This window comes from Acidovorax sp. NO-1, assembly GCF_000238595.1.
In the GTDB taxonomy this organism is placed as follows: Bacteria; Pseudomonadota; Gammaproteobacteria; order Burkholderiales; family Burkholderiaceae_C; genus Acidovorax.
Genome location: NZ_AGTS01000047.1, coordinates 1 through 96,026, shown reverse-complemented (window position 1 = coordinate 96,026; position 96,026 = coordinate 1). Strand labels below are relative to the sequence as shown.

Genomic DNA, 96,026 nt, shown 5'->3' with positions numbered 1-96,026 from the left:
TTAGCTGCTCAAGGCACTCCATTCTTTTTGCTTTTTCATCAATTGCATTGCAAGCCTCTAAAAGCGCTCTCGGCTGAGCATTGGCTAGCGAGAGACAAGCGAATAAGAATGTTGCAACCCAAAAATTTTGCAATTTGGGATCTAAAAGACGATTGGACATAACTTGCATTACGGTCGTGGCATCGTTTGGATTTCAGCAGTATTTCCCATTTTGACGTTGATGTTTCTGGTACATCAGTGCCCAAAAAAAACGCTCCATACGGAGCGCTTTGAATGGCGGGGGAAGTCTGCTCTTACCCACCATCTACAGTTGGACATCTAACTTCCCTCAGTGTTCTGCCGCCTTTACCCCCAGAGACTTGGCGCCATTGCACTTGCATTTCAGGTTGAATTTGAACTTCATTTCTTGCTCCTTTTCTTGGATGAATCCTTGATTGAGAACTTGATTTCCACCATGGAAATGATGGAGGCGAAGATCAGCAGAACACCTAGGAAGTCTCCGAGCATCCAGCCTGCAAACAGCAGAACAGGTAAGTCGTTAACTGGCTCAAGTGTAGCGGCCTATTGCAGAATCTGGTCAGTACACAGGTGCCGATATCGCAATTGCACTCCTTGTCTTGGCATTTAGCGCAAACCCTGCCCCGTACTTCACTGCCAGTTCATCGGCACGCTTCAGGAACGTCTCCACACCCGTTCCATAGATAAACTGCATCGCCCCTCCCGTCCAAGCCGGAAACCCAATCCCAAAAATCGACCCGATGTTCGCGTCATGCACGCTGGTCAGCACACCTTCGGCCAGGCAGCGCGCAGTCTCGATGGCCTGGCGGTAGAGCAGCCGGTCCTGGATCTCCTGCACGCTCCATTCCACGCCGGGCTTTTCGAACAGAGGTTTCAGCTCCGGCCACAGGTGCTTCTTGGCGCCTGCGGGGTAGTCATAAAAGCCGCCGCCACCGGCGCGGCCTGGGCGCTTCAGTTCCTTGACCATGCGCTCCACCAGCAGCTCGCCGGGTGTGGCGGTGTAGGTCTTGCCTTCGGCGGCGTAGTCGGCGCGGGTCTGGTCCAGCACATGCACGCTCAGGGTCAGAGCGGTTTCGTCGAGCACGGCCAGGGGGCCTACGGGCAGGCCGGCCTGCATGGCGGCGTTTTCAATGGCGGCGGCGGGGATGCCTTCGCCCAGCATGGCGGCGCCTTCCATCACAAAGGTGCCGAAGGTGCGGCTGGTGTAAAAGCCGCGTGAGTCGTTGACCACGATGGGCACCTTGCCCAGGGCCTGCACGTAGTCGAACGCGCGGGCCACGGTTTCGTCGTCCGTCTGTTTGCCGCGGATGATCTCCACCAGCTTCATCTTGTCCACGGGGCTGAAGAAGTGGATGCCGACAAACTTCTCGGGCCGGCTGCTGGCCGTGGCCAGGCCACTGATGGGCAGGGTGGAGGTGTTGCTGGCAAAGAAGCCGCCGGGCGCCAATTGCGGCTCGGCCTCTTGCGTGACTTTGGCCTTGAGGTCGCGGCTTTCAAACACGGCTTCGATGATGAGGTCGCAGCCCGCCAGGTCGGCCGCGCTGGCGGTGGGCGTGATGCGCGCCAGCAGCGCTTGCTGCGCCTCGGCCGTCATGCGGCCCTTGTCCACGCGAGCTTGCGTGAGCTTGGCGCTGTAGGCCTTGCCGGCCTCGGCCTTCTCCGCGCTCACGTCCTTGAGCACGGTGGCGATGCCCCGGCTGGCCTGGGCCCAGGCGATGCCCGCGCCCATCATGCCGGCGCCCAGGATGCCGACCTTTTGCGGCTTGTAGCGTGGGGCCGTGCCGGGGCGCGACTTGCCGCTCTTGATCGCGTTCATGTCGAAGAAGAACGTGTTGATCATGTTGCGCGCCACGGGGCCGGTCATCAGGCGGGCGAGGTAGCGGCTTTCGATGCGCAGGGCGGTGTCGTAGTCCACCATGGCGCCTTCGACCATGGCGGCCAGCGCGGCCTCGGGCGCGGGGTAGCGGCCGCGCGTGGTCTTCTTGAGCATGGCGGGCGCCACTGTCAGCGCGCCTGCAATCTTGGGGTTGGCGGGCGTACCGCCGGGCATCTTGTAGTTCTTGTCGTCCCACGGCTGCACCGCGTGCGGGTGGGTGGCGATGTGGGCCAGGGCGGCGGGCAGCAGTTGATCGCGCGTGGCGACCAGTTCGTGCACCAGTTGCAGCTCCAGCGCCTCGGCGGGGTTGAAGAGCTTGCCTTCCAGGATGTAGGGCTGCGCGCCCATCAGGCCCAGCAGGCGCGTCATCTTGGTCACGCCGGTGGCGCCGGGCATCAGGCCCAGCGTGACTTCGGGCAGGCCGAACTGGATCTTGGGGTCGGCCACGGCGATGCGGTAGTGGGCGACCAGGGCGACTTCCCAGCCGCCACCCAGCGCGGCGCCGTTGAGGCAGGCCACCACGGGGATGCCCAGGGTTTCGAGCGTGCGAAAGTGCTTCTTCATGCGCTCGATTTCGCCAAACGCGCTGGGCGCATCCGCAGGTGTCAGGCGCATGGTGGCCTTGAGGTCGGCGCCCGCAAAGAAGCTGGTCTTGGCCGACGCGAGCACGACACCCTTGAGCGCAGTGCCCAGGCGTTCGCGGTCGCCCAGCACCTGGGCCGTCACCTCGCCCAGCTCTTGCTGCCACTGGCGGCACATGGTGTTGACGGGGGAGTTGGTTTCGTCAAAGGTGATGACGGCAACTTCGCCGTCGGTGCCCTGGGCGGGGATGAGTTCGTAGCGGATGGTTTGCATGTTGTTGTCTCCTTCCCAGTCAATCAGATTCGCTCGACGATGGTGGCAATGCCCATACCGCCGCCCACGCACAGCGTGGCCAGGCCATAGCGCTGGCCCCGGCGGTGCAGTTCGTCAATCAGGGTGCCGAGGATCATGGCGCCCGTGGCGCCCAGCGGGTGGCCCATGGCGATGGCGCCGCCGTTCACGTTGACCTTGTCGTGCGGTACGCCCAGCTCGCGCATGAAGCGCATGGGCACGGCGGCGAAGGCCTCGTTCACTTCGAACAGGTCGATCTGATCGATGGTCATGCCCGCACGGGCCAGCGCCTTCTTGGCAGCGGGCACGGGGCCGGTGAGCATGATGGTGGGGTCGGCCCCGCTGAGCGCGGTGGCCACGATGCGCGCGCGCGGCGTGAGGCCGTGGGCCTTGGCGGCAGCCTCGTTGCCAATGAGCACGGCGGCTGCGCCGTCCACGATGCCTGACGAGTTGCCCGCGTGGTGCACGTGGTGGATGCGCTCCACCTGCGGGTAGCGCTGCAGCGCGACGGCGTCAAAGCCCATGCCGCCCAGTTGCTCGAACGAGGCCTTGAGCGCACCCAAGCCTTCAAGGGTCGTCTTGGGCTTGATGAATTCGTCCTCCGTCAGGATGGTCTGGCCGATGAAGTCGCGCACGGGCACGACGGAGTTCTTGAAGTAGCCCGCTGCGCGCGCAGCGGTGGCGCGGCGTTGCGACTCCAGTGCGAAGGAGTCCACGTCGGCGCGGGTGTAGCCGTCCAGCGTGGCGATCAGGTCGGCGCCGATACCCTGGGGCACGAACAGCGTGGCGGAGTTGGTGGCGGGGTCTTGCGCCCAGGCGCCGCCGTCGGAGCCGATGGGCACGCGGCTCATGCTCTCCACGCCGCCGGCCACCACCAGGTCCTCCCAGCCGCTGCGCACCTTTTGCGCGGCCAGGTTCACGGCTTCCAGGCCCGATGCGCAGAAGCGGTTGACCTGCACACCCGCGCAGCGAAAGTCCCACCCGGCCTTGAGCGCCGCGACCTTGGGCAGCACCGAGCCCTGTTCGCCCACGGGCGAGACGATACCCATGACCACGTCGTCCACCGCCGCCGTGTCAAAGCGGTGGCGCGTTTGCAGCTCGGTCAGCAGGCCCACCAGCAGGTCGATGGGCTTGACCTCGTGCAGGGTGCCGTCCTTCTTGCCCTTGCCGCGCGGGGTGCGCAGCGCATCGAATACATAGGCTTCGGTCATGAATGGTCTCCGGTGGTTTCTCTAAACTTCAAGCAGTGCGGCGGTAATACCGCTGGGCTGGCTCACGCCACTACAAGGTGCTTTCTGACGCGGGTGCAGTGGTGTTTGCACTATCTTTCGGCGGTTGCTATCTACATTTCTGGCTATGGAACGAAATACATACTCTGCATTGCCGCGTATCGCGCGCAGCGCTATCGAATACGACGACACGCGCGAGGGGTTTGCGCTGGAGCACCATGTCGTGCTGGCTGCATCCAGTGCGCTGGCGGTGGCGGCCTTCATGGCGCCCAGCCGCAGCTCGGCGGCCATACGCGGCATTGGCGCAGGCTTGTTGCTGATGCGCGCGCTGAGTGGCAGCCAGGGTGTGCGCTCCTGGCTGAATGTCACCGACCGCCGCCCCGGTGCGCCGCTGAGCCCCGAAGAAGCCCGCGCCGCCTGGTATCTGTAGGGAAATTCGGCGCCCGCGGATACCCATTCGCCTTCTAGCCGAAGAAGCCGATCACGCTGAGCTTGTCGAAGCGCCGCGCGGGGCTTCGACAAGCTCAGCCTGAACGGTAGGGGATGGCCGAACGCGAGGTCGAGGGCGCCAAGGTTAGTGCAGGGCTTGTTCACGTTGTCTTGCGCGTTGTGCTACTTGCCCAGGCCCATGGCCCGCGCAATCACTTCTTTCATGATCTCGTTGGTGCCGCCGTAAATGCGCTGCACGCGTGCGTCGGCGTAGGCGCGTGTGATGGGGTATTCCCACATATAGCCGTAGCCGCCAAACAGCTGCACGCATTCGTCCATCACCTTGCATTGCAGGTCGGTCGTCCAGTACTTCGCCATGCTGGCGGTCTGGGTGTCGAGCTGGTCGCGCGTGATCAGCTCGCAGCACTTGTCCACGAACACGCGGGCCACCTGTACCTGGGTTTGCAGCTCGGCCAGGGTGTGGCGGGTGTTCTGGAATGAGGCCACGCTCTGGCCGAAGACCTTGCGGTCTTTCACATAGTCCACCGTCCAGTCGATGGCGGCCTGGGCGGCGGCCACGGCGGTGATGGCGATCTGCAGGCGCTCCCAGGGCAACTGCTCCATCAGGCAGATGAAGCCACGCCCTTCCATGGCGGGGCCGCCCAGCAGGTTGTCCACCGGCACCTGCACGTCGTTGAAGAACAGCTCGGACGTGTCCTGCGCCTTCATGCCCATCTTCTTGAGGCGCTGGCCTTTTTCAAACCCAGGCATGCCGCGCTCCACCAGCAACAGGCTGGTGCCCTTGGCCCCGGCCGCCGGGTCGGTCTTGGCGACCACAATCACCAGGTCGGCATGCCAGCCGTTGGTGATGAAGATTTTGCTGCCGTTCAGCACATAGTGCGACCCGTCCGCACTTTTGATGGCTGTGGTCTTGATGCCTTGCAGGTCGCTGCCCGCAGCGGGCTCGCTCATGGCGATGGCGCCCACCACGGCGCCGCTGGCCATTTGCGGCAGGTACTTTTGTTTCTGGGCTTCAGTGCCGTAGTGCAGGATGTACGGCGCCACGATCTCGCTGTGCAGACCAAAGCCGATGCCGGTGGTGCCTGCACGCGCCAGCTCTTCCATCTGCGCCACCGAATACAGCTTGTCGGCCCCGGCACCGCCGTATTGCTCGGGCAGGCTCATGCACAGAAAGCCGTTGGCGCCCGCCTGGCTCCACACCTCGCGCGCCACGTAGCCCTGGTCTTCCCAGGCGGCATGGTGGGGCGTTACCTCTTTGTCGATGAATCGGCGAAAGCTGTCAGCAAAGGCCTGGTGGTCGGGCTGGAAGAGGGTGCGGTCGATCATGGCGTTTGTCTCTTTCTATTTATGCAAAGTTACTGCTTGGTTAAATTCTGCCACTGCCGAGGCAAAAACGCACTCACCAAAGACAAGGCCGCCCGAAGGCGGCCTGCTGGCAGAAACAATGCGGGCGACTATTTCACGTAGTCAGACACCACTTTCCACTTGCCATCGGTGATCTGCGACAGGCGAGAAAGATCGCTGCCCAGGCGCTTTTGTGGGCCAAAGGTGCCTTCGGCGCTGCCGAACATGTCGGGCGGAATCACCATGGTGTCCATGGCCTTGATGAAGCTGTCGGTGCTCAGGTTGGGGCCTGCCTTCTGGGCCGCCTTGATGAAGGCGTCGATGGCGTTGTAGCCGTAGACCGAGAACACGGTGGGGTCTTCGTTGAACTTGGTCTTGTACTTGTTGGCCCAGAAGCGGATGGGCTGGCTGGCTTCATCCAGGTAGGGGTGTTGCACCGTCATGGTGGCGTACAGCCCGTCCATGGGCTTGCCGCCCAGCTTGTGGATGAGGTCGGTGTAGGCGGCGCTGGAGCCCAGGAAGGTGGGGTTGAAGCCCGTCTTGCGCGCCTCGCCAATCGTGCCGATGGTCTCGCGGATGATGGTGCCCAGGATCACGAAGTCGCATTCGGACGACTTCATCTTGGCGACCTGTGAAGAGAAGTCGGTGGCGCCGCGCTTGTACGAGGTCTTCTCGGTGAAGTCCATGCCCATGGACTTGAGTGCCGCCTCGCCCCCGCGCATCACCTCCAGGCCAAATTCATCGTCCTGGTAGATGGTGCAGATCTTCTTGGCGCCTTTTTCCTTGATGAGTTTGGGCGCGGCAAGGCGGATCTGGTCGTAGTAAGTGGCGGCAAACGAGTACTTGAGCTTGTGGAAGGGCTCGTACATTTCCCGCGCGGCCGTCACCGGGAAGAAGTTGATCACGTTCTTGCTGAACTGCACCGGCATGGCGGCCAGGTTTTGCGCCGTGCCGATGTGCGCCACCATCATGAAGATCTTGTCCTGGTTCACGAGCTTCTGAGCGGCCAGCACGGCTTTCTTGGGGTCGTAGCCCGAGTCTTCCACCTTCAGGTCGAGCTTGCGGCCATTGACGCCGCCTTGCTCGTTGGCCTCGTCCACGCGCAGCATCATGCCCAGCCGCACCTGCTTGCCAAAGCCCGCCAGCGGGCCGGACAGATCCTGGATGGAACCCAGCGTGATGGTGTCCTTGCTCACGCCCTGGCTGGGCTGCGCCTGTGCAGCACCTCCGGCCATGGCCACGAGGGCCAGCGCGGCGATGTGATGAAACTTCATGGCACGTCTCCTTCGGTTGGATCGAAACAAAAACGATCGCTCGTTATAGAACGATGCCCGGGGTGGGGCACCAGCACTTTCCCTATCCTGATAGGCGTGGCCTGCGGTTGCGTGACGTGCGCACCTACCGGTACATCGCCTCAATCTGCGGTGCGTACTTCTGCTGCACCAGCTTGCGCTTGAGCTTCATGGTGGGCGTCAGCTCTTCGTCCTCGGCAGTGAGCTGTGTGTCGAGCAGGAAGAACTTCTTGATCTGCTCCACGCGGGCGAACTTTGCATTGACACGGTCGATCTCGGCCTGGATCAGCTCCTGCACCTCGCGCGTGCGGGTCAGGCTGGCGTAGTTGGAGAACGGCACGTCGTTGTCCTGTGCGTACTTCTCCACGTTCTCCTGGTCGATCATGATGATCACCGTGAGGTAGGGCAGCTTGTCGCCAATCACCACCGCGTCGGTGATGTAGGGGCTGAACTTGAGTTCGTTCTCCAGCTCGCTCGGCGTGATGTTCTTGCCGCCCGCCGTGATGATGATGTCCTTCATGCGGTCGGTAATGCGCAGGTAGCCATCAGCGTCGATCAGGCCCACATCGCCCGTGTGCAGCCAACCTTCGGGGTCGATGGTTTCGGCGGTTTTCTCGGGCTGGTTGAGGTAGCCCTTGAACACATTGGGACCACGCACCAGGATTTCTCCCGTGGCGGGGTCGATGCGCACCTCGTTGTAGCTGGCCGCGGGGCCGATGGAGCCGGGCTTGATGCGGCTGGCGGGCACGCCGGTGGAGGCGCCGCAGGTCTCGGTCATGCCCCACACCTCCAGCATGGGCACGCCCAGCGCCAGGTACCACTTCACCAGATCGGGCGAAATGGGCGCTGCGCCTGTGACCAGAAAGCGCGCGCGGTGGATGCCGATGAGTTTGCGCACATTGTTGAGCGCCAGAAAGCGCGCCAGCATGAACTGCGCCTTCAGCAAACCGCCCACCGGCTGTCCGGCCAGCACCCGATCTGCGATGCGGGTGCCCACGCCAATCGACCAGGCATAGGCCGCCTGCTGCATGCGCGTGGATTCCTTGAGCGCGATCATTACGCCCGAATAGAACTTCTCCCACACCCGGGGTACGGCGGTGAACACTGTGGGCGCGATCTCTCGCACGTTCTCGGGCACGGTGTCGGGGTTCTCGACAAAGTTCAGGCGCGCGCCGGTGTAGAGCGAGAAGTATTCGCCGCCCATCCGTTCGGCAATGTGGCAGAGCGGCAGAAAACACATGGTCTCATCCGCCTCGCTGCGCGAGATCAGCGTGTTGTAGCCGCGCACGGTGTAGGTGAGTGCGCCGTGTGTGTGCATCGCGCCCTTGGGCTTGCCGGTGGTGCCCGAGGTGTAGACCAGAATGGCCAGGTCTTCGGGGCGGCAGGCCTTGACGCGCTGCATCAGCGCGTCGGGGTGTTGGGCGTTCCATGTACGGCCCAGTTCACGCAGGCTCGCCAGGCTCAGCACATCGGGGTCGTTCAGGCTGCGCAAGCCCTCCATGTCGAACACCACCGCCTTGCGCAGCAGGGGCAGGTTGTTGCGCACTTCCAGCGCCTTGTCGAGCTGCTCGTCGTCTTCCACAAACAGCACGGTGGTGCGCGAGTCTTCGCTCAGGTAGTGCACCTGCGCGGCCGCGTCGGTGGGATAGATACCGTTGGCCACGCCGCCGCAGCTCAGCACGGCCAGGTCGGCCAGCACCCATTCGATGTTGGTGTTCGAGAGGATGGATGCGCATTCGCCGGGCGCAAAACCCAGCGACATCAGGCCGCCCGCAATCTCCCGCACTGCCACTGCCGTCTGGTCCCAGGTCCAGCTTTTCCAGATGCCCAGCTCCTTCTGGCGCATCCACACGCGCGGGCCACGTTCGGCCACGGCGTTCCAGAACATGGCGGCGATGGTGTCGCCCGCGAGCACGTCGGTGCCTGCGGGCTGGATGTGATTGAGGTCCCAGAGGTTAGACATTTGCGCTTATCTCCAGGTCTTCTTTTTCTTCCAGCGCCGCTCTCCGCGCACGCCGACATCTTTCATCCCAAGGTAGAACTCCTTGATGTCGTCCTTCTCGCGCAGGCGGTCACAGCTGTCTTCCATCACGATGCGGCCGTTCTCCAGCACGTAGCCGTAGTCCGATGCGTTGAGCGCCATGTTGGCGTTCTGCTCCACCAGCAGGATGGTGGTGCCGCGCTCGCGGTTGATGCGCACCACGATCTCGAAGATTTCCTTGGTGAGCTTGGGGCTGAGGCCCAGGCTGGGCTCGTCCAGCAGGATGAGCTGGGGGTTGGCCATGAGGGCGCGCGAGATGGCCAGCATCTGTTGCTGGCCGCCAGAGAGCAGGCCGGCATCCTGTGCGGTGCGTTCCTTCAGGATGGGGAAATAGCCGAACACGGTCTCGATGTCGCGCGCCACTCCGTCCTTGTCGGCGCGTGTGTAGGCGCCCATCAGCAGGTTGTCGCGCACCGACAGCAGCGGGAACACCTCGCGGCCTTCGGGCACGTGCATCAGGCCCCGGCGCACAATGGCCGCCGGGTCGTGGGCGGTGATGTCGGCGCCCTGGAATTCGATGGAGCCCTTGCGCGGGTCGATGATGCCGCTGATGGTTTTGAGGATGGTCGTCTTGCCCGCGCCGTTGCTGCCCAGCACGGCCGCGATCTCGCCGCGCCGCACCTGCAGGCTCACGCCCCGGATGGCCTTGATGGGGCCGTAGGCACTTTCCACGTTCTGCAGGCGCAGCAGGGGTTGGTCAACTGATGCTGCGGCCGGTGGTTGGACGGCGGCAAGTACGGCGCTCATTCGGAAACCTCCGTGCTGCGCACTGCGGTGCGAGCTTGCTTGGGGCGGCCCGGCGCGGCGCTCATGCCCGAACCCCCAGGTGGGACCCCGCCGGGCGGCGCAGGTTGCTCACGTCGTCAATCGTGCCCAGGTATGCCTCGACCACGCCGGGGTGCGTCTGCACCTCGCGCGGCGTGCCCATCGCCACCACCTCGCCCTGGTTCATGGCCAGCACGCGGTCAGATACCTTGGAGACCAGCGACATGTCGTGCTCCACCATCAGCACGGTGATGCCCAATTCGTGCTGGATGTCCTGGATCCAGAAGGCCATGTCGTCGGTCTCCTCCATGTTCAGGCCCGACGAGGGCTCGTCGAGCAGCAGCAGCTGCGGCTCGGTGCACAGCGCGCGGGCCAGCTCCACCACCTTGCGCACGCCGTAGGGCAGGCCGGCCACCATGGTGTCGCGGTAGTGCTGCAGGTCGAGAAAGTCGATGACCTGCTCGGCCTTCTCGCGGGCCTGAATTTCCCCTTCGCGCACCTTGCGCGTGAAGAACATCTCGGCCCACAGGCTGCTGTGCTGCCGGGTGTGGCGGCCGATCAGCAGGTTGTGCAGCACACTCGCGTGCTCGAAGAGTTCGATGTTCTGGAAGGTGCGCGCAATGCCCAGGCCTGCTACCTTGTGCGGCGGCTGGTCGGTCAGTGGCAGCAGGGCCCCGCCCGGGCCCGCATAGGCGATGGTGCCGGTGGTGGGCGTGTAGATGCGGCTGATGAGGTTGAACACCGTCGTCTTGCCCGCGCCGTTGGGGCCGATGAGGGTGAACACCTCGCCACGGCGCACGTCAAAGCTCACGTTGTTGACCGCCAGCACGCCGCCAAAACGCACGCTGAGGTTCTGGGCTGAAAGCAGGACTTCGTTGGTCATTGCTGTCATTTCAACCTGTCGGATTTTTGAAAGGACTTCTGCCGCTTGAACAGGCCCTTGCGGTAGAACGGGAACATCTGCAGCCAGGTGCGCACCTTGAGCCAGCGGCCATACAGCCCCATGGGCTCGAACAGCACGAACAGGATGAGCACGGCGCCATACACCACCGCCTGAAGCCCCGGCGCCTGGCCGATGGCTGCGGGCAGCCAGTCCTTGCCAAGCGAGATGAGCTGCGGCATTGAAATGAGAAAGATCGCGCCCAGGAACGCCCCGTGCACCGAGCCCAGGCCGCCGATCACGATCATGAGCAGCAGGTCGATGGACTGCAGGATGTTGAACTGGTCCGGCGAGATGAACTGCAGCTTGTGTGCGTACAACGCACCACCCACGCCTGCCAGCGCGGCGGACAGCGAGAACGACAGCGTCTTGTAGCGCGCCAGGTGAATGCCCATGCTCTGCGCCGAGATTTCTGAATCGCGGATGGCGACAAAGGCGCGCCCCGTGGGCGAACGCAGCAGGTTCAGGATGGCCAGTGTGCTGACCACGGCAATCACCAGGCACAGAAAGTAGAACGACTCCGTGGTTTCGAACGAGTAGCCGAACATCTGCGGTGGCACCAGGTGCTTGCCCGAGTTGCCACCCGTCACCGACTCCCAGCGCGCAAACACCTCTTCGACGATGAAGCCAAACGACAGAGTGGCCATGCCCAGGTAGATGCCCTTGACGCGCAGTGCGGGCAGCCCCACCACCACACCCACGGCGGCCGACAGCCCTGCCGCGCAGGCCAGCGACAGTGCGAACGGCCAGCCCATGCCCGTGAGCACCGCCTGCGTGTACGCCCCCACACCCAGAAAGGCCGCATGCCCCAGCGAGAACAGCCCTGTGAAGCCTGCCAGCAGCATCAGCCCCAGGCCGACGATGGAATAGATGAGCACAAAAGTGAGCTGCGCCAGCCAGTATTCAGGCGCCACCCAGGGCGCTGCGACCAGCGCCAGGCCCAGCAGGCTGTACCAGAACACATGCCCGCCGTGTTTGGCCAGCCGGATGTCTTGTTCGTACGAGGTCTTGAAAAGAAAGCGCATGGGTCAGACTTTCTTTCTCAGCTTTTCGCCGAAGAGGCCATTCGGTTTCACCATCAGCATGATCAGCACCACGATGTAGGCCGCCGTGTCCTTGAAGCCGTCGGGCAGGTAAAAGCCCGAAAGCGACTCGACGATGCCAATCACCAAACCGCCCACGATGGCGCCCGGCAGGCTGCCAAAGCCGCCGACCACCGCCGCCGGAAACGCCTTGAGCCCGATGAAGCCCATGTTGGCGTGCACAAAGGTGATGGGTGCCAGCAGCAAGCCCGCCACTGCCGCCACCACCGCCGCCAGCCCCCAGGCCAGGCCGTTGAGCCGCTGCACCGGGATGCCCATGTAGTAGGCGGCCAGCTGGTTTTGCGATGCGGCCTGCATTGCAATGCCCAGCTTGCTGTAGCGGAACATCGCAAACAGCAGCACGCACAAAACGCCCGTGGCACCGATCACCACCAGCTGCTCGGCGCTGACGACCAACTCGCCCAGCCGCAGCGACTGGTCCTTGTAGGGTACGGGCAGCGTGTGCGTGTCGGTGCCGATGTTGGGGATCATGGTGACGAGACCGCGAAGCACATAGCCGATGCCGATGGTGAGCATGACGATGGAGAACGCCGGCTGGCCCAGGATGGGGCGGATCACGGCGCGCTCCAGCACCACGCCAAACACACCCATGGCCAGGATACTGGCCAGCACCGCCACCCAGAAAGGAAAGCCCAGCACAGTCATGAGTGCCAGGCCGCAAAAGGCGCCGAGCATCATCAGTTCGCCCTGGGCGAAGCTCACGGTTTCGGTGGCCTTGTAGATGAGCACAAAGCCGAGCGCAATCAGCCCGTAGATGCACCCCTGTGAGATACCGCTGATCAACAGTTGCACAAATTGCACACTGGCTCTCCAGAATATTTTTGCAAAGCATTTGCTTTGCATAAATCATCGTGCCTGTGCGCGGCGCAGACCGCACTCGGGGCTAACCCTGATCGGGTTGCGGCATGAACAGCGGCGCATATTGACGCAGTGCGCAGCGGGGCGCAATAAGGGTTGCGTCGGATGCGATGGTGCCGTGGCGCGCGGCGCCCGCCTATCCCCCCGGAAGGAGGGGCGCAGGGCATGTCGCTCATGCGACATGCATGGGCCGTTCGTGCGCAGCGGTGGTGGCCGACAATGCTTGGGCTCGTTGTCCTGCCCCGGCCCGGCACGGCGCGCGCGGTGTGGGAATATAGCGAAAATCGCCATCAGCGCTTATCTGTAAAGCGCGAGTAGCTATAAAATAATGAGCAAATTGATGGACTGGCGCCTGCCTTCCATCAGAGCCGCCCACCCGTGTCCGCCACCCGGCACCTACCCGCGAGTTTCCATGAGCAAAACTGTCCCTGTCGCGCCGCAAGACTTTGAGCCCGAGTTCATTGCCGGGCTCAAATCCATCTTTGAAGAAAAGATCGTGTTCAACCAGGTGCTGGGCCTGAAGATCACCGCACTGGCGCCCGATGGCGTGGTGGGTCGTATCGACATGAAGCCCGAGCTGGTGGGCCACTATGCGTACAACCGCATCCACGGGGGCGTGATCAGCGCGGGGCTGGATGCCATGGGCGGGCTGGCGGTGATGGCTGCGATTGGGGCCAAGCACATGGACGAGGCGCCCGAGCAGCGCCTGCACCGTTTTGCCAAGCTGGGCACCATCGACCTGCGCATCGACTACCTGCGACCCGGCATTGGCAGCCACTTCGAGCTGCGCGCGCAGGTGCTGCGGCTGGGCTCGCGCGTGGCCACCACGCGCATGGAATTCCTGGGGCCTGACGGGCAGATCATGTCGGCTGGCGCGGCCGCGTACATCGTTTCGTAGGTGGGGAGCCACCCCCGGGGGCGTGGCGCGGCAGGCCTTCGGGTTGTGTGATCACGCAAGCCTTGCAAGCGCATGCAACCATCGAACCGTTTGGTTACCGTTCTTGCGTAACGAAGGCATCTTTCGCGGCATGTGAAACCTACGATGGCTCTCTTTTCAAGGAGATCTGATGGCCGTGCAAAACCCTTTCTTTGGCAAGCGTGAACCCGAGTCGTTTCAACCCCGCAGCAGCACCAGTTCAGGCTCCGTACTGGGGGGGGCTGCCGCCAGCAGTGCCGCACCGGCGCAGTCCATGCCAAGTTCCGTCGTGCCCAAGTCCGCCAGCAGTGACAGCACGGGCAGCAAACTCACGGTAGGCCCCAACATCAAGCTCAAAGGTGTGGAGATCACCGATTGCGACACGCTGGTGGTCGAAGGCACCGTGGAAGCCACCATGGATTCGCGCGTGATCCAGATCGCGGAGAACGGCGCCTTCAAGGGTTCGGCAGAGATCGACATTGCCGAAATCCATGGCGAATTCAACGGTACGCTCACCGTGCGCCAGAAGCTGGTGATCTTCAGCACCGGCAAGGTCAACGGCAAGATCCGCTACGGCAAACTGGTGGTGGAAGAGGGCGGGCAGCTGGCGGGCGAGATCGAGGCGGGCTTCTCCCCGGCGTCATCCTCCAGCAGCGCCCAGCGTGCCGCCGCGCCCTTGAGGGCTGAGCCGGCCGCCATGGCCGCCTGATCTGCTCCAAACCCTGCTCCCCGCTCCGCGCGTTGGCCGGACGCCTCCACGCGCGGAGCATGATTTTTTTGGCTGCTTGTGCTGCTTGTGCTGCTGTGCTGCTTGTGCTGCTTGGGCCGCTTTGGCGGTTTACGCAGGCGCGTTGTGCCGGGGCACCGGGCGCGGCCTGCCCTGCTCATCGATGGCGACATAGGTCAACCGCGCCTCGGTGACTTTCACATACCTTCCCTGATCGGTGAACCGTTCGGCATACACCTCCACCTCCACGGTGACCGAGGTGTTGCCCACCCGCGTGATGGCCGAGAAGAACGACAGGATGTCGCCCACCCGCACGGGCTGCTTGAAGATGAATTCATTGACCGCCACCGTGGCCATGCGGCCTTGGATGTAGCGCGCTGGCAGCACAGAGCCCGCCAGGTCCACCTGCGCCATCACCCAGCCCCCAAAGATGTCGCCATTGCCGTTGGTGTCGGCGGGCATGGGGATCACTTTGAGCACCAGCTCCTTGTCGGTGGGTAATGCGGCGGGTGGTGGGCTGAAAACAGCAGACATGGGCACAATCTCGGGTTGGGGCTGAGCCAGACGAATGGGAACCACGGGTTTCCGGCGGCGGCTGGCCTGCAGAAAAACCACCTTGGCGTCAGCCGGGTCGGTAATAACAACAACACCTGGAATTGTCCCCCATGCGCCACCACGGCGAAGCCGCACCTTCCACCCCCGGCCCCTCCGCGCCCGCCACGTCAGACTGGGCCACGCTGCACCGGCTGCTGCCCTACCTGTGGCAGTACAAGTGGCGCGTGATCGCGGCCATCGTGTTCATGGTGGGGGCCAAGCTGGCCAACGTCAGCGTGCCCCTGCTGCTCAAGACGCTGGTGGATTCCATGAACTTCAAGCCCGGTGACCCGGCCACGCTGCTCGTGGTGCCGGTGGGGCTGCTCGTGGCGTACGGCGCGCTGCGCCTGTCCACGTCGCTGTTCACCGAGCTGCGCGAGCTGGTGTTTGCCAAGGCCACGCAGGGCGCGGCGCGCTCCATTGCGCTGCAGACGTTCGAGCACCTGCATGCGCTCAGCCTGCGCTTTCACCTGGAGCGCCAGACTGGCGGGATGACCCGCGACATCGAGCGTGGCGTGCGGGGCATCGAATCACTGATTTCCTTCTCGCTGTTCAACGTGTTTGCCACGCTGATCGAGGTGATCCTGGTGCTGAGCGTGCTGGCCGTGAAGTTCGACGCCTGGTTTGCCTGGATCACGCTGGCCGCCCTGGTGCTGTACATCACCTACACCGTGCTGGTGACCGAGTGGCGCACCAAGTTCCGCCGCGAGGCCAACGAATTCGACTCGGCCGCGCACACCAAGGCGGTGGATTCGCTGCTGAACTACGAGACGGTGAAGTACTTCAACAACGAAGCCTTCGAAGCCCGCCGCTACGACGAGAGCCTGGAGCGCCTGCGCCGTGCGCGCCTCAAGAGCCAGACCACGCTGTCCATGCTCAACACCGGCCAGCAGCTCATCATTGCCGTGGGGTTGGTGGCCATGCTCTGGCGCGCCACGCAGGGCGTGGTCGATGGGCGCATGACGCTGGGCGACCTCGTCATGGTCAATGCCTTCATGATCCAGCTGTACATCCCGCTCAACTTTCTGGGCGTGATCTACCGCGAGATCAAGCAGAGCCTGACCGACCTGGACAAGATGTTCACCCTGATGGACAAGGAGCGTGAAGTGGCCGATGCGCCGGGCGCCCAGCCACTGACGGGCCTCAGCCAGCCCGCGGTGCGTTTTGAGGACGTGCATTTTTCGTACGAAACCCGCAAGGGCAACGACATGAGCACGGGCCGTCCCATCTTGCAGGGCATCAGCTTCGAGATCCCGGCGGGCAAGACGGTGGCGGTGGTGGGACCTTCGGGTTCGGGCAAGTCCACACTGGCCAGGCTGCTGTTTCGCTTCTACGACATCCAGCAAGGCCGCATCTCCATTGCGGGGCAGGAGATCCGCAGCGTGACGCAGGCCAGTGTGCGCCAGGCCATTGGCATCGTGCCGCAGGACACCGTGCTCTTCAATGACACTGTGGCCTACAACATTGCCTACGGCCGCCCCGGCGCCAGCCAGGACGAGATCGAAGCCGCCGCCCGCGCCGCGCGCATCCACGACTTCATCGCCAGCACCCCCAAGGGCTACGCCACCATGGTGGGAGAGCGCGGGCTCAAGCTCTCGGGTGGCGAAAAGCAGCGCGTGGCGATTGCCCGCACCCTGCTCAAGAACCCGCCGATCCTGATCTTTGACGAGGCCACCAGCGCGCTGGACTCGGCCAACGAGCGCGCCATCCAGGCCGAGCTGCAGGGCGTGGCGCAGAACAAGACTGCACTGGTGATTGCGCACCGTCTGTCCACGGTGGTGGACGCGCACGAAATCCTGGTCATGGACGCCGGCCGCATCATCGAACGCGGCACGCACGCGCAACTGCTGGCCCAGGGCGGCCGCTACGCCAGCATGTGGTCGCTGCAGCAGGAGGCCCCCCCTGAGTCGCCATAGCTGCCTCGGTGCCGTCCAGGCCTGCACAGGCAGGCCTGGAGCCGCGGCACTCAGCCCCTGAGGGGGACGACGCCATCGCTGCGGGGCGGCCCTTGCCAGGCGTCTCTCGCCGGGACTGCGCCAGTTTTACCCGCTCCGCGCGGAGGTAGGTGGCGCAGACTGCTCCGCGCTGGTTCTCGCAGATTTTTATTGTTGATATTGCACTGACCCATGAAGCCCGTCCTTCTTGCCCTCATGTTTTTGTCTGAAGAGCACATCGCCCAGATGGCCCAGACCTTTGAAGTGATCTACGCGCCCGACGTGCCGCAGGCCGCGGCCGCGATCGCGCAGCACGGCAGCCGCGTGCGGGTGGTGCTCACCATCGGTGCCGTGGGCCTGAGCCCGACGCAGATCGATGCGCTGCCTGCGCTCACGCTGATTTGCGCGCTGGGCGCGGGCTACGAGAACATCGCCGTGGCCCACGCCAAGGCGCGCGGCATCGTGGTGGCCACGGGCGCGGGCACCAACGACGACTGCGTGGCCGACCACACCTGGGGCCTGCTGATTGCCGCGCAGCGCCGCATCCTGCCGCTGGACAAGGCCACGCGCGCCGGCATCTGGCGCACGGCCTTGCCGCTGCCGCCCAACGTGTCGCACAAGCGGCTGGGCATCATCGGCCTGGGCACCATCGGCAAGAAGATCGCACAGCGCGCGCTGGGCTTCGAGATCGAGGTGGGCTACCACAACCGCAGCGCGCGCACCGATGTGCCGTATCGCTACTTTGCCGATGTGGCGGCGCTTGCCGCATGGGCGGACTTCCTCGTGGTCGCCACGCCGGGTGGCGCTGCTACCCGGCACCTGGTCAACGCAGACGTGCTGAACGCGCTGGGCCCGCGCGGCGTGGTGGTCAACATCGCACGCGGCAGCGTGATCGACACCGCCGCCCTGGCCGCCGCGCTGCGCGAAGGCCGCATTGCGGCAGCAGGCCTGGATGTGTACGAGAGCGAGCCCGCGCCCCCGGCCGAGCTGCTGGACCTGGACAGCGTGGTGCTCACACCCCACGTGGCGGGCTGGTCGCCCGAGGCGGTGCAGGCCTCGGTGGACCGTTTCCTGGAAAACGCTCGCCGCCATCTGGCAGGCGAGGCGCCGGTGTCTCCGCTCTGAAGTTTGAATGAAAAGTGGCTCTAGCGCTCTACAGATAAGCGCGAGCAGCTATCAAATCAGGAGTTTTTGCAATGTCTCTGGATGTCGATGCCTTGCAGGCGCGGCTGCGCGCCTTTGCCGCCGAGCGGCAGTGGCAGCCGTTTCACACCCCCAAGAACCTGGCGATGGCGCTGATGGTGGAAGCGGCGGAACTGACCGAGATTTTTCAGTGGATGACCCCCGAGCAGTCGCGGGCGGTACGTGATGACCCGGCGCTCACGGAGCCCATTGCCGATGAGGTTGCCGATGTGCTCCTGTACTTGCTGCAGCTGGCAGACCACGCGGGTGTGGACCTGGCGCAGGCGGTGGAGAACAAGCTGCGCAAGAACGCCGTCAAACACCCGGCGCCGCGCGATGGGGGTGTAGCCGTGGGTGGTCGTGAAATTTAGATGAAAAGTGCCGCTGGCGCTTTATTGGTAAGCGTTGAAAGCTATCAATAGTGAAGCAAATGGCTCGCACCCTGCAACGATCCAGCGACAGCAAAAAGCCCCGCGAGCGGGGCTTTTGTTGGAGGCTTTGGCGAACCAGCGCCTGACTTATTGCTTGCGGGCCGCAATCGCCTTCTCGGCCGAGGTCACCAGGTCGGCACCAATCTGGCCCTTCCACTTGTCATATACAGGGCGTGTGGCCTTCACAAAGGCGGCGCGTTCGGCGGGGCTCAGCTGGGTCACCGTCACACCCAGTGCGGCGATGTCTTTGAGCAGAGGTTTGTCGGCTTCGACCACGCCCTTGCGGGCGAGAGCGATTTCTTCCTTGCCGGCGTCGATGGCGGCTTGCTTGACGATCTCCCGGTCGGCCGGGGTCCAGCTGTTCCACACTTCCTTGTTCACCACAAAGATCAGCGGGTCGTTCACGTAGCCCCACAGCGTGATGTGCTTTTGCGCCACGCTGTGCAGCTTGGCGGCGGTGAAGATGGACAAGGGGTTTTCCTGCCCGTCCACGGCGCCGCTGGCAAAGGCGGGCTGGGCATCGGCCCAGCTCATCTGCGTGGGGTTGGCGCCCAGGGCGGTGAAGGTGTCCAGGAACAGGGGCGAGCCCACCACGCGGATTTTCAGGCCCTTGAGGTCGGCGGGGCTCTTGATGGCCAGCTTGGAGTTGGAGATTTCGCGGTAGCCGTTTTCGCCCCAGGCCAGCGGCACCACACCGGCTTTGTCCAGCGTGGCAAATATGCTCTTGCCCACGTCACCCTGCGTCACGGCATCGACCGCGGCGTAGTCGGGGAACAGGAAAGGCAGCGAGAACAGGTTGAGCTGCTTGACCTGGGGCGACCAGTTGATGGTGGAGCCCACGGCCATGTCGATCACGCCCTGGCGCAGCGCGCTGAATTCACGCGTCTGGTCGCCCTGGATCAGCGACACGCCGGGGTAGAGCTTGATGTTGATGCGGCCATTGGTGCGCTCGCGGACCTTGTTGGCCCACAGCTCGCCGCCCTTGCCCCATGGGAACGCGGGGCCCAGCACCAGCGACATGCGGTACTCGCTCTTGTACGCCGTCTGTGCGATGGCGGCTGGCGCCGTGAAGGCGAGGGCGGCGGCAGCGGCCAGGGCGGTGGTGAGGAAGGTGCGCAGTTTCATGGAGTCTCCTTACTATGAAATAAATAGCTGGTAGCGCTTTTTTGACAAGCGTTAGGACCACTTTCTACCATCAAAGTGATGTTTTGTGGGTGGCGGCGGGTCCGGCAGCCGTGCCCGCGAGGGCGGGGGCAGCGTGCCAGCGTTGCCCATGGTTCGGCGCTACGGATGGTTGTCCCGCGTGGCACCGATGCCGAACGCCAGCGCGCCTGCGCCGCCCTGCACCAGTCCATACAGGCCATACACCAGGGCCGCACCCACGGCGCCGGCGGCATCCACGCCAAAGGGCGCCAGCGCCAGCACGGCGGCGGCCTCGCGGGTGCCCCAGCCCCCGACGCTGACGGGCAGCGCAGCCAGCAAAAAGATGGGCGCCATGGCAAAGACCCAGGCCGACCAGGTTGCCTGCACCCCCAGGGCCCATGCACCCGCTGCCAGTGCGGCGGCCGACAGCACCTGCACCGCCATGGATGCCAGCGCCTGGCGCAGCAGCCGCTGCCCCGTATCGGGCTGGTTGGCCAGCGTGTGCAGCGCGGCCAGCCAGCGGTGCGGGGGCGCTTTGCGGCGGCGCAAATGCCGCATGCCGGCCCAGGGCAGCACCAGCCCCAGGCCGGCGGCCAAGCCTGCCAGGCCGGCCAGGGCCCAGGCAGGCACCCCCGCCCAGGGCGCCAGCACCGCGGCCGAGGCCAGCGCACCCAGGGCACCGAGCACGCACAGCATCCAGACCCCGCTGAGCCGATCCAGCACGACCGAGGCACTGGCCGCCATGGCACTCTCGCCGCTTTGCCGCAAGGCCACCGCCCGGTACACGTCGCCGCCCACCACGGCGCCGGGCAGCAGGGCGTTCAGGCCCATGGCCTGGAAGTACCAGCGCAGCGCAGACCGGCAGGGCATCGCGGCTCCCAGCCACTGCACCAGCGCCCGCCAGCGCAGGGCGGACACGATGTTGGATGCCAGCGCCAGCGCCAGCCCCGCCAGAAGCCACAACGGCTGCGCCTGTCGCAGCCGCTGCCACAGCTGCGAAAGATCCGCCAGCACCACCACGCCCAGCAAGAGGCCCAGACCCAGCAGCCCGCGCAGCAGGGCCTTGTGGGCGCGGCTCATGCCAGCGGGGCGTCAGGTGGGCCGGCTGCAGGGGCTGTGTCGGCCAGTGGGTCGTGCTCGTGCGCGTAAAACTGGGGCTGCCCCCGGCCTTCGTGGTAGATGCGGATCAGCATCTCGCCCACCAGACCGGCCACGATGAGCTGCAGCCCCATCAGCAGCAGCATCACGCCCGTTATCAGCAGCGGCCGCCCGCCCACATCGTGCCCCAGCAGCTTGAGCCCCGCGAGCCAGGCCAGCATCAGCAGGCCCGGCGTGGCCAGCCACAGGCCCATGCCGCCAAAGGCGTGCAGCGGCCTGTGGCGATAGCGCATGAAGAACACAATCAACATCAGGTCCAGGATCACGCGGAAGGTGCGGTCGATGCCGTATTTGGAAACGCCCCGGGTGCGGGCGTGGTGGCGCACCGGCACTTCGGTGATGCGTGCGCCGGCTTCTTTGGCCAGCGAGGGGATGAACCGGTGCAGCTCGCCATACAGGCGGATGCGGTCGATGATGGGGCGGCGGTAGGCCTTGAGCGCGCAGCCGTAGTCGTGCAGGTGCACGCCGGTGCTGCGCGAAATGAGCCGGTTGGCCAGCATGGAGGGCAGGCGTCGCGACAGGGCCTTGTCCTGCCGCTGGTGGCGCCAGCCCGACACCATGTCCACGTCGGGGTCGGTCTCCAGGCGCTGCAGCAGCAGGGGGATGTCCTGGGGCTCGTTTTGCAGGTCGGCGTCCAGCGTGACCACATAGCGGCCGCGGACCCGGTCAAAACCCGCCTGCAGGGCGGCCGACTGGCCGTAGTTGCGTACCAGGCACACCGCGCGCAGCCAGGGCCGGCCGTCGGTGAGATCGCGCAGGCGGGCAGCACTTCCGTCGCTGGAGCCGTCGTCTACCGCAATCAGCTCGAAGCTCAGGGGCTGGGTGGCCATTGCCCCGTGAATGCGCTCGACCAAGTCGGGAAGATTCTCGAGTTCGTTATAAATGGGCACCACAATCGAGACTTCGGGCGGTGTGGTGCTGGAATCGCGCATGGGTTGGTTCGGGTGTGGTCGATGGACTTGGTATTGTGCCAAGGCAAAGGCCCGCCAAGCCGCTGCCCGCCTTGCTCCCTGGGCCGCTGCGGCTTTATTTTCTGGTTACCTACCTTGTCTTTTGCTCCGCCGCCCCGTTGGTCCCCCTGGATGCACCCGCTTGCGTGGTGCCTGCTCTGGATGCTCGCCCATGTGGCGTCGCGCGTGGCGGTGTCGCCAGCGCTGGAACTGGATGAGGCCGAACAGGCGCTGTGGAGCCAGACGCTCGCCTGGGGTTATGGCAGCCAGCCGCCGCTATACACGTGGCTGCAAGCGGGGTGGTTTGCCCTGCTGGGGCCGAGCGTGCTGGCCCTGTCGAGCCTGAAATTCATGCTGCTGGGCCTGACGCTGGTGCTGGTATGGCGCACGGCCCTGCCCCTGATGCCCGAGCGCGCGGCGCTGTGGGCGGCGGCAAGCCTGCTGCTGATCCCTGCCATGGGGTGGGAATCGCTGCGCGATTTGACGCACTCGGTGCTGCTCACCTGTCTGGTCGCCGCCACCTGGTGGGCGCTGTTGCGCCAGCTGCGCCAGCCCCGCCCGGCGGGGTTCGCGCTGCTGGGGTTGCTGCTGGGGCTGGGCATGCTGTCCAAATACAGTTTCGCGCTGTTTGCCGCGGTGCTGGGCGGCGCACTGTTGTCGCTGCCGGCAGGCCGGGCACTGCTGCGCGAGCGTGGGGCCTGGTGGCTGCCGGTGTTGGCACTGCTCGTTGTGCTTCCGCATGGCCTGTGGCTGCTCGAGCACTGGCAGGCCGCCAGTGCCCCCACCATGGGCAAGCTGCAGTCCGTTGGTGACCAGCACCCGGTGGTGCGCGGCGTGCTGAGCCTGGCCAAGGCGGTGCTGGCTAACCTGCTGCTTTTTGCCCTGTTGGCGCTGGTGGCGTTTCGCAGCGGCTGGTGGCGGTCCACGCCCCCGCCAGCGGTGGCGGAGCCCCGCCCGGGTTCAGGTCTTTCCGACAGTGTCTTGCCCCTGTTTGGCCGCTATGTGCTGCTGCTGGCGCTGGCGCTCGCGGCGCTGGTCGTTGTGGGCGGTGTCACGCACATCAAGGGCCGCTGGCTCTACCCGCTGCTGTGTACGGTGCCGCTGATGGCGTTTGCCTGGCGGCCCGGGCTGGCAGGGCATCGGGGCGGCAGGCTGTTTGGCGGGATGCTGCTGGGCATGGCGGTGCTGGTGTGGCTGGCGCTGAGCCTGCGGGTCTGGGCCAATGGCCAGCGAGGCGCGCCCGACGAGCTGAACGAGCCGGTTGCCGCACTGGCCAGCGCCCTGCGCGCAGCCGGTTATGACGGCCGCAGCCCGATTGTGGCGGGCGATGCCGTGCTGGCCGGGCAACTGCGGCTGCAGTTTGTGCAGGCGCAGGTGTCTGTGTGCAAGGTGCCCGCCCCGCAGGCCACGCCCCCAACGGAGCCGCCCACAGGCGCATGCGCAGTGGAGGTGTTGCGCGGCGGGGCAGACCAGCGATGGGTGCAGGTGGCGCGCGGCGCTCCACAGCCGCCGTCCGGCTGGTGGCACACGCCCGCGCTGCCCACAACGCCGGTCACGCTGGAGCTGCCCTACCTGCACGCGAAAGGTCAGCCTCCCATGCGCTACCAGTTTCTCTGGCATCCAGCCCTGGCAGCGTCCTCTGCTGCCTCACCCCGATCCCCCAACCCATTGCCTTCGCCATGAACACTGTGCTTGTCACTGGCGCTGCCGGATTCATCGGAATGCACGCCTGCGCCCGCCTGCTGGCGCGCGGCGACACCGTGGTCGGCATCGACAACCTCAATGCCTACTACGACCCGGCGCTGAAAGAAGCGCGGCTGGCTCGCCTGTTGCCGCACCCGAACTTTCGCTTTGAGCGGCTGGACATCGCCGACCGCCAGGCCTTGCCCGAGGTGTTTGCGCGGGTGCGCCCCGCCCGCGTGCTGCATCTGGCGGCGCAGGCGGGGGTGCGCTATTCCATCGACCAGCCGCACGCCTACGTGGATGCCAATCTGGCGGGCTTTGTGAACCTGCTAGAGGCCTGCCGGGCCTGGCCGGTGCAGCACCTGGTGTATGCCAGCAGCTCCAGCGTGTATGGCGGCAACACCCGGCTGCCCTTCAGCGAGGCCGACGCGGTGGACCACCCCATCAGCCTGTATGCGGCCACCAAAAAATCCAACGAGCTGATGGCGCACACCTACAGCCACCTGTTCCAGCTGCCCACCACCGGGCTGCGGTTCTTCACGGTGTACGGCCCCTGGGGGCGGCCCGACATGGCGCTGTTCAAGTTCACCCAGGCCATCCTGGCGGGACAGACCATTGACGTCTACGGCCAGGGCCAACTGGTGCGCGATTTCACCTACATCGACGACATCGTCGAGGGCGTGCTGCGCGTGCTGGACAAGCCCGCCACGCCCGATCCGGCCTTCAATCCCCAGGCGCCACACCCCGGCCGCGGCCAGGCACCCTACCGGGTGTTCAACATCGGCAACAACCAGCCGACGGTGCTGATGGACTACATCGCCGCCATCGAGGCCGCGCTGGGCGTGCAGGCCAGCAAGCGCTTGCTGCCCGTGCAGCCCGGCGACATGACCGCGACCGCCGCCGACACCCGTGCGCTGGCCGAGTGGGTAGGGTTTGCGCCCAACACCGCGGTGAGCGACGGGGTGGCCCGCTTTGTACAGTGGTTCAAGGAGTTTTACGCAGCATGAAAGTCACCGTATTTGGCACGGGCTATGTGGGCCTGGTGCAAGGGGCCGTGCTGGCCGATGTGGGCCACGAGGTGCTGTGCGTGGACGTGGACGAAGCCAAGGTGCAGGCTTTGCGCGCCGGGCGCATTCCCATCTATGAACCCGGGCTTCAGCCCCTGGTGGCGGACAACGCCGCCCTGGGGCGCCTGCGCTTTACCACCGATGCCGCCGAGGGCGTGCGCCATGCCGAAGTGCTGTTCCTGGCTGTGGGCACGCCGCCGGGCGAGGATGGCAGCGCCGACCTGCGCCACGTGCTGGCGGTGGCGCGCACGGTGGCGCAGCACATGGACAAACCGCTGTGCATCGTCAACAAATCCACCGTGCCCGTGGGCACCGCCGACCGTGTGGCCGCCACCGTGCGCGAAGGTCTGGCGGCGCGGGGGCTGGAACTGGAGTTCAACGTCGTCTCCAACCCCGAATTCCTCAAGGAAGGCGCGGCCGTGGCCGACTGCCAGCGGCCCGACCGGATCGTGATCGGCACCGACAGTGCCCGTGCCGAGCGCCAGTTGCGCGAGCTCTACGCCCCGTTCAACCGCAACCGCGACAAGCTCCTGGTGATGGACGTGCGCAGCGCAGAGCTCACCAAATACGCTGCCAACGCCATGCTGGCGACCAAGATCAGCTTCATGAACGAGATGGCCAACCTGGCCGAACAGCTGGGCGCCGACATTGAAGCGGTGCGCCAGGGCATTGGCAGCGACCCGCGCATCGGCTACCACTTTATCTACCCGGGCGCTGGCTACGGCGGCAGCTGCTTTCCCAAAGATGTGCAGGCGCTGATCCACACGGCGCACAGCGTGGGCCTGCGCCCCGTGGTGCTGGAGGCTGTCGAGCAGCGCAACGCCGCGCAGCAGCGCGTGCTGTTCGAGCGCATCCGCGCCCACTACGAGGGGCAGCTGCAGGGCAAGGTGATTGCACTGTGGGGCCTGGCCTTCAAGCCCAATACCGACGATATGCGTGCAGCCCCCAGCCGCACCCTGATGGAAGCGCTGTGGGCCGCGGGCGCCAGCGTGCAGGCCCACGACCCGGTGGCCATGGAGGAGGCCCGTCGGCTGTATGGCGAGCGGCCAGACCTGCGCCTGTGCGCCAGCCCGCTGCAGGCGCTGGAGGGCGCGGATGCGCTGGCCATCGTCACCGAATGGAAAGCCTTTCGCGTGCCGGACTTTGCGCGCATGGCCGAGCTCCTGCGCGACCGTGCCGTGTTTGACGGGCGCAACCTCTACCCGCCTGAGCTGCCTGCGCGTTACGGGTTGCACTACGTGTCGATTGGTCGGCCGGTCCCTGCGGCGCAGGGCCTGCCCTCAGGGCGACGCTGAAAACATTTCCCGGGATTCGCGGCGCATGAGGGACCTGTTCAGCGTTGCCTCAAGTCAGTAACCCAGCCTTGCGGGCAGCCACAGGGCCAGCTGGGGAAATGCAATCACCAGCACCATGACGAGGAACATGGCCAACAGCATCCAGCCGACCCAGCGCACGGTGGACTCCATGCGCACGCCGGCAATGCGGCACGACACCATGAGGTTCACGGCCAGCGGTGGCGTGAACTGGCCCAGGGCCACCTTCAGGGTCAGGATCACGCCAAACCACACCGGGTCCCATTGGTAGTGGTTCATGATGGGCAGCAGCAGCGGCACGAAGATCAGGAAGATCGAGATGCCGTCAAGGAACATGCCCACGGTGATGAGCAGCACGATGAGCAGTGCCAGCACGCCGTATTCCCCCAGGCCCGAATTCACGATGGCCTTGGCCACCGGATCGATCACGCCCAGCGTGGACAGTGAATACGCAAAGATGCCCGCCAGCGATACAACCAGCAGGATCACCGCCGACAGCTCGCCCGATTCGCGCAGGATGGGAAAGAGGTCGCGCACGGAGATCGTGCGGTACACCACCATGCCCACAAACAGGCCGTAGAACACCGCCACCACCGCTGCCTCGGTGGGCGTGAACCAGCCCGCGCGCATGCCGCCCAGAATCAGCACCGGAGCGGCCAGGCCCCAGCTGGCTTCGCGCAGGCTCTTCCAGAAGGCCGGGCGGGGCAGGGTGGCCTCCAGCGTGCCCATCTTGTGCTTGCGCGCCATCCACACGGCGGGCACGATCAGTGCAATGCCCGCCAGCACGCCGGGCACCATGCCCGCTGCAAACAGTGCGGGCACCGAGGCGCCGGGCACCAGCACCGAGTAGATGATGAACGCGACGGAGGGCGGGATGAGGATGTCGGTGGCCGCAGCCGCCCCCACCACACTGGCCGAGAAGGAGGGCGGATAGCCCGCGCGTGCCATTGCGGCAATCATTACTCCGCCCACGGCAGCAGCATTGGCCGGGCCCGAGCCCGAGATGCCCCCGAGGAACATCGCCACCGCAATCGCCACCAGCGGCAGCATGCCCGGCCCGCGCCCGACCATGGATACGGCAAAGTTCACCAGCCGCAGCGCCACGCCCGAGCGGTCAAAGATCGAGCCCACCAGGACGAACATGGGGATGGCCAGCAGCGGGTATTTGCCCAGGCCTGCATAGAAGTTCTGGGGCACGGCCAGCAGGCCGAACCACTGGCTGTCGGCGTTGGCCAGTGCAATCGCCGCGGCGCCCGCCAGGCCCAGCGCAGCGCCTATCGGAACGCCCAGAAACATCAGGCCCAGAAAGGCCACGAACAGCAGTGTGGCGATCATGGTTGATCACCATCAGGGGGCGATGCGGCTTCGCCGGGCGTGGCGCGTGTGCGTCTCACCAGCACTCCCAGGGCGCGGGCCGCAATCAGCGTGGACAGTATCGGCAGCCAGATCGAATACCACCACTGAGGCACGCCGATGCCCGGCGAGGTTTCGCCAAAACGGTAGTCGTCCCACACCACGCGCACGCTGAGCACGGCAATGAGCCCGAACAGCAGGGCGACGCTGATGGCTCCCAGTTGCGCCAGGCGCTTACGGCGCTGCGCTGTGCCGCCTTCGGCAAAGTATTCAATGCGGATGTGCTGGTTGCGCGCCACCGCCGCAGAGCCCGCCACCAGCGCCAGAACGATCATCAGAAAGATCGAGATCTCCTCCGTCCAGGCAAAAGACGAGTTGGTGAAATAGCGCACCAGCACATTGGCAAAGGTGATCAGGGCCAGCGTCGCCATCACGATGACGGTGAGCCAGTCTTCAAGGCGCAGCGAACGGGGTTCGGCCTCGGGGCCTGTGGCGCGGGACGGCGTGTCCGTTGCGGGCCCTGGCGTGGGAGGGGTGGACATGGAGGGCAGTGGTGGGAGGGGGGAACGTGCGAAAGCCCGCCGCCCTGCCCGGCGGTGTTGTGCGCCGGGGGCCGGGGGCGTTGCCGCCCCGGGCATGGAACAGCGCGGCAGGCGCTGCCCGGCATTATGCGTTGGCTGGCTGGCTGGCTGGCTGGCTGGCAGGCTTGCACAGCAGGGGTGCGGCGCACCGGCACCGTTCATCACCCGCTTTCCCCTGGCGCGCAAGGCGGTGAACGCGGGCGGATAATGCGCCACATGGAAACCAAGTGGCTCGAAGATTTCGTCAGTCTTGCGGAAACGCGCAGCTTTAGCCGCTCTGCGCAGTTGCGCCACGTGACGCAACCCGCGTTTTCGCGGCGGATACAGGCACTCGAAGCCTGGGCGGGCACCGATCTGGTGGACCGCAGCTCCTACCCCACACGCCTCACACCCGCGGGCAAGACCCTCTATGACCAGGCGCTGGAGATGCTGCAGGCGCTGCAGAACACGCGCGCCATGCTGCGTGCGCACACCAGTGCCGGCAAGGACATGATCGAGTTCGCGGTGCCGCACACGCTGGCGTTCACCTTCTTTCCCGCCTGGGTGTCGAGCCTGCACGACAAGTTCGGTCCGTTCAAGAGTCGTTTGATTGCGCTCAACGTGCACGACGCCGTGATGCGGCTCGTGGAAGGCGGTTGCGACCTGCTCATCGCCTACCACCACCCGTCACAGCCTTTCCAGCTGGATGCCGACCGCTATGAAATGGTCAGCCTCGGGCAAGAGGTGCTCTCGCCCTACAGCAAGGCCGACGCGGAGGGCCAGCCCGTGCACCGCCTGCCGGGTCGTGCAGGCCAGCCCTTGCCGTACCTGGGCTATGCGCCCGGTGCGTACCTGGGGCGGGTGACGGAGCTGATTCTCAAGGAGTCCGGCACGCCCATTCATCTGGACAGGGTGTATGAGACGGACATGGCCGAAGGGCTCAAGGCCATGGCGCTCGAAGGCCACGGCGTCGCTTTCCTGCCGCACAGTGCTGTCAAGAAAGAACTGCGATCGCGCCGGCTTGTCAGCGCGGCGCCTGCCGACACGACCGACCTGCAGATGACGATGGATGTCCGCGCCTACCGTGAGAAACCGACTGGCAAGGAGGCCCCCAAAGGAACCGCGCAAGCCTTGTGGACGTACCTCCAGGCGCAGGCCACGTCATGCCTAGGGTAAATACGGATATAAACGCTTTGCATAGTTGCGCGCGCAAACGGCATTGGAATTTCATGGGGCCGACACGTAAAGTCTGCGCCATCGCGGGGTCGGTCATCGCAACGCGCCTTCCTTGAGCCCACGGTTCCAGGGCCAGGGCGATGGCACGAACATTGCAATTCCGATCCATCCACTCACCGAGTCACAGCATGAACGTTCAGCATTGGGGAATAGCCTGCGGCCTTGTTGCCGCATTGAGCAGCTTTGCCGCTTCTGCGCAGGCCTCGGTGCTGGATCGCATCAATGCTGGCGGAAAGCTGGTGATTGCCCACAGGGAGTCGTCCGTACCGTTTTCGTACATCGACGCAAAAAGTGGCAAGCCCATGGGCTACGCGCTGGACCTTTGCCTGCAGCTGGCCGAGGTGGTGCGCCGCAAGACCGGCAAAAAAGACATGGCCGTCGAGTTCATGACTGTCACGTCCGCCAACCGCATCACCATGATCGAGCAGGGCAAAGCGGACCTCGAGTGCGGCTCCACCACCAACAACGCCGAGCGGCGGCAGAAAGTGGCGTTCACGATTCCCCACTTCATCACGGGCGCGCGGCTGCTGGTCAAAGCCAACAGCTCCATCGACCGCGTAGAAGACCTCAATGGCAAGCGGCTGGTGTCCACCAAGGGGTCCACCCCGCTCAAGGCTGCCGACCAGGCCAACCGTGAACGCCTGATGGGCATCACCATCATCGAAGCACCAGACCATGCGCGTGCACTGGAAATGGTCGAGAAGGGCGAGGCGGACGCGTTCGTGATGGACGACGTACTGCTGTATGGGCTGGCTGCGGGCCGCCCCGACCCCAAGGCGCTCAAGATCGTGGGCCGATTCATGACCACCGAGCCGCTGGCCATCATGCTTCCCAAAAACGACCCCGAGTTCAAGAAGCTCGTGGACGAGGAGATGCGCAGGCTGATCACCAGCCGCGAGATCTACCCCATCTATGACAAGTGGTTCAACCAGCCGATACCGCCCACCAACACCGCGCTGAACCTGCCCGTCAGCTACCTGTTGCGCGACTTCTGGAAATACCCTACCGACCAGGTCCCGTTCTGACTACCATTTCGGCCCTGGGTGCACATTTTTGGAGATGGCGGGCGCCCGACACCGCGGGCGCTGCCGAGTCTCTAGAATCCCCCCCTTTTTTTCCGGTTTCAACACAAGGAGATATCAATGAAGAAACATCTGCTCGCGGTCGCCGTCACCGCCCTGGCTGTAGGTAGCGCTTTTGCGCAGGCCAACGACACCCTCGCCAAGATCAAGGCATCGGGTAGCGTGACCCTGGGAGTTCGCGAGTCTTCCGGTCTCTCTTACACGCTGGGCAATGGCAAGTTTGTGGGTTTCCACACCGAAATGGGTGAGATCGTGCTGGCCGACATCCAGAAGCAGCTGGGCCTGCCCAAGCTGGACATCAAGTACCAGCCCGTCACCTCGCAAAACCGTATCCCGCTGGTGACCAATGGCACGGTGGACCTGGAGTGCGGCTCCACCACCAACAACGCCGCGCGCCAGAAGGATGTGGCCTTTGCCGTGACCACCTACGTGGAAGAAGTTCGCATCGCCACCAAGGCAAGCTCGGGCATCACCTCCATCAAGGACCTCAACGGCAAGACCATTGCCACCACCACCGGCACCACGTCGGTGCAAACCCTGCGCAAGCATGAGCGCGCAGGTGGCGTGGATTTCAAGGAGGTGTTCGGCAAGGACCATGCTGACAGTTTCCTGATGCTGGAAACCGGCCGTGCGGACGCCTTCGTGATGGACGGCTCCATCCTGGCGGCCAACATCTCCAAGTCCAAGAACCCTGCCGACTACAAGATCGTGGGCGAAGTGCTGAACGTGGAACCCATCGCCTGCATGCTGCGCAAGGACGACCCTGCTTTCAAGAAGGCTGTGGACGACTCCATCAAGCGCCAGATCGCAGACGGCTCCCTGGCCAAGCTGTACGACAAGTGGTTCATGCAGCCTGTGCCGCCTACCAACACCAAGATCGGCCTGCCAATGTCTGAAGCGACCAAGGCTGCATGGGCAACGCCCAACGACAAGCCCATGGAAGACTACGCCAAGAAGTAATCTGTAGAGAGCTTGTGCCCCTTCGGCCAGCCGGTTCGGAGGGGCTTTTTTGTTGGCTTCGCAAAGGGCCGCGCCGCCGGTGCGGCCCCACAACCAAAGGGGTGCTCCTATGAGTTGGGATTGGCAGGTGTTCTGCCAGGACACCATGGACAGGGAAGTCGTGCAAAGCTGCTTTGGCAAAGGCGGCGACATCACGTACCTGGACTGGATGCTGTCGGCCTGGGGCTGGACCGTGTCTGTTTCGTTGCTGGCCCTGGTGCTGGCGCTTGTGCTGGGGTCATTGATCGGTACGCTGCGCACCTTGCAGGACCGGCCGGTGATCGTGCGCCTGGGCAACGCCTGGGTCGAACTGTTTCGCAATATTCCGCTGCTGGTGCAGATTTTTCTCTGGTACCACGTGCTGCCCAGCTTCTTTCCGGTGCTGCAGGGTGTGCCGGGGTTTGCGCTGGTGGTGTTTGCACTGGGTTTCTTCACCTCGGCGCGTATCGCCGAGCAGGTGCGCTCGGGGATCCAGTCGCTGCCACGGGGCCAGCGCTATGCGGGGCTGGCCATGGGTTTCACCACCTTCCAGACCTACCGCTATGTGCTGCTTCCCATGGCGTTTCGCATCATCATTCCGCCGCTGACCAGCGAGACGATGAACATTTTCAAGAACTCGTCCGTGGCCTTTGCGGTGTCGGTGGCGGAGCTCACCATGTTCGCCATGCAGGCCCAGGAGGAGACCTCGCGCGGCATTGAGGTGTATCTGGCGGTGACGGCGCTCTACATCATCTCGGCGTTCGCCATCAACCGCATCATGGCCTTCATTGAAAAGCGTGCCCGCATTCCTGGCATGGTCGTCAGTGGTGCTGCCGGGGGAGGGCATTGACATGACGATCGATTTTTCCTTCTACAACTGGGAGCTGATCTCCAACTTCGTGCTCAAGGGGCTGTACTTCAGTCTGGTGCTCACGGTGATCGCCACCATTGGAGGTGTGCTGTTTGGCACCGTGCTCGCGCTCATGCGGCTGTCGGGCAAGAAGTGGCTTGAAGTGCCCGCCACCATCTACGTCAACGGTATGCGCAGCATTCCGCTGGTGATGGTGATCCTGTGGTTCTTTCTGCTCGTGCCTGCCATCATCGGCCGCCCCATCGGCGCTGAAATGTCGGCCATCATCACCTTCATCGCCTTTGAAGCGGCGTACTTCAGCGAAATCATGCGCGCCGGCATCCAGTCGATTCCGCGTGGCCAGGTGTATGCCGGCCAGGCGCTCGGGATGACGTATGGCCAGAACATGAAGCTGGTGGTGCTGCCCCAGGCGTTCCGCAACATGCTGCCCGTGCTGCTGACGCAGACCATCATCCTGTTCCAGGACACGTCGCTGGTGTATGCGATTGGTGCCTACGACATGCTCAAGGGCTTTGAGGTGGCGGGCAAGAACTTCGGCCGCCCCATCGAGGCCTACCTGGCCGCAGCCGTGCTCTATTTCGTCATGTGCTACGCCCTTTCCTGGATGGTGAAACGCCTGCACCAGAAGATCGCCATCATCCGCTGAAGCACAAGAGACCGAGGAACCAGAAATGATTGAACTCAAGAACGTATCCAAGTGGTATGGCCCCGTGCAGGTGCTCAATGAATGCACGGCCACCATCCAGAAGGGGGAAGTGGTGGTGGTCTGCGGCCCTTCGGGCTCGGGCAAGTCCACGCTGATCAAGACCATCAACGCGCTCGAACCCTTCCAGAAGGGCGAGATCACGGTGGACGGTATTGCGCTGCACGACCCCAAGACCGATCTGCCCAAGCTGCGCAGCCGCGTGGGCATGGTGTTCCAGCACTTCGAGCTGTTCCCCCACCTGTCGGTGACGGACAACCTCACGATTGCGCAGATCAAGGTGCTGGGCCGCAGCGCGGACGACGCCAAGAAGCGCGGCCTCAAGATGCTCGAGCGTGTGGGCCTGATGGCGCACAAGGACAAGTTTCCCGGCCAGCTCTCGGGCGGCCAGCAGCAGCGCGTGGCCATTGCGCGTGCGCTGTCGATGGACCCCATCGTGATGCTGTTCGACGAGCCCACCTCCGCGCTCGACCCGGAAATGGTCGGCGAAGTGCTGGACGTGATGGTGGGCCTGGCCAACGAAGGCATGACCATGATGTGCGTGACCCACGAAATGGGCTTTGCCCGCAAGGTGAGCAACCGCGTGATCTTCATGGATGTGGGCGGCAAGATCCTGGAAGACTGCTCCAAGGAAGACTTCTTCAACAACCCCGACGCGCGCCAGCCCCGCACCAAGGACTTTCTCAACAAGATCCTGGCGCACTGATGCTCCCCCTGCGGCGCTGCGCGCCTTCCCCCTGAGGGGGACGCACCCCCTGGACCGGCGAAGCCGGATCCACGGGTGCGCTGGGGTGGGGAAGTGGCGGTTTCATGGGGCGGTGCCGCATGCGGTGCCAGCTGGATAAAACAAAGCGCTCTTCGGAGCGCTTTTGTTTTGGCGGCTCTTGTTGGAGGCTGAACCTGTCCCACACCAACCGTTCGGGCTGAGCTCGTCGAAGCCAGGGCACCGCCGCCACCGATCTGCAGCCTCGATGCTCCACGGCATTCACCCTTGGGATGGCGATACTTCAAGCATTTTTGGCAGCCAGCCCTTATCCATAAAGCGCTGATAGCTATCAAATTAGTAGCAATCGCTCCGATGGGACAATGCTGCCCATGACAGCCGCACCCGACACCCCCACCCAGCCTGATACCCTCACCATCACCCGCCCCGACGACTGGCACTTGCACGTGCGCGACGGCGAGCCGCTGCACACCGTCGTGCCGCACACCGCAGCCCAGTTCGGCCGCGCGATCATCATGCCCAACCTGCGCCCACCGGTCACCACGGCCGAGCAGGCCCTGGCCTACAAGCAGCGTATCCTGGCCGCCGTACCAGCGGGCGTGCAGTTCGAGCCGCTGATGACGCTGTACCTCACGGACAACCTGCCGCCCGAAGAAATCGTGCGCGCCAAGGCGGCCGGTGTGGTGGCCTGCAAGCTCTACCCTGCCGGCGCCACCACCAACAGCGACGCTGGCGTGACTGACTTGCGCAAGACTTACAAGACGCTGGAAGCCATGCAGAAGGCCGGCATGCTGCTCTTGGTGCACGGCGAAGTCACCAGCAGCGACATTGACCTGTTCGACCGCGAGGCGGTGTTCATCGAGCAGCAACTCATCCCGCTGCGCCGCGACTTCCCCGAGCTGAAGATCGTCTTTGAGCACATCACCACCAAGGACGCGGCCGACTATGTGATGCAGGCCGACCGCTACACGGCCGCCACCATCACCGCGCACCACCTGCTGTACAACCGCAACGCCATCTTCATCGGCGGCGTGCGCCCGCACTACTACTGCCTGCCGGTGCTCAAGCGCGAAACGCACCGCGTGGCCCTGGTGCAGGCGGCCACCAGCGGCAGCAGCAAGTTCTTCCTGGGTACCGACAGCGCACCGCACCCGGCGCACCTGAAAGAACACGCCAGCGGCTGCGCCGGGTGCTACACCGCCCACGCGGCCATCGAGATGTATGCCGAGGCCTTCGACAACGCGGGTGCGCTTGACCAGCTCGAAGGCTTCGCCAGCTTCCACGGCCCCGACTTCTACAGCTTGCCGCGCAACACCGGCACCATCACCCTGCGCCGCGAGTCGTGGACACCGCCCGACAGCTTTGCGTTTGGCGAGGCCGAACTCAAGCCCCTGCGCGCCGGTGAAGCCCTGCCGTGGCGGCTGGTGTAAGCGAAGCGTTCGGCGCCATTGACTGGAGCGCTCCCTGGCTGGCGCCGTGGTGCGGCCTGGGCCAGCCCCTTGCCCAGCAGCTTCTGCAGGATGACCCGTCGGTGCACCAGGCATTGCAGACCGCAGCGCCGAAGGGTGCTCCCGTGGTCTTTGTGCCCCAGTCCGCGCTGTCCGAAGGCACCGCCTACGAGCAGTACATCTGGGACACCCGCCGCGTGCCCACGCGCGACAACCTGCACGACTTCTTCAACGGCCTGGTCTGGCTGCAGTTTCCGCACACCAAGCGCCGCCTGAACCAGCTGCAGGCCCAGGCCATTGCCACCCATGGGGTGCAGGCGGTGCGGGGGCCGCTGCGCGATGCGCTCACCCTGTTCGACGAGAACGGCGCTGTGCTGCAGGCCCCCGAGCCGATCTGGCAGGCACTGCGGGCGCGGAACTGGCAGGCGCTTTTTGTCGATCTGCGCCCGCTGTGGAACGAGGCCCGGCTGCTGCTGTTCGGGCATGCCCTGCTGGAAAAGCTTGTTTCACCACGAAAACCCATGGTGGCGCACGTCTGTCAAGCGCCATGTGCTATTAATTTGGCAGCGCATCTGGATGCCTGGCTGGCCCAGGATATCGACACCCAGCGGTGGGCCGGCAAGCCGTTTGCTCCGTTGCCCGTGCTGGGGGTGCCCGGCTGGTGGCCTGCCAATGGGGATGCTGCCTTTTATGCGGATCCTCTGGTGTTCCGGCCGCCGCGTCGCGGCGACGGCGGCTGATGCAACGCTGGATCAGTACTAATTCCCGCCGCTGCCTGTGTGATAAGGCCACTGTCGAAATTTGCACCTACCATAGCGCGATGAAATCGCGGCTGCGCCCGGCTGGCTTGAAGCCGGGCCCACGGCCCCCATCTGGTCCGGCATCCGCCCAGTGCGTGTTTTTGTAATTCCATTGTTTTGTCCCACGGAGAACCCATGAAACGGATCATGTTATTTGTAATGACCAACCTGGCCGTTGTGCTGGTGTTGGGGGTGGTGGCGAGCCTGCTCGGCGTCAACCGCTACCTCACGGCCAACGGCCTGAACCTCACGGCGTTGCTGGGTTTTTCGCTGATCATGGGTTTTGGCGGCGCGATCATCTCGTTGCTCATCAGCAAGCCCATGGCCAAGTGGAGCGCCAAGGTGCAGATCATCGACGGCACGGGCTCGGCCGACGAGCGCTGGATTGTCGATACCGTGCGCAAGTTTGCCGACCAGGCTGGCATCGGCATGCCGGAAGTGGGCATCTTCCCGGGTGACCCCAATGCCTTCGCCACGGGCGCGTTCAAGAACAGCGCGCTGGTGGCGGTGTCTACCGGCCTGCTGCAAGGCATGACGCGTGAAGAGGTCGAGGCGGTCATCGGCCATGAGGTTGCCCACATCGCCAATGGCGACATGGTCACCATGACGCTGATCCAGGGCGTGATGAACACCTTCGTGGTGTTCCTGTCGCGCGTGATCGGATACGCGGTGGACAGCTTCCTCAACAAGAACAACGAAAACCGCTCCGGCCCTGGCATCGGCTATTACGCCACCACCATCGTGCTCGACATCGTGCTGGGCTTCGTGGCCGCCATGATCGTGGCCTGGTTCAGCCGCCAGCGCGAGTTTCGCGCCGACGCAGGCGCCGCGCAGCTCATGGGCCGCCGCCAGCCCATGATCAACGCCCTGGCTCGCCTGGGCGGCAGCCACCCTGCCGAACTGCCCAAGAGCATGGCCGCCATGGGCATTGCCGGCGGCATTGGCAAGCTGTTCAGCACCCACCCGCCCATTGAAGAGCGCATTGCCGCGCTGCAGAACGCGCAGCAGGGCTAAGGGCCGGGCCCCGCGCCTGCAAACCGCCGCCGGGCTCGCGCCCCGCGGCGGTTTCTTTTTCTGGGGTGCTGCGGCTCAGTGCACCATCAGCCCCAGCCACGGCCAGTAGGTCAGCGCAAAGACCACCAGCAGGGCCGCCGCAGCCAGCGTGATCACGATGCCGGTGCGTATGAAGTCGCGCGCTTCGAAGGTGTCGGTGCCGTAGGCGATCATGTTCTGCGGCGCGTTTACCGGCAGGATGAAGCCAAAGCTCACCACGAACTGCAGGATCATCGTCATGCCCACGACGTTGATGCCGGGCGTCTGCACTGTGGACAGCACGCTGATGACGATGGGAATCATCGTGGAGGCCAAGGCGGTGGCGCTGGCAAAGCCCAGGTGGATGACGATCAGGAACGCCGACAGCAGCATCAGGATCGCAAAGGCCGAAGCCATCTGCAGCCCCAGGTTGCTCACGATGAGCTGGGCCAGCCACCCCGCCGCCTTGGTCTGCAAGAGGGCGGAACCCACGCTGATGCCCACGGCAAACAGCACCACGGTGCCCCACGGAAAACCCTTTTGCGACTGCTTCCAGTCCATCACGCCGATGCGCGGAAACAGCATCAGCGCCACGGCTGCCACGGTGGTGGAGGTGGTGTCGAAGTTGTGCAGCACCTTTTCCGTGGACCAGAAACCGAGCAGCACCAGCACCAGAGCCAGCAGCTTCCACTGGTTCAGCGTCATGGGGCCCAGCTCGGCCAGTTGCTGGCGGATGGTCTCCTGCCCGCCCGCGATTTCCTTCATCTCGGGCTTCATCATGCGCGTCATGATGAAAAACAGCGCCACCGTCATCAGCGCGGCAAACGGGGCCGCCGCCACAAACCATTCGCCCCAGGTGATCTGCGCGCCCAGCTGCTTTTCGATGAATCCGATGGCCACCATGTTCTGCGCTGCGGCGGTCTTGATGCCCACGTTCCAGATGCTGGCGGTCTGCGCCGTGGTGATGACAAGCAGGGCGGCGAAGCGGCTTTTGCGGTCCACCTTGAAGGCCAGCACAAAGCCCAGCATGATCGGCATCAGGCACGCTACGCGGGCCGTGGTGCTGGGCACGATGAACGACAGCAAAAAGCCCACCACCATGGCGCCAATCACGATGTGGTGCGTCTTGGCCCCCACCTTGGACAGCACCGTGAGCGCGATGCGCCGGTCCAGCCCCGTGGCCGTCATGGCCGACGCGATGAAACATGCGGCAGCGACCAGCGCGACGGCACTGTTGGCAAATCCTGAGAGCGCCAGATTCAGCGCCGCGCCTGTGCCCATGCCTGCGCCATCGGGTTTGGCCACGCTGGGCGCGTAGGCCAGCAGGAACACCATCAGCGCGGCAATCACCACCGCGCTGACCGAATATTCGAGCGCCTCGGTCATCCACACGATCACGGCGAACGCCAGGATCGCCAGCATGGTCTGCCCCGCTACCGGTAGCCCGGCCGGCGTGGGCAATGCCAGCACCAGCAGCAGCGCTACCAGGGCGCCGAGCAGGCCGAGCCGTTTGGTGAGACTTCCCGAAGGGGTGGTGGGGGCGGGGCTGGGCACGGCAAGGGACATCGAAGGACTCCGGTCGGTGCGGCGGGGCGAAAGCGATCTGCGCAGATCGTTTTCCAGAGATACCCGCACAAGCCTCCAGTGTTGCGCGCTGCACGGTGCGCACGTTGATGCAAGTCAACTGACGAGCGCGGGAGCGCCGCCGGGCACCACCCCGCCCGTGCTTTCGCGCGTGGGCCTTCAGGCGGCGCGCTGCGCCAGCTGGCGGCTGATGAGCAAGCGAAACGGCAGCAGCAGCGCCACGCCCAGGGCGAGCTTCACGGCCAGATCGCCCAGTGCCCAGGTCACCCAGGGCCCTTCGGTGCCCGCAAACGCGATGCTCCAGAACACGGCGGTGTCCAGCATGGCCGCGAGCAGCGTGGCCACCAGCGGCGCGCGCCACCAGCTGCCGTGCCGCAACCGGTCAAACACGCCAATGTCCAGCCATTGCGACAGCAAAAAGGCAGTGCCCGAAGCCACGGCAATGCGCGCTGGCGCCAGCACCAGCGAGGCCGCCACGGCCACCGCAAACCCCAGCCACGCCACGCGCCGGGCCTGGGCGGGCCCATGGGCGCGGTTGACCAGTTCGCTCACCAGAAAGGCCACCGGGTAGGTGATGGCGCCCCAGGTCAGCCAGTCGTTGATGGGGTACTGGACGAGGATGTTGGAGGCCAGCACGACCGCTGCCATGGCCAGGGCAGCGGCGGCAAACTGCGCCACGCCGGGGCGCGCCAGGGTCGCTGTGGTCATGCGGCGCCTGTGCCCAGCAGGCTGCGCGCCACGGCTTCACCCACCTTGATGCCGTCCACCCCGGCCGACAAAATACCGCCCGCGTAGCTGGCGCCTTCGCCCGCGGGGTACAGGCCGGGCGTGTTCAGGCTCTGCAGGTTCTCACCGCGCCCGATCTTGAGCGGCGACGAAGTGCGTGTTTCCACGCCCGTCAGTACCGCGTCGTGCATGTCAAAACCCTTGATCTTGCGGCCGAACACCGGCAGCGCCTCGCGCAGGGCCTCGATGGCGTAGCCGGGCAGGGCGGGGTGCAGGTCACCCAGAGCCACGCCCGGCTTGTAGGAAGGTTCCACATCACCCAGCTGGCTGGATGGCGTGCCTTTGATGAAGTCACCCACCAGCTGGCCCGGCGCGCTGTAGTCGCGCCCGCCCAGTACAAAGGCGTTGGATTCAAGCTGGCGTTGCAGCACGCTGCCCGACAGCGGGTGGTATTGCCCGGGGGCCAGGCGCTCCACGCCATGGGTCTGGCCCAGGTGGGTTTCAAACGCCTGCGCGTCCTGCGGGTAGTCGCGCGGGTCGATGCCCACCACCATGCCCGCGTTGGCGTTGCGCTCGTTGCGCGAGTACTGGCTCATACCGTTGGTCACCACGCGGTTCGGTTCGCTGGTGGCGGCCACCACGGTGCCACCAGGGCACATGCAAAAGCTATAGACAGCGCGCCCGTTTTGCGCGTGGTGCACCAGCTTGTAGTCGGCCGCGCCCAAGAGCGGGTGGCCCGCGTGGCGGCCCCAGCGGGCGCGGTCGATCACGCCCTGCGGGTGCTCGATGCGAAAGCCGATGGAAAATGGCTTGGCCTCCATCGCCACGCCGCGCTCATACAGCATGGCAAAGGTGTCGCGCGAGCTGTGACCCAGCGCCATCACCACATGGTCAGCACGCAGCTCGCTGGTCTCGCCCGAGGCCTGGTTCAGCACCTTGAGGCCGCGCAGATGGCGCTGCTCGCCCTGGCCTTCGATGATCACGTCCGTCACGCGCTGCTCGAAGCGGATCTCGCCGCCCAGCGCGATGATCTGCTCGCGCAGGTTCTCCACCACCTTCACCAGCTTGAAGGTGCCGATGTGCGGATGGGCGACGTACAGGATTTCTTCAGGCGCGCCGGCCTTGACGAACTCGTTCATCACTTTGCGGCCGAGGTGGCGCGGGTCCTTGATCTGGCTGTAGAGCTTGCCGTCGGAAAACGTCCCGGCGCCGCCTTCGCCAAACTGCACGTTGCTCTCGGCATGCAGCTCACGCTTGCGCCACAGGCCCCAGGTGTCCTTGGTGCGCTCGCGCACGCTCTTGCCACGCTCCAGCACGATGGGCTTGAAGCCCATCTGCGCCAGCACCAGTGCCGCGAAGATGCCGCAGGGGCCAAAGCCCACCACCACCGGGCGCAGGGGCAGGTCTGCCGGGGCCTGGCCCACAGGGTGCCAGGCCATGTCGGGCGTGGGCTGGATGTGCGGGTTACCGGCGAACTTTGCGAGCAGCGCGGCTTCGCGTTCAGGCTGGGCCAGGGTGATGTCCACGATGTAGACCGCCAGCAGGTCGGCCTTGCGCGCGTCAAAGCTGCGCTTGAAGACGTGCAGGTGGGCAATGTCGGTGTCGGCCAGGCCCAGAATCTGGGTGGCAGCGGCGCGCAGCGGCGCATCGGGGGCTTCGGCCACGGTGAACGGCAGCCGGATTTCGGAGAGTCGGATCATGGTCTTGCGGGCCCGTGGTTATCAGGCGAAGTGCAATGCAAAAGCCCGGATTTTACCGGCCGTGCCTCACCGGTAGACCAGTACCGGAATGCGGGAGTGCGCCAGCACCTTCTGTGTCTCGCTGCCCAGCAGCAGGGCGCTGACGCCTGAGCGCCCGTGCGAGGCCATGAAAATCAGGTCGCAACCGTGGCTGTCTGCCGCAGCGATGATGAGTTCAAAGGGCCTGCTGCCCACGAGCACCACGCGCTGGCAACTTGCTCCGGCCTCGCGCACCACGGCGTCTGCGGCATCGAGAATTTCCTGCGCGGCTTCGTCGAGACGGGTCTGGATCTCCTCGTTGAGGTGCGGGCTGCTCATGGCCCCCAGCCCGGCATAGGCTGACGGCGCCTCCGGTTGGGCGTAGAACAGCGTGATGCGCGCGCCGGTTTCCTTGGCATAGGCGGCAGCCCGTGCCACGTTGCCGAGCGACAGCTCCGAGCCATCGGTGGGAACCAGAATGTGTTTGAACATGGTCGTATCTTTCATCAATGCCCACCGGCGCCAGGCTCGACGGTGCGCGTGGGTTTTGGGGCGATCCAGATGATGGCGGCGGCGATGAAGAACATCACGGCAATGCCGGTCATGACCTGGTTGGTGGACAACATGCCGCTTTGCGAGACGATGAGATAGTCCACCACCTGCGTGGCCACTTCGGGCGGCGTGCCCGACTGCTGCAGCAGGGCCTGCACGCTGCCATCGCGGTCGGCCAGGCCCACCAGCTCGGCGTGGTTGCGCGTGGTCTGGTTGGCCCACACGGTGGTCACCACCGAGGTGGCAAACGCACCCGAGAGCGTGCGCAGGAAGTTCATCAGCCCGGCGGCCGAGTCCATCTCGCGCTCCTCCACGCTGCCCAGGGCGATGCCCGTGGTCGGGATGAAGAAGAACGGCAGCGCAAAGCCCATCACTGCCAGCGGAATGGCAATGTCCCAGAACGCCATGTCGCTGTTGGCCACCGTGCGCCACAGCGTCACCAGCGCCATCCACAGCACGCCAAAGAACACCAGCGCGCGCGGGTCGCGCTTGCTGTTGGCCACGATGGGCGCGACGAACAGGGCGGTCACGCCGGTCCAGGCGGTGGCCAGGCCCGCGTCGGTGGCGGTGTAGCCCATGAAGCTTTGCAGCCACAGCGGCGTGAGCACGCTGACGCCAAAGAAGGCGGCATAGGCCACGCTGACGGTGATCACCGCGGCGTTGAAGCCGCGGTGGCGGAACACGCGCAGATCGACCACCGGGTGCTTCTCGTGCAGCTCCCAGATCAGGAAGGCGGCAAAACCGACCACGGCGATGATGCTCAACGCCACGATCTGGCTGGAGGCAAACCAGTCGAGGTTCTTGCCCTCGTCCAGCACCAGTTGCAGCGCGATGACCCAGACCAGCAGCAGCACCAGGCCGACCTTGTCGAACGGGTTGCGCACGGGGCTGTCCTGGTAGTGGCGGAGCAGCTTCCAGGCACCCAGGCCAAAGCCGATGGCAATGGGCGCGTTGATCAGAAACACCCAGTTCCAGGCGTAGTCGTCCACCAGCCAGCCGCCCAGGATGGGACCGACCACGGGGGCGACCAGTGTCGTCATCGACCAGATGCCAATCGCCGCGCCCGCCTTGTCTTTGGGGAAGATGCGCAGCATCAGCGTTTGCGACAGCGGCATCAGTGGGCCACCGCTCAGGCCCTGGAACACGCGCATCACCACCAGCATGCCGATCGAGGTGGACAGGCCGCACAGGATGGAGAAGATGCCGAACAAAATCATCGACACCACGAACACGCGCACCGCGCCAAAGCGCGCGGCAAACCAGCCGGTCAGCGGCACGGTGATGGCCTCGCCCACGGCGAACGAGGTGATCACCCAGGTGCCCTGGCTTGCAGCGGCGCCCAGGGCGCCGGCGATATTGGGCACCGCCACGTTGGCGATGGTCATGTTGAGCACCGCAATGAAGTTGGCCGAGGCCAGCATCAAGGCGGCGATGATCAGCATCGGGCCGCTCAGCGGCGCGGGGGCTGCAGGGGCATGGTGTGCGGCGGGCGCGCCGGGCGCCGTGGTCGCTGGACTCATGGTGTCGGTCCCGCTCAGTTTGCAGCCGTGCGCGGGGCTTGCGCAGAGGCGGCGGCCGTGGCCTGCCTGTCGCCGGTGCGCGTGTCAATCTCGGCGCTCATCGACAGGCCCACCTTGAGCGGGTTGGCCTGCAGTTCGGCCGCATCGAGCTTGACGCGCACGGGCAGGCGCTGCACCACCTTGATCCAGTTGCCCGTGGCGTTCTGCGCCGGAATGGCGGCAAAGGCCGAGCCCGAGCCGCCCGAGAAGCCTTCCACCACGCCCTGGTAGGTGACGCCCTTGCCGTAGATGTCGGCGTGCAGCTTCACGCTCTGGCCGACGCGTACTTTTTCCAGTTGCACTTCCTTGAAGTTGGCGTCCACATAGATCTCCTGCACGGGCACCACCGCCATCAGCGGCATACCGGGCTGCACGCGCTGGCCCAGCTGCACCCTGCGTTGGGCCACCACGCCGTCGAGCGGCGCGCGGATCACGGTGCGCGCCAGGTCCACCCTGGCTTGGTCGAGGCGGGCACGGGCCGCCTGCACTTCGGGGTTGGTGTCCACGGTGCTGTGGCTGATGAGGGCCGCATTGGCCTCCTTGGCCGCGACGGCCGAGCGCTGGTTGGCGGTGACCTGTGCGGCGGCGGCCTTGGCGGCGGCCAGCTGGGCGGTGGCGGCGTCAAAACCGTTCTTGGCGCGCGTCAGCTCATCGCCCGACACCGAGCCTGAAGCGACCAAAGCCTGGCGGCGTTGCAAGTCCACCTTGGCGCGCTCGAAGTCGGCCTGGGCAGCGGCCAGCTGGGCAGTGGCGCGCTGGGCGTCGGCCTCGCGGGCGCTGATCTGCGCGCTCAGGTTGGTGTCGTTGGCCATGTAGCTTTTGACGCGGCGGGTGGCGCGATCCAGTTCGGCCGTGGCCTGGGCGACGGCCAGCTTCGCGTCGGTGGGGTCGATGAACAGCAGCACGTCGCCCTGCTTCACCGCGTCGGTGTCGCTCACCTTCACCTCCAGCACGGTGCCGCCGACGGACGGCGTGATCTGCGCCACTTCCGCCGCTGCGTAGGCGTTGTCGGTGGAGACGAAATGCGAGGCGTGCAGCTTCCAGTAGGCGGTGGAGCCCACTGCGGCCAGCACCACCACGCCGCCCAGCAGGGCCAGGCGGGCGTTGCGGCGCTTTTTGACGATGGCATCAGCGGCAGACAGGGTGTTGTTTTCAGACATGGGAATTCCTTGTTCGATGTTCTTGGGGGCCGGGCGTGGCGGGTTGTGGGGCTTACTTGCGGGCGCTGGCCAGGGTGCTGGCGGGGGCTGTCTGGTAGCCGCCACCCAGTGCCCGCTGCAGGCCGATGTCGAGCGTGAACGACGCCGAGCGCAGGTTGGTCTGGGCGCTCAGGGCGCCCAGCAGGCTGTCTTCGGCCGCCAGCACTTCGAGGTAAGTCGCCAGCCCGCCTTCATAGCGGTTGCTGGCTACGCGGTGCGCCTCGGTGGCGGCGTCCACGGCTTCTTGTGCTTTGCCCAGGCGCTGGCCCAGGGCCTTCTGGCGGATGGCGTTGTCGGCCACGTCCTGCAGCGCGCGGGCCACCGTGGCGTTGTACTGGGCCACGGCCTCGGCATAGCTGGCGTGCGCACCGCGCAGCTCGCCCTGCAGGCGGCCACCGCTGAAGATCGGCAGCGAAATTGCCGGGCCAAAGCTGGCAATGCCCGAGCCGCCCTTGGCCAGCATGTCCAGCCCGAGCGACTGCACGCCGATCAGAGCCGACAGGTTCACGTTGGGATAGAACTCGGCCTTTTTCTGCTCGATGCGACTGCCCAGCGCCTCGGTGCGCAGGCGCGCGGCCACCACATCCGGGCGGCGGCCCAGCAGGTCGGCCGATATTTCCGCGGGCAGGCCGAAGGCGCGGTCGAGCTTCAAAGTGGGCGCGGCAATCGACAGTGCGCGGTCCGGCCCGGCGCCCAGCAAGGCCGCCAGGCGGTTGCGTTGCAGCGCGATCTGCTCGTCCAGCGCCAGCAGCTCGCCTTCGGCCACGGCGCGGCGGGCGTCGGCATTGCGCAGGCCGCCGCGCGTTTCCAGCCCGTTGTCAAAGCGCTGGGTGAACAGGCTGGCGGTTTTCTGGCGAATCTCCAGCGCGCGGGCGGCGGTGTCGCGGTTGGCGTGCAGGCGGCTCAGTTCCGCATAGTGGGCCGCCACGCCGGCGGCCAGCCACAGGCGCGCCTGCGCCAGTTCGGCACGGCTGGCTTCCACGTCGGACGTGGCCGCCGCCAGCGCGGCGCGGTTCTTGCCCCAGAAGTCCAGCTCCCAGCGCACATCCAGCGTGGCGCGGCCGTAGTCGTTCAGGCCCTCGGTGGCGGGGGAGCGTGGGATCAGGTGGTTATAGCTGAGCTTGTCGCCCGTCACGGAGGCATTGGCGCTGACCTGTGGCTTGCTGGCGGCGCCGGTGATCTGCATCACGGCATCGGCGCGCTGCAGGCGCGCGGCGGCGGCGGCCAGGTCGGGCGCATCGTCCAGCGCTTCGCCGATCAGGGCGTTGAGCTGGGCGTCGCCATAGGCCGTCCACCACTGCTCGGCGGGCCACTGGGCGCTGGGCGCGGTCAAGGATGCGCTGGACTGGAAGGCCTGCGCCGGCTTGGGCTGGGGCGTGGCGCCCAGGTCCGGCAACTGGGCGCAACCGGCCAGAAACAGGACTGCGCCCAGGGCGGACAAGGGCATGCGCAGCCTGTGCAAGGCGGGCGAGGGCGGCGTGCTGCGGTGGTGCATCGGGATTCCATTTAAATGAACTGATCGGTTTAGTTTAGCTTTGGTTTTGGGCGAATTCAAGCTAAACTGAACTCATTGGTTCAAAAATAAAGGAATTGACATGCGCGCAAAAACCGAGACAAGGCGCCAGGCCATCCTGGACGCCGCCGCCGAGGTTTTTCAGGAAACGGGGTTCGAGCGCACCACCATGGCCGCCATCTGCGAGCGCCTGGGGTATTCGAAGGCCACGCTGTACAACTACTTTGCGTCGAAGGAAGAGCTGTTCTCGGCAGTGGTGTTCGAGGCCACCGAGGCGGAGTTCCAGGCCAGCCTGCAAGCCCTGGACGCGACCGTGGAGTGCATGTCCGAGGCGCTGCAAAAGTTCGGCCGGGGCCTGCTCACGCTGCTCTATTCACCGCAGGTGCAGGCGGTGCGCCGCCTCGTCGTGGCCGAGGCCGGGCGGTCTGACCTGGGCAAAAAATGCTACGAACTGGGGCCCGCGCGCAACGAAGCGGCGATGGCGGTGTTCCTGCAGCACGCCATGGACAAAGGCCAGCTGCGCCAGGCCGATGCCCGCATTGCGGCGCTGCACCTGCGGGGCCTGCTGGAGGCCGAATGGCTGGACCGTTTTTTGTTCCAGACCCTGGAGCCAATATCGGCCCAGGACATCAACGACACGGTGCATCGCGCGGTGGCCGCGTTCATGGCGGCGTACGGGCCGGTGCAGGCGTAAAAAAAAGGAACTAAAAAGCTCCTGTTTTTATAGCTATCTGCGCTTGCTGTATAAGCGTTAGAAGCACTTTTGACTCATATTCTCTCAGCTGAAGGCGCCTTGTCGTGGGTGGCCGAATGCTGGCGCCAGCGCAGCTCAGCCGCGCCAAACGCCACGGCTGCCAGCACCAGCGGCCCGAAGTAGTACAGCGCCCGGTAGGCCAGCAGCGCGGCCAGCACTTCTTCCTGCCCCAGCGATCCGGCGGCCAGCAGCGCCACCCCCACCGCCTCCAGCACGCCCAGGCCCGCAGGCACGCGCAGCACCAGCCCGGCCACCGCGCCCAGCAACACGGTGGCCAGGGCGGCGGGGTAGCTGACCTGGCCTTGCAGCACCGTCCACAGCGCGGCACCCATCAGCATCCAGTTGGTGGCCGATACAGCCACCTGCCACAGTGCCACGGGCCAGCGCGGCAGCGGGAACTCACGGCCGCGCAGCGTGAGCGCGCGGCCACTGCGCACGGCGCACAGGGCCACATAGGCCACCGGCAGGCACGCCAGCACGGTGCCACCCAGGCGCCATTGCCAGGCAGTCACCGACCATCCCGCCACGGGGGGCGGCTGCCACAGCCACGCCAGCACCCCCGCCAGCAGCAGGTAGCCCAGCCAGTTGGTCACGATGCTCGTGCCCACCACCTGGCCAATCGTGCCGGGGTCCACGCCGCGCCGGGCGTACAGCCGGTAGCGCACACCCACGCCGCCAATCAGCGAGCCCAGGTTGAGCGTGAACGGATAGCTCGTCATGGCGATGGCAAGCGTGGCGGGCCGCGAGAGCCGGTGGCCGCTGCAATGGCGGCCAACCCAATCAAACGTGCCATAGGTGAAGTGACTCAGCAGAGCGAGTCCGCCCGCCACCGCCAGCGCACTCGCGGGCAAATCACGCAGCGCCTGCAGCACGGCAGGCCAGTCCACGGTGCGCGCCTGCTGAAAGATCAGCCACGCCACCACGGCAAAAAAGCTTGCGGCCACCGCGCGGGTGGCCCAGGGCCACCAGGCCTGCTCAGGCCAGTTGCGCCAGCCGCGCGCGCTGCCGCTGTGCCGGGCCTTGCCTCCGCTGCGGGGGCGGCCGCCGGTGTCGGAGTCTGCGATCAGGCTGGGCGTGGCCATGGCGTGTGCTGGGTTCGTGCCGTTGCCGTCAGGTGGCGGGGCTGCTGGCAGGCTCGCCGGGTGCCGCACCGGCGGCGCCGGGGTTGGCCAGCGCGATGGTGGGCTCGTGCCTGGGCAACCAGCCCGCCCAGGCGGGGAACCAGCGAATCAGGTGGAACACTGCATAGCTGCGCACCAGGCGCAAACCGTCCCAGCGGCTCGGTGGCACGGCTTCAATCTGCTTGCAGCTGTTGTCCATCAGGTGCGCGAGGCGGCGGTACAGCTGGGCGTTGAAGCTGCGGTCCTGGATGATCACGTTGGCTTCCAGGTTCAGCGACAGGCTCAGCGGGTCCAGGTTGCTCGACCCCACGGTGGACCATTCATCATCCACCAGCGCCACCTTGCCGTGCAGCGGGCGGTCGCAGTATTCGTAGATGCGCACGCCAGCGCGCTGCAGGTGGTCGTACAGCAGGCTCGCTGCGGTTTTCACGATCGGCATGTCGGGCTGGCCCTGCAGGATGATGCGCACATCCACCCCGCGCCGGGCCGCGCGCCGCATCTCGCGGATGAAACGGTACCCCGGGAAAAAGTAGGCGTTGGCAATCACCACGCGCTGGCGTGCGGCCCGCAGCGCCACGCGGTAGTGGCGCTCGATGTCGCTGGTGTGCTGCTGGTTGTCGCGCGTGACGAACATGGCGTGCGCCGTGCCCGCGTGGGGCCGCCCGGTCACGCCGGCTGCGCGGTGGCGTTTGTGGTGTGCGCGGTCAAGCACGGCTTCGCGGGTGAAGTGGTGCATCTGCGCCACGATGGGGCCGCGCACCTGCACTGCGTAGTCCTGCTTGGCCTCGGGGCCAAAGTCCAGAACGTGGTCGGCGGAGTAGTTGATGCCCCCGATGAAGCCCAGCTCGCCATCCACCACCACGATCTTGCGGTGCATGCGGCGCAGCAGGTTCAGCCGTTGCCCCAGAAACCGGCGGCCGGGGTCGAAGATGCGGAACTGCACCCCGGCTTCCACCAGACTGCCCACATAGTCGTCCGAAAGATCGGGCGAGCCAAAGCCGTCCACCAGCACATGCACTTCCACCCCGCGCTGTGCAGCAGCGAGCAGGGCGGTGTGCAGCTCCTTGCCGATCTTGTCTTCAAAGAGGATGAAAGTCTCCAGCATCACCTCGCGCCGGGCCTGGGCGATGGCGCCAAAGACGCGGGGGAAGAATTCCTCACCGTTTTCCAGCAGCTCGAAATGGTTGCCGGGAACCCAGCGGGAGGAGCGGGGCAGTCTGAAAGGGCGTCTCATAGCAGGATCTCCGCAGCAAGAGGGGCATGGTCGGACAGCTTGTCCCAGGGTTTTCTGGGCAATGCGAGGGGCGCATGCACGCCCGCATTGCGCACATAGATCCGGTCCAATGCCAGCAGCGGCATGGAGGCCGGGAAGGTGCGCACCGCGCGGCCGAAGGCATGCACGAACACCTCCTGCAGGTCGGCCTCGCGTTGCAGCACTTCGTGGGCCCGGTTGCGCCAGTCATTGAAGTCGCCCGCCAGCACCACGGGCTCGTGAGCCGGAAAGCTGTTGACCAGATCGCACACGCGCCGCAGCTGCTGTTGCCGGTGCGACTCCTGCAGGCCCAGGTGCACACACACTGCGTGCACGGGCAGGTGGTGCCCCGGTGGCTGCAGCACACAGTGCAACATGCCGCGCCGCTCCGGCCCACTCACCGAAATGTCGTGGTTTTCGTAGTGCGTGATGGGGAACTTGGACAACAGCGCATTGCCGTGGTCGCCGTTGTCATACACCGCATTGCGGCCATAGGCGTACTGCGACCAGATGGTGTCGGCCAGAAATTCGTAGTGCGGAACTTGCGGAAAATTGGCAAAGCGGCTGGCGTGGCGGTGGTGTGTACCCAGTACCTCTTGCAGGAACACCAGGTCTGCCGCCACATCGCGCACCGCGTCACGCAGCTCATGCAGCATGAAACGCCGGTTGAAGGTGGTGAAGCCCTTGTGCACGTTGACGGTAAGGACCTTGAACGCTATGGGCTGTGGAGTTGTAACGGCAGTGGTGGCGGTGTTGGCCATGGGCAGTCAGACAATCTGTGGAGTGGCTCCCTGGCGAAACCGTCGCCAGGGACGGGCCGGGGGATGCCTCCATTGTTTGAGCCGGGCCACGTGACCGCTGTAGGACGGCTGGCCGTGGTTTTGTGTGCGGCCGGCGTAAAAACGGGGCCGATCGGCCCCGTTTCAGCTACAGCACTCATGCGGCAGTGTTTACACCGGCAGGAAACCTTCCACCGACAGATACCGCTCGCCCGTGTCGTAGTTGAAGCCCAGCACCTTGGCGCCCGCGGGCAGCTCCGGCAGCTTTTGCGCAATGGCGGCCAGCGTGGCACCCGAAGAAATGCCCACCAGAATCCCTTCTTCGCGCGCGCAGCGGCGTGCGTATTCGCGGGCCGGCTCGGCATCGACCTGAATCACGCCGTCGAGCAGGCTGGTGTCCAGGTTCTTGGGGACAAAGCCCGCGCCAATGCCCTGGATGGGGTGGGGCGAGGGCGCGCCGCCCGAGATCACGGGCGACGCCGTGGGCTCCACCGCAAACACCTGGAGGTGGGGGAACTTGGCTTTCAGCACGCGTGCCGTGCCGGTGAGGTGCCCGCCCGTGCCCACGCCGGTGATGAGCGCATCCAGCCCGTCGGGGAAGTCGGCCAGGATCTCCTGCGCCGTGGTGCGCACGTGCACGTCGATGTTGGCGGGGTTCTCGAACTGCTGCGGAATCCACGACCCCGGCGTCTGCGCCTGCAGCTCCTGCGCGCGGGCAATCGCGCCCTTCATGCCTTTTTCGCGCGGTGTCAGGTCGAACTGCGCACCATAGGCCAGCATCAGGCGGCGGCGCTCGATGCTCATGCTGTCGGGCATCACCAGGATGAGCTTGTAGCCCTTGACGGCCGCCACCACGGCCAAGCCCACACCGGTGTTGCCACTGGTGGGCTCGATGATGGTGCCGCCGGGCTGGAGGGCGCCGGATTTTTCGGCGTCTTCCACCATGGCCAGCGCAATGCGGTCCTTGATGGAGCCGCCGGGGTTGCTGCGCTCGGACTTCACCCACACGTTGGCGCCCGCGCCAAACAGGCGGTTGATGCGCACGTGGGGCGTGTTGCCGATGGTTTGCAGAATGTTGTCAACTTTCATGGCGTCTCCTGTGAGGTGCAAAGACAAAAGGGGTGTGGTGCGCATTCTGACCCGATTGTTCTTCTGAGGCGCCATATGGATATGCCGGATATGCCGAAGCAGCGATAATCCACCCCGTGAAGCACGCCAGACCGCCGCTGGTGCAATCTGGGAAACCAGGCACTGGAGGAACGTCCGGACTGCACAGGACAGCGTAGCAGCTAACGGCTGCCCACCGTGAGGTGAGGATCAGAGCAACAGAGACGAGTCAGGTCGTTTTCAGCCACCAAGGGTGTTCTATGGGGGGCCAGCGCAAGCTGGCACCGGCTGGCGTAAGCCAGACGCTCAGGCGCAAGCCTGAAGCCCCATAGCCGCCCAAGGCGCGGAACGCGACTTGGGTGAAACGGGCAATCTCTACGCGCAGCAATACCAAGTAGGCCAGCGTTGATGTGGTTCCGCAGAGCTGGCGGGTAGGTAGCACCGAGCCGTGGTGGCGACACCCGGCCCAGATTAATGGCGGTCACACTGCGGGCAACCGTGGTGCACAGAATCCGGCTTATCGGCGCGCTTCACACTTATTCAATCTTGACGCGTTGGGCGCACTCAGTTTTTGGGGCAGTGGGGCGCATGCCCGCGTTCCAGTTCGCCAGCCCGCGCTACCGTATCGGGGTGGCTGCTCAACAGTGACCAGGCCGGGTGCGGCGCTTCCTCTTCCTTCGTCTTTCGCCCGCGCGAGGGTTCGGGGCTGCTGGCGGCGGGTTCGCCCGCTGTGGTGGCGGCACTGTTCTGGCCTGCTTTGTCTTCTTTCTTGCGGGCCCCTTTTTCGTCTTCTTCGTCGTCCGCTGCGTCCTTCGCAATGGCCAGCAGCAGCTTGCCCATGGGCGCTGTCGGCAGGGCTGCCTGGCCCATGAGGGCGATGGCGTAGCAGTCGGCCTCACGTTCGTGGCTGCGGCTGTAGGCCAGTCCGGTCAGCACCGATGCACCGGTGGACACGATGCCCGACACATCACCCAGAGCCAGCCCCAGGCCCATGTTGAGCACGCCTTGCTCCACCACCATGCGGGTGGTGTGGCGGTACACCACGTGGCCGATCTCGTGGGCCAGAACGCCCACCAGTGCGTCATCGGGCAACCCTTTTTCGGCGGCGGCTTTGACGATGCCGTCGGTCATCACCACCTTGCCGCCGGGCAACGCAAAGGCGTTGGCGCCCATGCCTGAGCGGAACTCGAGCGTGAGCGGTGGCTTGTAGCTGGGGTAGCGGTGCATTGTGCTGGGGGTTTGTTGCACCAGGGCGTCGAAGCGGGCCTTCAACTGGGCTTGGCGCTCTGGTGGGAGCTTGCTGGGTTTGAGCGTGCCATCGTCCATCTGCTTCAAGACGTTCTCGGCCACGCTGGTCTCCCAGGCCAGGGGCACAAACCGAGTGATCTGCGTCGCGGCCCACGGTGTGCCGTAACGGTAGAACAGGGTCAGGCCGACGACGGCCGCCACGGCCACGCCCAGCAATACAGGCCAGCGGGTCTGCATGCGTTGGGCGATGCCGGGGCGGTCGCCTGCAGCCGCCAGAGCTGCGCGCCATTCGGCCACCGCGTCGATCTCCAGGCTGCCATGGTCGCGCAGGTCTACGACCACGCGCACTTGCGGGCGGCGCTCGTTCCAGGCCTCGGGCCAGCCCACGTCCTTGTACGCGAAGGTGGCCGGGGCAGCCCCCGGTTGCGTGAGTGCGTGCAGCACCAGCGACGGGCCCCGCGGCGTGGGCTGCAGGCTCACCATCACGGGCTGTGCCTTGCTGCTCAGGCCATCAAACCATCGCCCGGGGACGAGGGCAGCGTTCTGCGGTGCGGTCATGCTCACCCGATGAGGTCAAGTCCCGCCGCATCAGCCAGCGCATCACCCAGCCCACCCTGTTGCTGGCGCACCATGGCCCCCGCCACTTGCTCCACGCCGCCTTTGACGTGCAGGGTGACCGATTCCAGCTTCATGCGGTACTCGCTGACCCGCGCAAAGGGCCGGTAAAGCCCCAGCGTGACCAGCGTGAGGACCATGTTCTTGATGCGCAGCCACACAAAGCCGCCGGTGGGCAGGTGGCACTTGAAACGCGCCACGTGGCTTACACCGATGTTGTCCCACATGAGCCGGAACATGCGGCCCTCGCGGTACGCGCGGGCGGGTGCTGACGCCAGAATCATCAGAAAAATGCCCACCACGATGGCCGCCATGATGATCAAGAACATCCAGAGCCCCAGCCCTTTGCCGACAGATGCCAGGCCCAACGCGATAGAGCTGCGCGCCACCACATACACCAAGGTCCAGAGGATCGCTACCGTCACGATAAACACCGCCAAGGTTGCCAGCCAGATCTTCACAAAGTCCATGTACACCGGCTTCCAGCGGCCGCGTTCGGCACCCACCTGGGCCTTCAGTACGAGCAGGCTCTTGAAGTTGTATTCGAGGCGGATGAAACACAGCACGGTGAGCATCAGGCCCAGCACGATCAGAGTGCCCATGGCCCAGGTGAATTTGAGGCGCGGTGCTTCGTTGTCACCGTCTTCAAGACCGGCGCTTTCCATCGCGCCAGCCAGTTCAGGCGACAGCATCTGCAAGCCATAAAACACACAAAACCACACCAGCGCCAGCGCAAACACAGGCCAGCTGGCGATGTAGACCTCTTTCCAACTGGCCGTGAACTGCAGCCGCAGACCGCGCCAGCGGGTGGCCCCAAGGCGAAAACGCATGGCGCTGCCCCAGATGAACGGTGCCAGCACGGCGCCCGCCAGCAGAAAGACGCCGACGGCGGTGTCCTGCCCGGTGTTGGCGGCGATGTTGTAGGCCAGGGTGATCAGCATCAGCAGTACAAAGCCCATCACCATCTTGCGCTGCTGGGCCGTGAATTCGAGGGGGCTGCCAGCCACCATCGTGTGGCTGTAGAAATACTGCGCCGTACGGCGGCGGGCCCAGGGGGTGTAGATGCCCAGCGTGATGATGCTGAGCAACACGTTGACGATCCACACCCGAAAGTATTCGCCCCCGCTGCCCGTGAATTCGAGCGGATAGGCGTCGATGTTTTGCGGCATGAATGTGGACATCGGCCCCGCCGCGCTGTCTCGGTCTGATGGAACTTGGCTCATGAACTCCCTCCTTGTTTGTCGCGCAGTGTAGCAGCGGATCACGGAGGAATGTTTTGAGCCAAATTGGCCTCTAGCGCTTTACCAATAAGCGCTAATAGCTATGTTTTCAATAGCTATATTTCCGGCGTAGCTTCTTCTGATCCCGCTGCCAGCAGTGGGCGCGGCACCGCCAGCGCACCCGTGGAACTGGCTCCGCCAGGCCACCGGGTGCGTCCCCCTCGGGGGGATGGCGCCGAAGGCGACTCAGAGGGAGTCAGAACTTCTCCCACGGCTGCAAATACCGCCATTGCCCCTCCGGCACCTTGGCCAGCGGTACCCGCCCGATGCGGATGCGCTTGATCGCCACCACGCTCAGGCCCACGGCGTCGCACATGGCCGGAATCTGCCCCGGGCGGATGCCCTTGAGTGCAAAACGCAGTTTTGTCTCGCTTTGCCAGCTCACCTTGATGGGGGGCAATGGGCGGCCGTTGAACGTCAGGCCGTGGCACAGGCGCTGCAAGCCATGGTTGGCGATGTCGCCCTTCACCTCGACGATGCACTCCTGTTCCAGCGACTCGATGTCTTCGGCCAGCTTGCGCGCGATGCGTTTGTCTTGGGTGTAAACCACCAGGCCACTGGCCTCGGTGGGCAGCGGCGTGAAGCATTCGAGCTGCTTGAAGTGGCGTTGCAACACGCGGATGCCCGAGGCGTCTTCTGCCAGATGGGAGGCAATCTCCAGCAGCGAAGTGGCCGGGGTGGCGCCCTGGCTGCGGCTGGCGTGGGCCGCACCCCCTTGGGCCGGCTGACCCAGCCCGGCTTCGAAACCGGCAGGCTTGTGCAGCAGCAGGGTGACCGGCGTCAGCTCCAGCAGACTCGCGTCCTTCGCTACCGTCACGACCTGGTCGGGGCGCACACGGGCCCCTGCGGCTTCCACCACCTGGCCGTCCACGCTCACAAACCCGCCTTCGACGAATTGCTCAGCCGTGCTGCGCGAGCAGTTCAATTGTTCGGCCACACGTTTGGCCAGGCGGATGTGGGTGGGGTCGGGGTTTTTTTCGGTCATAGGGTGAGGAAGGAAGGCATTTGCCGTGTGGGAATCGAAGGGGCAAATGCGTGATTGTCGGCGGTGCCTTCAAAACGGGCGCTACCGCATGCCAGTGCCACCGTGGAACCGGCTTTGCCGGGCCACTGGTGGCGTCCCCCTGAGGGGGAAGGCGCGCAGCGCCTCAGGGGGCATCAATTATTCCCAGGCTGTTGTGCCCGGATGCGCTCCACATGCGCCAACAGCGAGCGCTGGGCCACCGGCCACATGCGCGGGGGCACGTCGTCATATGCGTGCTGTACCCAGTCGTCCATGCTGCCCTGCGGCAATGCCTGCATGGCGGCCAGCACCTTGGCCTCGCGGGCCAGACGGTGGGCCTTGAGGCGGGCAATCGCACCGCGTGCATCACCCAGAACATAGCCGTGCGCAGGCAGGATGAACTCCACGCCGTGTTCGGCGCACACAGCATGAAGCCGGTCCAGCGAATCCAGGTAGTCGGCCATGTTGCCGTCGGGCGGGTCGACCACCGTGGTGCTGCCGTTCAGGATGTGGTCGCCGCTGAACAGCAGAGCGTCTTCCACCAGCAGCAGGCACAGGTGGTTGGCCGCGTGGCCGGGCGTGTAGATCACCTGCAGGGTATGGGTCATTTCACCCTCTGGTGCTTTTCCTGTAAGCGCTAGTAGCTCATTATTTTGTAGCGATCGGTCGGGTGTGAACTGGCTGGCGGCGCGTGCCGTGTTGGCCGATGGCAAGCCCAGGATAGGGGGCTTGGGTTTGCCTGCCTGCACACACAGAGCCTGCAGCGGCGCGGCGCCCGGGGAGTGGTCGGCATGTGAGTGCGTGCACACAATCATGCGGATGTCTCCCCCCGCTGCGCGCCAGAGCTTGTCCAGGTGGTCGGCATCGGCCGGGCCGGGGTCGATGGCGATGAAGCCCGTGCTGGGGTCGCCCACGAGGTAGCTGTTGGTGCCGGGGCCGGTCATCACGCCAGGGTTGGGGGCTGTCAGGCGCATCACGTTGCGCAGCAGCGGCACCGGGCGCTCGGTCTGCCAGTCCAGCGCGTGCACGATCTGCCCGTCGGGGCATACCAGCGCTAACTCGCCGAAGGGCGACTCGTCTTCCATGTAGCGCGCTTCCTTGCCTGCCAGCGTGCCCGCGCGCGGGCAGCTCACCCACAGGGGCTGCTCGTGCGCCACGGCGTCCAGCACCGCCTGGGTGTCGGCAAACTTGGCCAGCCGCTGCAGCGTGCGGATGGTGGGGAAGATCATGAAGAACTGACCCGCCTCGTGCCGCGCCAGAGCGTGGGCAGGGCGCACCCACACGGGCTCGAACTGCTCGGACTCGTCGGCCACGGGCTCCTGGCCCTCGGGCATGCGGGCGACGAGGAAGGGCACTTCGAAGCGGCGCGCCAGGTCGCGGTCGGCCGTCCAGTGGGCCAGCAGGTACACCGCATCGGCCGCCAGGCGCAGGCCCCGTGCAGCGCACTGCGCGGCAAAGGGCTGGTGGCGGTCGATGGCGGCGATGTCGTCGGCGTCTGCCATCAGGCCCTTGCGGGGGCCGTCGGCATGGCGGGCCAGCAGCACGCCCAGTTCTTCAAAGCTCTCGCGGATGGCGGCGATGGCCTGCGTCAGGTGCAGGTCGCTCTGCGCCGGGCGGCGGTGGGCCACGGCGTGGGTGACGGGCGCAGCGTCCAGCGCGTCGATGCCGCCGCCGGGGAATACATAGGCGCCTGGCGCAAAGCTGGCCTTGTCCGAACGCCGCGTCATCAAAACTTCGAGCCCACCGTCATCGGGCGCATCGCGCAGCAGCAGCACGGTGGCGGCGGGGCGGGTGGCTACGGGTTCGCGGTGGGGGTGCAGGTGTTGGCTGGTGCGGGGCATCGGGCGATTATCGAGTTTTCGCCGGTGCGTGCGGCCTGCCCCCACGCCGCACCGTCAACCCCGTGCCGTGTTCAGTATCGGCCCGACAGCAGCTCCCCGGCATTCGGCACCTGGGTTTGAAGGCCCAGGCGCCGGAGCATCGCCCAGGTGGTGCAAACCGCCGCAGACACGACGGGGATGCCCAGCTGGTCTTGCGCCACCTGCACGGAGGCCAGCGAGGGCATCTGCACGCAGGCCGAGATGACCACCACGTCCACGCCGCGCGTGTCCAGCCGCTGCACGATCTGCGCGGGCGCGGCAGGGTCCTGCGCGCCCACCTGCAGGTTGTCGGGGATTTCGAGGGACAGGCTGTCATGCACCTCGATGCCTTCGTGCTCGATGTACTGGGCCACCAACCCGGTCAGCGGCTTCATGTAGGGCGTGAGGATCGAGACCTTTTTGGCCCCCATGGCCTTGAGGCCGTCCACCAGGGCGCCAGCACTCGACACCACGGGCGCGGGCTTGCCGTTGGCCACCGTGATGTCGTGCAGGCGCTTTTCGGAGGCGCGGTGGTAGCCCAGGCCCATGCTCATGATGGCCACCAGGCAGGCGTAACCCATCACGTCCATCTTGCCGTCCGACAGCTCCAGGGCGCAGCGGTCGGAGTCGCGGTCCATCGCGGCCAGCTCTTCCTTGGTGACTTTTTGCATGCGCATGCGGCTGGAATGGAAACTGAAGCGCTCGGGCAGCACCTGCTCGCGGGCGCGCAGCATGGCGGGGATTTCGGTTTCCATCGTGGTGTTGGAGCTGGGCACGATCTGCCCGATGCGGTAGCTGCGTTGCATGGTGGTCTTCAAGAAAGGAAAAAGGCGTGGCGCCGCCGGCACCGTTGCAAGCGTGGAACGGCGCGGGGCGCTACGGGGGAGGGGAGGGGCGCGCAGGCGCCCGTGGGGTCAGTCGGCCTTGATGCCGGCGGCCTTGATAGTCTTGGCCCAGTAGGCGGTTTCTGTCTTGACCAGATCGCCCAGCGCCTCGGGTGGCAGGTAGCGCAGTTCGATCCCGGCGGCGTCGGCGCGCTGGCGGGTTTCTGGCAGCTCCAGCGCCTTTTTCACGTCCGCAGTCAGTTTGGCAATCACGGCCGGTGGTGTGGCGGCGGGGGCAAACAGGCCCACCCAGGCCTCCAGCTTGAAGTCCGGCATGCCGGCCTCGGCCACCGTGGGCACGTTGGGCAGGCCGGGGTGGCGCTTGGCGCTGGTCACGGCAAAGGCCTTGAGCTTGCCGTTCAGCACATGCTGCATCACGGAGGGCGGTGTGGTGATGAACACCTGCACCTGCCCTGCCAGCACATCCCCCACGGCCGGGCCGGAGCCGCGGTAGGGGATATGGGTCATGAAGGTGCTGCTTTGCTGCTTGAAGATCTCGGTGCCGATGTGCGAGAGCGAGCCGTTGCCCTGAGATGCGTAGTTGACCTTGCCGGGGTTGGCCTTGAGATGGGCAATGAACTCCTTGAGGTTGTTGCCCGGCACCGAGGGGTGCGCAGCAATCACGTTGGTGGCCACGGTGAGCAGTGCCACCGGGGCAAAGTCCTTGGCCTCCCAGGGCAGGGTGGGCGACAGCGCCGGGTTGCCCACATGGTAGGCCGAGTACGAGATGAGCAGGTTGTAGCCGTCGGCCTTGGCCCGGGCCACAGCACCATAGGCCACGTTGCCGCTGCCCCCGGCCTTGTTGTCGATCACCACGGGTTGTCCCAGGATGCGTGCGAGCGGTTCGTTCAGCAGCCGCGCCGAGGTGTCCACCACGCCGCCTGGCGGGTTGGGCACGGTGAGCGTGATGGCCTTGCTGGGGTAGTTGTCCTGCGCATGGGCCAGTCCGCATAACGCGAGGGTGGCCGCCAGCACGCTGTGTGCGATCTTCATGGTTTGTCTCCGCCAAGTGTTGGTAGTGGTGCCATTCTGGAAACAAGTGAACCAATAGTCCAATATATTGTTGGTCTTGATTGATATCTTGCAGGTATTGATGCCAAGACGGGCCGCGGCGCCGCACCCGGCCCTCCGCCGTCTGAATTTTTCCCTGCCGCAAGGACTGCCGCCCCATGGAACTGCGTCATCTGCGTTACTTCATTGCCCTGGCCGAAGAGCTGAGCTTCACGCGAGCTGCACGGCGCCTGCACGTGTCGCAGCCCCCGCTGAGCCTGCAGATCGCCCAGCTGGAAGCGGAGCTGGGCGTGCAGCTGTTTGTGCGCACCAGCCGCCGGGTGGAGCTCACGCTGGCGGGCCAGTCCTATCTGGCGGACGCGCGGGCCGTGCTGGAGCGGCTGGATGCGGCGCGCCTGCGGGTGTCGGCCATTGGCCAGGGGCAGGCGGGGCGCATCGAGGTGGGGTTGTCGGGCTCGCATTTTCTCGGGCCGTTTCCCCAGGCGCTGGCGCGCTACCGGCAGCACTATCCGGGCGTGGATGTCGTGCTGCACGAAATGCAGCCTTCGCTGCAGCCTGGCGCCCTGCGCGACAAGCGCATTGATGTGGGTATCGCCCGCACACCGGTCAACGACGACCAGCTGGCAAGCACCTTGCTGTGGCCCGACCCGGTGGTGGCCGCCTTGCCGCCCGACCACGCGCTGGCCAAGCGCAAGGTGCTGGCGCTGCGGGATTTGCGCAGCGAGCGCTTTGTGATGCTGCGCCGGGATTCATCCGCCCACGCCGAGTACATGGTGCAGTGCTGTGTGCAGGCCGGTTTTGCGCCCCGGGTGGCCCAGACCACGGTGGAGCTCGCGGCCGTGTTGAGCCTGGTGGCCGCTGGGCTGGGGGTGGCGCTGATTCCGCTCTCGATGGGCGTGCTGTTTGGCAACCGCGTGGTGCTCAAGGCCCTGGGTGCCAAGGCGCCCAGGGCCGATGTGCATGCCGTGCAGCGGCGCGACGACGCCCTGGGTGTGGTGCCCGCGTTTGTCCGGGTCATGGCGACGGTGTCGCCGCCCGCCTGACATCGGCGAAAGACTGCGAGCCTCTCAGTCCCGCGCCGGGATGGCCAGGCCCCGCGCCACGGGCGGGCGTGCCACGAAGGCATCGAGCACGCGCTGCACTTGCGTGAACTGGCCAAACTCCACCAGGTCGCCCGCGCCGTAAAAGCCGATGAGGTTGCGCACCCACGGCAGGATGGCGATGTCTGCGATGGTGTACTGGTCGCCCATCACCCACTGGCGGCCCGCCAGGCGCTGGTTCAGCACGGCCAGCAGGCGTTTGGATTCGGCCACGTAGCGGTCGCGCGGGCGCTTGTCTTCATAGTCCTTGCCCGCAAATTTGTGAAAGAACCCGAGCTGGCCGAACATCGGGCCCAGGCCGCCCATCTGCCACATCACCCACTGGATGGTTTCGTAGCGCGCAGCGGCATCCTGGGGGATCAGCTGGCCGGTTTTATCGGCCAGGTACAGCACGATGGCGCCGGATTCGAACAGCGCCAGGGGCTGGCCGCCGGGGCCGTTCGGGTCCAGGATGGCGGGGATCTTGTTGTTGGGGTTGAGCGACAGGAACTCGGGCGACATCTGGTCGTTGGTGTCAAAGCTCACCAGGTGGGCCTCGTAGGGCAGGCCCAGCTCTTCCAGCGCAATCGACACCTTCACGCCGTTGGGCGTGGGCAGCGAGTACAGCTGAAGACGGTCGGGGTGCCGGGCGGGCCATTTGCGGGTGATGGCAAAGGTGGAAAGATCGGACATTCAAGACTCCTGGCTGGTGGCGGCCTGTGTGGCGCGAAAGGGTGCAAGCCTATCGCGCCAAGGCAAGTGGCGCTGCCCGAGGTCATTGGCGGCCCAGCGACGATAATCCGGCGGATGCAGATTCGCTTCACCAAAATGCAGGGCGCGGGCAACGACTTTGTGGTGCTCGACGAAACCCGGGGCCGCCTGGGGCTGAGCACGGCCCAGTACCGCTTCCTGGCAGATCGCCACTTCGGTGTGGGCGCAGACCAGATCCTGACTGTCAGGCCTTCTCCTGCCGAGGGCATCGACTTCGAATACGTGATCCACAACGCCGATGGCGGCGAGGTGGAGCAGTGCGGCAACGGCGCCCGCTGCTTTGCGCGCTTTGTGCACGACAAGGGCCTGTCTGCCAAGGACACCATCCGCGTGTTGACCCAAGGTGGCGTGATCGCCCCGCGCCTCACGCCCGACGGCCGCGTCACGGTGGACATGGGCCGGCCGCAGTTCGAGCCTGCCCAGGTGCCCTTTGATGCCACCGGCCTCACGCCCGTGGCGCAGGGTGCAGGGCAAAAATGGCCTCTGGCGCTTGATGGTAAAGCGCCAGTAGCTACTGTTTTGGTAGCGGTTGCGTCGATGGGCAACCCCCATGCCGTGCAGCTGGTGGACAACGTGGACACCGCGCCCGTGCAGGAAACCGGCCCCCTCATCGAACGCCATGCACGGTTTCCGCAGCGGGTGAATGCGGGCTTCCTGCAGATTGTGGACCGCGCCCACGTGCGTCTGCGCGTGTTCGAGCGGGGCACGGGCGAAACCCTGGCCTGCGGCACCGGCGCCTGCGCCGCCGTGGTCAGCGGCATCCGCCTGGGCCTGCTCGACCCCGAGGTGCAGGTGGACACGCGCGGCGGCCGCCTCACCATTGCCTGGAGCGGTGCCGACACCGATTCCGTTTTCATGACCGGCCCGGCCACCACGGTGTTCGAAGGCCAGATCGATATTCCTGACACCCTCCTATGACGTCCCACATCCCACCGATCACCGAAGACGACATCGCCCAGTTCCTCACCAACACGCCGGGCTTCTTCGAGCGCCATGCGGAGGTGCTGGCCAGCGTGCAGATCACCAGCCCGCACGGCGCGCGTGCCGTGAGCCTGCAGGAGCGCCAGGCCGAGATGCTGCGCGAGAAGATCAAGGGCCTGGAGCACCGCATCATGGAGATGGTGCGCAACAGCAGCGAAAACGCCGCCATTGCCCACAAGGTGCACCAGTGGACCGGCAGCCTGCTGCAGGTGCGCGACCCTTTCGACCTGCCCCAGGCTGTGGTCGATGGCGTGCGCACCCTGTTCGACGTGCCCCAGGCGGCCGTGCGCGTGTGGGAGGTGGCTGCGCCGTACATCGACGCCGACTTCACGCAGGGCGCCAGCGAAGACGCCCGTGCCTTTGCCTCGTCGCTGACCATGCCTTTCTGCGGGCCCAACCTGGGGTTCGAACCCGCCGCTTGGCTGGCCAGCGAGGCTGGTGAGCCCGCCCAGTCACTGGCCCTGCTGCCGCTGCGCGAAGGCGCCATCGACAGCGCCACGCCTGCGTTTGGCCTGCTGGTGCTGGGTTCGCAAGACCCCCAGCGTTTTGACGCCACGATGGGGACGGACTTCCTGTCGCGCATGGCGGAGCTGGCCAGCGCCGCACTGCTGCGGCTGAAGTAGCCCGCGCGCCACCACAGCCCCAGCGGCGTCTCAGCCACGGCCCCAATGCCTGATACGCCCACCACGCCCACCCCGCTTGACCCCCATGTCCTGCGTTACCTGGAGCACGTGCGCGTCGAAAAGCGGCTGGCCGCACGCACGCTCACGCTCTACACCCTGGACCTCGAAAAGCTGGCGCAGTTTGCGGCCGGTGTGCACGTGCCGCTACTGCAGTTGCAGACGGCACACATCCGCCGCTTCGTGGCGCAAATGCACAGCGGCGGGCGCAGCGGGCGGGGCATTGCGCTCATCCTCTCGGGCTGGCGCGGGTTTTTCATCTGGGCGGGTCGGCAGGGGCTGATTCCGCACAACCCGGTGCAGGATGTGCGCGCCCCAAGGGCGCCCAAGCCGCTACCCAAGGCACTGGGCGTGGACGACGCCGTGCGCCTGGCCGAGTTCGACAACACCGGCGCCGACCCCTGGCTGGAGGCGCGCGATGCGGCCATGGTGGAGCTGCTGTACGGATGCGGCCTGCGCGTGGGCGAACTTGCCGGGCTCGATGCCGTTCCCAACGCCGACACCCAGCGCCAGGGCCGGGGCTGGGTCGATCTGCAAGCGGGCGAAGCCCATGTGTTCGGCAAGGGCAGCAAGCGCCGCAGCGTGCCCGTGGGCCGCGCGGCCACCGCAGCGCTGCAGGCCTGGCTGCAGCTGCGAGCCACCCCCTTCGGCGGTGAAGGATCAGCGCGGCTTGACACGGCACTGTTCGTCGGTCAGCGCGGCAAGCGGCTGACTGCGCAGTCGATCTGGCTGCGCCTGCGCCAGCGCAGCCAGCAGGCGGGGCTGACCACGCCGGTGCACCCGCACATGCTGCGCCACTCATTTGCCAGTCACCTGCTGCAAAGCAGCGGCGACCTGCGTGCGGTGCAGGAACTGCTGGGCCACGCCAACATCACGACCACGCAGGTCTACACGCGGCTTGATTTTCAGCACCTGGCCAAGGTGTATGACGCGGCGCATCCGCGTGCAAAACGTAAGCCCCCTTAAACGGCTGCGCCGCTTTCCCCCAGGGGGACGCACCCGATGGCCCGGCGAAGCCGGCTCCGTGGGTGCCCTTGTACGGGGCGTGCGAGGTGACGGGGCAGCGGCCGCGCGACAATCGGGCCCATGAAAACCGTTCGCCTTCGCCCCGGTAAAGAGCGCTCGCTCTTGCGCCGCCACCCCTGGATCTTTGAATCGGCCATCGCCAAGGGCGGGGGCGACAGCGGCGAGACCGTGCGCGTGGAGTCGCACGAGGGCCAGTTTCTCGCCTGGGCTGCGTACAGCCCCAGCTCGCGCATCCGCGCACGGGTGTGGAGCTTTGACGAGGCGCAGCGCATTGATGCTCCGTTTTTCATAGCTGCTTGCGCCCGCTCCATCATCGCCAGAGCCCGTTTTGACGTACAAAGCGACGGCGTGCGCCTGGTGCACGGTGAATCCGACGGCCTGCCGGGGCTCATCGTGGACCGCTATGGCGACACGCTGGTGGCTCAGTTCACCAGCGCGGGTACCGAGCGCTGGAAGGATGTGATTGCCGACGCCCTGTTGCGCGAGACGGGTCTGACTAAGCTGTATGAACGCTCGGACGCCAGCGTGCGCACCCTCGAAGGCCTCCCGCCCGCCACCGGCTGGCTGCGCGGCGGGCCCACGGGGGCGGCAGGCGATGGTGAGGGGCCGCCGCTCGAACTCGCCCTCCGTGAGCACCAGTGGCACCTGACGCTGAACATCGCCGAGGGCCACAAGACCGGCTTCTATTTAGACCAGCGCGACAGCCGCAAGCGGTTTGCCGACTACACCCAGCGCCTGGGCTTCAAGCACGTGCTCAACTGCTTTTGCTACACCGGTGGTTTCAGCGTGGCGGCGCTGGCCGGCATGCGTGCGGCGGGCACCGTGGCCGATGGGCATGTGACGTCCATCGATTCCTCGGGCCCGGCCCTGGAGCGCGCCCGCGCCCATGTGGCGCTCAACGGCTTCGATCCGAACCGGGCCACGTTCCTCGACGCTGACGTGAATGCGTCGCTGCGCCAGTTCCTCAAGGAGGGCCAGCGCTTTGACGCCATCATCCTGGACCCGCCGAAGTTTGCGCCCACTGCAGCGCACGCCGACCGTGCAGCCCGGGCGTACAAGGACATCAACCGGCTGGCGCTGCAGTTGCTGTCACCCGGTGGCGTGCTGTTCACCTTCTCTTGCTCGGGCGGCATCAGTGCCGACCTGTTCCACAAGATCGTGGCCTCGGCCGGCGCGGATGCCGGGGTGGACGGCTACATCCTGGAGCGCCTGGGCGGCGCGCCCGACCACCCGATGACGCTGGAGTTTCCGGAGGGCGAGTACCTCAAGGGGCTGGTGGTGATGCGCAAAGGGTGAACCCGCCGGCTCCGGCAAGGGCTTGACAGCCTCGGTACACTGAAAAAGTTGCCCCCGCGAGGGGCACCGCGTTGTGCGGCAACGGCCGCAGCGCACGTATTTGATCCCCTTGAAAGACAGATTTATGGCACTGATTCCCGTCACCATCCTCACCGGCTTCCTGGGCTCGGGCAAGACCACGCTGCTCAAGCGCCTGCTCACCGAAGCCCACGGCCAGAAGATCGCCGTGATTGAGAACGAGTTCGGCGAAGAGAACATCGACAACGACATCCTCGTGACCGAGTCCAAGGAGCAGATCGTGCAGATGAGCAACGGCTGCATCTGCTGCACCATCCGCGAAGACCTGCGCGAAACCCTGCAGCTGCTGGCCGCCAAGCGCCGCAAGAACCTGCTCGACTTCGACCGCATCGTCATCGAGACCACCGGTGTGGCCGACCCGGGCCCCGTGGCACAGACCTTCTTCATGGACGAAGAGATCGCCGAAACCTACCTGATCGACTCGATCATCACGCTGGTGGACGCCAAACATGCGCCCCAGCAGCTCAACGACCGCCAGGAGGCGCGCCGCCAGGTGGGGTTTGCGGACCAGATCTTCCTGTCCAAGACCGACCTGGTGTCCCAGGACGAGACCGAGGCGCTGATCCATCGCCTCAAGCACATGAACCCGCGCGCGCCCATCAAGGCCGTGCATTTTGGCGAGGTGCCGCTCAAGGAGGTGCTGGACCTGCGCGGCTTCAACCTCAACGCCAAGCTGGATATCGACCCGGACTTCCTGAAGGAAGAAGGGAGCGGGCATGACCACCACGACCATGACCACGAACATGGCGAGCACTGCAGCCACCCCTCGCACCAGCATGAGCACGGCCATGGCCACCACCATCACCACGATGATGATGTGAAGAGCTTTGTGTACCGCTCGGACCGCCCGTTCGACCCCGCCAAGCTCGAAGACTTCCTGGGCGCCATCGTCAACATCTACGGCCCGCGCATGCTGCGCTACAAGGGCGTGTTGAACATGAAAGGCACCGATCGCAAGGTGATCTTCCAGGGCGTGCACCAGCTCATGGGCAGCGACCTGGGGCCGCAGTGGGCCGAAGGCGAGCAGCGCACCAGTAAGATGGTCTTCATTGGCATCGATCTGCCCAAGGACATCTTCCTGCAAGGGCTGGAGCAAAGCCTTGTGTGATGCCCTTTGGCACTGCCCGGGGGCATGTGCCTTCTGACCGGGTTTGTGTTGTATCTGCAACGTTTCCGTTTGCGTCAGTCCAGGTCGATACAATCGCGCCCCGGTAAAAGCACCGAAGGCTTGCCACCCGCGCCTGGCTGCAATGCAGCCGGGGCCTGCCCGTATTGCGAGGAGACCAGGAAGTGAAAGCCGACACCAGCAAATCCAAGGGGACCGCCAAGGCGACCCCTGCCGTGGCAAAAAAGGGCGCCGCTGCTGCACCGGCTCCCAAGGCTGTTGCAAAGGCCCCCGCCAAGCCCGCCGCCAAGACCCCTGCCGTGCCCAAGGCCGCAGCCGCAGTGAGTGCTCCGGTGTCTGCACCGGCTCCAGCGCCTGCGTTGCAGGCCGGTTCGCAGGTACCCGTGCGCACAACCCGGCCTTCTTCCCGATTGGCCCAATTGACCGTACCATCCATGGCACAAACAGTGGCCTCGACCGCTGCCAAAGCCAGTTATCTACACACCATGCCCACGACCGCGCAAGCGCAGCCCACGTACACGGCTGCCAAAAAAGACCCCAAGCTGGCGAACAACTGGAAAACCAAGTCCGCCGCCGAGCTGACCGACGCCGAAGTCATGGCCATGCCTGATGGCGAGTACATGAACGAAAAGCAGTTGGCGTTTTTCCGCCTCAAGCTCGTAGAGCTCAAGCAGGACATCCACAACAGCGCCGGTGAAACCACCGAACACCTTCGCGAAGACACCGTCGTGGTGCCCGACCCGGCCGATCGCGCCACCATCGAAGAAGAACACGCGCTGGAGCTGCGCACCCGCGACCGCGAGCGCAAGCTGCTCAAGAAGATCGAGCAATCCATCGCCCGCATCGACGCCGGTGATTACGGCTATTGCGACGAGACCGGCGAGCCCATTGGTGTGGGCCGCCTGATCGCACGCCCCACCGCCACGCTTTCGCTCGAAGCGCAGCAACGCCGCGAACTCAAGCAAAAGATGTTTGGGGATTGAGCAGGCAGCGGCCTGTCGATCAACGCGCGCACTCTGTACCCTGAGCCATGAGCAAGGAAGAATCCACCCCCGGCGGACTGCTATCGAAGGTGGTGCGGTTCGTGAAAAACCCGACGGTGAACTGGACCGAGCTCGATTCGCTGCAGGACGACCGGGAGAGCCAGTACAGCAAGCAGATGCTCAAGGAGATGATCGAGCGCAAGCGCCGCAACGACTTCGTGCGGCGCCGCGAGTTTGATCAGCTGCGCAAGCTGCGCCAGCGCGAGGTGCTCCAGGGTCAGCGCGTGGAAGATGCGGCGGGCCGCCCCTCGTTCTTCCAGAGCAGCATGGCCTCGCCCGATGAGCGCGCCGTCACGCTCAAGAAGATCGACGAGATCGAAGCGCAGATGTCGCAGCAGTGGTGGAAGAGCAAGCAAGGCGCCGAGGCCCCCACCCAGCCGGGCGATGTCCCTGCCGCGGCAGAACCACAAGGCCCTGACTCTGCGCATTCGCGCGCCTATGCGCCCACGGCTCCTGGCAGCCTGCCAGCGCCGCTGGAAAGCAAAGCCGGTGTTCAGCCGCTGTTTGCCGATGACAGCATGGCCATCGGCCGGTTTGGCGGCGCCGATGCGCAGATGCTTGCAGGTGCGGGCCCTGCGGAAGCGTCTTTCAGCCTTGCGCAGGCTGCGCCAGCGACCGCATCCGAACCGGAGGAATTCGTGCACGAACCCGATCTTGAAGAGGCAGCCATCCGGTTTGCCAATGGTGACCATGCGGGTGCGGAGTCTGGCCTGCTGGAGGTTCTGGCCCAGCATCAGCAGGATCCGCCCGAAGACCAGCTGGAAATCTGGATGACGCTGTTCGACCTGTACCGTGCGACCGGCCAGCACGACCGGTTTGACACCCTGGCCATCGACTTTGCCGCGCAATACAGCCGCTCTGCGCCGTTGTGGTTTTCCATGCCCGAGCAGTTGGGCATGGCGCCTGCGGCCCCGGCGGCGGCTGGGGCGGCAGCGCCGGTGGCGGCGGTGCGCAAGGATTTCAGCTGGAACGCGCCCGCTGCCGTGGCGGTGTCTTCCGTGGCGGCTCTGCAGGCGTCGTTGGCCCGCGCCGCATCGCCATGGACCCTGTCGTGGACACGCCTGGCGTCCATCGATGAGGCTGCCGTCCCTTTGCTGGCAGACCAGTTCACCCAGTGGGCGGAACGGGACGGGCAGCTTGTGTTCTCCGGCGTGGAAAAACTCAATGCGCTGCTGGAGGCCCGCACCCAGTCCGGAGACCGTGCCACCAGCCCGGAATGGTGGCGCCTGCGCATGGCGGCGCTTCGCCTGATGGGCAAGGCCGATGAGTTCGAGCTCGTGGCGCTGGATTACTGCGTGACGTACGAGGTCTCTCCGCCGTCGTGGATGTCCCCGCGCTGCGGGTATTCCGACAATGAGGGCGCGTCCTCGGGATCTGCACCGCTGGCCGCTGACAGTGATTTCATGGCGTCGGACCTGGGCGATGTGAGTGTGCCCGCGCCGCTCGACACCGGCCCGGTGGCCCAGCTCAGCGGCCACATTGATGGCGATGCCACACCCATGCTGCAGCCTTTTGAGGCCTTTTTGCGGGCGGGCGTGCCGCTCACCATTGCGTGCGACAAGCTCATCCGGGTGGACTTTGCTGCCGCGGGCTCCGTACTCAACTGGGCCGCAGAGCAACAGGGCCAGGGCCACGTCATCCAGTTCCACAATCTGCAGCGGTTGGTGGCGATCTTCTTCAATGTGATCGGCATCAACGAGCACGCCTGGGTGGTCCCCCGCAAGAACTGACCCGCCCGGGTCGCTTTGCCCCCTTCGCACTTTCGCCCCTGCGCGGACCTGCGAAGCGCCGCACTAGTGGTTTGGCAGGCTTGGCGCGGGGCGCGGTGGCGTCGGTGCCGGGTTTACACACCGCCTGCAGTGGGATGATTGGATGGCAGCACGCAGCGGCTTTCTGCCTTGAAAGCGCCGCCCGCGCCCTCAACTGCCGCAGTTATGGACTCATCTAACGACAACCACCCGGTGTTCCACGGCACCACCATCCTGAGCGTGCGCCGCCAGACCCCGGAAGGCATTCAGGTCGCCATTGGCGGCGATGGCCAGGTCACTCTGGGCAATATTGTGGTCAAGGGCTCGGCGCGCAAGGTGCGCAAGCTCTACCACGGCAAGGTGCTGGCAGGCTTTGCGGGCGCCACGGCCGATGCGTTCACGCTGTTCGAGCGCTTTGAAGCCAAGCTGGAAAAGCACCAGGGCCATCTGACGCGTGCCGCCATCGAGCTGACCAAGGACTGGCGCACCGACCGCGTGCTGCGCCGGCTGGAAGCCATGCTGGCCGTGGCGGACGCCAGCGCCTCGCTCATCATCACCGGCAACGGCGACGTGCTGGAGCCCGAGCAGGGCATCGTGGCGATCGGGTCGGGTGGTGCGTACGCGCACTCGGCGGCCAAGGCGCTGCTCAACCACACCGATCTGTCGGCGCAGGACATCGTCAAGAAGTCGCTCGAAATTGCGGGCGAGCTGTGCATTTACACCAACATGCACCACACCATCGAGACGCTGTAACAGCGGCGGTGGATTGGATACTCACAATTTAATAGCTGTTGGCGCTTATCCATAAAGCGTCAGGGGCTGATTTGACATAGATTTTGAAGGCAGGCTCACCCATGTCCTCCATGACCCCCCAGGAGATCGTCTCCGAACTCGACCACCACATCGTGGGCCAGGCCAGCGCCAAGCGCGCCGTGGCCATTGCGCTGCGCAACCGCTGGCGCCGCCAGCAGGTCGAAGGCAGCCTGCGCCACGAGATCACGCCCAAGAACATCCTGATGATCGGCCCCACTGGCGTGGGCAAGACCGAGATCGCGCGCCGCTTGGCCCGCCTGGCCGATGCACCCTTCATCAAGGTGGAAGCCACCAAGTTCACCGAGGTGGGCTACGTGGGCAAGGACGTGGATTCCATCATCCGCGATCTGGCCGAGATGGCCGTCAAGCAGACGCGCGAGTCTGAAATGAAGAAGGTGCGCACCCGTGCCGAAGACGCGGCTGAGGAGCGTATTCTGGACGTGCTAATCCCGCCCGCCCGCGCCGCCGCTGGCAGCGAGCCGATGGCCGACAACACGGCCCGGCAGGTGTTTCGCAAGAAGCTGCGCGAAGGCTTGCTGGACGACAAGGAAATCGAGATCGACGTGGCCGAGGCCCGCCCGCAGCTGGAGATCATGGGCCCGCAGGGCATGGAGGAGATGGCTGAGCAGTTGCGGGGCATGTTCAGCCAGATGGGGCAGGACAAGCGCAAGACCCGCAAGCTCAAGATCGCCGAGGCCTTGAAGCTCATCACCGACGAAGAGGCGGCCAAGCTCGTCAACGAGGAAGACATCAAGACGCGCGCCGTGCAGAACGCCGAGCAGAACGGCATCGTCTTCATCGACGAGATCGACAAGGTGGCCGCACGCCAGGAAACGAGCGGCGCCGACGTGTCGCGCCAGGGCGTGCAGCGCGACCTGCTGCCCCTGGTGGAAGGCACCACGGTGTCCACCAAGTACGGAATGATCAAGACGGACCACATCCTGTTCATCGCCTCGGGGGCGTTCCACCTGTCCAAGCCCAGCGATTTGATTCCGGAGCTGCAGGGACGTTTTCCGATCCGTGTGGAGCTGGAGTCGCTGTCCGTGAAGGATTTCGAGGCCATCCTCACGCAGACGCATGCGTCGCTGGTCAAGCAGTACCAGGCGCTGCTCGCCACCGAAGGCGTCATGCTCGAATTTGCGCCGGAGGGCATCACGCGCCTGGCGCACATTGCGTTTGAGGTGAACGAACGCACGGAAAACATCGGGGCACGCCGCCTGTCTACCGTCATGGAGCGCTTGCTGGATGAGGTGAGTTTTGACGCCACGCGCCTGTCGGGCCAGTCCATCACCATCGACGCCGCCTATGTCGATGCCCGCCTGCAGACCCTGAGCCAGGACGAGGACCTGTCGCGCTACATCCTGTGACGAGTCGGCCAAGCCTTGAGAGGTCACTTTCATAGGCCTCTGTAAGTGCTTCTTTTTGAACGACTTTTGTCGCCAGAGTGTCTGCAAATTCACGGCTAAGTCGTTGATTTCATTGCAAAAGTTTGTTGGACACCCCCTTGTTCGGTGTGCTTTTCCTGCTACAGTGCAAAAAAGTGCAATTAAGTGGTGAAAAGTGCCTTGGGAGTCCGTTTTGCGGACCCGGGGGCGCAGAACCGAACTGGGAATCCATCCGTGTTTCAAGGTGCCTCGTCGCTGAGTCTCGATGCGAAGGGTCGGCTCTCCGTGCCGACCCGGCATCGTGACGTCCTGGCGGCGACGGCGTCTGGCCAGCTCACCATCACCAAACACCCCCACGGTTGCCTGATGGTGTTCCCCCGCCCCGAGTGGGAAAAGTTTCGTGAGCGCATTGCCCAGCTGCCCATGTCCGCCCAGTGGTGGAAGCGCATCTTTCTGGGCAACGCCATGGACGTGGACATGGACGCCACCGGCCGAGTGCTGGTGTCGCCCGAGCTGCGCGAAGCGGCCGGTATCTCCAAGGACACCATGCTGCTGGGCATGGGTAACCATTTCGAACTCTGGGACAAGGCCACCTACGACGAGCAGGAGGCCAAGGCCATGCAGGGCGAGATGCCGGATGTCTTCAAGGACTTCTCCTTCTGAGGCGCGCAGTGACATCCCCCATGCAACACACCACCGTCTTGCTCAACGAGGCCGTCGATGCCCTCCTGGGTGGCGCAGGCCCGGAGCCTGCGGGCACCTGGGTGGACGCGACCTTCGGGCGTGGCGGGCATTCGCGCCTGATTCTGCTCAGGCTCGGACCACAAGGGCGCCTTGTGGCCTTCGACAAGGACCCCGAAGCCATCGCTGAAGCAACGCGCATCACCGATGCGCGTTTTTCCATCCGGCACGAAGGTTTTCGCCATCTGGCCGACCTGCCGCCTGCGAGTGCCGCCGGCGTGCTGATGGATCTGGGCGTGAGCTCACCCCAGATCGACAGCCCCGAACGGGGCTTCAGTTTCCGTTTTGACGGCCCGCTGGACATGCGCATGGACACCACGCGCGGGACCAGTGTGGCCGATTGGTTGGCCACGGCCGAAGTCGGTCAGATTGCGGAGGTGATACGTGACTACGGTGAAGAACGGTTTGCTGGCCCCATTGCAAAGGCGATTGTTGCTCGGCGCGAAGAACGGGGTCCTCTTGCAACCACCGCAGAACTGGCCGACCTCGTGGCTGGCGCGGTCAAAACCCGCGAAGCGGGCCAGAACCCTGCAACGCGCACATTTCAAGCTCTTCGGATTTTCATCAACGCCGAGCTTGAAGAGCTGCAACAGGCACTAGAGGCCAGCCTCTCGGTGCTGCAGCCGGGCGGGCGGCTGGTGGTCATCAGCTTTCACTCGCTTGAAGACCGCATCGTCAAGCAGTTCATCGCCAAGCACTCCAAGGAGGTGTATGACCGCCGCGCACCGTTTGCCGCGCCCCAGGCCATGAAGCTCGTCGCGCTGGACCGCATCAAGCCCAGCGTGGCCGAGATCGAGGCCAATCCCCGCTCACGCAGCGCCATCATGCGCGTGGCCGAACGCACGGCGGTCGTCTGACATGACCCGGCTGAATGTCGTCCTGCTGCTTGCCGTGCTGGCCAGCGCGATCTACCTCGTGCACACCCAGTACGAATCGCGCCGCCTGTTCACCGAGCTGGACCGCGCTGTGGCCGAGGCCCGCCGCCTGGAGACGGAGCACCAGCGTCTGCAGGTGGACAAGCGCGCGCAGGCCACGCCGCTGCGGGTGGAGAAGATCGCCCGCGCCCAGCTGAACATGCGCACCGCCACACCGGCCATCACGCAGTATGTGTCTGACCCGCAAGGCGTAGCTGCTGCTGCTGCTGCTGCTGCGGGTGCCACGCCGTCCCGGCCCGAGGGGGAACAGCCATGAGCCGCAGCGTGGTCTACACCGCAAGCCCGCTGCTGGCAAGCAAGACGCCCGTCTGGCGCAGCAAATTCATCGTGGCCATGATTGCGCTGGGTTTTCTGGGCCTGGCGGGGCGTGCCGCCTATGTGCAGGTGTTTGGCAACGCCTTCTTTCAGCGCCAGGGCGAGGTGCGGTTTGCCCGCACGCTGGAGCTGCCGGCCAACCGCGGCAAGATCCTGGACCGCAACGGGCTGATCCTTGCCTCCAGCGTGCCCGCGGCCAGCATCTGGGCCATCCCTGAAGACGTGGAGCAGGACAAACCCGAGGTACGCGCCAAGCTCAGGCAGCTGGCCAAACTGCTCGACATGCCCCAGGCCGAGCTGATGAAAAAGCTGGCTGACGAGGACAAGACCTTTGTCTGGATCAAGCGCCAGCTCGACTGGGACGTGGGCCAGCAGATCGCCAGGCTCGACATCAAGGGCATTTACCAGCGCAAGGAATACAAGCGCCAGTACCCCGAGGGCGAGGCCGCCGCGCACGTGGTGGGCTTTACCAACGTGGAAGACCATGGCCAGGAGGGCATGGAGCTGGCGTTCGACAAGGAGCTGGCGGGCAAGCCCGGTTCGCGCCGCGTGATCAAGGACCGCCTGGGCCGCGTGGTGGAAAGCGTGGGCGAAACCGTGCCCCCGGTCGATGGCAAGGACATGCAGCTGTCCATCGACAGCAAGGTGCAGTTCTTTGCCTACCAGAAGCTGCGCGACCAGGTGGCCGCGCACAAGGCCAAGGCCGGCAGCGTGGTGGTGCTGGATGCCCACACGGGCGAGCTGCTGGCGCTGGCCAACTACCCCAGCTACGTGCCCGACAAGCGCAAGAACCTCTCGGGTGAGCAGCTGCGCAACCGCGCGCTCACCGACGTCTTCGAGCCTGGCTCCACCATGAAGCCGTTCACCATTGGCCTGGCGCTCGAAACGGGCCGCGTGCGCCCCGACACCGTTGTGGACACCACGCCGGGCCGCATCAACATTACCGGCTCCACCATCTCCGACACGCGCAACCATGGCGTGCTCACGGTGGAGGGCGTGATCCAGAAGTCGAGCAACGTGGGCACCACCAAGCTGGCCATGCAGATGCCGGCGCGCGAGATGTGGGAGACGTTTTCGGCCGCGGGCTTCGGGCAGAAGCCGCAACTGCACTTCCCCGGCGTGGTGACGGGGCGCCTGCGGCCGTACAAGACCTGGCGTCCGGTCGAGCAGGCCACCATGTCCTATGGCTATGGCCTCTCGGCCAGCCTGTTCCAGATGGCGCGGTCCTACACCGTGTTTGCCAACGGCGGGCGGGTGATTCCCGCCACCATGCTCAAGACCGACGTCCCCGCCCTGGGCGTGCCGGTGTTCTCCGAACGCACGGCCGACCAGGTGCGCAAGATGCTGCAGATGGCCGCAGGCCCTGGTGGCACCGGCCAGAAGGCGCAGACCGTGGGCTACTCGGTGGGCGGCAAGTCGGGCACGGCGCGCAAGCAGGTGGGCAAGAACTACGCGTCGGGCAAGTACCGCGCGTGGTTCACCGGCATGGCACCCATCGACAAGCCCCGCATCATCGTGGCCGTGATGATCGATGAGCCCAGCAATGGCGTGTTCTACGGCGGTGCCGTGGCGGCACCGGTGTTCAGCGAAGTGGTGCAGCAGACGCTGCGCATGATGGGCGTGCAGCCGGACATGGCGGTCACGCCGCAGATCGTGGCCGATGTGGTGGAGGAGTCGCTATGACGGCGCTTGCCCTGCTCGGTTCGGTGAGCGAAGCTGTCAGCTGGCTGCGCGAGCGGGTCACGGGCACGCTGCAGACGGACAGCCGCCAGATCCGGCCGGGCGACGGTTTCATCGCCTGGCCCGGCGCCGCAACCGACGGCCGTGCGCACATCGGGGATGCGCTGGCGCGTGGGGCCGTGGCCTGCCTGGTGGAGCACGAGGGTGCCGAGGCTTTTGCGCTGCAAGGACTGACTGTGGCGGCGCTGCACGGGCTCAAGGCGGCTACCGGGCTGGTGGCAGCCGAATGGTTCGGCCAGCCCACCCAGCACCTGGATGTGTTGGCCGTGACGGGCACCAACGGCAAGACCACGACCAGCTGGTGGCTCGCCGAGGCCCTCAATACGCTATCGAAAAATGAGCTGTTTGCGCAAGGTGGGTGCGCGCTGGTGGGCACTTTGGGCACTGGAACGCCGCCCGCGCTCACCAGCACCGGCATGACCACCCCCGACCCGGTGCGGCTGCAGCGCGCGTTCCAGCAATTCACCGATGCGGGCCGCACGGCCTGCGCCATCGAGGCTTCGTCCATTGGTCTGGCCGAGCATCGGCTGGTGGGCACGCGCATTCGCGTGGCCCTGTTCACCAACTTCACCCAGGATCATCTGGACTACCACCCCAGCATGGTCGCCTACTGGCAGGCCAAGAGCGTGCTCTTTGACTGGCCCGGTCTGCAGGCGGCGGTGGTCAACATCGATGACCCGCAGGGCGCAGAGCTGCACACCGCGCTGGCCGGCCGGCCGCTGGACCTGTGGAGCGTTTCCGCCACCGGCCCGGCCCGCCTGGCGGCGCGCGATATCGGCATGGGCGATGGTGGCCTGCGCTTTACCGTGGCCGAGGGCGTGCACACGCATGTGCTGCAGACGCGCGTGATCGGGCAGTACAACGTCTCCAACCTGCTGGGCGTGGTGGCGGCGTTGCGTGCGCTGGGCGTTCCGCTGCAGCACGCGCTGTTCGCCTGTGCCCAGCTTTCACCTGTGCCCGGCCGCATGGAGCAGGTCAACCACCCGGGCCAGCCCCTGGTGGCCGTGGACTATGCCCACACGCCCGACGCGCTGGACAAGGCCCTGCAAGCCCTGCGCCCGATTGCGCAGCAGCGGGGCGGCCGGCTCTGGTGCGTGTTTGGCTGCGGTGGCGACCGCGACGCGGGCAAGCGCCCGCTGATGGGCGCCGTGGCGCAGCACCATGCCGACCAGGTGGTGGTGACCAGCGACAACCCGCGCAGCGAAGACCCTGCGGCCATCCTGCACCAGATTCTGCAAGGCACCATCGCTGGCAACACCGTGCGCGCCGAGCCCGGCCGCGCCGCCGCCATTGCGCTGGCCATTGCCGAAGCCGCGCCCGCCGATGTGGTGCTGATTGCCGGCAAGGGCCACGAAGACACCCAGGAGACGGCCGGTGTGCGCCTGCCGTTCTCCGACATGGCCCATGCGCAGAACGCGCTGCAGGCCCGAGGAGCCCGCCCATGACCGCGACCCCCGGGGTGATGATGACCCTGCAGCAGGCGTTTGCGCTGCTGCAGTCGCACATTCCCGCCGCCCGGCTGGTGGGCAATGGCGCCACGCCCCTCGTGCGCGTGCACACCGACACGCGCACGCTGCAGGCGGGCGACCTGTTTGTGGCGCTCAAGGGCGAGCGTTTTGACGCCAACGCCTTCCTGGCCGATGCCCGTGCCGGTGGTGCCGCTGCAGCGATTGCACACGGGGGCCTGGAGGCAGCCGGCTTGCCCGGCATCGAAGTGCCCGACAGCCTGGCTGCGCTGGGCGCACTCGCCACTGGCTGGCGTACGCAATTTCACCTGCCGCTGATTGGCGTGACGGGCAGCAACGGCAAGACCACGGTGACGCAGATGATCGCGTCCATCCTGCATGCCTGGCAGGGCGAGGCTGCGTTTGCCACGCAGGGCAATTTCAACAACGACATCGGCGTGCCATTGACACTGATGCGCCTGCGTGCCAGCCACGCCGCCGCCGTGATCGAAATGGGCATGAACCACCCCGGCGAGATCGCCACGCTGGCCGCCATGGCGTTGCCCACGGTGGCCTTGGTCAACAACGCGCAGCGTGAACACCTGGAGTTCATGCACACGGTGGAAGCGGTGGCTCGCGAGAACGGCTCGGTGTTCGCCAGCTTGTCTGCCGACGGTGTGGCCGTGTTCCCTGCGGGGGATGCCTACACGGGCCTCTGGCGCTCGCTGGCGGCAGGGCGCCGCGTTGTCACTTTTGGCGACGGTGGCGATGTGGCCTGCACGCAGGCGGCGTGGGGACAGGGCGCCTGGGCCGTCACACTCGCCACGCCACACGGCGAAGTGGCCACCCACCTGCACATTGCGGGGCGCCACAACGTGACCAACGCACTGGCAGCCGCTGCCTGCACGCTGGCGGCGGGGGCGCCCCTGGCCGCCATCGCGCAAGGGCTGAACGACTTTGTGCCCGTCAAGGGCCGCTCGCGCGCCTTTAGTGTGAATTGCGCGGGCCGTGAGATCACGGTGGTGGACGACACCTACAACGCCAACCCCGACTCCATGCGTGCCGCCATCGACGTGCTGGCCGAGTTGCCCGGCCCGCAACTGCTGGTATTGGGCGACATGGGCGAAGTGGGCGACCAGGGTCCGCAGTTCCACGCCGAGGCTGGTGCCCATGCACGGGCTGCGGGCATCCCTTTGCTGTTCGCGCTGGGTGCGCAGTCAGTGCACGCCGCCACGGCCTATGGAGGTGCCCGGCATTTCAACGATATGAGCGCACTGCTGAATGCTGTGCGCAACGCCCTGCCCACGGTGGGTAGCGTGCTGGTGAAGGGATCGCGATTCATGAAGATGGAACAGGTGGTCGAGGCCATTGGCGCCGCCGCACTGCCCGCAGAACAACAACAAAAGCCGATCAATCCACGGGAGGGACACCATGGCGCAACGCATTGAAATCGCCCGCACGGTGCCAGCCCATGCCGGAGGTGCCACATGCTGCTGATGCTGTCGCAATGGCTGCAGGGCCTGTCGCCCGAGTTCGGCTTTTTCCGCGTGTTCCAGTACCTCACCTTCCGCGCTGTGATGGCCGCCATGACGGCGCTGCTCATCGGCCTGATAGCAGGCCCCAAGGTGATTCGTGTACTCACCTCGCTGAAGATCGGTCAGCCCATCCGCGGCTACGCCATGCAGACGCACCTGTCCAAGAGCGGCACGCCCACCATGGGCGGTGTGCTGATCCTGCTGTCGATCGCCATTTCAACGCTCTTGTGGTTTGACCTGTCCAACCGCTTTGTGTGGATCGTGCTCATTGTCACGCTGGGCTTTGGCGCCATCGGCTGGGTGGACGACTGGCGCAAGGTGGTCAACAAGGACCCCGAGGGCATGCGCTCGCGCGAGAAGTATTTCTGGCAGTCGGTCATTGGCTTGATCGCCGCGCTGTATCTGGTGTTCAGCATTTCCGAAAGCTCCAACGCCAAGGTGTGGGAGCTGTTTGTGGGCTGGGTGCAGTCGGGCTTCTCGCTCGACCTGCCGCCCAAGGCCGGGCTGCAGCTGCCGTTCTTCAAGGAGATCAGCTATCCGCTGGGTGTGCTGGGCTTTGTGATCCTGACGTATCTGGTCATCGTGGGCTCCAGCAATGCCGTGAACCTCACCGACGGGCTGGACGGGCTGGCCATCATGCCGGTGGTGATGGTGGGTTCGGCCCTGGGCGTGTTTGCCTACGTCACCGGCAGCTCGGTGTATTCCAAATACCTGTTTTTCCCGCACATCCCGGGCGCGGGCGAGCTTCTGATCTTCTGCGCAGCCATGGCGGGCGCGGGGCTGGCTTTTCTGTGGTTCAACGCGCACCCTGCGCAGGTCTTCATGGGTGACGTGGGCGCGCTGGCGCTGGGCGGGGCCCTGGGCACCATCGCGGTCATCGTGCGGCAAGAAATCGTGCTGGCCATCATGGGCGGCATCTTCGTGGTCGAGGCCCTGTCGGTGATGCTGCAGGTGACCTGGTTCAAGTACACCAAGAAGCGCTATGGAGAAGGCCGGCGTCTTCTCAAGATGGCGCCCCTGCACCACCACTTTGAAAAGAGCGGCTGGAAGGAAACGCAGGTGGTCGTGCGCTTCTGGATCATCACCATGCTGCTGTGCCTGATCGGCCTGTCCACCCTGAAACTGCGATGAACCCGGACGATCCCCTCATCCCCGCTGCGCCTGCCGCACCCATCTCGGCCGAGCCTGCCATGGCTCCGGCCGACCTGGGTGCGCCTGCCGTGCCACCGCAAGCGCTGCCGGACGAGACGGCCGTTGCACCGCAAGAGGTGACGGCTGGCATGGCGGACGCCGCGGCGCCAGTGGAGGGTACGAGCACTGCGCCAGCAGCGGGCCCTGGCGACCGGGCTGCCCAAGGGGCAGCGCATGCGTGGGACCCCGAAAAACCCCCCGCCGTATCCGCCGCCAAGGCCGCCGCTGATTTTGTGGCGCAGATTTTTGCCGAGGTGGCAGCCCCCGAAGGCGCACCGGCTCCCTCGCAAGAAACCGACGAAGAAGTTGCCGACGCCGCACCCGCCGATGCAGCCGCCCAGCCACTGGGCCGGCCCGGCGAAGATCTGCAAACGATGCAGGGCCAGAACATCCTCATTCTGGGCCTGGGCGCCTCGGGCCTGGCCATGGCCCGCTGGTGCGTGCGCTGCGGGGCCGAGGTCACCGTGGCCGACACCCGTGCCGCGCCACCCCAGCTGCCCACGCTACAGCACGAGCTGCCGCAGGTGCGTTTTGTCGCCGGTGACTTCGATGCCCGCCTGGTGGAAGGCCAGGGCCTGCACGCGGTTTACCGTTCTCCGGGGTTGAGTCCCCAAGCTGTTGCTCCTGTTTTGGTAGCTGCTGGCGCATGTGGAATAAGCGTTGGAGGCGAAATAAGCTTGTATTCGATGGCGCTCGGCGCGCTGCGCGCGTCCCACGGGTACGCCCCGGCGGTGCTGGCGATCACGGGCACCAACGGCAAGACCACCGTCACGTCGCTCACGGGCCAGCTAGTGGAACGCTCGGGCAAGACCGTGGCCGTGGCGGGCAACATCGGCCCCACGCTGCTCGATACCCTGGCGGGCCACATCGATGCCGACACACTGCCCGAGGTCTGGGTGCTGGAGCTGTCGAGCTTCCAGCTGGACGGCGTGACCGGGTTCGAGCCCACGGCGGCGACGGTGCTCAACATCACGCAAGACCACCTGGACTGGCACGGCAGCCTGGAGGCCTACGCGGCGGCCAAGGCGCGCATCTTTGGCCAGACCGGCTTGATGATTCTGAACCGCGAAGACGCCGCAGTGATGGGAATGCTGCCGCCGCCCGGCCGCCCGAAGGCGGCAGCCGCCCCCTCGGGGGGCAGCGCAGCACACGCAGTGGCAAGCGTGGGGGCGCCCCAGCCATTGCCGCCCCCGGTCAAGGTCAGGCTGCAAAAGCCCCAGGTGCGCGAGCACATCACGTTCGGCGCCGACATGCCCCGGCGCCCCGGCGACTTCGGTATCGAGGTCGTGAGCGGCATGCCCTGGCTGGTGCGCGCGATGGACGCCGACGAAACCCGCAAGCGCGGCCGCCACGAAGTGGCCGAAGACCTGCACATCCAGCGCCTGATGCCCGCCGATGCGCTGCGCATCCGGGGCCGCCACAACGCGGTGAACGCGCTGGCCGCGCTGGCGCTGGCGTCGGCCGCAGGCTGCACCCTGGCCCCGATGCTGTACGGACTGCGCGAGTACCGCGGCGAGCCGCACCGCGTGGAGCCCGTGGGGATCATCCATGGCGTTGAATACTTTGACGACAGCAAGGGCACCAACGTGGGCGCCACCGTGGCAGCGCTGGTGGGGCTGGGCACGGAGCGGCGGCTGGTGGTCATTCTGGGTGGCGACGGCAAGGGGCAGGACTTTGCGCCGCTCGCCGCGCCGGTGTCGCGCCATGCGCGTGCGGTGGTGCTCATCGGTCGCGATGCACCGCAGATACGCGCTGCACTGCAGGACTGCGGCGTGCCAATGCTCGATGCCGCGACCCTGCCAGAGGCCGTAGCGCTGGCCTCGCAGCGGGCGCATGCGGGCGACGCCGTGCTGATGTCGCCCGCCTGCGCAAGTTTTGACATGTTCACCGGCTACGAGCACCGCGCCCAGGTCTTTTGCGACACCGTGCGCGCCCTGGCCGACGACGCCGGGCAGTCGTTGGGGGGCATGGCATGACGGCCGATGTGCGCAGTTCCACGTTGCTGCAACGGGTGACGGGCTGGTTTGGCGGCCTGCCCGGCAAGGCGGCCGATGTACTGCCCGTGCGCGTGGGCGGCACCGAGTACCGTCAGTCGTCCAGCACGCCAGCCAGCGTGCTTGGCTTTGACCAGGCGCTGTTGTGGGTGGTGGTGGCGTTGCTCGCCTGGGGGCTGGTGATGGTGTATTCCGCCTCGATCGCCATGCCGGACAACCCGCGTTTTGCCAACTACGCCTCCACCCACTTTCTCACCCGCCACGCGATGTATCTGGTGGTGGGCTTTGTGGTGGCCCTGCTGGCGTTTCAGGTGCCCATGGCCCTGTGGGAGCGCGCGGCACCGTGGCTGTTTGTAGCGGCGCTGGTGCTGCTGATTGCCGTGCTGATCCCGGGTGTGGGCAAGGTGGTCAACGGTGCACGGCGCTGGCTGGCCATCGGGCCTGTCAGTTTCCAGCCGTCCGAAGTTGCCAAGTTTGCGGTGCTCATCTACGCGGCCGATTACATGGTGCGCAAGATGGAAGTGAAAGAGCGCTTCTTCCGCGCCGTGCTGCCCATGGGCGCTGCCGTGGGCATTGTGGGCGTGTTGCTGCTGGCCGAGCCCGACATGGGTGCGTTCATGGTGGTGGCGGTGATTGCCATGGGCATCCTGTTCCTGGGGGGCGTGAATGCCCGCATGTTCTTCCTGATCGCTGGCGTGCTGGTCTCGGCGTTTGCGCTGATGATTGCCAGCTCGCCCTGGCGCCGCGAACGCGTGTTTGCATACCTCGACCCGTTCAGCGAGGAGCACGCTCTGGGCAAGGGCTACCAGCTTTCGCACTCGCTGATCGCCATCGGGCGGGGAGAGATTTTTGGCGTAGGTCTGGGTGGCAGTGTGGAAAAACTGCACTGGCTGCCCGAAGCTCATACCGACTTCCTGCTGGCCGTGATCGGCGAAGAGTTCGGCCTGCTGGGGGTGGTGGCACTCATCGTGCTGTTTTTGTGGATGACCCGCCGCATCATGCACATCGGCCGCCAGGCGATTGCGCTGGACCGTGTTTTCTCCGGCCTCGTCGCGCAGGGCGTGGCGATCTGGATCGGCTTTCAGGCCTTCATCAACATGGGTGTGAACCTGGGCGCGCTGCCCACCAAGGGGCTCACGCTGCCTTTGATGAGCTTTGGGGGCTCGGCGATTTTGATGAATCTCGTGGCGCTGGCAGTGGTGCTGCGCGTGGATTACGAAAACAAACTCCTCATGCGCGGAGGCCGCGTATGAGGAGTTTGTTTCACCAAAACAAGCTGTGCATTGCGCAAGCAATGCCAGGCACGCAGTGCCTCATGAGAGGGGGCCGCGTATGAGCGCGCAGAAAACTGCTTTGATCATGGCCGGAGGCACCGGCGGCCACATCTTTCCGGGCCTTGCGGTGGCCGAAGAGCTGCGTACACGCGGCTGGCGCGTGCACTGGCTGGGCGCGCCCGGCAGCATGGAGTCCCGCATCGTGCCGCAGCACGGCTTTGTGCTGGAACTCATCGACTTTTCGGGCGTGCGCGGCAAGGGGCTCGTCACGCTGGCCCTGCTGCCGCTGCGCCTGCTGCGTGCGTTCTGGCAGGCGCTGCAGGTCGTGCGCCGTGTGAAGCCCGATGTGGTGGTGGGCCTGGGTGGCTACATCACCTTTCCGGGCGGCATGATGGGTGTGCTGGCCGGCAAGCCGCTGGTACTGCACGAGCAGAACTCGGTGGCCGGCATGGCCAACAAGGTGCTGGCGGGCGTGGCCGACCGGGTGTTCACCGCCTTCCCCAATGTCTTGGCCAAAGGCCAGTGGGTGGGCAACCCGCTGCGCGCCGCGTTCACGCAGCAGCCCGGCCCGGCCGAGCGCTTTGCCGGGCGCACCGGGCCGCTGCGCTTGCTGGTGGTGGGCGGCAGCCTGGGGGCGCGCGCCCTCAATGAGATCGTGCCGCAGGCGCTGGCGCTGATGCCCGCCGGGCATCGCCCAAGCGTGATCCATCAAAGCGGCGCGACACAGATCGACCAGCTCCGCGCCAACTACGCCGCAGCCGGGATCGAGGCAGAGCTGACGCCTTTCATCGACGACACCGCCAGCGCATTTGCAGCGGCCGACATCATCGTTTGCCGCGCGGGCGCGAGCACCGTCACCGAGATCGCCGCCGTGGGCGCCGCAGCGCTGTTCGTGCCCTTCCCGTCGGCGGTGGACGACCACCAGACCACCAACGCGCAGTTCCTGGTGAATGCAGGCGGCGGCTGGCTGGTGCAGCAGCGCGACCTGACGCCCGAGGGGTTGTCGAAAATGCTATTGAAATTGGAGCGCCCTGCGCTTGTAGATATTGCGCTGAAGGCCAAAAACATGCAAAAAATCAACGCCACCCGCGAAGTGGTGACTGCCTGCGAGGAGCTTGCAGCATGAAACACGCGATCAGGCACATCCACTTCGTCGGCCTGGGCGGCGCGGGCATGAGCGGCATCGCCGAGGTGCTGTTCAACCTGGGCTACCGCATCTCGGGCTCGGACCTGGCCGACAGCGCCACGCTGCGCCGCCTGGAGGGGCTGGGCATCAAGACCTGCCTGGGCCATGCGGCTGCGCACATTGACGGTGCCGATGCGGTGGTCACCTCCACCGCCGTCACGCCCGACAACCCCGAGGTGCTGGCCGCGCGCGAGAAAAAAATTCCCGTGGTGCCCCGCGCGCTGATGCTGGCCGAGCTGATGCGCCTGAAGCAGGGCATCGCCATTGCCGGCACCCATGGCAAGACCACCACCACCAGCCTTGTGACCAGCGTGCTGGCCGAGGCGGGCCTGGACCCGACGTTCGTCATCGGCGGCAAGCTCAACAGCGCAGGCGCCAACGCCAAGCTGGGCAGCGGCGACTACATCGTGGTCGAGGCCGACGAGTCGGATGCGTCATTCCTGAACCTGCTGCCCGTGATGGCCGTGGTGACCAACATCGACGCCGACCACATGGAGACCTACGGCCACGACTTCGGCCGGCTCAAGGGCGCGTTTGTCGATTTCCTGCACCGCATGCCGTTCTATGGCACAGCGGTGCTGTGCGTGGACAGTCCGGCGGTTCGCGAGATCCTGCAAAGCGTGACCTGCCCTATCACCAGCTACGGCTTCTCGGAAGACGCCCAGGTGCGCGCCATCAACGTGCGGGCCGAGGCGGGCCAGATGCGCTTCACGGTGCAGCGGCGCAATGGCGTCACGCTGCCCGACATGGAGATCGTGCTCAACCTGGCGGGCGAGCACAACGTGCTCAACGCGCTGTCGGCCATCGCTATCGCTGTGGAGCTGAACATTCCCGACGAAGCCGTGCAGCGCGCGCTGGCGGGCTTCAAGGGCGTGGGCCGGCGCTTTCAGCGTTACGGCGACCTGCCCGCCAAGGATGGCGGCACATTCACCGTGATCGACGACTACGGCCACCACCCCGTGGAGATGGCCGCCACGCTGGCAGCCGCGCGCGGCGCGTTTCCGGGTCGCCGCCTGGTGCTGGCGTTCCAGCCGCACCGCTACAGCCGCACGCGCGATTGCTTCGAGGATTTTGTGAAGGTCATTGGCAATGCCGACGCGGTGCTGCTCACCGAGGTGTATGCCGCTGGGGAAGCGCCCGTGGTGGCGGCAGACGGCCGCTCGCTGGCCCGGGCCTTGCGGGTGGCAGGCCGCGTGGAGCCGGTGTTTGTGGACAACGTGGCCGACCTGCCCCAGGCCATTGCCGACAACGCGAAGGGCGGCGATGTGGTGATGTGCATGGGCGCAGGCTCCATTGGCGCGGTGCCCGGCAAAGTGGTTGAAATGCTACAAAATAGTGAGCTATCAGCGCATGATGGGAGAGCGCTATGACCGGTTTTGATCCAAATATTGATGTGAAATCCCTGGGCAAGGTTGCCGTGCTGATGGGCGGCGACTCGGCCGAGCGCGAGGTCTCTCTCATGTCCGGCAGCGGTGTGCTGCAGGCGCTGCGGTCACGCGGTGTGGATGCACACGCCTTCGACCCCGCGCAAAACGCATTGGCTGATTTGAAGCGCGACGGCTATGCGCGCTGTTTCATTGCGCTGCATGGCCGCCATGGCGAAGACGGCACCGTGCAGGGTGCGCTGGAGCTGCTGCGCATTCCGTATACCGGCCCGGGCGTGATGGCCTCGGCCATTGCCATGGACAAGGTCATGACCAAGCGGGTCTGGCTGGCCGAGGGCTTGCCCACGCCGCGTTATGTATGGCTGGCACCCGACCGCCAGCAGCCTGAGGTGGTGCGCACCGTGCCCGACGAACTGGGCCTGCCCCTCATCGTGAAGCCGCCGCGTGAAGGTTCGTCCATTGGGGTGACCAAAGTGCGCGGCAACGAAGACATGCAGGAGGCCGTGCAGCTGTCGGCCCAGTACGACCCCGACGTGCTGTGCGAAGAGTTCATCGAAGGCGAAGAGGTGACCTGCCCCGTGCTGGGCCAGGGTGCCAGCGCCCGCGCGCTGCCGGTGATCCGCATCGTGGCGCCCGATGGCGCGTACGACTACCAGAACAAGTACTTCACCGACGACGTGAAGTACCAGTGCCCGAGCGGCCTGCCCGAGGCGGAAGAGCGCGAGATCCAGCGCATCGTGCTGGAGGCCTACCGCACGCTGGGCTGCCGGGGCTGGGGCCGTGCCGATCTGATGATCCGCGCCAGCGACCGCAAGCCGTTCCTGCTGGAGATGAACACATCCCCCGGGATGACCGGGCACTCGCTGGTGCCCATGTCAGCACGCGCGTCAGGTATCAGCTACGAAGAGCTGTGCCTGCGCATCCTTGCCGACGCGGCGCTGGACACACCCGCAAGGCCCAAGGCCGACTGATGACCAACACGTTGCCAGCACCCCTGGACGTCAAGCTCATGAACCTCACCGCAACGGTTTTGTTCGTGGGCTTTGTGGCGTTCGTGCTGGCGGCGGGCGCCTGGTGGGTGCTGCGCTACCCCGGCTTTGCCATTGCTCGCATCGTGGTGCAGGGCGAGCTGGTGCACAACAACGCCGTCACCCTGCGGGCCAATGTGGCGCCGCACCTGGCGGGCAACTTCTTCACGGTGGACCTGCGCGCTACGCGCGAGGCTTTCGAGCAGGTGCCCTGGGTGCGCCGCGCGCAGGTGCGGCGCGTGTACCCCGGCAGCCTGCAGGTGGCCCTGCAGGAGCATGAGGCCGTGGCGTACTGGGGCAGCGAATTGGGCTCTGCGCTGGTCAATCGCCAGGGCGAGGTGTTCGAGGCCAATGTGGGCGACGTGGAGCAGGACGATCTGCCGCGCCTGCTGGGGCCGACGGGCACCTCACGCGAGGTGCTGCAGATGCACGGGTTGCTGGAGCCTGTCCTCAAGCCCCTGGGGCTGGAGATGGAAACGCTGGAGCTGACAGGGCGGGGCGGCTGGCGCGCCACCTTGGACAGCGAAGCCGTGGTGGAACTGGGCGGGGGCTCCGCGCAGGAAGTGGTGCAGCGCACACAGCGATTTGTGCGCACGCTCACGCAGGTGGCCGCGCAGTATGGCCGGCGCCCGGACGCCCTGGAGTCGGCGGATCTGCGCCATGCGGGCGGCTATGCACTGCGCCTGCGCGGCGTGACCACCGTGAGCGCGGAATCCGCGGCCGCCGGTGCCGCCCCCGGCGCCGTGCGCAGGAGGTAGGGGCATGCAGGCACACAACGAAGTCGGCAACAAGCGGTGGACGGGACAGCGGGACAGAACCGAGAAGGGCAGAGACTGATATGGCAAGAGAATACAAAGACGTCGTCGTGGGGCTGGACATTGGCACCGCCAAGGTCATGGCCGTGGTGGCCGAGGTTCTGCCCAATGGCGAGCTCAAGCTCGCAGGCCTGGGCGTGGCCCCGAGCAACGGTTTGAAGCGCGGCGTGGTGGTCAACATCGACGCCACCGTGCAGAGCATCCAGCAGGCGTTGAAAGAGGCCGAGCTGATGGCCGACTGCAAGATCCAGCGCGTGTACACCGGCATCACGGGCAGCCACATCCGGGGGCTCAACTCCAGCGGCATGGTGGCCGTGAAGGACAAGGAAGTCACCTCGGCCGACGTGGCGCGCGTGGTCGAGACGGCCAAGGCCATCAACATCAGCAGCGACCAGCGCCTGCTTCTGGTGGAGCCGCAAGAGTTTGTGATCGACGGGCAGGATGTGAAAGAGCCCATCGGCATGAGCGGCATCCGCCTGGAGGCCAAGATCCACATCGTGACCGGTGCGCAGAGCGCGGCCGAAAACATCATCAAGTGCGTGCGCCGCTGTGGCCTGGAGGTGGAGCAGCTCATGCTGAACCCGCTGGCCAGCAGCCAGGCCGTGCTGACCGACGACGAGCGCGAGCTGGGTGTGGTGGTGGTGGACATCGGCGCGGGCACGACCGACGTGGCCATCTTCACCGGCGGCGCGATCCGCCACACGGCGGTGATCCCGATCGCGGGCGACCTCATCACCAGCGACATTGCCATGGCGCTGCGTACGCCCACGAAGGATGCAGAGGACATCAAGGTGGAGAGCGGCTACGCCAAGCAGCTGCTGGCCGATCCCGAGGCGCAGGTGGAAGTGCCTGGCCTGGGCGACCGCAGCCCGCGCATGTTGAGCAAGCAGGCGCTGGCCGGTGTGATCGAGCCGCGGGTGGAAGAAATCTTCTCGCTGGTGCAGCAGGTGGTGCGCGAGTCGGGGTATGAAGAAGTGCTGTCGTCAGGCATCGTGCTCACGGGCGGCAGCTCGGTGATGCCCGGGATGATCGAGCTGGGCGAAGACATCTTCCTCAAGCCCGTGCGGCGGGGCATCCCCAAGTATTCGAGCGCCCTGTCCGACATGGTGGCCCAGCCGCGTGCCGCCACCGTCATGGGTCTTTTGGAAGAGGCCCGCCTGGCACGGCTGCGCGGCTTCAAGGTGGCGCAAAAGAGCGGGTCGATGAAGACCGCGTTCGGGCGCTTCAAGGATTTCATCGTGGGGAATTTCTAGCCATGAAATATCCCCTTTGGCTTGCACGCGGCAGCCCGCACCGAAGACCGCGCGAGCGATGGCGATGTACAGGACCGCCTCGCTCTGCCGCACCCCAGACCTCATTTCCCCATTGGCAATTGCATACGAATCTAGAAACAGGAGCTCCAACATGACCATCGAAATGATCGAAGCCGAAGAATTCAACCAGGGCACCCAGATCAAGGTGATCGGCGTGGGCGGTGGCGGCAGCAACGCTGTCGAACACATGATTTCCCGCAGCGTGCAGGGCGTGGAGTTCGTCAGCGCCAACACCGATGCGCAGGCGCTCACGCGCAGCACCGCGCACCGTGTCATCCAGCTCGGTGGCAGCGGCCTGGGCGCAGGCGGCAAGCCTGAAAAGGCGCGGGATGCGGCTGAAGCCGCGGTGGACGACATCCGCGACGCCATCCAGGGCGCGCACATGCTGTTTATCACCGCGGGCATGGGCGGCGGCACGGGCACGGGCGCTGCGCCGGTGATTGCACGCGTGGCCAAGGAGATGGGCATCCTCACCGTGGGCGTGGTGACCAAGCCCTTCGACTGGGAGGGTGGCCGTCGCATGAAGAACGCTGACGAAGGCCTGGCCGAGCTGGAAGCCAACGTGGATTCGCTGATCGTGGTGCTCAACGAAAAGCTGCTCGATGTGCTGGGCGACGACATCACCCAGGACGAAGCCTTTGCACACGCCAATGACGTGCTCAAGAACGCCGTGGGCGGCATTGCCGAAATCATCAACGAATACGGCCAGGTGAACGTCGACTTTGAAGACGTGCGCACCGTGATGGGTGAGCCCGGCAAGGCCATGATGGGCACGGCCACCGCCAGCGGCCCCGACCGCGCGCGCATCGCCGCCGAGCAGGCCATTGCCTGCCCGTTGCTCGAAGGCATCGACCTGTCGGGCGCCAAGGGCGTGCTGGTGCTGGTCACGGCGAGCAAGGGCAGCCTCAAGCTGTCCGAGTCGCGCCAGGCCATGAACACCATCAATGCCTACGCATCGACCGACGCACATGTGATCTTCGGCGCGGCCTATGACGAAACCCTGGGCGACGAGATCCGCGTGACCGTGGTGGCCACGGGCCTGTCGCGTGCCAACGCACGCCGCCAGCCCATCTCGGTGGTGCAGGGCGGCCTGCGCACGGGCACGGACAACATGGCCTACCAGATGCCAGTGGCCGGCGTGGGCACGCTGGGCGGAGCCGTGCAGGGCGGCCACGCCGGTGGCGCACAAGCCGACTACGGCAGCATGTCGGTGCCCAGCGTGTGGCGCACCAACCGCACGCAGGCTGCAGCCCGCGTGGATGCCCTGTCGTCCGGCGGCATGGATGACCTGGAGATTCCTGCGTTCCTGCGCAAGCAGGCGGATTGAGGTTTGCTATGAATAGATGAGCGCGTTGCGCTTTTCATCATTGGATTTCAGAAATCAAAGCAGCTGAAACCTTTTGATGGAGAGCGCAAGCAGCTATTCATCTGATAGCAAACGCAAGCCTTTGCTGGTCCGTAAAAAAGCCCCGGTCGCAAGACCGGGGCTTTTTCTATTTGGATGCGCTCCCTGCGATTCAGAAGCTCTCCCAGTCTCCCGCATCGTCCCTGCCGGGTTTGCTGGCTGGGGCGGTGGGCGGCAGCGCTGGTGGGGGCTTGCTCGCTGCAGGCTTGCGCAAGGCCGCCGGAGTGGCAGGGGCTCTGGTCTTGGGCGCGCCGGTTGCCGGGCGCCGTGCGGGCGCGGGCACCGTGCGGGCGGTTGTGCCGGCCGCCGTGCTGCCATTGACCCGGAAGAGTGCCACCACCTGGGTGAGTTTCATGGCCTGCTCGCGCAGGCTGTCGGCGGCGGCCGTGGATTCTTCTACCAGGGCCGAATTCTGCTGCGTCATCTGGTCGAGCTGGTTCATGGCCGTGTTGACCTGGGCAATGCCCTGGCTCTGCTCGGAAGTGGCCGAGCGGATTTCGCCAATGATGTCGGTCACACGCTGCACGCTCTCCACAATCTCGGTCATGGTGGCGCCCGCGCTGCCCACCAGCTGGGTGCCTGATTCCACCTTCTCGACCGACGCATTGATGAGCGCCTTGATCTCCTTGGCCGCCTCGGCGCTGCGCCCGGCCAGGCTGCGCACCTCGCTGGCCACCACGGCAAAGCCCCGGCCCTGCTCGCCTGCGCGGGCGGCTTCCACCGCTGCGTTCAGGGCCAGGATGTTGGTCTGGAAGGCGATGCCGTCGATCACGCCGATGATGTCGCTGATCTTGTTGCTGCTGGCGTTGATGTCCTGCATGGTGGACACCACCCGCGACACCACTTCGCCCCCGCGCGCTGCCACCGCAGCGGCCGATGTGGCCATCTGATTGGCGGTCTGGGCGGAATCCGAGGTCTGCCGGACGGTGCTGGTCAGCTCCTCCATGCTGCTGGCGGTGCTCTGCAGGTTGCTGGCCGTGTCTTCCGTGCGGTGGGCCAGGTCGTTATTGCCCTGGGCGATCTCGCTGGACGCGGTGGCGATGTTTTCGGTGGCGGAGCGCACCTCCGTGACCAGCTGGCGCAGGGAGGTGACCATGTGGCCCAGGCCATCGAGCAGCGAGCCCGCGGGCGCCGCCGGAATGGTGGTGTCCAGATTGCCCTGCGCCACTGCGGACATCACCGCGATGGCGTCGGTCGGCTCGCCGCCAATCTGGCGCAGTACCGAGCGCGCCACCAGCAGGCCCACGCCGCCCACAACCACCATGACCGCCAGCACAATGGCCAGATTGGACAACAGCGTCTTGCGCACCAGCTGGTCGATGTCGTCGGTGTAAAGGCCCGAGCCCACCATCCAGTTCCAGCCGTCCACGCGGATCACGTATTGCAGCTTGGGCACCAGCGCCTGAGAACCCGGGCGCGCAAACATCGTGGGCACAAACACCCGGCCGTTTGCGCTGGCGCGCAAGGCATCCGAGATCTGCTTGAGGATGTCCGTGCCCGCCCCGTCCTTGACCTTGCCCGCCATGTCCTGGCCCTCCCACTCCGGCTTGATGGGGTGCATGACACCCTTGGAGTCCAGGGTCCAGATGTAGAAATATTCAGTTTTACCGTCCGGGCCGCCAAAGCGCGAAACGCGCAGCGCTTCCTTTGCGGCCTTTTGCGCATCTTCCAGCGGCATGGCACCGCTGGCAGCTTTCGACTGGTACGACGCCACAATGCTGTGGGCGGACTGCACCGCGGTGGTCAGCAGCTCGCGCCGCGATTCGATGATCTGGGAGCGTTGCTGCAGCAACGAACTGACGGCCATGAACAGCAAGGCCACCAGCGCCGTGGCCAGCATCAGCAAGATCTTGCTTCTGAAACTCAGTGTGTTCATGAGATAACTCCTTGGGATCGGAAAAATATACGCCCCGGACAATCGCCAGCGAAGGGGTTCGCCCCGGTGGCGGGCAGCCCTCTTGATGTGCATCAACCAGTCGTAACCGATTGTGGAATGGCCATTCGCCGGCGGGGGCAGGGAAAACGAGCGGGACGCTGGCCACGGTGCCGCTTGGGCCCGTGCGGCGCATGGGCACCCCCGCGCCCCTAAAATGCGCCCATGCTCCAGCAACGCACCTTGAAGACTCTGACCCGCGCCGTGGGCGTGGGGCTGCACAGCGGCCAGCGGGTCGAGCTGACCCTGCGTCCCGCGCAGCCGGACACAGGCATCGTGTTCCGCAGGGTGGACCTGCCCCAGCCGATGGACATCCCCATCCGTGCAGACGCCGTCACCGACACCCGCCTGGCCTCGACCATCGCGGTCGGCAGCGCCAAGGTGCACACGGTGGAGCACCTCATGTCGGCCTGCGCAGGGCTGGGCATCGACAACCTGTATGTGGACATCACAGCCGAAGAGGTGCCCATCCTGGACGGGTCCTCCGCTTCGTTCGTGTTTCTGCTGCAAAGTGCGGGCGTTGAGCTGCAGAACGCGCCCAAGCGCTTCATCCGCGTGATTCGGCCGGTGGAAGTGCGGGAAGGTGAGGGCGCCAACGCCAAGTGGGCACGCCTGTCGCCCTACCACGGCTACAAGCTCAGCTTCGAGATCGACTTCGACCACCCGGCCGTGGACTCCACTGGCCAGCGAGTCGAGTTCGATCTGGGCGCCGGCAACTACAGCCGCGACATCGCCCGCGCTCGCACCTTCGGCTTTACCCGCGATGTGGAAATGATGCGCTCCAACGGGCTCGCCCTGGGCGGTGGGCTGGACAACGCCATCGTGATGGACGACTACAAGGTGCTCAACAGCGATGGCCTGCGCTACGACGACGAGTTCGTCAAGCACAAGATCCTCGACGCAATGGGCGACCTGTACCTGATTGGCAAACCGCTGCTTGCCGCGTACAGCGCGTTCCGCTCGGGCCATGCAATGAACAACCTGCTGCTGCGCGAGCTGCTGGCCCAGCGCGATGCGTGGGAGGAGGTCACGTTCCAGGACGAACGCCAGGCGCCCACCGGTTTTGCGCAGCCTGCCCGGGCCTGGTAAGGCAGCCTGTCATGCTGATCGTTCGCTGGCTCGCCCTGTTTCTGCTGCTCGCATCGGCCGTGTGCTTCGGTTTTTATGTGGGCACCGGGCAGGTGTTCTACAAACGGCTGGGGCTGGTGATTCTCAAATGGACGATCATCGCCGCAGTCGTTTTCTTCGTGGTGGTCCTCGTCGAGCGATTACTCTGACGGCCCGGCGCCGCAACGGCGCTGGCCTATACTCGCGCCTGCTCCGGGGTGTGCTGATGCGCTGAGATGCAAGAGGCCTGAAGAAATTCAGGCCAGCTTGCGAACCCGACGAACTTGATCCGGTTCATACCGGCGGAAGAAGAGCCGACCTCCTTGTCCCCGTGCCCCCAGTCCCTGTGGGCACGTCATGCCCCAGGCGCTGCCGCCCCTGGGGGGCGCACAGGTCCATTCCGGAGCAGACCCCACCGCCCACCGGAACCAGGAGACCTGCCCATGAATGCCCCCGATCCCATCGCTCGCGAGAAGTTTGCTGAATTGCTGGCGCTGACGCGCGAGCCCTTCCCCGCATCGCGCAAAGCCTATATCCCCGGCCAACTGCACACCGACCTGCGCGTGCCCGTGCGCGACATTGCGTTGACCAACGGCGAGCTGGTCAGCGTGTACGACACCTCCGGCCCTTACACCGACCCTGAAGCCGTGATCGACGTGCGCAAGGGCCTGGCCAGCGTGCGCGGGGGCTGGATCACCGGCCGTGGCGATGTGGAGCACTACGAAGGCCGCGCTCCCGTGGCGCTGGACGATGGGCAAAAGAGCGAAGACGCCACGCGCCTGGCCCAGCTGCGCGCCGAGGCCGCAGCCCTGCAGCGCAAGCCCCTGCGCGCCAAGGCCGGTGCCAATGTCACGCAGATGCATTACGCCAAGAAGGGCATCATCACGCCCGAGATGGAATACGTGGCCATCCGCGAAAACGGCAAGCGTGAGTGGATGGAGCAGTACATGGCCGATGCAGGCCGCGAGAAGCGCCTGATGGGCAACCCGATGGGTGCCAGCATCCCGCGCATCATCACCCCCGAATTCGTGCGCGACGAAGTGGCCCGGGGCCGCGCCATCATCCCGGCCAACATCAACCACCCCGAGGTGGAGCCGATGGCGATTGGCCGCAACTTCCTGGTCAAGATCAACGCCAACATCGGCAACTCGGCCGTCACGTCGAGCATTGAGGAAGAAGTGGAGAAGCTCGTCTGGGCCATCCGCTGGGGCGCCGACAATGTGATGGATCTGTCCACGGGCAAGAACATCCACACCACGCGCGACTGGATCGTGCGCAACTCGCCCGTGCCGATTGGCACCGTGCCGATCTACCAGGCGCTGGAAAAGGTGGGCGGCGTGGCCGAAGACCTGACCTGGGCGATCTTCCGCGACACGCTCATCGAGCAGGCCGAGCAGGGCGTGGACTACTTCACCATCCACGCGGGTGTGCGCCTGGCCTACATCCACCTCACGGCGCAGCGGCGCACGGGCATCGTCTCGCGCGGTGGCTCCATCATGGCCAAGTGGTGCATGGCGCACCACCGCGAGAGCTTTTTGTACGAGCACTTCGAGGACATCTGCGACATCATGAAGCAGTACGACGTGTCGTTCAGCCTGGGCGACGGCCTGCGCCCCGGCTGCGCCAGCGACGCCAACGACGAAGCCCAGTTTGCCGAGCTGCACACGCTGGGCGAGCTGACCCAGGTGGCCTGGAAGCACGACGTGCAGACCATGATCGAAGGCCCCGGCCATGTGCCCATGCACATGATCCAGGCCAACATGACCGAGCAGCTCAAGACCTGCCACGAAGCGCCGTTCTATACCCTGGGCCCGCTGACCATCGACATTGCCCCCGGCTACGACCACATCGCCAGCGCGATTGGCGCCGCCATGATCGGCTGGATGGGCACGGCCATGCTGTGCTACGTGACGCCCAAGGAACACCTGGGCCTGCCTGACCGCGACGACGTCAAGCAGGGGATCATTGCGTACAAGATCGCCGCGCACGCGGCCGACGTGGCCAAGGGCCACCCGGGCGCCCGCTCACGCGACGATGCGCTGAGCCAGGCGCGCTTCGACTTTCGCTGGCAGGACCAGTTCAACCTGGGCCTGGACCCCGACACGGCCAAGGAGTACCACGACGAAACCCTGCCCAAGGACTCGGCCAAGGTGGCGCATTTCTGCTCGATGTGCGGGCCCAAGTTCTGCTCGATGAAGATCACGCAAGAGGTGCGCGACTTCGCCAAGCAAAAGGGCGTGGCCGAGGCTGAAGCCCTGGCCCAGGGCATGCAGGTCAAGGCGGCGGAGTTCCAGCGCCAGGGCGGGCAACTTTATATTCCCCTCACACCGGCGCCATAAGCCTGCCTACTGCCCCCGAGGATTCCCTGTACCAGGGCCCGGGGGGCGTGCTTACCCTGTGCGGCAGATGCAGGCACCCGCTCTATAGTCCCGCCACCCCCGCGGCTCCACAAGACCCCGGCGGGGGTTCTGTGGCACTGAATTTGCTATGCTGAGCTATCTGTTAAAAAATGTAAGGAAGAGCCCATGAACGCTCTCGGCCGCTTCTCGATCCGCACCCGCCTGTACTTCGGAACCGTCTTTTCCCTCATTCTTCTTGTCGTCATTGGTGCCATGGGATACGTGGCCCTGGACCGCACGCGTGGCACGCTACAGGTGCTGTTCTCCGAAAGGGTGCAGACACTGACCGACATGTCGGACCTGCGCACCACTTTGGGTGATGTGCGCCGGATTGAAAAAGACATCATCATCAACTTCAACAACTCGGTCGAGGTGTCCACGTTGCGCGAAACCTGGGCGAAGACCCTCGCCGGGCTGCGCAAGAGCCTGGCCGATGTGCGCCAGGTGCAATCCGGCGATGCAGATTTCGTGGCGTCCATCGACAAGTCCCTGGACGAAATCAAGCAGTACGAAACCGGTATCTCGCCCATCTTCGAAAAGATCGAGGGTGCGCAGCTGGACGGCGCCGGCGGCGGCGCCTACGCCGACCGCCTGAAGGTGCACATGGAGGCCACCGACAAGCTGTTCTCCAGCCTGGCCACTTCGGCCCGCGCGCAGATGGACGAAGCGCGCGAAGGCGTGGAGTCGCGCACCTCGGCCATGTCTGCGCTCATCGGCATTGCGTTGCTGCTGGGCCTGGCGGTGCTGATTCCGCTCACCTTCTTCAGTGTGCGGTCCATCACCAAATCGCTGGGGCAGGCGCAGGAGCTGGCCGAGCGCATTGCCAGCGGCGACCTGTCGCGTGATGTGACGGTGATGAACCAGGACGAAGTGGGCCAGCTGGTGGGCGCCATGGGCCGCATGCAGGACGCGTTGCGCGGCCTGGTGCGCCAGGTGCAGGATGCGGCGGGCAACATCTCCACCGCCAGCTCCGAAATCGCCAGCGGCAACCATGACCTGAGCCACCGCACCGAGCAGACCGCGGCCAACCTGGAAGAAACTGCCTCGTCGATGGAGGTGCTGACCAGCACGGTGCAGCAAAGCGCGCAGTCCTCGCGCCAGGCCAGCGACTTCGCGTCGTCGGCCGCTGAAGTGGCGGCACGCGGCGGCGCCGTGGTGTCGCAGGTGGTGACCACCATGGACCAGATCACCACCAGCTCGCGCAAGATCGCAGACATCACCGGTGTGATCGACTCCATCGCGTTCCAGACCAACATCCTCGCGCTCAACGCCGCCGTGGAGGCCGCGCGTGCCGGTGAGCAAGGGCGCGGCTTTGCCGTGGTGGCCAGCGAGGTGCGCAACCTGGCGCAGCGCTCTGCGTCCGCGGCAAAAGAGATCAAGTCCCTGATTGGCTCGTCGGTGGAGCGGGTGGAAGACGGCTCGCGCCTGGTGAGCCAGGCCGGGCAGACCATGACCGAGATCGTGAGCAGCGTGCGCCGCGTGTCCGACATCATTGCCGAGATCACCGCTTCGTCGGCCGAGCAGAGCGACAACATCGGCCAGATCAGCCAGTCGGTCACCCAGCTCGACCAGATGACCCAGCAGAACGCGGCGCTGGTGGAGGAGTCCACCGCAGCGTCCGAATCGCTGCGCGAACAGGCGCGCCACCTGAGCGACGCGGTCAGCCAGTTCAAGTTGCAGGAGGGCGGGGCCGCTTCGGTGGCCTCTGCGTTCAGCGCACCCGCGGCGCCCCCGACACCGGCCGTGGCGGCTAGCTTGCGCCGGCCCGCGCTGCAGATACGGTAAATTTCAAGAGGCGGATTCAAGTACGAAGTGCAACGT

82 protein-coding genes, 1 other RNA gene and 1 riboswitch are annotated in these 96,026 nt (G+C 65.6%); of the genes, 49 read left to right on the top strand and 34 right to left on the bottom strand.

Going from position 1 to position 96,026, the window contains the following annotated elements:
* Positions 1 to 577: 577 nt before the first annotated feature.
* Both KYG_RS05205 and KYG_RS05200 read right to left on the bottom strand, forming a co-directional pair.
* A complete protein-coding gene (locus tag KYG_RS05205; RefSeq protein ID WP_008903796.1) occupies positions 578 to 2,749 on the bottom strand; it encodes a 3-hydroxyacyl-CoA dehydrogenase NAD-binding domain-containing protein in 2,172 nt (723 codons plus the stop codon).
* A 23-nt stretch (positions 2,750 to 2,772) separates the two neighbouring features.
* Positions 2,773 to 3,978, bottom strand: coding sequence for an acetyl-CoA C-acetyltransferase (locus KYG_RS05200; protein ID WP_008903795.1), 1,206 nt, complete (start codon positions 3,976 to 3,978; stop codon positions 2,773 to 2,775).
* A gap of 145 nt (positions 3,979 to 4,123) precedes the next feature.
* Between KYG_RS05200 and KYG_RS05195 the strand changes: the two genes are divergently transcribed.
* Entirely contained in the window at positions 4,124 to 4,426 is a 303-nt protein-coding gene (locus KYG_RS05195) for a hypothetical protein (protein ID WP_237707203.1), read from the top strand.
* A 182-nt stretch (positions 4,427 to 4,608) separates the two neighbouring features.
* Here KYG_RS05195 and KYG_RS05190 read toward each other — a convergent pair whose 3' ends face one another.
* The 7 genes from KYG_RS05190 to KYG_RS05160 form a co-directional block, all read right to left on the bottom strand.
* Positions 4,609 to 5,772, bottom strand: a complete 1,164-nt coding sequence (locus KYG_RS05190; RefSeq protein ID WP_008903793.1) for an acyl-CoA dehydrogenase family protein — start codon at positions 5,770 to 5,772, stop codon at positions 4,609 to 4,611.
* A 128-nt stretch (positions 5,773 to 5,900) separates the two neighbouring features.
* Positions 5,901 to 7,064 (bottom strand): ABC transporter substrate-binding protein, encoded by a 1,164-nt coding sequence (locus KYG_RS05185; protein WP_008903792.1) that lies wholly within the window; start codon positions 7,062 to 7,064, stop codon positions 5,901 to 5,903.
* 124 nt (positions 7,065 to 7,188) lie between these two features.
* The gene (locus KYG_RS05180; RefSeq protein ID WP_008903791.1) at positions 7,189 to 9,045 is read right to left on the bottom strand and encodes a long-chain fatty acid--CoA ligase; all 1,857 of its coding nucleotides are present in this window, start codon (positions 9,043 to 9,045) and stop codon (positions 7,189 to 7,191) included.
* A 6-nt stretch (positions 9,046 to 9,051) separates the two neighbouring features.
* Positions 9,052 to 9,870 carry an ABC transporter ATP-binding protein gene (locus tag KYG_RS05175; protein ID WP_008903790.1) on the bottom strand — a complete coding sequence of 273 codons (819 nt, stop codon included), beginning with the start codon at positions 9,868 to 9,870 and terminating at the stop codon, positions 9,052 to 9,054.
* A gap of 61 nt (positions 9,871 to 9,931) precedes the next feature.
* Entirely contained in the window at positions 9,932 to 10,771 is an 840-nt protein-coding gene (locus KYG_RS05170; protein WP_008903789.1) for an ABC transporter ATP-binding protein, read from the bottom strand.
* Between the two features lie 5 nt (positions 10,772 to 10,776).
* On the bottom strand, positions 10,777 to 11,853 hold the full coding sequence (locus KYG_RS05165) for a branched-chain amino acid ABC transporter permease (RefSeq protein ID WP_008903788.1): 1,077 nt from the start codon (positions 11,851 to 11,853) through the stop codon (positions 10,777 to 10,779).
* Between the two features lie 3 nt (positions 11,854 to 11,856).
* Positions 11,857 to 12,732, bottom strand: coding sequence for a branched-chain amino acid ABC transporter permease (locus tag KYG_RS05160; RefSeq protein WP_008903787.1), 876 nt, complete (start codon positions 12,730 to 12,732; stop codon positions 11,857 to 11,859).
* Between the two features lie 469 nt (positions 12,733 to 13,201).
* Here KYG_RS05160 and KYG_RS05155 point away from each other — a divergent pair, with 469 nt between their 5' ends.
* Both KYG_RS05155 and KYG_RS05150 read left to right on the top strand, forming a co-directional pair.
* Positions 13,202 to 13,687 (top strand): thioesterase family protein, encoded by a 486-nt coding sequence (locus tag KYG_RS05155; protein WP_034693242.1) that lies wholly within the window; start codon positions 13,202 to 13,204, stop codon positions 13,685 to 13,687.
* A gap of 169 nt (positions 13,688 to 13,856) precedes the next feature.
* The gene (locus KYG_RS05150; protein WP_008903785.1) at positions 13,857 to 14,414 is read left to right on the top strand and encodes a polymer-forming cytoskeletal protein; all 558 of its coding nucleotides are present in this window, start codon (positions 13,857 to 13,859) and stop codon (positions 14,412 to 14,414) included.
* Between the two features lie 129 nt (positions 14,415 to 14,543).
* Here the strand turns inward: KYG_RS05150 and KYG_RS05145 are convergent, their stop codons facing one another.
* Complete coding sequence (locus KYG_RS05145) at positions 14,544 to 14,966, bottom strand: acyl-CoA thioesterase (protein ID WP_034693273.1); 423 nt, start codon at positions 14,964 to 14,966, stop codon at positions 14,544 to 14,546.
* Between the two features lie 131 nt (positions 14,967 to 15,097).
* Between KYG_RS05145 and KYG_RS05140 the strand changes: the two genes are divergently transcribed.
* The 3 genes from KYG_RS05140 (at position 15,098) to KYG_RS05130 (ending at position 18,513) form a co-directional block, all read left to right on the top strand.
* Positions 15,098 to 16,942 carry an ABC transporter ATP-binding protein/permease gene (locus KYG_RS05140; protein WP_008903783.1) on the top strand — a complete coding sequence of 615 codons (1,845 nt, stop codon included), beginning with the start codon at positions 15,098 to 15,100 and terminating at the stop codon, positions 16,940 to 16,942.
* Between the two features lie 210 nt (positions 16,943 to 17,152).
* The gene (locus tag KYG_RS05135) at positions 17,153 to 18,085 is read left to right on the top strand and encodes a 2-hydroxyacid dehydrogenase (RefSeq protein ID WP_034693238.1); all 933 of its coding nucleotides are present in this window, start codon (positions 17,153 to 17,155) and stop codon (positions 18,083 to 18,085) included.
* Between the two features lie 71 nt (positions 18,086 to 18,156).
* Positions 18,157 to 18,513: a nucleotide pyrophosphohydrolase gene (locus KYG_RS05130; RefSeq protein ID WP_008903781.1), complete on the top strand. Its 357-nt coding sequence runs from the start codon at positions 18,157 to 18,159 to the stop codon at positions 18,511 to 18,513.
* Between the two features lie 147 nt (positions 18,514 to 18,660).
* On the opposite strand, the gene KYG_RS05125 is transcribed toward KYG_RS05130, so the two are convergent.
* From KYG_RS05125 to KYG_RS05115, 3 genes are all read right to left on the bottom strand, one after another.
* Positions 18,661 to 19,698, bottom strand: coding sequence for a DctP family TRAP transporter solute-binding subunit (locus KYG_RS05125; protein ID WP_008903780.1), 1,038 nt, complete (start codon positions 19,696 to 19,698; stop codon positions 18,661 to 18,663).
* Between the two features lie 159 nt (positions 19,699 to 19,857).
* The gene (locus tag KYG_RS05120) at positions 19,858 to 20,796 is read right to left on the bottom strand and encodes a lysylphosphatidylglycerol synthase transmembrane domain-containing protein (protein ID WP_008903779.1); all 939 of its coding nucleotides are present in this window, start codon (positions 20,794 to 20,796) and stop codon (positions 19,858 to 19,860) included.
* Positions 20,793 to 21,806 carry a glycosyltransferase family 2 protein gene (locus KYG_RS05115; protein ID WP_008903778.1) on the bottom strand — a complete coding sequence of 338 codons (1,014 nt, stop codon included), beginning with the start codon at positions 21,804 to 21,806 and terminating at the stop codon, positions 20,793 to 20,795. The genes KYG_RS05120 and KYG_RS05115 overlap by 4 nt, the downstream gene beginning before the upstream one ends.
* Before the next feature lie 150 nt (positions 21,807 to 21,956).
* Between KYG_RS05115 and KYG_RS05110 the strand changes: the two genes are divergently transcribed.
* Genes KYG_RS05110 through KYG_RS05100 form a run of 3 tightly spaced genes read left to right on the top strand, consistent with a single transcriptional unit; the run spans position 21,957 to position 25,869 of the window.
* Complete coding sequence (locus KYG_RS05110; RefSeq protein ID WP_050813797.1) at positions 21,957 to 23,507, top strand: glycosyltransferase family 39 protein; 1,551 nt, start codon at positions 21,957 to 21,959, stop codon at positions 23,505 to 23,507.
* Complete coding sequence (locus KYG_RS05105; RefSeq protein ID WP_008903776.1) at positions 23,504 to 24,514, top strand: NAD-dependent epimerase; 1,011 nt, start codon at positions 23,504 to 23,506, stop codon at positions 24,512 to 24,514. The genes KYG_RS05110 and KYG_RS05105 overlap by 4 nt, the downstream gene beginning before the upstream one ends.
* Positions 24,511 to 25,869 carry a UDP-glucose/GDP-mannose dehydrogenase family protein gene (locus KYG_RS05100; RefSeq protein WP_008903775.1) on the top strand — a complete coding sequence of 453 codons (1,359 nt, stop codon included), beginning with the start codon at positions 24,511 to 24,513 and terminating at the stop codon, positions 25,867 to 25,869. The genes KYG_RS05105 and KYG_RS05100 overlap by 4 nt, the downstream gene beginning before the upstream one ends.
* Before the next feature lie 54 nt (positions 25,870 to 25,923).
* Here KYG_RS05100 and KYG_RS05095 read toward each other — a convergent pair whose 3' ends face one another.
* A complete protein-coding gene (locus KYG_RS05095) occupies positions 25,924 to 27,222 on the bottom strand; it encodes a TRAP transporter large permease (RefSeq protein WP_008903774.1) in 1,299 nt (432 codons plus the stop codon).
* Complete coding sequence (locus KYG_RS05090) at positions 27,219 to 27,782, bottom strand: TRAP transporter small permease (RefSeq protein ID WP_008903773.1); 564 nt, start codon at positions 27,780 to 27,782, stop codon at positions 27,219 to 27,221. The genes KYG_RS05095 and KYG_RS05090 overlap by 4 nt, the downstream gene beginning before the upstream one ends.
* A gap of 255 nt (positions 27,783 to 28,037) precedes the next feature.
* Between KYG_RS05090 and KYG_RS05085 the strand changes: the two genes are divergently transcribed.
* The 9 genes from KYG_RS05085 (at position 28,038) to htpX (ending at position 36,656) form a co-directional block, all read left to right on the top strand.
* Positions 28,038 to 28,976 (top strand): LysR family transcriptional regulator, encoded by a 939-nt coding sequence (locus KYG_RS05085; RefSeq protein ID WP_034693264.1) that lies wholly within the window; start codon positions 28,038 to 28,040, stop codon positions 28,974 to 28,976.
* 188 nt (positions 28,977 to 29,164) lie between these two features.
* Positions 29,165 to 30,061, top strand: a complete 897-nt coding sequence (locus KYG_RS05080; protein ID WP_034693235.1) for an amino acid ABC transporter substrate-binding protein — start codon at positions 29,165 to 29,167, stop codon at positions 30,059 to 30,061.
* A 117-nt stretch (positions 30,062 to 30,178) separates the two neighbouring features.
* Entirely contained in the window at positions 30,179 to 31,078 is a 900-nt protein-coding gene (locus tag KYG_RS05075) for an amino acid ABC transporter substrate-binding protein (protein WP_008903770.1), read from the top strand.
* A gap of 109 nt (positions 31,079 to 31,187) precedes the next feature.
* Positions 31,188 to 31,946, top strand: a complete 759-nt coding sequence (locus KYG_RS05070) for an amino acid ABC transporter permease (protein WP_008903769.1) — start codon at positions 31,188 to 31,190, stop codon at positions 31,944 to 31,946.
* A 1-nt stretch (position 31,947) separates the two neighbouring features.
* Positions 31,948 to 32,613, top strand: a complete 666-nt coding sequence (locus KYG_RS05065) for an amino acid ABC transporter permease (protein ID WP_034693261.1) — start codon at positions 31,948 to 31,950, stop codon at positions 32,611 to 32,613.
* A 25-nt stretch (positions 32,614 to 32,638) separates the two neighbouring features.
* A complete protein-coding gene (locus KYG_RS05060) occupies positions 32,639 to 33,376 on the top strand; it encodes an amino acid ABC transporter ATP-binding protein (RefSeq protein ID WP_008903767.1) in 738 nt (245 codons plus the stop codon).
* A 389-nt stretch (positions 33,377 to 33,765) separates the two neighbouring features.
* Complete coding sequence (gene pyrC, locus KYG_RS05055) at positions 33,766 to 34,824, top strand: dihydroorotase (protein ID WP_034693258.1); 1,059 nt, start codon at positions 33,766 to 33,768, stop codon at positions 34,822 to 34,824.
* The gene (locus KYG_RS05050) at positions 34,809 to 35,582 is read left to right on the top strand and encodes a DUF3025 domain-containing protein (protein WP_008903765.1); all 774 of its coding nucleotides are present in this window, start codon (positions 34,809 to 34,811) and stop codon (positions 35,580 to 35,582) included. Before pyrC ends, KYG_RS05050 begins: the two co-directional genes overlap by 16 nt.
* Positions 35,583 to 35,777: 195 nt before the next feature.
* Positions 35,778 to 36,656, top strand: a complete 879-nt coding sequence (gene htpX / locus KYG_RS05045) for a protease HtpX (RefSeq protein WP_034693233.1) — start codon at positions 35,778 to 35,780, stop codon at positions 36,654 to 36,656.
* Between the two features lie 75 nt (positions 36,657 to 36,731).
* Here the strand turns inward: htpX and KYG_RS05040 are convergent, their stop codons facing one another.
* From KYG_RS05040 to KYG_RS05010, 7 genes are all read right to left on the bottom strand, one after another.
* Positions 36,732 to 38,240 carry a DASS family sodium-coupled anion symporter gene (locus KYG_RS05040; RefSeq protein ID WP_008903763.1) on the bottom strand — a complete coding sequence of 503 codons (1,509 nt, stop codon included), beginning with the start codon at positions 38,238 to 38,240 and terminating at the stop codon, positions 36,732 to 36,734.
* 177 nt (positions 38,241 to 38,417) lie between these two features.
* Positions 38,418 to 38,966 (bottom strand): VUT family protein, encoded by a 549-nt coding sequence (locus KYG_RS05035; RefSeq protein WP_008903762.1) that lies wholly within the window; start codon positions 38,964 to 38,966, stop codon positions 38,418 to 38,420.
* Entirely contained in the window at positions 38,963 to 40,684 is a 1,722-nt protein-coding gene (locus KYG_RS05030) for an NAD(P)/FAD-dependent oxidoreductase (protein ID WP_008903761.1), read from the bottom strand. Before KYG_RS05030 ends, KYG_RS05035 begins: the two co-directional genes overlap by 4 nt.
* A 66-nt stretch (positions 40,685 to 40,750) precedes the next feature.
* Complete coding sequence (locus KYG_RS05025; RefSeq protein WP_008903760.1) at positions 40,751 to 41,194, bottom strand: universal stress protein; 444 nt, start codon at positions 41,192 to 41,194, stop codon at positions 40,751 to 40,753.
* A gap of 14 nt (positions 41,195 to 41,208) precedes the next feature.
* Entirely contained in the window at positions 41,209 to 42,696 is a 1,488-nt protein-coding gene (locus KYG_RS05020) for a DHA2 family efflux MFS transporter permease subunit (protein ID WP_008903759.1), read from the bottom strand.
* A gap of 92 nt (positions 42,697 to 42,788) precedes the next feature.
* Positions 42,789 to 43,973, bottom strand: a complete 1,185-nt coding sequence (locus KYG_RS05015) for an HlyD family secretion protein (protein ID WP_008903758.1) — start codon at positions 43,971 to 43,973, stop codon at positions 42,789 to 42,791.
* Positions 43,974 to 44,025: 52 nt separating this feature from the next.
* The gene (locus tag KYG_RS05010) at positions 44,026 to 45,507 is read right to left on the bottom strand and encodes an efflux transporter outer membrane subunit (RefSeq protein ID WP_008903757.1); all 1,482 of its coding nucleotides are present in this window, start codon (positions 45,505 to 45,507) and stop codon (positions 44,026 to 44,028) included.
* A gap of 100 nt (positions 45,508 to 45,607) precedes the next feature.
* Between KYG_RS05010 and KYG_RS05005 the strand changes: the two genes are divergently transcribed.
* Positions 45,608 to 46,219 carry a TetR/AcrR family transcriptional regulator gene (locus KYG_RS05005; protein ID WP_008903756.1) on the top strand — a complete coding sequence of 204 codons (612 nt, stop codon included), beginning with the start codon at positions 45,608 to 45,610 and terminating at the stop codon, positions 46,217 to 46,219.
* Between the two features lie 74 nt (positions 46,220 to 46,293).
* Here KYG_RS05005 and KYG_RS05000 read toward each other — a convergent pair whose 3' ends face one another.
* From KYG_RS05000 to cysK, 4 genes are all read right to left on the bottom strand, one after another.
* A complete protein-coding gene (locus KYG_RS05000; protein WP_008903755.1) occupies positions 46,294 to 47,361 on the bottom strand; it encodes a lysylphosphatidylglycerol synthase domain-containing protein in 1,068 nt (355 codons plus the stop codon).
* Between the two features lie 28 nt (positions 47,362 to 47,389).
* Positions 47,390 to 48,634 (bottom strand): cardiolipin synthase ClsB, encoded by a 1,245-nt coding sequence (gene clsB, locus KYG_RS04995; protein ID WP_008903754.1) that lies wholly within the window; start codon positions 48,632 to 48,634, stop codon positions 47,390 to 47,392.
* Positions 48,631 to 49,413, bottom strand: coding sequence for an endonuclease/exonuclease/phosphatase family protein (locus KYG_RS04990; protein WP_008903753.1), 783 nt, complete (start codon positions 49,411 to 49,413; stop codon positions 48,631 to 48,633). Before KYG_RS04990 ends, clsB begins: the two co-directional genes overlap by 4 nt.
* A gap of 189 nt (positions 49,414 to 49,602) precedes the next feature.
* A complete protein-coding gene (gene cysK / locus KYG_RS04985; RefSeq protein ID WP_008903752.1) occupies positions 49,603 to 50,520 on the bottom strand; it encodes a cysteine synthase A in 918 nt (305 codons plus the stop codon).
* A gap of 118 nt (positions 50,521 to 50,638) precedes the next feature.
* Here cysK and rnpB point away from each other — a divergent pair.
* Positions 50,639 to 51,074: RNase P RNA component class A (rnpB, locus tag KYG_RS23210), an RNA gene on the top strand.
* Positions 51,075 to 51,102: 28 nt separating this feature from the next.
* On the opposite strand, the gene KYG_RS04980 is transcribed toward rnpB, so the two are convergent.
* From KYG_RS04980 to KYG_RS04955, 6 genes are all read right to left on the bottom strand, one after another.
* Positions 51,103 to 52,344: a M48 family metallopeptidase gene (locus KYG_RS04980; RefSeq protein WP_034693226.1), complete on the bottom strand. Its 1,242-nt coding sequence runs from the start codon at positions 52,342 to 52,344 to the stop codon at positions 51,103 to 51,105.
* Positions 52,345 to 52,346: 2 nt separating this feature from the next.
* Positions 52,347 to 53,624 carry a YjgN family protein gene (locus KYG_RS04975; RefSeq protein ID WP_034693224.1) on the bottom strand — a complete coding sequence of 426 codons (1,278 nt, stop codon included), beginning with the start codon at positions 53,622 to 53,624 and terminating at the stop codon, positions 52,347 to 52,349.
* 253 nt (positions 53,625 to 53,877) lie between these two features.
* Positions 53,878 to 54,666, bottom strand: coding sequence for an rRNA pseudouridine synthase (locus KYG_RS04970; RefSeq protein ID WP_008903749.1), 789 nt, complete (start codon positions 54,664 to 54,666; stop codon positions 53,878 to 53,880).
* A 173-nt stretch (positions 54,667 to 54,839) separates the two neighbouring features.
* Positions 54,840 to 56,525, bottom strand: a complete 1,686-nt coding sequence (locus tag KYG_RS04965) for an MBL fold metallo-hydrolase (protein ID WP_008903748.1) — start codon at positions 56,523 to 56,525, stop codon at positions 54,840 to 54,842.
* A 71-nt stretch (positions 56,526 to 56,596) separates the two neighbouring features.
* Positions 56,597 to 57,349 carry an aspartate/glutamate racemase family protein gene (locus KYG_RS04960; RefSeq protein WP_008903747.1) on the bottom strand — a complete coding sequence of 251 codons (753 nt, stop codon included), beginning with the start codon at positions 57,347 to 57,349 and terminating at the stop codon, positions 56,597 to 56,599.
* A gap of 108 nt (positions 57,350 to 57,457) precedes the next feature.
* The gene (locus KYG_RS04955; protein WP_008903746.1) at positions 57,458 to 58,420 is read right to left on the bottom strand and encodes a tripartite tricarboxylate transporter substrate binding protein; all 963 of its coding nucleotides are present in this window, start codon (positions 58,418 to 58,420) and stop codon (positions 57,458 to 57,460) included.
* 176 nt (positions 58,421 to 58,596) lie between these two features.
* On the opposite strand from KYG_RS04955, the gene KYG_RS04950 reads away from it, so the two are divergent.
* Positions 58,597 to 59,481, top strand: a complete 885-nt coding sequence (locus KYG_RS04950) for a LysR substrate-binding domain-containing protein (RefSeq protein WP_008903745.1) — start codon at positions 58,597 to 58,599, stop codon at positions 59,479 to 59,481.
* Positions 59,482 to 59,505: 24 nt separating this feature from the next.
* On the opposite strand, the gene KYG_RS04945 is transcribed toward KYG_RS04950, so the two are convergent.
* Positions 59,506 to 60,210 (bottom strand): glutathione S-transferase N-terminal domain-containing protein, encoded by a 705-nt coding sequence (locus tag KYG_RS04945; protein ID WP_008903744.1) that lies wholly within the window; start codon positions 60,208 to 60,210, stop codon positions 59,506 to 59,508.
* Positions 60,211 to 60,324: 114 nt separating this feature from the next.
* Between KYG_RS04945 and dapF the strand changes: the two genes are divergently transcribed.
* The 24 genes from dapF to ftsZ all read left to right on the top strand — a co-directional run bounded on the left by dapF (position 60,325) and on the right by ftsZ (position 88,688).
* A complete protein-coding gene (dapF, locus tag KYG_RS04940; protein WP_008903743.1) occupies positions 60,325 to 61,206 on the top strand; it encodes a diaminopimelate epimerase in 882 nt (293 codons plus the stop codon).
* Entirely contained in the window at positions 61,203 to 61,892 is a 690-nt protein-coding gene (locus KYG_RS04935) for a DUF484 family protein (protein WP_008903742.1), read from the top strand. Before dapF ends, KYG_RS04935 begins: the two co-directional genes overlap by 4 nt.
* Positions 61,893 to 61,937: 45 nt before the next feature.
* The gene (locus tag KYG_RS04930) at positions 61,938 to 62,915 is read left to right on the top strand and encodes a tyrosine recombinase XerC (RefSeq protein WP_008903741.1); all 978 of its coding nucleotides are present in this window, start codon (positions 61,938 to 61,940) and stop codon (positions 62,913 to 62,915) included.
* Positions 62,916 to 63,035: 120 nt separating this feature from the next.
* Positions 63,036 to 64,271, top strand: a complete 1,236-nt coding sequence (locus KYG_RS04925) for a class I SAM-dependent rRNA methyltransferase (RefSeq protein ID WP_034693221.1) — start codon at positions 63,036 to 63,038, stop codon at positions 64,269 to 64,271.
* A gap of 124 nt (positions 64,272 to 64,395) precedes the next feature.
* Positions 64,396 to 65,457, top strand: coding sequence for a GTP-binding protein (locus KYG_RS04920; RefSeq protein ID WP_008903739.1), 1,062 nt, complete (start codon positions 64,396 to 64,398; stop codon positions 65,455 to 65,457).
* A 182-nt stretch (positions 65,458 to 65,639) separates the two neighbouring features.
* Complete coding sequence (gene dksA / locus KYG_RS04915) at positions 65,640 to 66,458, top strand: RNA polymerase-binding protein DksA (protein ID WP_008903738.1); 819 nt, start codon at positions 65,640 to 65,642, stop codon at positions 66,456 to 66,458.
* A gap of 47 nt (positions 66,459 to 66,505) precedes the next feature.
* The gene (locus KYG_RS04910) at positions 66,506 to 68,248 is read left to right on the top strand and encodes an STAS domain-containing protein (protein WP_008903737.1); all 1,743 of its coding nucleotides are present in this window, start codon (positions 66,506 to 66,508) and stop codon (positions 68,246 to 68,248) included.
* Positions 68,249 to 68,452: 204 nt separating this feature from the next.
* Entirely contained in the window at positions 68,453 to 69,019 is a 567-nt protein-coding gene (gene hslV / locus KYG_RS04905; RefSeq protein ID WP_008903736.1) for an ATP-dependent protease subunit HslV, read from the top strand.
* Positions 69,020 to 69,120: 101 nt separating this feature from the next.
* The gene (hslU, locus tag KYG_RS04900) at positions 69,121 to 70,446 is read left to right on the top strand and encodes an ATP-dependent protease ATPase subunit HslU (protein WP_008903735.1); all 1,326 of its coding nucleotides are present in this window, start codon (positions 69,121 to 69,123) and stop codon (positions 70,444 to 70,446) included.
* A 252-nt stretch (positions 70,447 to 70,698) separates the two neighbouring features.
* Positions 70,699 to 71,127, top strand: coding sequence for a division/cell wall cluster transcriptional repressor MraZ (mraZ, locus tag KYG_RS04895; protein WP_008903734.1), 429 nt, complete (start codon positions 70,699 to 70,701; stop codon positions 71,125 to 71,127).
* Between the two features lie 8 nt (positions 71,128 to 71,135).
* Positions 71,136 to 72,062, top strand: a complete 927-nt coding sequence (gene rsmH, locus KYG_RS04890) for a 16S rRNA (cytosine(1402)-N(4))-methyltransferase RsmH (RefSeq protein WP_008903733.1) — start codon at positions 71,136 to 71,138, stop codon at positions 72,060 to 72,062.
* Between the two features lies 1 nt (position 72,063).
* Positions 72,064 to 72,396, top strand: a complete 333-nt coding sequence (gene ftsL, locus KYG_RS04885) for a cell division protein FtsL (protein WP_008903732.1) — start codon at positions 72,064 to 72,066, stop codon at positions 72,394 to 72,396.
* Positions 72,393 to 74,138, top strand: a complete 1,746-nt coding sequence (locus KYG_RS04880; RefSeq protein WP_008903731.1) for a penicillin-binding protein 2 — start codon at positions 72,393 to 72,395, stop codon at positions 74,136 to 74,138. The genes ftsL and KYG_RS04880 overlap by 4 nt, the downstream gene beginning before the upstream one ends.
* On the top strand, positions 74,135 to 75,640 hold the full coding sequence (locus KYG_RS04875) for a UDP-N-acetylmuramoyl-L-alanyl-D-glutamate--2,6-diaminopimelate ligase (protein WP_008903730.1): 1,506 nt from the start codon (positions 74,135 to 74,137) through the stop codon (positions 75,638 to 75,640). Before KYG_RS04880 ends, KYG_RS04875 begins: the two co-directional genes overlap by 4 nt.
* A complete protein-coding gene (gene murF / locus KYG_RS04870; RefSeq protein ID WP_008903729.1) occupies positions 75,637 to 77,088 on the top strand; it encodes a UDP-N-acetylmuramoyl-tripeptide--D-alanyl-D-alanine ligase in 1,452 nt (483 codons plus the stop codon). Before KYG_RS04875 ends, murF begins: the two co-directional genes overlap by 4 nt.
* 39 nt (positions 77,089 to 77,127) lie before the next feature.
* Positions 77,128 to 78,306 carry a phospho-N-acetylmuramoyl-pentapeptide-transferase gene (mraY, locus tag KYG_RS04865; protein ID WP_008903728.1) on the top strand — a complete coding sequence of 393 codons (1,179 nt, stop codon included), beginning with the start codon at positions 77,128 to 77,130 and terminating at the stop codon, positions 78,304 to 78,306.
* Positions 78,303 to 80,342 carry a UDP-N-acetylmuramoyl-L-alanine--D-glutamate ligase gene (murD, locus tag KYG_RS04860; RefSeq protein ID WP_008903727.1) on the top strand — a complete coding sequence of 680 codons (2,040 nt, stop codon included), beginning with the start codon at positions 78,303 to 78,305 and terminating at the stop codon, positions 80,340 to 80,342. Before mraY ends, murD begins: the two co-directional genes overlap by 4 nt.
* Entirely contained in the window at positions 80,339 to 81,613 is a 1,275-nt protein-coding gene (gene ftsW / locus KYG_RS04855) for a putative lipid II flippase FtsW (RefSeq protein ID WP_008903726.1), read from the top strand. The genes murD and ftsW overlap by 4 nt, the downstream gene beginning before the upstream one ends.
* 79 nt (positions 81,614 to 81,692) lie before the next feature.
* Complete coding sequence (gene murG, locus KYG_RS04850; RefSeq protein ID WP_008903725.1) at positions 81,693 to 82,760, top strand: undecaprenyldiphospho-muramoylpentapeptide beta-N-acetylglucosaminyltransferase; 1,068 nt, start codon at positions 81,693 to 81,695, stop codon at positions 82,758 to 82,760.
* Positions 82,757 to 84,190, top strand: a complete 1,434-nt coding sequence (gene murC / locus KYG_RS04845; RefSeq protein WP_008903724.1) for a UDP-N-acetylmuramate--L-alanine ligase — start codon at positions 82,757 to 82,759, stop codon at positions 84,188 to 84,190. Before murG ends, murC begins: the two co-directional genes overlap by 4 nt.
* A complete protein-coding gene (locus KYG_RS04840) occupies positions 84,187 to 85,176 on the top strand; it encodes a D-alanine--D-alanine ligase (protein WP_008903723.1) in 990 nt (329 codons plus the stop codon). Before murC ends, KYG_RS04840 begins: the two co-directional genes overlap by 4 nt.
* On the top strand, positions 85,176 to 85,991 hold the full coding sequence (locus KYG_RS04835; RefSeq protein WP_008903722.1) for a cell division protein FtsQ/DivIB: 816 nt from the start codon (positions 85,176 to 85,178) through the stop codon (positions 85,989 to 85,991). Before KYG_RS04840 ends, KYG_RS04835 begins: the two co-directional genes overlap by 1 nt.
* Positions 85,992 to 86,071: 80 nt before the next feature.
* Positions 86,072 to 87,301, top strand: coding sequence for a cell division protein FtsA (ftsA, locus tag KYG_RS04830; protein WP_008903721.1), 1,230 nt, complete (start codon positions 86,072 to 86,074; stop codon positions 87,299 to 87,301).
* A gap of 151 nt (positions 87,302 to 87,452) precedes the next feature.
* Positions 87,453 to 88,688, top strand: a complete 1,236-nt coding sequence (ftsZ, locus tag KYG_RS04825) for a cell division protein FtsZ (RefSeq protein WP_008903720.1) — start codon at positions 87,453 to 87,455, stop codon at positions 88,686 to 88,688.
* A 190-nt stretch (positions 88,689 to 88,878) separates the two neighbouring features.
* Here ftsZ and KYG_RS04820 read toward each other — a convergent pair whose 3' ends face one another.
* The gene (locus tag KYG_RS04820; RefSeq protein WP_008903719.1) at positions 88,879 to 90,642 is read right to left on the bottom strand and encodes a methyl-accepting chemotaxis protein; all 1,764 of its coding nucleotides are present in this window, start codon (positions 90,640 to 90,642) and stop codon (positions 88,879 to 88,881) included.
* Positions 90,643 to 90,864: 222 nt separating this feature from the next.
* Between KYG_RS04820 and lpxC the strand changes: the two genes are divergently transcribed.
* From lpxC to KYG_RS04805, 4 genes are all read left to right on the top strand, one after another.
* Positions 90,865 to 91,788 carry a UDP-3-O-acyl-N-acetylglucosamine deacetylase gene (lpxC, locus tag KYG_RS04815; RefSeq protein ID WP_008903718.1) on the top strand — a complete coding sequence of 308 codons (924 nt, stop codon included), beginning with the start codon at positions 90,865 to 90,867 and terminating at the stop codon, positions 91,786 to 91,788.
* Positions 91,789 to 91,799: 11 nt separating this feature from the next.
* On the top strand, positions 91,800 to 91,976 hold the full coding sequence (locus KYG_RS24820; RefSeq protein WP_008903717.1) for a hypothetical protein: 177 nt from the start codon (positions 91,800 to 91,802) through the stop codon (positions 91,974 to 91,976).
* A 34-nt stretch (positions 91,977 to 92,010) separates the two neighbouring features.
* Positions 92,011 to 92,134, top strand: a riboswitch (TPP riboswitch).
* A gap of 115 nt (positions 92,135 to 92,249) precedes the next feature.
* On the top strand, positions 92,250 to 94,145 hold the full coding sequence (gene thiC, locus KYG_RS04810; RefSeq protein WP_008903716.1) for a phosphomethylpyrimidine synthase ThiC: 1,896 nt from the start codon (positions 92,250 to 92,252) through the stop codon (positions 94,143 to 94,145).
* 186 nt (positions 94,146 to 94,331) lie between these two features.
* Complete coding sequence (locus KYG_RS04805) at positions 94,332 to 95,990, top strand: methyl-accepting chemotaxis protein (protein WP_008903715.1); 1,659 nt, start codon at positions 94,332 to 94,334, stop codon at positions 95,988 to 95,990.
* Positions 95,991 to 96,026 lie beyond the last annotated feature (36 nt).

What these genes read in the sequence shown, in the direction of transcription:
- KYG_RS05205 (WP_008903796.1), bottom strand. Translation starts at nt 2,749, where the DNA reads ATGCAAACCATCCGCTACGAACTCATCCCCGCCCAGGGCACCGACGGC.
- KYG_RS05200 (WP_008903795.1), bottom strand. Translation starts at nt 3,978, where the DNA reads ATGACCGAAGCCTATGTATTCGATGCGCTGCGCACCCCGCGCGGCAAG.
- KYG_RS05195 (WP_237707203.1), top strand. Translation starts at nt 4,124, where the DNA reads ATGGAACGAAATACATACTCTGCATTGCCGCGTATCGCGCGCAGCGCT.
- KYG_RS05190 (WP_008903793.1), bottom strand. Translation starts at nt 5,772, where the DNA reads ATGATCGACCGCACCCTCTTCCAGCCCGACCACCAGGCCTTTGCTGAC.
- KYG_RS05185 (WP_008903792.1), bottom strand. Translation starts at nt 7,064, where the DNA reads ATGAAGTTTCATCACATCGCCGCGCTGGCCCTCGTGGCCATGGCCGGA.
- KYG_RS05180 (WP_008903791.1), bottom strand. Translation starts at nt 9,045, where the DNA reads ATGTCTAACCTCTGGGACCTCAATCACATCCAGCCCGCAGGCACCGAC.
- KYG_RS05175 (WP_008903790.1), bottom strand. Translation starts at nt 9,870, where the DNA reads ATGAGCGCCGTACTTGCCGCCGTCCAACCACCGGCCGCAGCATCAGTT.
- KYG_RS05170 (WP_008903789.1), bottom strand. Translation starts at nt 10,771, where the DNA reads ATGACCAACGAAGTCCTGCTTTCAGCCCAGAACCTCAGCGTGCGTTTT.
- KYG_RS05165 (WP_008903788.1), bottom strand. Translation starts at nt 11,853, where the DNA reads ATGCGCTTTCTTTTCAAGACCTCGTACGAACAAGACATCCGGCTGGCC.
- KYG_RS05155 (WP_034693242.1), top strand. Translation starts at nt 13,202, where the DNA reads ATGAGCAAAACTGTCCCTGTCGCGCCGCAAGACTTTGAGCCCGAGTTC.
- KYG_RS05150 (WP_008903785.1), top strand. Translation starts at nt 13,857, where the DNA reads ATGGCCGTGCAAAACCCTTTCTTTGGCAAGCGTGAACCCGAGTCGTTT.
- KYG_RS05145 (WP_034693273.1), bottom strand. Translation starts at nt 14,966, where the DNA reads ATGTCTGCTGTTTTCAGCCCACCACCCGCCGCATTACCCACCGACAAG.
- KYG_RS05140 (WP_008903783.1), top strand. Translation starts at nt 15,098, where the DNA reads ATGCGCCACCACGGCGAAGCCGCACCTTCCACCCCCGGCCCCTCCGCG.
- KYG_RS05135 (WP_034693238.1), top strand. Translation starts at nt 17,153, where the DNA reads ATGAAGCCCGTCCTTCTTGCCCTCATGTTTTTGTCTGAAGAGCACATC.
- KYG_RS05130 (WP_008903781.1), top strand. Translation starts at nt 18,157, where the DNA reads ATGTCTCTGGATGTCGATGCCTTGCAGGCGCGGCTGCGCGCCTTTGCC.
- KYG_RS05125 (WP_008903780.1), bottom strand. Translation starts at nt 19,698, where the DNA reads ATGAAACTGCGCACCTTCCTCACCACCGCCCTGGCCGCTGCCGCCGCC.
- KYG_RS05120 (WP_008903779.1), bottom strand. Translation starts at nt 20,796, where the DNA reads ATGAGCCGCGCCCACAAGGCCCTGCTGCGCGGGCTGCTGGGTCTGGGC.
- KYG_RS05115 (WP_008903778.1), bottom strand. Translation starts at nt 21,806, where the DNA reads ATGCGCGATTCCAGCACCACACCGCCCGAAGTCTCGATTGTGGTGCCC.
- KYG_RS05110 (WP_050813797.1), top strand. Translation starts at nt 21,957, where the DNA reads ATGCACCCGCTTGCGTGGTGCCTGCTCTGGATGCTCGCCCATGTGGCG.
- KYG_RS05105 (WP_008903776.1), top strand. Translation starts at nt 23,504, where the DNA reads ATGAACACTGTGCTTGTCACTGGCGCTGCCGGATTCATCGGAATGCAC.
- KYG_RS05100 (WP_008903775.1), top strand. Translation starts at nt 24,511, where the DNA reads ATGAAAGTCACCGTATTTGGCACGGGCTATGTGGGCCTGGTGCAAGGG.
- KYG_RS05095 (WP_008903774.1), bottom strand. Translation starts at nt 27,222, where the DNA reads ATGATCGCCACACTGCTGTTCGTGGCCTTTCTGGGCCTGATGTTTCTG.
- KYG_RS05090 (WP_008903773.1), bottom strand. Translation starts at nt 27,782, where the DNA reads ATGTCCACCCCTCCCACGCCAGGGCCCGCAACGGACACGCCGTCCCGC.
- KYG_RS05085 (WP_034693264.1), top strand. Translation starts at nt 28,038, where the DNA reads ATGGAAACCAAGTGGCTCGAAGATTTCGTCAGTCTTGCGGAAACGCGC.
- KYG_RS05080 (WP_034693235.1), top strand. Translation starts at nt 29,165, where the DNA reads ATGAACGTTCAGCATTGGGGAATAGCCTGCGGCCTTGTTGCCGCATTG.
- KYG_RS05075 (WP_008903770.1), top strand. Translation starts at nt 30,179, where the DNA reads ATGAAGAAACATCTGCTCGCGGTCGCCGTCACCGCCCTGGCTGTAGGT.
- KYG_RS05070 (WP_008903769.1), top strand. Translation starts at nt 31,188, where the DNA reads ATGAGTTGGGATTGGCAGGTGTTCTGCCAGGACACCATGGACAGGGAA.
- KYG_RS05065 (WP_034693261.1), top strand. Translation starts at nt 31,948, where the DNA reads ATGACGATCGATTTTTCCTTCTACAACTGGGAGCTGATCTCCAACTTC.
- KYG_RS05060 (WP_008903767.1), top strand. Translation starts at nt 32,639, where the DNA reads ATGATTGAACTCAAGAACGTATCCAAGTGGTATGGCCCCGTGCAGGTG.
- pyrC (WP_034693258.1), top strand. Translation starts at nt 33,766, where the DNA reads ATGACAGCCGCACCCGACACCCCCACCCAGCCTGATACCCTCACCATC.
- htpX (WP_034693233.1), top strand. Translation starts at nt 35,778, where the DNA reads ATGAAACGGATCATGTTATTTGTAATGACCAACCTGGCCGTTGTGCTG.
- KYG_RS05040 (WP_008903763.1), bottom strand. Translation starts at nt 38,240, where the DNA reads ATGTCCCTTGCCGTGCCCAGCCCCGCCCCCACCACCCCTTCGGGAAGT.
- KYG_RS05035 (WP_008903762.1), bottom strand. Translation starts at nt 38,966, where the DNA reads ATGACCACAGCGACCCTGGCGCGCCCCGGCGTGGCGCAGTTTGCCGCC.
- KYG_RS05030 (WP_008903761.1), bottom strand. Translation starts at nt 40,684, where the DNA reads ATGATCCGACTCTCCGAAATCCGGCTGCCGTTCACCGTGGCCGAAGCC.
- KYG_RS05025 (WP_008903760.1), bottom strand. Translation starts at nt 41,194, where the DNA reads ATGTTCAAACACATTCTGGTTCCCACCGATGGCTCGGAGCTGTCGCTC.
- KYG_RS05020 (WP_008903759.1), bottom strand. Translation starts at nt 42,696, where the DNA reads ATGCTGATCATCGCCGCCTTGATGCTGGCCTCGGCCAACTTCATTGCG.
- KYG_RS05015 (WP_008903758.1), bottom strand. Translation starts at nt 43,973, where the DNA reads ATGTCTGAAAACAACACCCTGTCTGCCGCTGATGCCATCGTCAAAAAG.
- KYG_RS05010 (WP_008903757.1), bottom strand. Translation starts at nt 45,507, where the DNA reads ATGCACCACCGCAGCACGCCGCCCTCGCCCGCCTTGCACAGGCTGCGC.
- KYG_RS05005 (WP_008903756.1), top strand. Translation starts at nt 45,608, where the DNA reads ATGCGCGCAAAAACCGAGACAAGGCGCCAGGCCATCCTGGACGCCGCC.
- KYG_RS05000 (WP_008903755.1), bottom strand. Translation starts at nt 47,361, where the DNA reads ATGGCCACGCCCAGCCTGATCGCAGACTCCGACACCGGCGGCCGCCCC.
- clsB (WP_008903754.1), bottom strand. Translation starts at nt 48,634, where the DNA reads ATGAGACGCCCTTTCAGACTGCCCCGCTCCTCCCGCTGGGTTCCCGGC.
- KYG_RS04990 (WP_008903753.1), bottom strand. Translation starts at nt 49,413, where the DNA reads ATGGCCAACACCGCCACCACTGCCGTTACAACTCCACAGCCCATAGCG.
- cysK (WP_008903752.1), bottom strand. Translation starts at nt 50,520, where the DNA reads ATGAAAGTTGACAACATTCTGCAAACCATCGGCAACACGCCCCACGTG.
- KYG_RS04980 (WP_034693226.1), bottom strand. Translation starts at nt 52,344, where the DNA reads ATGACCGCACCGCAGAACGCTGCCCTCGTCCCCGGGCGATGGTTTGAT.
- KYG_RS04975 (WP_034693224.1), bottom strand. Translation starts at nt 53,624, where the DNA reads ATGAGCCAAGTTCCATCAGACCGAGACAGCGCGGCGGGGCCGATGTCC.
- KYG_RS04970 (WP_008903749.1), bottom strand. Translation starts at nt 54,666, where the DNA reads ATGACCGAAAAAAACCCCGACCCCACCCACATCCGCCTGGCCAAACGT.
- KYG_RS04965 (WP_008903748.1), bottom strand. Translation starts at nt 56,525, where the DNA reads ATGCCCCGCACCAGCCAACACCTGCACCCCCACCGCGAACCCGTAGCC.
- KYG_RS04960 (WP_008903747.1), bottom strand. Translation starts at nt 57,349, where the DNA reads ATGCAACGCAGCTACCGCATCGGGCAGATCGTGCCCAGCTCCAACACC.
- KYG_RS04955 (WP_008903746.1), bottom strand. Translation starts at nt 58,420, where the DNA reads ATGAAGATCGCACACAGCGTGCTGGCGGCCACCCTCGCGTTATGCGGA.
- KYG_RS04950 (WP_008903745.1), top strand. Translation starts at nt 58,597, where the DNA reads ATGGAACTGCGTCATCTGCGTTACTTCATTGCCCTGGCCGAAGAGCTG.
- KYG_RS04945 (WP_008903744.1), bottom strand. Translation starts at nt 60,210, where the DNA reads ATGTCCGATCTTTCCACCTTTGCCATCACCCGCAAATGGCCCGCCCGG.
- dapF (WP_008903743.1), top strand. Translation starts at nt 60,325, where the DNA reads ATGCAGATTCGCTTCACCAAAATGCAGGGCGCGGGCAACGACTTTGTG.
- KYG_RS04935 (WP_008903742.1), top strand. Translation starts at nt 61,203, where the DNA reads ATGACGTCCCACATCCCACCGATCACCGAAGACGACATCGCCCAGTTC.
- KYG_RS04930 (WP_008903741.1), top strand. Translation starts at nt 61,938, where the DNA reads ATGCCTGATACGCCCACCACGCCCACCCCGCTTGACCCCCATGTCCTG.
- KYG_RS04925 (WP_034693221.1), top strand. Translation starts at nt 63,036, where the DNA reads ATGAAAACCGTTCGCCTTCGCCCCGGTAAAGAGCGCTCGCTCTTGCGC.
- KYG_RS04920 (WP_008903739.1), top strand. Translation starts at nt 64,396, where the DNA reads ATGGCACTGATTCCCGTCACCATCCTCACCGGCTTCCTGGGCTCGGGC.
- KYG_RS04910 (WP_008903737.1), top strand. Translation starts at nt 66,506, where the DNA reads ATGAGCAAGGAAGAATCCACCCCCGGCGGACTGCTATCGAAGGTGGTG.
- hslV (WP_008903736.1), top strand. Translation starts at nt 68,453, where the DNA reads ATGGACTCATCTAACGACAACCACCCGGTGTTCCACGGCACCACCATC.
- hslU (WP_008903735.1), top strand. Translation starts at nt 69,121, where the DNA reads ATGTCCTCCATGACCCCCCAGGAGATCGTCTCCGAACTCGACCACCAC.
- ftsL (WP_008903732.1), top strand. Translation starts at nt 72,064, where the DNA reads ATGACCCGGCTGAATGTCGTCCTGCTGCTTGCCGTGCTGGCCAGCGCG.
- KYG_RS04880 (WP_008903731.1), top strand. Translation starts at nt 72,393, where the DNA reads ATGAGCCGCAGCGTGGTCTACACCGCAAGCCCGCTGCTGGCAAGCAAG.
- KYG_RS04875 (WP_008903730.1), top strand. Translation starts at nt 74,135, where the DNA reads ATGACGGCGCTTGCCCTGCTCGGTTCGGTGAGCGAAGCTGTCAGCTGG.
- murF (WP_008903729.1), top strand. Translation starts at nt 75,637, where the DNA reads ATGACCGCGACCCCCGGGGTGATGATGACCCTGCAGCAGGCGTTTGCG.
- mraY (WP_008903728.1), top strand. Translation starts at nt 77,128, where the DNA reads ATGCTGCTGATGCTGTCGCAATGGCTGCAGGGCCTGTCGCCCGAGTTC.
- murD (WP_008903727.1), top strand. Translation starts at nt 78,303, where the DNA reads ATGAACCCGGACGATCCCCTCATCCCCGCTGCGCCTGCCGCACCCATC.
- ftsW (WP_008903726.1), top strand. Translation starts at nt 80,339, where the DNA reads ATGACGGCCGATGTGCGCAGTTCCACGTTGCTGCAACGGGTGACGGGC.
- murG (WP_008903725.1), top strand. Translation starts at nt 81,693, where the DNA reads ATGAGCGCGCAGAAAACTGCTTTGATCATGGCCGGAGGCACCGGCGGC.
- murC (WP_008903724.1), top strand. Translation starts at nt 82,757, where the DNA reads ATGAAACACGCGATCAGGCACATCCACTTCGTCGGCCTGGGCGGCGCG.
- KYG_RS04840 (WP_008903723.1), top strand. Translation starts at nt 84,187, where the DNA reads ATGACCGGTTTTGATCCAAATATTGATGTGAAATCCCTGGGCAAGGTT.
- KYG_RS04835 (WP_008903722.1), top strand. Translation starts at nt 85,176, where the DNA reads ATGACCAACACGTTGCCAGCACCCCTGGACGTCAAGCTCATGAACCTC.
- ftsA (WP_008903721.1), top strand. Translation starts at nt 86,072, where the DNA reads ATGGCAAGAGAATACAAAGACGTCGTCGTGGGGCTGGACATTGGCACC.
- ftsZ (WP_008903720.1), top strand. Translation starts at nt 87,453, where the DNA reads ATGACCATCGAAATGATCGAAGCCGAAGAATTCAACCAGGGCACCCAG.
- KYG_RS04820 (WP_008903719.1), bottom strand. Translation starts at nt 90,642, where the DNA reads ATGAACACACTGAGTTTCAGAAGCAAGATCTTGCTGATGCTGGCCACG.
- lpxC (WP_008903718.1), top strand. Translation starts at nt 90,865, where the DNA reads ATGCTCCAGCAACGCACCTTGAAGACTCTGACCCGCGCCGTGGGCGTG.
- KYG_RS24820 (WP_008903717.1), top strand. Translation starts at nt 91,800, where the DNA reads ATGCTGATCGTTCGCTGGCTCGCCCTGTTTCTGCTGCTCGCATCGGCC.
- thiC (WP_008903716.1), top strand. Translation starts at nt 92,250, where the DNA reads ATGAATGCCCCCGATCCCATCGCTCGCGAGAAGTTTGCTGAATTGCTG.
- KYG_RS04805 (WP_008903715.1), top strand. Translation starts at nt 94,332, where the DNA reads ATGAACGCTCTCGGCCGCTTCTCGATCCGCACCCGCCTGTACTTCGGA.